General features: G+C 49.5%; 116 protein-coding genes and 1 riboswitch (1 of these 117 cut by a window edge). Of the genes, 22 read left to right on the top strand and 94 right to left on the bottom strand.

Annotation, left to right across the window (positions count from 1 at the left end; genetic code table 11):
• From cobI to B8987_RS11840, 10 genes are all read right to left on the bottom strand, one after another.
• Window positions 1-112 carry the start of a precorrin-2 C(20)-methyltransferase gene (gene cobI / locus B8987_RS11885; protein ID WP_084661625.1) on the bottom strand. The gene continues 629 nt to the left of window position 1, outside the view, so 112 of the gene's 741 nt are visible here — the first part of the coding sequence; its start codon is at window positions 110-112; the stop codon falls past the left edge of the window.
• A 162-nt stretch (window positions 113-274) separates the two neighbouring features.
• Window positions 275-1534 carry a precorrin-6y C5,15-methyltransferase (decarboxylating) subunit CbiE gene (cbiE, locus tag B8987_RS11880; protein WP_084661624.1) on the bottom strand — a complete coding sequence of 420 codons (1260 nt, stop codon included), beginning with the start codon at window positions 1532-1534 and terminating at the stop codon, window positions 275-277.
• Window positions 1531-2157, bottom strand: a complete 627-nt coding sequence (locus B8987_RS11875; RefSeq protein ID WP_242940708.1) for a precorrin-8X methylmutase — start codon at window positions 2155-2157, stop codon at window positions 1531-1533. The genes cbiE and B8987_RS11875 overlap by 4 nt, the downstream gene beginning before the upstream one ends.
• A gap of 11 nt (window positions 2158-2168) precedes the next feature.
• Window positions 2169-4106 carry an ATP-binding protein gene (locus B8987_RS11870; protein WP_084661622.1) on the bottom strand — a complete coding sequence of 646 codons (1938 nt, stop codon included), beginning with the start codon at window positions 4104-4106 and terminating at the stop codon, window positions 2169-2171.
• Window positions 4099-7833 carry a cobaltochelatase subunit CobN gene (gene cobN, locus B8987_RS11865; RefSeq protein ID WP_020373885.1) on the bottom strand — a complete coding sequence of 1245 codons (3735 nt, stop codon included), beginning with the start codon at window positions 7831-7833 and terminating at the stop codon, window positions 4099-4101. Before cobN ends, B8987_RS11870 begins: the two co-directional genes overlap by 8 nt.
• A gap of 9 nt (window positions 7834-7842) precedes the next feature.
• Complete coding sequence (gene cobA / locus B8987_RS11860) at window positions 7843-9270, bottom strand: uroporphyrinogen-III C-methyltransferase (RefSeq protein WP_176213242.1); 1428 nt, start codon at window positions 9268-9270, stop codon at window positions 7843-7845.
• Entirely contained in the window at window positions 9267-9935 is a 669-nt protein-coding gene (locus B8987_RS11855) for a precorrin-2 dehydrogenase/sirohydrochlorin ferrochelatase family protein (protein WP_084661620.1), read from the bottom strand. The genes cobA and B8987_RS11855 overlap by 4 nt, the downstream gene beginning before the upstream one ends.
• 94 nt (window positions 9936-10029) lie before the next feature.
• Window positions 10030-10175, bottom strand: a riboswitch (cobalamin riboswitch).
• A 40-nt stretch (window positions 10176-10215) separates the two neighbouring features.
• Window positions 10216-11973, bottom strand: a complete 1758-nt coding sequence (gene cobT, locus B8987_RS11850) for a nicotinate-nucleotide--dimethylbenzimidazole phosphoribosyltransferase (RefSeq protein WP_084661619.1) — start codon at window positions 11971-11973, stop codon at window positions 10216-10218.
• Window positions 11970-12383 (bottom strand): fluoride efflux transporter FluC, encoded by a 414-nt coding sequence (locus B8987_RS11845; protein ID WP_020373890.1) that lies wholly within the window; start codon window positions 12381-12383, stop codon window positions 11970-11972. Before B8987_RS11845 ends, cobT begins: the two co-directional genes overlap by 4 nt.
• 4 nt (window positions 12384-12387) lie before the next feature.
• Window positions 12388-12726 carry a fluoride efflux transporter FluC gene (locus B8987_RS11840; protein WP_278244813.1) on the bottom strand — a complete coding sequence of 113 codons (339 nt, stop codon included), beginning with the start codon at window positions 12724-12726 and terminating at the stop codon, window positions 12388-12390.
• A gap of 250 nt (window positions 12727-12976) precedes the next feature.
• Between B8987_RS11840 and B8987_RS11835 the strand changes: the two genes are divergently transcribed.
• From B8987_RS11835 to B8987_RS11825, 3 genes are all read left to right on the top strand, one after another.
• Complete coding sequence (locus B8987_RS11835; protein ID WP_020373892.1) at window positions 12977-13648, top strand: class II aldolase/adducin family protein; 672 nt, start codon at window positions 12977-12979, stop codon at window positions 13646-13648.
• A gap of 42 nt (window positions 13649-13690) precedes the next feature.
• Window positions 13691-14068, top strand: coding sequence for a carboxymuconolactone decarboxylase family protein (locus B8987_RS11830; RefSeq protein WP_020373893.1), 378 nt, complete (start codon window positions 13691-13693; stop codon window positions 14066-14068).
• 61 nt (window positions 14069-14129) lie between these two features.
• On the top strand, window positions 14130-14528 hold the full coding sequence (locus tag B8987_RS11825; RefSeq protein WP_020373894.1) for a PadR family transcriptional regulator: 399 nt from the start codon (window positions 14130-14132) through the stop codon (window positions 14526-14528).
• On the opposite strand, the gene B8987_RS11820 is transcribed toward B8987_RS11825, so the two are convergent.
• The 8 genes from B8987_RS11820 to B8987_RS11785 form a co-directional block, all read right to left on the bottom strand.
• Window positions 14467-15426 carry a hypothetical protein gene (locus B8987_RS11820; protein ID WP_020373895.1) on the bottom strand — a complete coding sequence of 320 codons (960 nt, stop codon included), beginning with the start codon at window positions 15424-15426 and terminating at the stop codon, window positions 14467-14469. The genes B8987_RS11825 and B8987_RS11820 overlap by 62 nt on opposite strands.
• Entirely contained in the window at window positions 15423-15959 is a 537-nt protein-coding gene (locus tag B8987_RS11815) for a hypothetical protein (RefSeq protein WP_028963576.1), read from the bottom strand. Before B8987_RS11815 ends, B8987_RS11820 begins: the two co-directional genes overlap by 4 nt.
• A 67-nt stretch (window positions 15960-16026) precedes the next feature.
• Complete coding sequence (locus tag B8987_RS11810; RefSeq protein WP_084661618.1) at window positions 16027-17673, bottom strand: VirB4 family type IV secretion system protein; 1647 nt, start codon at window positions 17671-17673, stop codon at window positions 16027-16029.
• A gap of 266 nt (window positions 17674-17939) precedes the next feature.
• Window positions 17940-18515 (bottom strand): hypothetical protein, encoded by a 576-nt coding sequence (locus B8987_RS11805; RefSeq protein WP_028963574.1) that lies wholly within the window; start codon window positions 18513-18515, stop codon window positions 17940-17942.
• Between the two features lie 28 nt (window positions 18516-18543).
• Window positions 18544-18831, bottom strand: a complete 288-nt coding sequence (locus B8987_RS11800) for a hypothetical protein (RefSeq protein ID WP_076007363.1) — start codon at window positions 18829-18831, stop codon at window positions 18544-18546.
• Between the two features lie 87 nt (window positions 18832-18918).
• Window positions 18919-19713, bottom strand: coding sequence for a hypothetical protein (locus B8987_RS11795; RefSeq protein ID WP_076007364.1), 795 nt, complete (start codon window positions 19711-19713; stop codon window positions 18919-18921).
• Window positions 19700-19933, bottom strand: a complete 234-nt coding sequence (locus B8987_RS11790) for a pilin (RefSeq protein ID WP_020373901.1) — start codon at window positions 19931-19933, stop codon at window positions 19700-19702. The genes B8987_RS11795 and B8987_RS11790 overlap by 14 nt, the downstream gene beginning before the upstream one ends.
• Window positions 19934-20317: 384 nt before the next feature.
• Entirely contained in the window at window positions 20318-20758 is a 441-nt protein-coding gene (locus B8987_RS11785; protein WP_081503185.1) for an acyl-CoA thioesterase, read from the bottom strand.
• Window positions 20759-20909: 151 nt separating this feature from the next.
• On the opposite strand from B8987_RS11785, the gene B8987_RS11780 reads away from it, so the two are divergent.
• A complete protein-coding gene (locus B8987_RS11780) occupies window positions 20910-22331 on the top strand; it encodes an amino acid permease (RefSeq protein ID WP_020373903.1) in 1422 nt (473 codons plus the stop codon).
• Between the two features lie 54 nt (window positions 22332-22385).
• Here B8987_RS11780 and rlmD read toward each other — a convergent pair whose 3' ends face one another.
• From rlmD to gatC, 5 genes are read right to left on the bottom strand one after another with little or no spacing between them, the layout of a single operon-like run.
• Complete coding sequence (gene rlmD, locus B8987_RS11775; protein ID WP_084661617.1) at window positions 22386-23735, bottom strand: 23S rRNA (uracil(1939)-C(5))-methyltransferase RlmD; 1350 nt, start codon at window positions 23733-23735, stop codon at window positions 22386-22388.
• 4 nt (window positions 23736-23739) lie between these two features.
• Complete coding sequence (locus B8987_RS11770) at window positions 23740-24633, bottom strand: S66 peptidase family protein (protein WP_084661616.1); 894 nt, start codon at window positions 24631-24633, stop codon at window positions 23740-23742.
• Complete coding sequence (gene gatB / locus B8987_RS11765) at window positions 24617-26089, bottom strand: Asp-tRNA(Asn)/Glu-tRNA(Gln) amidotransferase subunit GatB (protein WP_020373906.1); 1473 nt, start codon at window positions 26087-26089, stop codon at window positions 24617-24619. The genes B8987_RS11770 and gatB overlap by 17 nt, the downstream gene beginning before the upstream one ends.
• On the bottom strand, window positions 26086-27546 hold the full coding sequence (gatA, locus tag B8987_RS11760) for an Asp-tRNA(Asn)/Glu-tRNA(Gln) amidotransferase subunit GatA (protein ID WP_020373907.1): 1461 nt from the start codon (window positions 27544-27546) through the stop codon (window positions 26086-26088). The genes gatB and gatA overlap by 4 nt, the downstream gene beginning before the upstream one ends.
• Window positions 27546-27845, bottom strand: coding sequence for an Asp-tRNA(Asn)/Glu-tRNA(Gln) amidotransferase subunit GatC (gene gatC / locus B8987_RS11755; RefSeq protein WP_020373908.1), 300 nt, complete (start codon window positions 27843-27845; stop codon window positions 27546-27548). The genes gatA and gatC overlap by 1 nt, the downstream gene beginning before the upstream one ends.
• A 200-nt stretch (window positions 27846-28045) precedes the next feature.
• Here gatC and B8987_RS11750 point away from each other — a divergent pair, with 200 nt between their 5' ends.
• Window positions 28046-28402: a hypothetical protein gene (locus B8987_RS11750; RefSeq protein WP_020373909.1), complete on the top strand. Its 357-nt coding sequence runs from the start codon at window positions 28046-28048 to the stop codon at window positions 28400-28402.
• A 90-nt stretch (window positions 28403-28492) separates the two neighbouring features.
• Here the strand turns inward: B8987_RS11750 and B8987_RS11745 are convergent, their stop codons facing one another.
• From B8987_RS11745 to B8987_RS11720, 6 genes are all read right to left on the bottom strand, one after another.
• Window positions 28493-29485, bottom strand: coding sequence for an ABC transporter ATP-binding protein (locus tag B8987_RS11745; RefSeq protein ID WP_020373910.1), 993 nt, complete (start codon window positions 29483-29485; stop codon window positions 28493-28495).
• The gene (locus tag B8987_RS11740) at window positions 29482-30492 is read right to left on the bottom strand and encodes an ABC transporter ATP-binding protein (protein ID WP_020373911.1); all 1011 of its coding nucleotides are present in this window, start codon (window positions 30490-30492) and stop codon (window positions 29482-29484) included. Before B8987_RS11740 ends, B8987_RS11745 begins: the two co-directional genes overlap by 4 nt.
• A 174-nt stretch (window positions 30493-30666) precedes the next feature.
• Window positions 30667-32718: an NAD-dependent DNA ligase LigA gene (ligA, locus tag B8987_RS11735; protein WP_020373912.1), complete on the bottom strand. Its 2052-nt coding sequence runs from the start codon at window positions 32716-32718 to the stop codon at window positions 30667-30669.
• The gene (locus B8987_RS11730) at window positions 32718-34850 is read right to left on the bottom strand and encodes an ATP-dependent helicase (protein WP_084661615.1); all 2133 of its coding nucleotides are present in this window, start codon (window positions 34848-34850) and stop codon (window positions 32718-32720) included. The genes ligA and B8987_RS11730 overlap by 1 nt, the downstream gene beginning before the upstream one ends.
• Window positions 34851-34996: 146 nt before the next feature.
• On the bottom strand, window positions 34997-35296 hold the full coding sequence (locus B8987_RS11725) for a hypothetical protein (protein WP_020373914.1): 300 nt from the start codon (window positions 35294-35296) through the stop codon (window positions 34997-34999).
• A 49-nt stretch (window positions 35297-35345) separates the two neighbouring features.
• Window positions 35346-35642 (bottom strand): YerC/YecD family TrpR-related protein, encoded by a 297-nt coding sequence (locus tag B8987_RS11720; protein WP_084661614.1) that lies wholly within the window; start codon window positions 35640-35642, stop codon window positions 35346-35348.
• Window positions 35643-35923: 281 nt separating this feature from the next.
• Between B8987_RS11720 and B8987_RS11715 the strand changes: the two genes are divergently transcribed.
• A complete protein-coding gene (locus B8987_RS11715; protein WP_084661613.1) occupies window positions 35924-37648 on the top strand; it encodes a peptide ABC transporter substrate-binding protein in 1725 nt (574 codons plus the stop codon).
• Window positions 37649-37734: 86 nt separating this feature from the next.
• On the opposite strand, the gene B8987_RS11710 is transcribed toward B8987_RS11715, so the two are convergent.
• The 21 genes from B8987_RS11710 to B8987_RS11610 form a co-directional block, all read right to left on the bottom strand.
• Entirely contained in the window at window positions 37735-38472 is a 738-nt protein-coding gene (locus B8987_RS11710) for a hypothetical protein (protein ID WP_242940669.1), read from the bottom strand.
• A 65-nt stretch (window positions 38473-38537) separates the two neighbouring features.
• Complete coding sequence (gene purD, locus B8987_RS11705) at window positions 38538-39827, bottom strand: phosphoribosylamine--glycine ligase (protein WP_020373919.1); 1290 nt, start codon at window positions 39825-39827, stop codon at window positions 38538-38540.
• Between the two features lie 49 nt (window positions 39828-39876).
• Window positions 39877-41406, bottom strand: coding sequence for a bifunctional phosphoribosylaminoimidazolecarboxamide formyltransferase/IMP cyclohydrolase (gene purH, locus B8987_RS11700; RefSeq protein WP_020373920.1), 1530 nt, complete (start codon window positions 41404-41406; stop codon window positions 39877-39879).
• Window positions 41385-41996, bottom strand: coding sequence for a phosphoribosylglycinamide formyltransferase (purN, locus tag B8987_RS11695; RefSeq protein WP_020373921.1), 612 nt, complete (start codon window positions 41994-41996; stop codon window positions 41385-41387). The genes purH and purN overlap by 22 nt, the downstream gene beginning before the upstream one ends.
• Window positions 41993-43039, bottom strand: a complete 1047-nt coding sequence (gene purM, locus B8987_RS11690; protein ID WP_020373922.1) for a phosphoribosylformylglycinamidine cyclo-ligase — start codon at window positions 43037-43039, stop codon at window positions 41993-41995. The genes purN and purM overlap by 4 nt, the downstream gene beginning before the upstream one ends.
• The gene (purF, locus tag B8987_RS11685) at window positions 43026-44447 is read right to left on the bottom strand and encodes an amidophosphoribosyltransferase (RefSeq protein WP_020373923.1); all 1422 of its coding nucleotides are present in this window, start codon (window positions 44445-44447) and stop codon (window positions 43026-43028) included. The genes purM and purF overlap by 14 nt, the downstream gene beginning before the upstream one ends.
• A 2-nt stretch (window positions 44448-44449) precedes the next feature.
• Complete coding sequence (gene purL, locus B8987_RS11680) at window positions 44450-46621, bottom strand: phosphoribosylformylglycinamidine synthase subunit PurL (RefSeq protein WP_020373924.1); 2172 nt, start codon at window positions 46619-46621, stop codon at window positions 44450-44452.
• Window positions 46618-47301 carry a phosphoribosylformylglycinamidine synthase I gene (gene purQ, locus B8987_RS11675; RefSeq protein WP_020373925.1) on the bottom strand — a complete coding sequence of 228 codons (684 nt, stop codon included), beginning with the start codon at window positions 47299-47301 and terminating at the stop codon, window positions 46618-46620. The genes purL and purQ overlap by 4 nt, the downstream gene beginning before the upstream one ends.
• Window positions 47298-47546 (bottom strand): phosphoribosylformylglycinamidine synthase subunit PurS, encoded by a 249-nt coding sequence (purS, locus tag B8987_RS11670; RefSeq protein ID WP_020373926.1) that lies wholly within the window; start codon window positions 47544-47546, stop codon window positions 47298-47300. The genes purQ and purS overlap by 4 nt, the downstream gene beginning before the upstream one ends.
• The gene (gene purC, locus B8987_RS11665; protein WP_020373927.1) at window positions 47543-48247 is read right to left on the bottom strand and encodes a phosphoribosylaminoimidazolesuccinocarboxamide synthase; all 705 of its coding nucleotides are present in this window, start codon (window positions 48245-48247) and stop codon (window positions 47543-47545) included. Before purC ends, purS begins: the two co-directional genes overlap by 4 nt.
• A gap of 21 nt (window positions 48248-48268) precedes the next feature.
• Entirely contained in the window at window positions 48269-49570 is a 1302-nt protein-coding gene (purB, locus tag B8987_RS11660) for an adenylosuccinate lyase (protein WP_020373928.1), read from the bottom strand.
• 151 nt (window positions 49571-49721) lie between these two features.
• The gene (gene guaA, locus B8987_RS11655; RefSeq protein WP_084661612.1) at window positions 49722-51242 is read right to left on the bottom strand and encodes a glutamine-hydrolyzing GMP synthase; all 1521 of its coding nucleotides are present in this window, start codon (window positions 51240-51242) and stop codon (window positions 49722-49724) included.
• Entirely contained in the window at window positions 51239-51781 is a 543-nt protein-coding gene (hpt, locus tag B8987_RS11650; protein ID WP_020373930.1) for a hypoxanthine phosphoribosyltransferase, read from the bottom strand. Before hpt ends, guaA begins: the two co-directional genes overlap by 4 nt.
• A gap of 3 nt (window positions 51782-51784) precedes the next feature.
• Window positions 51785-52219, bottom strand: a complete 435-nt coding sequence (locus B8987_RS11645; RefSeq protein ID WP_020373931.1) for a MerR family transcriptional regulator — start codon at window positions 52217-52219, stop codon at window positions 51785-51787.
• A 170-nt stretch (window positions 52220-52389) separates the two neighbouring features.
• Window positions 52390-52881 (bottom strand): hypothetical protein, encoded by a 492-nt coding sequence (locus B8987_RS11640; RefSeq protein ID WP_020373932.1) that lies wholly within the window; start codon window positions 52879-52881, stop codon window positions 52390-52392.
• A 166-nt stretch (window positions 52882-53047) separates the two neighbouring features.
• On the bottom strand, window positions 53048-53644 hold the full coding sequence (gene plsY / locus B8987_RS11635; protein WP_020373933.1) for a glycerol-3-phosphate 1-O-acyltransferase PlsY: 597 nt from the start codon (window positions 53642-53644) through the stop codon (window positions 53048-53050).
• A 287-nt stretch (window positions 53645-53931) separates the two neighbouring features.
• Window positions 53932-55566: a chaperonin GroEL gene (gene groL / locus B8987_RS11630; protein WP_020373934.1), complete on the bottom strand. Its 1635-nt coding sequence runs from the start codon at window positions 55564-55566 to the stop codon at window positions 53932-53934.
• A 33-nt stretch (window positions 55567-55599) separates the two neighbouring features.
• Entirely contained in the window at window positions 55600-55902 is a 303-nt protein-coding gene (locus B8987_RS11625) for a co-chaperone GroES (protein ID WP_020373935.1), read from the bottom strand.
• A gap of 193 nt (window positions 55903-56095) precedes the next feature.
• Window positions 56096-56575, bottom strand: a complete 480-nt coding sequence (locus tag B8987_RS11620; RefSeq protein WP_020373936.1) for a MogA/MoaB family molybdenum cofactor biosynthesis protein — start codon at window positions 56573-56575, stop codon at window positions 56096-56098.
• Window positions 56547-57056: a cyclic pyranopterin monophosphate synthase MoaC gene (gene moaC / locus B8987_RS11615; protein WP_020373937.1), complete on the bottom strand. Its 510-nt coding sequence runs from the start codon at window positions 57054-57056 to the stop codon at window positions 56547-56549. The genes B8987_RS11620 and moaC overlap by 29 nt, the downstream gene beginning before the upstream one ends.
• A gap of 48 nt (window positions 57057-57104) precedes the next feature.
• On the bottom strand, window positions 57105-58256 hold the full coding sequence (locus B8987_RS11610) for a M20 metallopeptidase family protein (RefSeq protein WP_020373938.1): 1152 nt from the start codon (window positions 58254-58256) through the stop codon (window positions 57105-57107).
• 112 nt (window positions 58257-58368) lie between these two features.
• On the opposite strand from B8987_RS11610, the gene B8987_RS11605 reads away from it, so the two are divergent.
• Entirely contained in the window at window positions 58369-59079 is a 711-nt protein-coding gene (locus B8987_RS11605) for a polysaccharide deacetylase family protein (protein WP_084661611.1), read from the top strand.
• Between the two features lie 33 nt (window positions 59080-59112).
• On the opposite strand, the gene B8987_RS11600 is transcribed toward B8987_RS11605, so the two are convergent.
• From B8987_RS11600 to tsaD, 7 genes are all read right to left on the bottom strand, one after another.
• Window positions 59113-59967 carry a 3-hydroxyacyl-CoA dehydrogenase family protein gene (locus B8987_RS11600; RefSeq protein WP_020373940.1) on the bottom strand — a complete coding sequence of 285 codons (855 nt, stop codon included), beginning with the start codon at window positions 59965-59967 and terminating at the stop codon, window positions 59113-59115.
• Window positions 59968-59980: 13 nt separating this feature from the next.
• On the bottom strand, window positions 59981-61162 hold the full coding sequence (locus B8987_RS11595) for an acetyl-CoA C-acetyltransferase (RefSeq protein ID WP_020373941.1): 1182 nt from the start codon (window positions 61160-61162) through the stop codon (window positions 59981-59983).
• Window positions 61163-61396: 234 nt separating this feature from the next.
• A complete protein-coding gene (gene murA / locus B8987_RS11590) occupies window positions 61397-62686 on the bottom strand; it encodes a UDP-N-acetylglucosamine 1-carboxyvinyltransferase (RefSeq protein WP_020373942.1) in 1290 nt (429 codons plus the stop codon).
• A gap of 30 nt (window positions 62687-62716) precedes the next feature.
• Window positions 62717-64183 (bottom strand): IMP dehydrogenase, encoded by a 1467-nt coding sequence (gene guaB / locus B8987_RS11585; protein ID WP_020373943.1) that lies wholly within the window; start codon window positions 64181-64183, stop codon window positions 62717-62719.
• 57 nt (window positions 64184-64240) lie between these two features.
• Complete coding sequence (murC, locus tag B8987_RS11580; protein WP_084661610.1) at window positions 64241-65623, bottom strand: UDP-N-acetylmuramate--L-alanine ligase; 1383 nt, start codon at window positions 65621-65623, stop codon at window positions 64241-64243.
• Window positions 65624-65697: 74 nt separating this feature from the next.
• Window positions 65698-66210: a gamma carbonic anhydrase family protein gene (locus B8987_RS11575; protein ID WP_084661609.1), complete on the bottom strand. Its 513-nt coding sequence runs from the start codon at window positions 66208-66210 to the stop codon at window positions 65698-65700.
• A gap of 40 nt (window positions 66211-66250) precedes the next feature.
• Window positions 66251-67183 (bottom strand): tRNA (adenosine(37)-N6)-threonylcarbamoyltransferase complex transferase subunit TsaD, encoded by a 933-nt coding sequence (tsaD, locus tag B8987_RS11570; protein WP_020373946.1) that lies wholly within the window; start codon window positions 67181-67183, stop codon window positions 66251-66253.
• A gap of 136 nt (window positions 67184-67319) precedes the next feature.
• Here tsaD and B8987_RS11565 point away from each other — a divergent pair, with 136 nt between their 5' ends.
• Window positions 67320-67811: a hypothetical protein gene (locus B8987_RS11565; RefSeq protein WP_084661608.1), complete on the top strand. Its 492-nt coding sequence runs from the start codon at window positions 67320-67322 to the stop codon at window positions 67809-67811.
• Window positions 67812-67851: 40 nt separating this feature from the next.
• Here B8987_RS11565 and rimI read toward each other — a convergent pair whose 3' ends face one another.
• From rimI to thiL, 4 genes are read right to left on the bottom strand one after another with little or no spacing between them, the layout of a single operon-like run.
• Window positions 67852-68346, bottom strand: coding sequence for a ribosomal protein S18-alanine N-acetyltransferase (rimI, locus tag B8987_RS11560; RefSeq protein ID WP_020373948.1), 495 nt, complete (start codon window positions 68344-68346; stop codon window positions 67852-67854).
• 2 nt (window positions 68347-68348) lie between these two features.
• Window positions 68349-69038 (bottom strand): tRNA (adenosine(37)-N6)-threonylcarbamoyltransferase complex dimerization subunit type 1 TsaB, encoded by a 690-nt coding sequence (gene tsaB / locus B8987_RS11555; protein ID WP_020373949.1) that lies wholly within the window; start codon window positions 69036-69038, stop codon window positions 68349-68351.
• Between the two features lie 3 nt (window positions 69039-69041).
• Window positions 69042-69557: a tRNA (adenosine(37)-N6)-threonylcarbamoyltransferase complex ATPase subunit type 1 TsaE gene (tsaE, locus tag B8987_RS11550; RefSeq protein WP_020373950.1), complete on the bottom strand. Its 516-nt coding sequence runs from the start codon at window positions 69555-69557 to the stop codon at window positions 69042-69044.
• The gene (gene thiL / locus B8987_RS11545) at window positions 69514-70521 is read right to left on the bottom strand and encodes a thiamine-phosphate kinase (protein WP_026040551.1); all 1008 of its coding nucleotides are present in this window, start codon (window positions 70519-70521) and stop codon (window positions 69514-69516) included. The genes tsaE and thiL overlap by 44 nt, the downstream gene beginning before the upstream one ends.
• A 219-nt stretch (window positions 70522-70740) precedes the next feature.
• On the opposite strand from thiL, the gene B8987_RS11540 reads away from it, so the two are divergent.
• A complete protein-coding gene (locus tag B8987_RS11540) occupies window positions 70741-71451 on the top strand; it encodes an alpha/beta fold hydrolase (RefSeq protein ID WP_020373952.1) in 711 nt (236 codons plus the stop codon).
• A gap of 53 nt (window positions 71452-71504) precedes the next feature.
• On the opposite strand, the gene B8987_RS11535 is transcribed toward B8987_RS11540, so the two are convergent.
• The 17 genes from B8987_RS11535 to B8987_RS11455 all read right to left on the bottom strand — a co-directional run bounded on the left by B8987_RS11535 (window position 71505) and on the right by B8987_RS11455 (window position 86036).
• Window positions 71505-72053: a general stress protein gene (locus B8987_RS11535; protein WP_100217843.1), complete on the bottom strand. Its 549-nt coding sequence runs from the start codon at window positions 72051-72053 to the stop codon at window positions 71505-71507.
• 170 nt (window positions 72054-72223) lie between these two features.
• Window positions 72224-72820: a uracil-DNA glycosylase gene (locus B8987_RS11530; RefSeq protein ID WP_084661607.1), complete on the bottom strand. Its 597-nt coding sequence runs from the start codon at window positions 72818-72820 to the stop codon at window positions 72224-72226.
• Window positions 72799-73233, bottom strand: coding sequence for a Fur family transcriptional regulator (locus tag B8987_RS11525; protein WP_084661606.1), 435 nt, complete (start codon window positions 73231-73233; stop codon window positions 72799-72801). Before B8987_RS11525 ends, B8987_RS11530 begins: the two co-directional genes overlap by 22 nt.
• A gap of 5 nt (window positions 73234-73238) precedes the next feature.
• The gene (locus B8987_RS11520; RefSeq protein ID WP_084661605.1) at window positions 73239-73820 is read right to left on the bottom strand and encodes a DUF3501 family protein; all 582 of its coding nucleotides are present in this window, start codon (window positions 73818-73820) and stop codon (window positions 73239-73241) included.
• Window positions 73817-75100, bottom strand: coding sequence for a heterodisulfide reductase-related iron-sulfur binding cluster (locus B8987_RS11515; RefSeq protein ID WP_084661604.1), 1284 nt, complete (start codon window positions 75098-75100; stop codon window positions 73817-73819). Before B8987_RS11515 ends, B8987_RS11520 begins: the two co-directional genes overlap by 4 nt.
• Before the next feature lie 60 nt (window positions 75101-75160).
• Window positions 75161-75583, bottom strand: coding sequence for a rubrerythrin family protein (locus B8987_RS11510; protein WP_020373958.1), 423 nt, complete (start codon window positions 75581-75583; stop codon window positions 75161-75163).
• A 112-nt stretch (window positions 75584-75695) separates the two neighbouring features.
• The gene (locus B8987_RS11505; protein ID WP_084661603.1) at window positions 75696-76832 is read right to left on the bottom strand and encodes an amidohydrolase; all 1137 of its coding nucleotides are present in this window, start codon (window positions 76830-76832) and stop codon (window positions 75696-75698) included.
• Window positions 76820-77845: an asparaginase gene (locus B8987_RS11500; protein WP_020373960.1), complete on the bottom strand. Its 1026-nt coding sequence runs from the start codon at window positions 77843-77845 to the stop codon at window positions 76820-76822. The genes B8987_RS11505 and B8987_RS11500 overlap by 13 nt, the downstream gene beginning before the upstream one ends.
• 2 nt (window positions 77846-77847) lie before the next feature.
• Window positions 77848-78594: a gamma-glutamyl-gamma-aminobutyrate hydrolase family protein gene (locus tag B8987_RS11495; RefSeq protein ID WP_020373961.1), complete on the bottom strand. Its 747-nt coding sequence runs from the start codon at window positions 78592-78594 to the stop codon at window positions 77848-77850.
• Window positions 78595-78686: 92 nt separating this feature from the next.
• Window positions 78687-79052, bottom strand: coding sequence for a type II toxin-antitoxin system PemK/MazF family toxin (locus tag B8987_RS11490; protein ID WP_020373962.1), 366 nt, complete (start codon window positions 79050-79052; stop codon window positions 78687-78689).
• 3 nt (window positions 79053-79055) lie between these two features.
• On the bottom strand, window positions 79056-79310 hold the full coding sequence (locus B8987_RS11485) for a CopG family ribbon-helix-helix protein (RefSeq protein ID WP_020373963.1): 255 nt from the start codon (window positions 79308-79310) through the stop codon (window positions 79056-79058).
• 46 nt (window positions 79311-79356) lie between these two features.
• On the bottom strand, window positions 79357-80463 hold the full coding sequence (gene alr, locus B8987_RS11480; protein WP_139793540.1) for an alanine racemase: 1107 nt from the start codon (window positions 80461-80463) through the stop codon (window positions 79357-79359).
• A gap of 49 nt (window positions 80464-80512) precedes the next feature.
• On the bottom strand, window positions 80513-82027 hold the full coding sequence (locus B8987_RS11475) for an NAD(P)H-hydrate dehydratase (RefSeq protein ID WP_242940707.1): 1515 nt from the start codon (window positions 82025-82027) through the stop codon (window positions 80513-80515).
• Window positions 82028-82031: 4 nt separating this feature from the next.
• Entirely contained in the window at window positions 82032-82403 is a 372-nt protein-coding gene (gene acpS, locus B8987_RS11470) for a holo-ACP synthase (protein ID WP_020373966.1), read from the bottom strand.
• An 80-nt stretch (window positions 82404-82483) separates the two neighbouring features.
• Window positions 82484-83386 carry a glutamate formimidoyltransferase gene (gene ftcD, locus B8987_RS11465; RefSeq protein ID WP_020373967.1) on the bottom strand — a complete coding sequence of 301 codons (903 nt, stop codon included), beginning with the start codon at window positions 83384-83386 and terminating at the stop codon, window positions 82484-82486.
• The gene (locus B8987_RS11460; RefSeq protein WP_242940668.1) at window positions 83377-85422 is read right to left on the bottom strand and encodes a molybdopterin-containing oxidoreductase family protein; all 2046 of its coding nucleotides are present in this window, start codon (window positions 85420-85422) and stop codon (window positions 83377-83379) included. The genes ftcD and B8987_RS11460 overlap by 10 nt, the downstream gene beginning before the upstream one ends.
• A gap of 86 nt (window positions 85423-85508) precedes the next feature.
• A complete protein-coding gene (locus tag B8987_RS11455) occupies window positions 85509-86036 on the bottom strand; it encodes a sulfocyanin-like copper-binding protein (RefSeq protein ID WP_020373969.1) in 528 nt (175 codons plus the stop codon).
• Window positions 86037-86443: 407 nt separating this feature from the next.
• On the opposite strand from B8987_RS11455, the gene B8987_RS11445 reads away from it, so the two are divergent.
• From B8987_RS11445 to serA, 3 genes are all read left to right on the top strand, one after another.
• Entirely contained in the window at window positions 86444-87745 is a 1302-nt protein-coding gene (locus tag B8987_RS11445; RefSeq protein WP_084660898.1) for a transposase, read from the top strand.
• Window positions 87746-88352: 607 nt separating this feature from the next.
• Complete coding sequence (locus B8987_RS11440) at window positions 88353-89504, top strand: pyridoxal-phosphate-dependent aminotransferase family protein (RefSeq protein WP_020373970.1); 1152 nt, start codon at window positions 88353-88355, stop codon at window positions 89502-89504.
• Window positions 89504-91063, top strand: coding sequence for a phosphoglycerate dehydrogenase (gene serA, locus B8987_RS11435; protein ID WP_020373971.1), 1560 nt, complete (start codon window positions 89504-89506; stop codon window positions 91061-91063). The genes B8987_RS11440 and serA overlap by 1 nt, the downstream gene beginning before the upstream one ends.
• On the opposite strand, the gene B8987_RS11430 is transcribed toward serA, so the two are convergent.
• Window positions 91045-91734, bottom strand: a complete 690-nt coding sequence (locus B8987_RS11430; RefSeq protein ID WP_084661599.1) for a DNA-3-methyladenine glycosylase — start codon at window positions 91732-91734, stop codon at window positions 91045-91047. The genes serA and B8987_RS11430 overlap by 19 nt on opposite strands.
• A gap of 224 nt (window positions 91735-91958) precedes the next feature.
• Between B8987_RS11430 and B8987_RS11425 the strand changes: the two genes are divergently transcribed.
• The 4 genes from B8987_RS11425 (at window position 91959) to leuD (ending at window position 95623) form a co-directional block, all read left to right on the top strand.
• Window positions 91959-93053 (top strand): DUF763 domain-containing protein, encoded by a 1095-nt coding sequence (locus tag B8987_RS11425; protein WP_084661598.1) that lies wholly within the window; start codon window positions 91959-91961, stop codon window positions 93051-93053.
• Window positions 93054-93156: 103 nt separating this feature from the next.
• A complete protein-coding gene (locus tag B8987_RS19660) occupies window positions 93157-93297 on the top strand; it encodes a hypothetical protein (protein WP_020373974.1) in 141 nt (46 codons plus the stop codon).
• Between the two features lie 278 nt (window positions 93298-93575).
• On the top strand, window positions 93576-94982 hold the full coding sequence (gene leuC, locus B8987_RS11420) for a 3-isopropylmalate dehydratase large subunit (protein WP_020373975.1): 1407 nt from the start codon (window positions 93576-93578) through the stop codon (window positions 94980-94982).
• A gap of 50 nt (window positions 94983-95032) precedes the next feature.
• Window positions 95033-95623 (top strand): 3-isopropylmalate dehydratase small subunit, encoded by a 591-nt coding sequence (gene leuD, locus B8987_RS11415; RefSeq protein ID WP_020373976.1) that lies wholly within the window; start codon window positions 95033-95035, stop codon window positions 95621-95623.
• 68 nt (window positions 95624-95691) lie between these two features.
• Here the strand turns inward: leuD and B8987_RS11410 are convergent, their stop codons facing one another.
• From B8987_RS11410 to B8987_RS11400, 3 genes are all read right to left on the bottom strand, one after another.
• Window positions 95692-96243 carry a methylated-DNA--[protein]-cysteine S-methyltransferase gene (locus B8987_RS11410; protein ID WP_242940667.1) on the bottom strand — a complete coding sequence of 184 codons (552 nt, stop codon included), beginning with the start codon at window positions 96241-96243 and terminating at the stop codon, window positions 95692-95694.
• 58 nt (window positions 96244-96301) lie between these two features.
• On the bottom strand, window positions 96302-97198 hold the full coding sequence (locus B8987_RS11405; RefSeq protein WP_020373978.1) for a DMT family transporter: 897 nt from the start codon (window positions 97196-97198) through the stop codon (window positions 96302-96304).
• Between the two features lie 131 nt (window positions 97199-97329).
• Entirely contained in the window at window positions 97330-98070 is a 741-nt protein-coding gene (locus tag B8987_RS11400; protein ID WP_028963541.1) for a sulfite exporter TauE/SafE family protein, read from the bottom strand.
• A 284-nt stretch (window positions 98071-98354) separates the two neighbouring features.
• Between B8987_RS11400 and B8987_RS11395 the strand changes: the two genes are divergently transcribed.
• The 3 genes from B8987_RS11395 (at window position 98355) to B8987_RS11385 (ending at window position 103774) form a co-directional block, all read left to right on the top strand.
• Window positions 98355-101159 carry a 2-oxoglutarate dehydrogenase E1 component gene (locus tag B8987_RS11395; RefSeq protein ID WP_020373980.1) on the top strand — a complete coding sequence of 935 codons (2805 nt, stop codon included), beginning with the start codon at window positions 98355-98357 and terminating at the stop codon, window positions 101157-101159.
• 13 nt (window positions 101160-101172) lie between these two features.
• A complete protein-coding gene (gene odhB, locus B8987_RS11390) occupies window positions 101173-102456 on the top strand; it encodes a 2-oxoglutarate dehydrogenase complex dihydrolipoyllysine-residue succinyltransferase (RefSeq protein WP_020373981.1) in 1284 nt (427 codons plus the stop codon).
• Window positions 102457-102553: 97 nt separating this feature from the next.
• On the top strand, window positions 102554-103774 hold the full coding sequence (locus B8987_RS11385) for a cytochrome P450 (protein ID WP_084661597.1): 1221 nt from the start codon (window positions 102554-102556) through the stop codon (window positions 103772-103774).
• Between the two features lie 59 nt (window positions 103775-103833).
• Here the strand turns inward: B8987_RS11385 and mctP are convergent, their stop codons facing one another.
• The 5 genes from mctP to B8987_RS11360 all read right to left on the bottom strand — a co-directional run bounded on the left by mctP (window position 103834) and on the right by B8987_RS11360 (window position 108131).
• Window positions 103834-105375, bottom strand: a complete 1542-nt coding sequence (gene mctP / locus B8987_RS11380; RefSeq protein ID WP_242940666.1) for a monocarboxylate uptake permease MctP — start codon at window positions 105373-105375, stop codon at window positions 103834-103836.
• An 18-nt stretch (window positions 105376-105393) separates the two neighbouring features.
• Complete coding sequence (locus tag B8987_RS11375) at window positions 105394-105585, bottom strand: DUF3311 domain-containing protein (protein ID WP_020373984.1); 192 nt, start codon at window positions 105583-105585, stop codon at window positions 105394-105396.
• 122 nt (window positions 105586-105707) lie between these two features.
• Window positions 105708-106046, bottom strand: a complete 339-nt coding sequence (locus B8987_RS11370) for an AzlD domain-containing protein (RefSeq protein WP_084661596.1) — start codon at window positions 106044-106046, stop codon at window positions 105708-105710.
• Window positions 106046-106786 carry an AzlC family ABC transporter permease gene (locus tag B8987_RS11365; RefSeq protein ID WP_028963538.1) on the bottom strand — a complete coding sequence of 247 codons (741 nt, stop codon included), beginning with the start codon at window positions 106784-106786 and terminating at the stop codon, window positions 106046-106048. The genes B8987_RS11370 and B8987_RS11365 overlap by 1 nt, the downstream gene beginning before the upstream one ends.
• Window positions 106787-106814: 28 nt before the next feature.
• Window positions 106815-108131 carry a helix-turn-helix domain-containing protein gene (locus B8987_RS11360; protein WP_084661594.1) on the bottom strand — a complete coding sequence of 439 codons (1317 nt, stop codon included), beginning with the start codon at window positions 108129-108131 and terminating at the stop codon, window positions 106815-106817.
• A gap of 136 nt (window positions 108132-108267) precedes the next feature.
• Here B8987_RS11360 and B8987_RS11355 point away from each other — a divergent pair, with 136 nt between their 5' ends.
• Window positions 108268-108876: a MerR family transcriptional regulator gene (locus B8987_RS11355; protein WP_176213241.1), complete on the top strand. Its 609-nt coding sequence runs from the start codon at window positions 108268-108270 to the stop codon at window positions 108874-108876.
• A 32-nt stretch (window positions 108877-108908) separates the two neighbouring features.
• On the opposite strand, the gene B8987_RS11350 is transcribed toward B8987_RS11355, so the two are convergent.
• The 4 genes from B8987_RS11350 to B8987_RS20145 form a co-directional block, all read right to left on the bottom strand.
• Window positions 108909-109262: a hypothetical protein gene (locus B8987_RS11350; protein ID WP_084661592.1), complete on the bottom strand. Its 354-nt coding sequence runs from the start codon at window positions 109260-109262 to the stop codon at window positions 108909-108911.
• 109 nt (window positions 109263-109371) lie between these two features.
• Window positions 109372-109689 carry a hypothetical protein gene (locus B8987_RS11345; protein WP_084661591.1) on the bottom strand — a complete coding sequence of 106 codons (318 nt, stop codon included), beginning with the start codon at window positions 109687-109689 and terminating at the stop codon, window positions 109372-109374.
• A 289-nt stretch (window positions 109690-109978) separates the two neighbouring features.
• Entirely contained in the window at window positions 109979-110899 is a 921-nt protein-coding gene (locus B8987_RS11340) for a hypothetical protein (protein ID WP_139793539.1), read from the bottom strand.
• 281 nt (window positions 110900-111180) lie between these two features.
• Window positions 111181-111309, bottom strand: coding sequence for a hypothetical protein (locus tag B8987_RS20145; RefSeq protein ID WP_278281276.1), 129 nt, complete (start codon window positions 111307-111309; stop codon window positions 111181-111183).
• A 661-nt stretch (window positions 111310-111970) separates the two neighbouring features.
• On the opposite strand from B8987_RS20145, the gene B8987_RS11330 reads away from it, so the two are divergent.
• Window positions 111971-112603 carry a cation diffusion facilitator family transporter gene (locus B8987_RS11330; RefSeq protein ID WP_176213240.1) on the top strand — a complete coding sequence of 211 codons (633 nt, stop codon included), beginning with the start codon at window positions 111971-111973 and terminating at the stop codon, window positions 112601-112603.
• 229 nt (window positions 112604-112832) lie between these two features.
• Here the strand turns inward: B8987_RS11330 and B8987_RS11325 are convergent, their stop codons facing one another.
• The 3 genes from B8987_RS11325 to B8987_RS11315 all read right to left on the bottom strand — a co-directional run bounded on the left by B8987_RS11325 (window position 112833) and on the right by B8987_RS11315 (window position 114642).
• Window positions 112833-113429, bottom strand: coding sequence for a class I SAM-dependent methyltransferase (locus B8987_RS11325; RefSeq protein WP_084661588.1), 597 nt, complete (start codon window positions 113427-113429; stop codon window positions 112833-112835).
• Between the two features lie 66 nt (window positions 113430-113495).
• Complete coding sequence (locus B8987_RS11320) at window positions 113496-114074, bottom strand: SHOCT domain-containing protein (protein ID WP_176213239.1); 579 nt, start codon at window positions 114072-114074, stop codon at window positions 113496-113498.
• On the bottom strand, window positions 114025-114642 hold the full coding sequence (locus B8987_RS11315; RefSeq protein ID WP_084661586.1) for an FAD-dependent oxidoreductase: 618 nt from the start codon (window positions 114640-114642) through the stop codon (window positions 114025-114027). The genes B8987_RS11320 and B8987_RS11315 overlap by 50 nt, the downstream gene beginning before the upstream one ends.
• 110 nt (window positions 114643-114752) lie before the next feature.
• On the opposite strand from B8987_RS11315, the gene B8987_RS11310 reads away from it, so the two are divergent.
• The coding region (locus B8987_RS11310) for a transposase (RefSeq protein ID WP_176213237.1) at window positions 114753-115343 on the top strand (591 nt) is incomplete at its 3' end.

The raw sequence follows: 115343 nt of genomic DNA, 5'->3' as shown, positions 1-115343 counted from the left end.
AAGGCAGGGCAATAATGGGGACCTCTCGCAAAATCCTATCGGCTTCTAATGTCAACCATTCTCGATTGCCGGCACCGGCTCCTAATCCGTATAATGTGCCACATAATTTCATTACGCTTTTCAACCTTTCTACGGGTCATCGTCTGTCACATGATTTCATTCTCGGTCCAAGCTTCCTGCGCTTTGTGTTGCCATAAAAAGTTTTCCGGGTTCAGTTGTCCATTTTGCCTCGCTTGCCAAATTCCCTTTTCTCTCGCTGGATGTCCCTCTTATCCTAATCAGCTTGCGAGCTGCTCCCATGATCTCCACTATTACCAGGAACCTGCACAGGTTTTTTCACCGAGACAACAAAGACCGGATTATCAGGAAGAAACCGCGGGATGGTCATCTTATCATCCATCACGGCTGTTTGCACCATGCGCACGCTCCAAGAATACTCCTTGGGAAAAAGCTGTGGTATAACAGATAGATGATCAAAGCGAACCACATTCAAGACGATCATGCCTCCAGGCTTTAAACGCTGGCTAACCGTTTCAATAATGTCGGGGAGGCGTCCCCCTGATCCGCCTACAAATACCGCGTCTGGATCAGGCAGAAGATCAAGAATCTCAGGGGCTTCCCCATAAATGGGCGTCACAGATGCCTGATGGCTCCGGATATTTTCGCACAAAATCTGATAATCTCGAGAGTTCGCTTCAATGGCAAAAACTTGTCCCCTAACACCAACAATTCGGCTGGCATCAATCGCCACCGATCCCGTTCCCGCCCCGATATCCCACAGTATACTGTGTTGATGTAACCCAAGTTGGGCAATACTGATAGCCCTGACTGGCTTTTTGGTAATCATGCCAGGTTGCTCGGGACGATGGTGAAATGTATCATCCTCGTAGCCAAAGGGCTGAAATCCAGCTTGATTATTAATTAAAATCACGACTGCATATTCGCCCAGACACTGATTTTGAAGCTCTTGTGCCGTCCCCACCGTAATGTGTTCATTATCCCTATCTAGGTTTTCGCAAACATACATAGACACCCCAGGCAAACCGGCGGCGACAAGGATTTGAGCGATTTTCCCCGCGTGATGGTCGGGATCAGTCAGTACCACCACCTTGGGATAGCGCACAATCCAGGCGATCACCGGTTCTATGGGGCGTCCATGAACGCTTCCAAAAAACGCATCGTGCCATGACATTTTTATTTTGGCAAAAGCCCGCTGAATGGACGAGACCTGCGGAATCACGACCAGCCTTTCAGCCCCCAAAGAACGGTATAAAAAATCCGCAATGCCAAAAAAGTTTGGATCTCCGGTCGCGAGCACGATCCGTTTTTGATTAGAATTCTTCTTCAAATGTAGAGCCATTTGCTCAAGGGGCGGTATGATGGCATACTTTTTAGGACCCTCTGGAACGTGTTCCAATATGAAACGACTGCCATAGACAATATCCGCCGTTTGAATAAGACGCTGTCCATCTTCATCCAATTGGTCCAAGCCTTGAGACGGCAGACCCAAAACATAAATCGGATTGGCTATCATAAGCCTTTCTTGTCCACCAGCGTCATCAAGGCGTTAACAATCGCAGCCCCCACGGGACTTCCTCCTTTCATCGACAAATTGGTCACAAAGGGAATTTTTTGCTGCTGTGCCAGGAGCTCTTTAGATTCCTTGGCCATGACAAAGCCCACCGGAACCCCGATAACCAAATGGGGAGTCCAAAGCTTTTCGTCAATTAGCCGTAAGGTTTCTAATAATGCGGTGGGCGCATTGGCAATGACCACAATCCCCTCATTACCGTGCACATCAAATGCGTGCCGAATGCCCCAGGCTGACCGTGTTATCCCTAATTTTTTCGCCATGGTCTCTGCATTATCATGATCCACATAACAAAAACTCTTGAGTCCGAGACTCGCCATCATCGTGCGATTAAAGCCTACCTCAACCATATGGACATCGGTAATCAGCGGTATATGGCGCGTTATCGCCTCAATCCCGGCGTTGATGGCCTGGGGATGAAATTGCATCGTATCCCGGTATTCCCAGTCCGCTGTCGCATGAATAACCCGCTCAATGATACGACGTTCTTCATCCGAGCAGTTTAAGCTGGTTAATCCTTGACGAATTTGCCAAAAGGACTGCTCATAGATTTGTTCAGGAGTCATGGGCGTCACTTCTAGGCCCCCTCTTCTAACGTGCCATATTCGGCGTGAAGAACCTGGGCAATTTTCTTTGCCCAATGCATCGCAATCCGACTCGTGTCCGCATCAATAACTTGGAGATGAACGGGACTTTGATCTAACGCTTGTTTGCACTCTCTAGCCCGTACAACATGTTCATCCCAATGGGTTGTTATCCCCGGCACTTTGCCATCGGTCATCAGATAAAGTTCAAAGACCCAGGGGACCTCCCGGCGCCATTTTTTTAATTGAAGAGCTGTCTCCTGCAATCCCTCCCACAACGGAGTATTACCGCGGGCTGGCATCCTCTCAAGAACGGCCCGAAGCCTTCCCAGTTTATTGGTAGGCGCTAGAACAACTCGCGCACTCCGGTGACCAAATGTTAATAGGGAAAAATATGCCCGCTTACGATACGCTTTTTGCGCGATCTTCATAATGGTGCCTTTCACCCGTCCCAAGCGCTTAATACTTCCCATAGACGCACTAGTATCCACCACAAAGACCACGGCAACCGGACGGGGATGTTTTGATTTACGAAAAATCAAATCGTTACGACCCCACGCGTGACTGGGGGATGTCCCATGCTGCCGTTTAATTTTTGCCGTTATCGTTCCCGGCCAGTCAATTAATACGGCATTATTGTCATGAGCACGGCGTTTGCGGTTTTTCCCCCGTAAATAAGATAAAGATGGTTGTCCTAGCCGGCGTGAGATCAGAAGACGCTTTCCCGTCTCCTTCTTCGTACCCGCATTATGGCGCCAGGGACCAAAATCCCCAGAAGCCATCAAATGATTGGGCAAATGCATAGGGATCATTCGCTCAGCATCGTCTCCGTCTCCCGGACTGTCAATGTTTTCATGGTGGGCACTGACACCGGAAGACTTTGGAGATTGTGGCATTGACGATGCAGGCGACGGGGCTGCCTCGTCCCGGGAGCGGTCTTGACTACTACTATTGTTATGGCCGCGGGGCGGAGGGGGAGACAAGGGCCGGGTTCGGTGACCCAAGACCAAGGGTGCCACGACATCAACATCCCCCGTGTCGACCCACGTCTTGCCATTCAAGGCGGCGTAGGCCCGAGCCGCCTCAGCCATGACAATATCGGCTCGTAGGCCTTCAACATGGGCTTGTACCGCGCGTTCGGCAATATAGCGCAAAATCGCGGTCGGCATCGCAATTTCTGGCAACAACTGTCGGGCATTAACCAGCCGTTCCCGCCAATTTTGGATGGAGCTCTCCCATTGTTCGATAAACAACTCCGGTTGTTGATCAAATGCGAGTCGCCGTTCGGTAATTAATACCCGCTCGTCAATGCTTTGAGGGGTGGTAATCTCGACCGAGAGCCCAAAGCGGTCTAAGAGTTGGGGGCGAATTTCACCCTCTTCAGGATTCATGGTGCCCACGAGCACAAACTGCGTTGGATATGCCAATGAAAATCCATCCCGTTCAATGTGGGCCATACCGGAACTGGCAGCATCCAATAATAAATCAATCAATTGATCGTCTAACAGATTCACTTCATCAATGTATAAGATGCCTCGGTGCGCCTTAGCCAGCAGCCCCGGAACAAAACGGGTGTGGGACCTCCTCAGCACTTCCTCCAAGTCCAAATGGCCTAAGACTCGATCTTCTGTCGCGCCTAAGGGCAACTCAATAAAAGGAGCTTGTCCCATAATCGTTTCCGATGTCCCTTGTTCGCACACAGGACAAAAGGAAAATGGATGGATGGGATCGCAATGGTAAGGACAATCTTTGCGCAAGGCAATAGGAGGGAGAATTTGGGCAAAGGACCGCACCGTCGTGGATTTGGCATTGCCGCGTTCACCTTGTATCAAGACTCCGCCAATGCGTGGAGATATGGCCGTCAAGGCTAGGGCTAATTTCAGTTCATCTTGGCCAACAATCGCGTCAAGAGGCATTACATAATCAGTCATCGTCTTCTCCCCACTCTTCTAAGGTATTCTCTGTTTCCATTAACGCGTCGACAACGTTTTCATAGATGGTGGGATCAGGGTGTTCCCACATACCACGTTGATGCGCTTCAATCAGCCGCTCAGCAATGTCTTTCAAGGCCCAGGGATTGGACTTTTGGAAAAATTGACGAACGTCGTCATTGGTAACATAAGCCTTGGCCACCTCGTCATACATCCAATCCTCCAATAAATCCGCCGTGGCATCATAGCCAAATAGGAAGTCCATCGTGTTCGCCATTTCCAGCGCCCCTTTATAATCATGACGCATGGCCGCTTGAATCCATTTCGGATTGACAACACGACTACGAAACACGCGGTAGGCCTCATCTCGAAAAGACCGTACCGTCGACCGAGTAGGATCCGAGGAATCCCCAAAATATAGATCAGGCATCGATCCGGTGAGAGAACGAATAGATGCGGCCATTCCTCCATGGTCTTGGAGATAGTCATCACTATCAAAAATATCGTGCTCGCGGTTGTCCTGATTTTTCGTAGCAATCTGAACCCGCGCTAAGCGTGCCGACAATTCCGGATAAGCAAACGTCCCATAATCTGTATCACTATAGGCATAACTCGACCAGGTTAAATAGATCTTGGCTAAATCATCGGGATTTTGCCACTGTCCCGTGTTTAAAGCCGGAAGAATCCCCGATCCATAACTTCCTGGTTTACTTCCAAACACGCGCCACAAAGCTTGATGAGCCGCTTGCTCGGCAGATTGTCCTTGGGCTATTGCCTTATCCCTATCACTGAGCCAGTGCGCCCGCACGGGATTGAGATCGAGGGGTTCATCGACCTGAGCCACCATAGTGACCGCCTGGTGAATCAAATCGATGACATTGCGAAAAGCGTCGCGAAAAAACCCGCTAATACGGACTGTAACATCCACGCGAGGACGCCCCAATTCTTCTAAGGGGATAATTGCGAGTGATTGGATACGCCCGTTCGCTTGTTCCCATACAGGGCGGACTCCCAATAAAGCTAAAATCTCGGCCACATCATCTCCCCCTGTCCGCATCGCAGCGGTACCCCAAACCACAATGCCAACAGAGTGAGGCATCTGTCCGTGATCTTTTTGATATTTCTCTATCAATTCTTTGGCTAGGCGCTGTCCCACTTGCCATGCCGGAATGGAAGGGATGCTTCGCGGATCCACTGAATAGAAGTTACGCCCGGTCGGTAAAACGTCAATCATTCCCCTGGTTGGAGCGCCGCTCGGGCCAGGAGGGACATATCCCCCATCTAAGCCGTGTAACAAGGCCGTGGTTTCGGTTTGCAGATCCTTCAAAAAGGGAACAATCCGGGTTTGCACCACTTCGATTACCGAGGCGCTTTGGGGTAATTGCTCGGGTCTTTCACCCTCCACACTCTGAGCTAATAGAGTTTTTGCGAGCTGCTCCACCGCCTTTTTCACATCCCCATAAGTTCGCCTGACGCTTTTAGGCAAATAAGACTCAATCCAGGAGGGAACTGGACCCCAATAAGGACGTCCTAAATTGTCCTGAAAATCCGCCCAATTAATGCCCAAATCTTGACACAAGGCCTCGGGCATAGAGGGAACGGTATTGGAAAAGGGCAGGCGGGCCATGGCATAAAGGAGTTCTCCCCAATTCTCTGGGGTCTGTGGGCTTTGCCCTAAAATGTGTAACCCGTCACGAATTTGCCGCGCTTCCAATTCACAGAGATAGCCGTCAATCTCGAGAAGATATTGCGGAAAATCTTGAGGCCGGTCCCATTGATTAAGATCTCGATTCAAGTGAATAGATTCCGCCAGTTCCCAAATCGCATCTTGAATTATGGGCAATTTACTCGGGTCCAGCGTTTCTGCTTGATAATATTGATCAAGCAGTTGCTGCATTTTCACCAAGTCATCGTAAAGGCCCGCGGCTGTAACAGGAGGCACCATGTGATCAATCAATACGGCATGACTGCGCCGTTTGGCTTGGGTTCCTTCCCCGGGATCATCCACGATAAACGGGTAAAAGTTAGGTAAGTCCTCCAACACAATATCGGGAAAACAGTCTTGGGACAATCCGATCCCTTTTCCTGGTAACCATTCCAAGGTTCCATGTTTTCCTAGATGAATCACGGCATGGGCCTGAAATTCCTCCCGGATCCATTGATAATAGGCTATGTAATGGTGCGAAGGCGGTAATTCCGGACTGTGGTAAATTCCTACCTCATCCTCGCCGTTCCCCCGGGGTGGCTGAATGCCCACAAAAATGTTGCCAAATACACAACCAGGAATCCTCATCGACGCGTGCAAATGCTCCCCTTGTCCTGGCGCGGCTCCCCAATGTTTCTCCACCTGGTCCCGCACTAAAGGATTTAGAGCCTGGTACTTTTGTGAATACTTCGGAACCGGCAATTCAGCCATTTGCCGCCATTGTTCTTCGGTTAGGTAATCCTCATCATGGGTTCCCCGGGCAATCAGTGTTTTCATTAGCTCATCGCCGCTCTCCGGAAGGGATTCACGTGGCCCCACATCGTACCCACTTTGCGCCATTAAGTGCAATAACTTCACTAAAGACTTTGGCGTGTCTAGACCAACAGCATTGCCGATACGTGAATTTTTCGAGGGGTAATTCGTTAAAACAAAGGCAATGCGGCGGTGGGATACAGGCGTTCGGCGCAATCTGACCGCTTTGGTGACCATATCACATAACCGGCTAATGCGGTCCGGAATTGTGACATAACGTCGGCTCCGGATACCATGAGATGTCGATGGTTCCTCTTCCCGGAATGAAATCGGAATGGTAATAATCCGGCCATCAAATTCCGGAATAGCTACGTTCATGGCCGTTTCGAGAGGTCCAAGTCCCAAGGCACTGGCGCGCCATGTTTTCTCCGATCCCAAAGAAATCAGCGCTTGAAAGACAGGTACGTCCCATTGCATCAACAAGTTGGGCTCACCTTGATGCGCTAACCGGCCAGATACGCCCTGCATCTCTTCTTGGAGTCCCACCGTCGCAAAACTCATCGTAATAATTGCTGCATCAATTCCGTTTAACCACGCGGCTACTTGCTGATCGGTCTTGAGGGATTGGGTAAACACGGGGAGTGGGCGCATATCACGGTGAATCAGTTCGGTTATAATCGCATCGATAAACGAGAGATTTCGGCTTAACCAATGAGCACGGTAAAATAAAATGGCTACAATAGGACGGTTATCGTATGGTTGCGTTACCTCCTGCCACTGTTCTCGCGTCAAGGGCTCATCCATAGTTGGCCAATAAATCCCCGTCCACGCCTCTTCAAAAGGAGGTTCATATCCATAGTGCGTGCCAAGAAAATGATCGGACACAAAACCTAGGAGATGATAAAAGTTGCGTTCTCCTCCAAGGGCTGCATAACGCATAGCTTGTTCGGACAATACAAAATCCACATTCGTAACCCTTTGCAATTCCTCACTAGGTTCGAGATCGCCAGGCCATGCCATCAGAGGAATCTTGTTCTGCCAACAAAGTTGCACAATATTATCAAACAGATGAGGACACGCCTTCCGTCCCCCTAAAAGGCGCATAATCACCACTTCCCCATGATCGGCAATATGCTGCAAAATATCACTCTCATTGACGGGCTCGGTCAGATTGACAGCCATGACATCCCAGGGATGCGATGAGTCACGTTCACAGGCTTTCGATAAACTTAGCAAATCGGTCTCAGCAGTCGTTAAATAAATTATCATGCGTTATCCTCAATCCTCACAATCTATTGCCATAAGGTGATGGGTACCCAATAGATCGGTCCACTGATCTGGCCCCATGACCGAAACTTTTCCACATGGTAATGACAGGCTCTCAAAGAATGCTTGCAACGGGGGTGCAATGAGTATGCTTTTAGCACAGAGACCGCGCTCAATATACCAATTGGCGGCCTGCTTAGACAAAATCCACGCGACATCGAAATCCCGCTGCAGGTGATAGTCCCATAGTGGATCCGTAAGACGCTTTTTAGCCGCTCGGGTCCAGCAACCTATTTGGGGCTCATTGGTGATGGAAAGTTCCTGACATAGTTCCCAAGGCACGTAAACATGATCACGGTTGCCCACGGTTGGTGGCTGCCCTAGTTCTTCGATGTCTACCGCTTGCACCTCAGTAAATCCTTGCGCCTGGACTAAGGGGCGTGTCATACGGGGGCATATCAATGTGGGCAAGTGCCTGATATCCCTACCCGTTTTCTGCCATCCCGCGAGAAGGGGTTCTATCAACGAGGCTTCATCAAGATATACTTGGGCATCAGAAGACAATTCCTGCAAAATGTGATCGTCGGCTACGGATTTGAGATACACCGACCAATTAAAGACTTCCGCCCCCTGCTCGCGCAGGTTCATCAATTGTGACCATGGCCACGGATAGGTGCTGGCAAGTAAAATGCGTTGACCATACAGGGGCTTCGATTCAAACCACGACAATGTCGTGCCCACATTCACATTATCACCAAAAACCAAAAGACACGGCGATTCCAAGTTTTTTTGATGAATCGCCTTGGGAAGATCTTGTAACGAAGTTCGCACCGTACGCTGGTTCCCCCATGTTCCCCATTCAATCGCACCGGCCGGAAGCGTTGGCGGAAATCCATGGGACAGCGCGGTGTCAACAAGTTGTTGAACATGGTCTAGTCCCATTAAAACGATCCATGCATGCTTGTCTTTCCACGGGAAATCAAATTCTCCACGAAATCCACCGACAATACTCACGCCTTGAACGATTTGACGATGCGTCACAGGTATCCCCGCATAGGCTAATGAGGCCAAGGATGAACTTAACCCAGGAATAATTTCAAATGGAATATTTTGAGCGGACAGCACTTCGGCCTCTTCGCCACCCCGTCCAAATAAGAGAGGATCCCCCCCTTTGAGACGCACCACATTTCGGCCCGCTAATGCATGTTGTACGAGAAGTTGATTGATGGCATCTTGACTAGTCGAAATTTTCTGGTGTTCCTTACCCACATAAATTCTTTCAGCATCTTCTTGGCATAAGTCCAAAACATTGGGATGAATTAGCCGGTCATAAACGACCACGTCTGCTTTCTTTAATACGCTTACGGCATGAACGGTCAATAATCTGGGATCACCCGGCCCGGCACCTACCAGATACACTCTTCCCGGATTTGCTGTCACAATTTGCCCTCCTGCTCGGCTCGCCAAGATTCTAAGGCTTCTTGAAGTTTGTCATCCCAAGTTTCTTGCGTCCACGCTTCCTGGTGAGCCTCTTCTAACCACGTCCGAAATGGTAATGTTCGCATATGCCGCCACATTTGCGATCGCTCTTCCACAGAACACCGATTAAGGACGTCCTGGCGCATTCGGTGCACTCCAGCAATTAAACGGGACCACTGAGGATTAATAGACGCGCTAAGGTCTTCCAACAAAATGGGAGCTAAAAGGGGAGCCTGACCCATCGTCGATGCCGCGAGCATGAAAGACTCACCGCGCAGCACCGCCATCATTTGAAAATCTCTTGGTCCTTGGGGAGAGATATTGCCGGCAAGAATTCCTTGACGGCGGGCATCCAAGACGATCTGCTGATTCAATGCCGGATCGTTCGTGCAAGCCATCACACATTGCATTTCTTGTAAATCGTGAGAGTGATAGGTTTTTTTCCGCCATTTCACCTCTCCCGCCGCAATATAGGGGTATATCACCTCGTGTACGGTGGGACTGACAATGGTAATACTGGCTCCGTTACCCAGGAACTCCGGCAGCTTGCGATGTGCTGACTGTCCCCCTCCCACGAATAAAACTCGGAGATTTTGGACGTCCAGCAAAATAGGCATATAACCCATATCAATCTCCCACCTAATAAAAAATCCTCTCAACAGCACGAGAGGATGGATCTCTAGTAAACTAGAGCACCATCTCCCGTTTCCGCGAACAGAAGATGTCTTAACCCCAAAGGCAGGTCTCCTGACTCTTCCATCAACAGCAACAGCACTGATGGAATTACAGTGGCGGGACCGTTCAGGCCTTTCACCTGATTCCCTATTCTCTTGCCAGCGGCAAGCACCTCTCGGGCTAGATTGAGCACGTGAACCATTACTTGATTGTGCCTATCATATCATGGAATCAATGATCCGAACACGACCACCGATTAAAATAAACCAGGTCGTCAAATGGTCGTCGTTGTTCCCATCCGACGCGTTCTAATAACGGAATCTCAGGAAAATAGGGCGTATAGCCCACGGTCATTAACGCAATCGGATCGATATGGTCTGGTATCCCTAAAATCTCACGAACATCTTCCTTACGGAAAATGCTGACCCAACCCATACCTAATCCTTCGACACGTGCTGCTAACCACATATTTTCAATCGCACACGCCGTCGACATCAAATCTGTTTCGGGAATCGTATTCCGACCAAGGACATGGGGTCCACCCCGGTGGGAGTCGTTGGTCACACAGATCGTGACGGGCGCCTCTAATAGACCTTCCACTTTTAGCCGTAAATAATGCAGCTGGCGCATATCGGTATAATTTTGCGCTGCAACCACCCGTTGTTGTTCCACAACCTCATGCAGTCTTCTTTTAATGTCGGGATTGTCAATCACAATAAAATTCCAGGGTTGCATAAATCCCACGGACGGCGCATGATGAGCTGCCATAAGTACACGTTGTAGCACCACCTGAGGAATGGGATCTGGCAAATAGATACGAATATCCCGCCTTCCCATAATGACACGATAAAAACTCTCCCGCTCACTCTCAGAAAAGTCGGTACGTACAGGGTGTTCAAGCGGCATAGGCTCCACCATTAATGATTCCTTGGCATGAGGATTCGATACCCGAGCGTCCGCGAATGTTGCTGTTTCTTTTAAAATCGCGCACCCTTGTTGTAGCAACGGGAATACTAATAACGCCCCGGAGGCTTCTCCTAGCCTCATATCCCATTTTAATAACGGTTTAAGATCCATGGCCGTCAATAATGCTTGATGTGAGGGTTCATGGGATTCATGTGCTGCAATAAAATATTGTCGGCATTCGGCATTGACGCGCACAAGCCCGAGTGCCGCCACGGTCGTGATGAGACCATCTAATATAATAGGAATTCCAGATTCTACCGCCTTCGTATAAGCTCCCACTAAAGCTGCAATTTCGAGTCCGCCTAATTTGGTCAGAACATCCCAATAATCCTCCGGATCGACCTGGTTTACCGCTAACGCTTGGGCGATCATATTCACTTTGTGCATCCGGTGGTCGTCATCAATGCCACTGCCCATCCCCGTCATCTCACGGGGATCACGCTGTAACAAAGCGCAAGCCATAGCCGTAGACGAGGTAGTATTACTAATGCCAAGCTCCCCAGCAATCAACACATCGGTCCCCCGTAAGATGATTTCGGTAGCTATTTCATAACCGACATGAAGAGCTCGATCGACGTCTTCTGACGTCATAGCTGGGCCATAAACGATATTGTGCGTCCCCGCTCGAATCTTTTGCACGATGACTTTGGGATGGCGTACAACGCTCTTGACCCCCACATCCACAATGTCCAAAGGAATCTGGTTATGACGCGCTAAAACACTACTCACAGCCGTTTCCATGGCAATATTGACGGCCATTTCTTCGGTCACGTGGTCCTCATACCGTGAAACATGCTCTTCGGAGACGCCGTGATCTGCTGCAAAAATGAGCGCATGCGGCTTACGTAATTCTGGAATAATTTTGCGTTGGATAGCGGCCAATTGCACAACGATATTTTCTAATAGGCCCAGGCTCCCTAAGGGTTTGGTCAGATTGTCCATGCGTTCTTGGGCTCGTTGGCGAAATGGCGTTGAAGGCGGTGTTACCTTATTCAGTATGATTTCAATTTCTTGACGGTTCATCCCTCATCCTCAGTCTCTTCTAATTGAGTCCGGGATGCCGCCATGCGAGCCACTTCGCGAATCACGACCAGCCCCCCGAAGGCGGCGGCTAACCCGGCGATCAAGGTCCCGGTCAAATACAGCACCGCTAACCCTTTCGTGTCCTGCCATAACGTATGCACCCCCAGCATAAACGTCGAAAAGGTGGTAAAGCCTCCCAAGACGCCTACGCCCCAAAATAAGCGCCATTGATTGGCTAAGACGCCCCATTCCGCACTCAGAGCCATAATCATCCCAATGAAAAAGCTGCCCAAGACATTAATGAGAAAGAAATTCAGAGGCAGGTGATGAGATGTTCCCACCTGCTCAAGGGCCGTCCGGGCTAATGCCCCCAGGCCGCCGCCGACGCCCACCCAAATCCAATTTTTCATCGGCTTACACCCTCCCGAGAAACAGGCCCATTTCGACCCCGGCTAGCCCGAGACCGACATTGAAAAACACATTTAAGAAGGCGAGACCTAGTAATTTTTCTTCGATGAGACGCCAGGTTTCATAGCTAAAGGTCGAAAACGTGGTAAAGGCGGCGGTAAAGCCCACATCCAAGAAATTAAAGAGCCCTCCCGACGCCCACCGGGACACAATGAGACCAATAAAGAAACAGCCCAGCGTGTTAATCACTAACGTGCCATACGGAAAGCCCCCGCTCGTGCGCTGTCCAACCCATTGTCCCACCTGAAATCGGGCCACCGCTCCCAAAAATCCTCCAAAAAAAATAATGACGTCGTTCAGCGCAGTTCGCTCCTTTCCTAACCTCTTTTATACCATAATGGGCAAACTTTTTTATTCTGGCTTTATACTGAATGTTGCACTATAGTTAATATTGTTGTATGATGTATCTAGATGGTTGGTAAATATCTCATGCATAAGTTCCTGAGTTGCAAGGGAAGGTATGACTATCGCCTTGGGGAAAATCCTGATTTCATAAGACATTACGATTCTAGAAATAGCAAAGGAGGGTTTTATAATGGCCCAGTTAACGGCAGAAGCCGCCAAAGAACAATTGGTTCAAGCGGCGCATTACTTAGCGTCTCACGGTCTCTTGTTTCGGGGTAACCATGCCAATTTATCTGCTCGAATTAGCGACACCCAAATTGTCATGACAAAAGGTGGCAGTATTGCTAATCTTTCTGTGAACGATTTTGCGATTGTCGGGCTAAATGGGAAGGTGCTAGAAGGCGACATGGAACCGACGATGCAAGAAATCATTGATATGCACGTTGGGATTTATAATGTTCGCCCATCGGTGGGATCGGTTATTCACACGCATGCTCCGCACGTTACCGCATTTTCGGTGGCGCAAAAAGCTATCCCATTAGTTTATGAGCCGTTGCTCCGCTTTGGTGTCAGTGAGCCAGTTCCGGTTGTTCCGTGGGCACCTCGTGGATCCAAAGCGTCAGTTGATGCTATTGTGGATATTGCTAAGAACCACCCCGGCCTTCCGGCTGTGCTAATGGCTAACCATGGCGTATTAGTCTTCGCCGACAATCCCATGGCAACAGCGAGTCTCTTAGGGACTTTGGACGAGGCTGCCGAGCTTTATATTCTGGCCGAGTCTTTAGGCGGTGCCAAAGTCTTGCCAGAGCTCGCGATCGAGCAAGTCCGGGAGCGAATGATGGCTTTTGGTAGCAAGCACTAATCGATGATCAGCGCATGTTGAACAAATTGGAGGAATCATATCGTGAATCTCGAAAAGAAACAACGCATTTTGGAACAAATCCGTCAAGAAGAAATTAAATTGGGCCGTCCTATTAAACTGCGACGTTATTTGGCCGAAGTCAATCCGAACATCGCAGAGGCCCAGGCCACTGTGAGTAAACTGTACCGGGAAGACAATCCTCTTGACGCCAAAACCATCGCCATGGTTAATTTAGCTGCAGCTTTAGTTACTCGTGTACCGATGTGCATTCGCAATAACATGCAAGCCGCGTTAAATGCTGGAGTTACACACGAGGAGATCGGTGCCGTGATGGCCCATGCCCAATTTATTGCGGGAACCGCCGTCTTTTCAGCCTCACTAGAGGGACTCGAAACCATTTTACAAGAACAGCAAGCCTAACAAGCACCCGACAAAGGAGGCATATATTGCCTCCTTTTTGCGGATTTAGGAGGTGATATCTATGCCGAATTTAAAACGCTATCAGACCGGAAAACATCTTGAAGCGTTTGTTCTTTTGCTGTTATACCAAGAGCCTGACCATGGTGGCCATCTTCTTTCCCGTCTTAGTGCGATGTTGCCAAAAGAATGGACCGTCGATAGTGGACGCATCTATCGTTTATTGCGAGAACTGGAAGAAGATAGTTGTCTCACATCGTCGTGGGTCACAGAAGATAACGGGGCACCTACCCGTCAGTATCAAATTACCCCGGAAGGAAAGGCCCGGTTAGACGCATGGGCTCAAGAAATGGAAGTCAAACAAGCTTCTTTGGCAACATTTTTAACGAAATATCATGAGATTACCGCTTTGTCCTCCGGTCACGACGCAGCCACCGTTCAAGCACACCGGGAGCAATCCTAGGCGATTCTGAAGAGGATAAGGACGGCAATCCATATTGGCGTCCAACGCGAGAAGCTTGGTCTCCGACCAATAGGATTTCACATTGAGGATTCAGTTCTTTGATCATCAATAGTCCGTGACGAAACACGTCATCAGTACCCTCTTCAGCGGTAAAAATCAAGCCTGTTGGCAGAGATGAAATGACCAGGCTGGTCAGAGGATCGCGCAAGTTTATTCCTAGATCCCATGCCATCCATGATTTTGTTTGCGCTAAAACCCGTTTAACATCATTAATATCCGGTGTATAAAAAATAGGCATCCACGGCATCGGGGCCGGCACAATCCATCCCCATGTTGACGATTGAGGCGTAAGTCTGGCATAAGGAAAATTCTCATTGGGAAGATTTCGCGATTCCCATAAACGGGTGACAAGAGCTTGTCCCCAATCATAATCAATCGTCATACCCTCTTGATATTGAGTTTTCATCTTCTCCAGAAGATCCCGCCATAGGAGCTGGCGCCGAACAGTTCCAGAGGTCGACCATAAAAACCACCGGCGCGGAATGTGAATTCGTGGGGCGACGGTCCCGACTTTGAGCCATTTTTTTAAGTCATCAGGGCCTAAAGTGTGTTCCCACACTTCCCCATGTTCACCCAATAGGGTTCGCCAATATTCCGCCTCACTGGTCCAAATAACCCACTGTATCATTGGTTCCTGTTCAATCAGCTTGACAAGTTGCTCGGTCGACACGTGCCGAAGAATGCGTTCTCCCAGTAAAATTTTTTGGGCACGCCGGGCTAGTTTTCGAACTTCCTCCCAGGAATGAACAATACTTACCCGGTCAAAGTCCTCATGGTTCACAATTTCCTCATGAATAAACTGTTCAAGGCCTGCGTGCTCCACTGCTACGATAATCATGATGGAATCCCCACTACAGAAACACTCCCGTGAACACTGAGCTTTTCAAATGTTAATGCCTCAGACCATGGCATTTCCACGAGTAAAGAACCTCCTCCCGTCCCAATCAATCCGTTACCATGGGGAGAATGAATGACCGTCACGGGACCAGAAGACCACAAATGTCCGGATGGACTAATTACTAAAATGCGTACTTTTTGCCCAGCTTGCGCGAATGTCGAGGATGAGGGAATATCGACTAAAATACCTCGCGGTGACTGTGGTTGGCGCGAAAACATCGCCGGTGACAAAATTTCGCCGGGACTTACTGCGACTTTTAAATATCCAGGAGAAAGGTTCTCCATATCCCGGTTCATAGGTATCCATTTGATATCAGATGGCCGTAACAAAGTCCCCTGTGCATGAGATTGTTCTACCACAGGAACCCGGGGTAAAGGACGTATCCAGGGCAGCACACTGAGCCCACCATAGACAAGTCCTGCCACCAGCATTCCCCATAAAGCAGACGATTTAACAGAGAAGACAGATTTCAAGGTAATCCCTCCTGTTGGGTTAGGTCACGCTATATCCCATTGTTAAAAAGGCTTGGGATTTTTCCGTTTAATTCCGATATGACGAATGAAGAATTCGGGTCTCAAATGGCGCGCCCATAATCCGAATGGGAACATGGTCCTCGCCCACCATCAGCACCCCCTCCCCCATTCCTGCTTGGGCAATCCGGTTAACCTCTCCTTCATGTAATCGTAACGACGCGGCTAATTGCTGCAGGCTTTCGGGATGTTGTTTAAGCAGCAACACTATCGGGGCATTTCGTAGGCAGACCTCTGCAGTTTGAGAACGAACAAAGTCATTCATATCCTGCGTAATCAATGACAAGGCTGTTCCCCATTTCCGCGCCCGTCGAAATAGGGATTCGAGATATTTGGCGGATTCTTGATCAGTTAGCAGGTGCCATGCCTCATCAAATATAATGAGCCGCCGGGAACCAGAAAATGTCTGACGTGTGAGCCATTCACTGATAGCCAGGTACGCGGCATTTTTCATAGAGGTAGTGAGATGACTTAAGTCGAAGACTTGAAAATGGGGGTTAATCGAGTCCCGTGCTTTTGTGCCCACTAAAGTACGCCACCGGGTCATCGCCATATCGAGTTGTTCAGCAAGTTCTTTATCGCGGCTCACAATCCCTTCAAGAAGCTCGGAAATGTCCACCGTTAAGGGCGTGACAGACCACTTAGGAGAGGATGATGATTTCCAATGTGACCATAAAACGGGCGGCAAAATCATTTTCAACCGGTTCTCTAAATGGGGCAACAGGCGAGATAAGAAACGGATCAAAAAATCGCTGTCATGCTCGAAATCGTGGGTTTCTCGAGACATCGTGAAGGGATCGAAAGGAAAGTGGTTCTCTTGCGCTTGGCCTATGGACCATACATCGGCCCCTACATCGCGGAATATGGTATATTCTCCTTCTGGATCAATGATGTAGACGGGCAATTCCTGATAGCGGGCACGCAAAACCTCCAATTTTGCCGCGTAACTTTTGCCCGCTCCGGACCAGGCAATGGTAATCGAATGAGGCGCAGGCATGAGAAATCGGTTGACCAAAATCAGAGAATGGTTTTGGGGATTTGTCCCCCATAAGATGCCTTGTTCGTGAACAATTTCTTCCGAGACCAAGGGAAAAAATGTCGCCCAGGTGTCACTTTCCATTTCCCGAACCAATGAAGGATGTTCTCCAAGAGGCCATGTCCACTTAAAACCTTGCAGGTGCTGAAAATGTAACGGACGAATCGTGATCAGCATACTTTCGCACAAGTTTTGTAACATGGCCGTTGCTTCGTTTAATTCCTCTTGTGTCGCCGCCCATAAGGTCATGAACAACGAGGTTTCAAGGATGCGTGCATCCCCCTGAGCAAGCTTTTGTCGAATACGTTCGGCATCTTCAATGGCTGTTTCTCTGGAAGGATCACTCAAGTGCCCTTGGGTTTTTCCTGCATTGTCTAATCCCCGGCTCCACAAAAGATGACGCTTCATTGATCGCAAGACTATTTGTGGGGGCAAAGGACCTTGATAAAAGGCAATAGTCAGGGGATAGGGAAACCGTAAAAGCGAGTCAAACCACCCGGGATAGACTTGACGAGGATAACTGACCGCCATGAACGAACGCGTAAAACGATTACCGACACGAAGCTCTCGTGGGCCCACCTCAATAAAATCTGGCCAAATTATGTCAATATCTTGAATCACGCGGCGATGCTTATATAAACGTCTTATCTGCAATAGTTTTCTTGCCTGGTTGACATACCCATGAACTCTTTCAGTGATTTCATATGACTTCAACTGATTTCACGATGCTTTCAATGACTTCGTCGAGTTCGAGTTCAAAGAGTTCGCTTTCCGCGAAACCAGGTACCCTCCTTTCCCAAAACACCACTTCTTGCGACTGTAGGTTCGAAAGATCTATTACAATCGGGAAAATATTCAATGCAGAAAAGTTCTGGGACGACTAAAGTTCATGATCTTTCACTGGCAGCTGGTCCTTGACCAAAACTGGACTGCAAAAAGTGCAAGGTGCTTACTTGATCAAGTGTTTGTAGCCGGATGCCTAAGGGTCTTAATCCTTGAATAAGGATCTCCCGTCGCCGAATCAATTCGTGTTCCGCTTCGTCCCAGAGAATTTCCCCACGGGTGCGGGGAATTTTCCGCGATTCATGCCCTTGCCACGCCATCACAATATAAAATCGGCGTTTAACTAATCGGTTGACACTGACGGTCTCCCGTAAAAATTGAATATAATCCCCGAGAGATGGACGAAGATGCGCTTCAATGGCATCTTCGTGACTTTTGAGGTCTGCAAGATATTCATCCACGCGTAGAAAATCGGAACGAACAAAGAGCTGAACAGGAAAGTTGAGTCCGTTGAGAAAATTCGCATAGCCTTTTATGAGTCGTTCTTGCTCCTCGGGGGCACGCAAGGCAAAATTTATTGGAATGGCTTCCAAAATCGCCACATACCGATCTTTATGCACTAGGCAAATACCTGGCCCAATGGCCCGTATGGGAAATAGACGATTCAGATAAATATCCATCCCCGTTGTCCTCCTCCGATTGTTCTTGTTATGGCAAATATCGCCGGGGTCGGCAGAGAAAGACGCCAATCACCATTAACCATGCTGGCAAACTCCGAGATTGAATGCGCACCCTAGCGAGTAAAATCCCGCCGCTAAGAATTAATGCACGTTCGATGTCCAGTGCCGGTTCTAACCATTTCCCATGCCGTGATAAGAAAACGTCAAGGGCAATTGACGCGGCGGGCCAAATCAAATCCTGAAACCGCATGCCGGCCACAACGGGAGGATCAGCCTGTAAAGGAATAGCGACAATCCGGTAAGGTTCGTTAGACATATTGCAATCCTTTCGTTTCCCCACACCCTGCACGCGTAGGGGTTGTGTGAGCTCTTAAGCTGCTTTAACAGGCCAAACCCAAAGGGTCTATGGGCCGGCCGTACCCACTAAACGACGCAATTGCTGGGGCAATTTAATCATGTAATAGAGCAACCCGATTTCTTCGATTTGGCCCATGATGGTATCAGAACGAGAAGCCACCAAATGCACAAACAGATAAAACACCATAGCCTGGATACTTTGAATAAAGATGGCTATCAAAAGCTCTTTCATTAATTTGAGAAGCGAAGACATTCTCACTTGTGTCATCCCAAATAATCCAAACCAGGGAAGAAGCGCCAATAACACCACGATTTCCATATTGCGAACGACATAATAGGCTCCAAGGATGGCTAATAACACGACAATAGCGATGGTTAGAACAACAATAGTTATCGGGTCAGTCAGGGCTGCCAGGTGAGATGACAGATGAAACGAGAGCACAACGGGCACCCGTAATGCTTGCACCACAGCATTATTGAATGCCAGGAGTGCATTAATGAGTGGCACCGACAAGGTAGCCCAAACAATTTGCGTGAGGCTCCGGTGCAATATCACCACCGGTGACAATTCCCAGCCTTTCGCGTGCAGTTCCGGCCATTGGGATTGGATCAATGCCATCGCAATGAATGCCGTGCTTGCCATGATCGCCAAATTCCGACTCAAATCAAATAACTGATAAGCGGATGAGGATAACACGAAGGGGTAAAAGACACTATGAGCCAGCACGATTTGACTAAATTTTATCAAGCTGTGATTTAATCCATTACTCACCCACACTAGCAACGACTGCAAGGGGCTAAATGACGAAGCGGTTAGGGGATGAATATTAGCTGGCAGCATATTGAAGAACCTGGCGAATCACATCGACCAATAAAATCAGGACAAGTCCTGTAGCTGCCCGAGTCATCAGTTCTTTCGCCGCTTGAACACTACGAGGACTTTGAGCAATCATGAAACGAATCCCGCCATATACCATCACAAGGGAAAATAATCCCCCAGCGATATCAACTAAAAGCGTGGTCAATTTAGTTATTAACGACAGCACATGTGCTGTGGGCATGTGGTATCCTCCCGTCTGGTCTTACGAATTTACGCAGCCAGGCTGCCCCGGCTTTAGCTGTGGGGTGATGAAGTGATAATGCTGTGAGACTTGGGATTATCATAGCGAAGAACTCTATCAGATTTCCTGTAGAACTTCATGGGGAATGAAGGGCAAATAGCTCGTTCTTAAGTGCCAAGCCCCATTTCTAAATGAAAACCATTCGGATTAGACATAACAACCTTAAGAAAGTGGAATCAAGGGGGATCAAAACCCGGTATTTATCTTCCCTGTAAGCCGGGGGATGCTCATCACAAACTAAGATGAGGTCTGTCTTACGGGATGAGGTGATTTCATTAATCAAACACTGAGGCTGGGGGGGATAATCCAGCCTCATGGCATGTGTTATTCTTTCGCACGTTGACGGTGTTTAAGTCGTTCTTGTCGCCTTTGTTCGGCTTGATGAAAGCGTTCAATCTCTTCGGGTGTTTCGAGAATCAGGCGAGGCACCTCAATGGGTTTTCCGTTATCATCTAAGGCAACAAAGGTTAGATAGGCTGTGCTGGTCTTTTTGATGTCATCATCATGCATGTCTTCTCGGTAAACATCCACGCCAATTTCCATAGATGTTCGCCCTACCCAGTTGACTTGAGCAATCAGGCGAACCACTTGGCCGACTTTTACCGGATGTAGAAATTCCAACGAATCCATTGATGCGGTGACAGCCACATGACCCGCATGACGAGCAGCCGTAATAGCAGCGGCCAAATCAATCCAGTGCATGAGGCGTCCACCTAAAATATTTCCCAGTTGATTGGAGTCTCCGGGCAGGACCAATTCGGTCATTTCTGTACGAGAAAACGATGGCGTGCGTCCCTTATCCAATTCAATCGTTCCTTTCCGTGCGTTGTTGGGTGATATCGGTGATATCAAGATTGGTATAAGCGTGTCCTCAAATCAACATCCTAACATCAGGATTGGTGAGGAGGGAAATTGTGTGAGTATTAAGTCGGGTCGAATTCATCTTCGGCAAAATGTTTCCAAAATTCACCAGAGTTTTCAAAAAGATCTTGGGACTTTTACCCTGACCCTTTTGACGATTGGCGGTATTATGGGTTCGGGACTTTTTATGGCGAGCGGTCTTGCCATTAAACGAGCCGGTCCGAGCATCCTCGTCCTTTATGCCATTGGTTGGATTGCTATGTACCTCGAAATTTCCGCCCTTGGCGAAATGTCTATTGCCTCACCTACTCCTGGATCGTTCTTAAACTACACAAAAGTGGTCTTAGGTCCCGGATGGACATTTGTCGCCGGTTGGATCTTTTGGTTTTCTAGCGTTTTAACCATGTCTAGCGAAGTGACAGCCGCAAGTCTCTTCTCACGGCTATGGTTTCCGCAAGTCGCCTTATGGATTTGGTCGTTATCTTACTCGATATTTATCGTCTCAATCAACTTCATTAGTGTCCGTGGCTTTGGCACAATCGAAGGAGTCATGGCAGGGGTGAAATCGATCGCGGTGCTGCTTTTTGTTGGCATGGGGGCTTTAGCGGTGACTCACATTCTTCCTCTCACCCCCCATCACATTGCCCCATCGGGTTTTGCCAGCTTCACCCACTATGGAGGGTGGATTCCTCATGGATGGCTTGGCGCGGCCCCAGCGTTTTTACTCGTATTGTTTGCTTATGCTGGAACAGGAGTGATCGGACTGGCGGCGGCAGAAACTAAAAATCCCGGAAAAACTATTGCCCGCACCATTCGCTGGACCATTGGGCTTGTGTTTGTCATGTACTTGGGATCCATGGTACTAATTTTAAATTTGGTGCCATGGAATCACATGTCATCATCGGTTTCTCCTTTCGTGTTGGCCATTCGAGCCACACATATTCCCTATGGCGCGGCGATTATGAATCTCGTCTTACTGTTCGCCGTATTATCGACGATGAATGCCGCCCTTTATTCCAATGTACGCGTATTATATGGCTTAGCTCATGCCAACCAAGCGCCTAAAATCTTAGGGAAGTTAAACAAAAAAGGAGTGCCGGCCAATGCCATTTGGATGAGTGCGGGACTGCTTGCCTTAACAATTATTCTGGCTTATGTGTTACCAGCCAAAGCCTATGGCTATTTAGTGACCGCTACGGGATTTCAAGCGATGTTTATCTGGTTTATGGTACTCCTGACTCAACTCTATTACCGGCCATATCTGAAGCACCACCATCCCGACCGTCTCACCTATAAATTATGGGGGTTCCCTTATACGACATATTTGGTCATTGCCATCGTCTTCCTCGGTCTTTTAGCTTCTCCATTCGCTCAAGGCGAAGCAATGGGTGCTATCGTCGGCTTTGCTGGCATTTTGGTCGCCTGGATCGCTTGGCTGTTCTTACGTCATCGCCTCCAAGAGGCAATGTATGAGTAACTAAAACTTTGGCCAGTATGAATTCCCATGAATCTCCAATAGATCCTGCGTTATTTAGGGTTTTTTGATGAGTAGTGAACAGGACTCTACATGATCAGTTCTCGGGAACATATCGACGGGCGTGACACTTTGAAGTTCATAATCGGGACGTAATAAGGCGATGTCCCGAGCCAAAGTGTCAGGGTTACAACTGACATAAATAATCCGTTCGGGTGCCAATTGTTTTAACGTCTGCAATACACTAGCGTCTACACCTTTTCGTGGAGGATCCATCACAACAATTTCAGGATTGGGCAGCTGGTGACGTGTCGCAATCTCTTCGACCGGGGCGGCTATTATAGACACATTACTCAAATGGTTAAGAGCAAAATTTTTCTTAGCATCTGCTGCAGCTTGAGGATTGATTTCAATGGCATAAACGGCTTGGCTCTTAGGACTCATCAATGTGGCAAGCGTACCGACCCCAGCATAAAGATCCCAGACAATTTTCGCATTCTCGGGCACATGCTTTAAGGCTAGCTGATATAATGTGCTGACTTGTTCGGGATTGACCTGGAAAAACGACTCAAAAGACACATAAAACGACATGTCTAGGATTTTGTCGATAATTGTTGAGGTTCCCGCCAACAACTCCGTATGGGTTCCGAGAATTCGATTAGTCCGTTCGGCGTTAATATTGATTCCGACGCCTGCAATGTGGGGGTATTGCCGCCGTAATTCCTCGGCAATGTTTTTGAGCCGAGGTTCTTGCTTTGTCACAACAAACAAGACCAGCATATCATGGGACCATTTTGACGTGCGGATGAGCACATGCCGCAACAATCCTTTGCCCGTAGATTCATCGTAAGCGGATAGGCGGTACGGGGCAACTAGGCGCGGCAAATCCTCCAACATTTTACTAATAGCCTGATCCTGGATAAGGCAATTGTCCAAAGGAACGAGCTCGTGACTGCGGGATTGATAAAGACCTAATCGCAGTTTCCCATCAACATATCCCCAGGGGAATTGCCCTTTATTCCGGTAATGATCGGCCGAAGGTGCCGCCACGATCTGTTCCACAGGTGGGGCATCTACTTTGCCAATCCGTTTCAGGGCTTGTCTTACCCAGTTTTCCTTGTACTGCAATTCTTGTTGATAATCCCAGTGTTGAAAGGCGCATCCCCCACACTGTTCAAAGTAAGAACAACCGGACTCAATCCGGCTAGGACTCGCTTGAAGCACCTGGTTTAATGTTCCCCGGGCATATTGTGATTTGACTTGAGTCAACTGAGCACGAACCCGTTCCCCGGGTAAAGCGCCGTCTACAAAGAAAATCCGCCCATCAGGCAGGTAAGCGATACCTTGGCCATTTTGTCCCATGCGGTCAATTTGAACCTCAATCTCTTTTGGCAATGTTGTGTCCATTCGTTTAGTCACCTGCTACCAAGACGTGATCATCAGATATTGTCAACGGTTGTCCCAAAGGGACAGTCCAATTCGTTACACCGTGACCCGCGGGGAAGTTGTACCATCCCGGAATACCACATTCTAAGGCTATCCTGTGTATAATCTGTTTCACTGTTAAAGGGTCCGCATCACTACCGCAGCCCACTGCTTCTCCCCATACAATACCCCGAATTCCTTCCAGGCAACCCGCTAATAAGAGGTGCTGAAACATCCGGTCGATGCGGTAAGGAGCTTCATTCACGTCTTCTACAAAGAGAACCGTGCCATTCAGACGTGGGAAATAGGGCGTCCCGATGAGAGAGGTTAATACTGTTAAGTTACCGCCCTGCCAAGGAGCTGTAATCGGAGCATGAGGCCGGTTTAATACCTCCATCTCCCGTGTTAGCCAACATGTCTTCCTCCCGGCGAGAACATCGAGTGCCATCTGACCATTCTCCTGGGTCCAATCGGATTCCATGACGGGTCCATGATAGGTGATCCAGCCATATCTCGTAAAAAAATAGGCGTGCAAAGCGGTAATATCGCTGTACCCTATCAAGCACTTGGGCTCAAGATGGGAAAGATCCACTTGATCTAACAACGGCAAAAGGCGAACGCTTCCATAGCCTCCTCGGGCGGCAATCACCGCATCCACTTGGGGATCCGATAAGGCGTCAATTAAATCTTGGACCCGGTCGGTGTCTCTTCCTGCAAATATTTCATGCTGGTCCAACACATGAGCGCCTTGACTCACCGTGTATCCACGGTGAGTCAAGAAATCTTGGCTGCGCTGTAGTTTCTGTGGATTCACGATGCCTGCGGGAGCTACGATTCGAATGTGGGCACCGGCTTTTAATGGTTTAGGCTTTTTCCGCATAGGCCTGAATAACTTCTTTCAAAATCGCGTTGACCATATCCGGTTTGGCCTGTCCTTTGGTCTTTTTCATGACTTGACCCACTAAGAACCCTAAGGCCTTTTCTTTTCCACTGAGGTAATCTTGAACGACCTGAGGATGTTGAGCCACAGTTTCTTCGACAACCTGCGTAATCGCATTCTGGTCCGTAATTTGGCTCAAGCCCAAGTCCTTAACCACAATATGTGCTGGTTGTTTGGTTTGGTACATATGGTCAAGAACTTCTTTGGCCATACGTCCTGACAAGGTGCCATCATCAATCAATTTCAGTAATTCCACAAGATTGCTTGGCGACACGGGCGACGTTGCAAAACTATCGCCATGCGCATTGAGTAACCGTGACAAATCCGACAACATCCAATTGGTGATTTGCCGCGCATCCGCATATTGCGATGTCGCATCCTGCCAAAAAGCCCATGCTCCTTGATCGGCTAAAATGATTTCAATATCCTTGGGTTGGACTCCTGCTGCCTTTAATTCTTCACGAATGGTCATGGTGGATGGTGGTAGACTACCCGCTATCGTTTGGATAAATGCCTCATCGAGTACCAAAGGAGGCAAATCCGGTTCAGGGAAATAACGATAGTCATTGGCTTCTTCCTTGCTACGTTGAGAATAGGTTCTGCCACTTTGATCGTCAAATCCGCGCGTTTCCTTCACAATGCGTTCCCCACGAGCCAACAATTCCGCCTGGCGTTCCACCTCATATTCAATTCCCCGTTGCACATTCCGAATGGAATTGACGTTTTTGATTTCAACACGCGGCAAATCTTCTAACGATCCCGTGTAGTCTTTCGGGCGTAAGGATACGTTAGCATCACACCGCATCGAGCCCTCTTCCATGCGCAAGTCAGAGATATCTAGATAACTTAAAATGTTGCGTAGTTCAGTGAGATAAAGTCTGGCTTCCTCGGCTGAGCGGATGTCAGGCTCCGATACGATTTCAATGAGAGGAACTCCGGCCCGGTTGAGATCGACCAGGGAACCTTTAGCATCTCCCAGTCGTTGACCGATATGATTTAATTTCCCGGCGTCTTCTTCCAGATGAATACGCCGTACCCCAATCTTCTTGACGACTTCGCCATTCTCAACAATGGGCACAGAACCATGTTCGGCCAAAGGCTGATCATATTGTGAAATTTGATAGGCTTTGGGCAAATCGGGATAAAAGTACTGTTTGCGGTCGAACTTCGAGTATGGATGGACCGTGCACTGAAGAGCCATTGCGGCTTTGGTGGCATACACAACAGCTTGTTGATTCAAAACCGGTAATACGCCAGGCATCCCTAAACAAATAGGACAGGTATGGGTGTTAGGTTCTGCACCAAATTCCGTCGAACAGCTACAGAAAAGCTTTGACTGTGTCTTAAGTTCAACGTGCACCTCGAGTCCGATGATAACCTCAAAATTGCTGTTCATAAGTCGCCTCCTAAAGACGGCCAAGGCCCTGATGGCCAAAGTTCTTCAAATCCACGGGCAATTTGCAATAACCGGTTCTCTTGTAAGGCAGGTCCAAGCCACTGGATTCCGACAGGAATTCCTGAAATCAAACCTGCCGGCGTGGAAATTCCGGGAATCCCCGCTAAGTTCGCCGTCACGGTGAATACATCAGACAGGTACATCTGGAGGGGATCTTGGCTCTTTTCCCCAAATTTAAAGGCAATATCTGGGGTTGTCGGGGTCAATATCACATCCACTTGACCAAAAGCGGTTTCAAAATCTTGGCGGATGAGCGTCCGAACCTTTTGCGCTTTAAGGTAATACGCATCATAATAACCCGCCGATAAAGCATGAGTCCCCAGAAGAATACGACGAATGACTTCGGGGCCAAATCCTTCAGCCCGAGTCCGCTCGTACATTTCCAACAAGTCGTTCCCCTGAGCCCGGTATCCGTAACGAACGCCGTCAAAGCGCGATAAGTTACTGGATGCTTCAGCAGGGGCCACTAAATAGTAGGTGGCGATGGCATAATGCGTGTGAGGCAAGGAAATTTCGATCAGTTTCGCTCCTTGCGCCTCCAACGTTGACAAAACTTGATGGTAGCGCTCCTGAACACGTGGATCAAGTCCCTCGCCGTCGTATTCTTTAGGAATCCCAATCCGTAATTGATTCCATTGAACCGGTTCGGCAGTTCGTGGCTCAACGGGTTGTGTCAAAGATGTGGCATCAAAAGGATCATGTCCCGCAATGACTTGATATAACAACCAAGCATCATCCACACTCCGCGTCAACGGACCAATTTGATCCAAACTGGAAGCAAAGGCAATTAATCCATAGCGGGATACACGCCCGTATGTCGGCTTAAAGCCTGTTACCCCGCAATAACTAGCGGGCTGACGAATAGAACCTCCGGTATCGGAACCCAAGGCGGCCGGAACCATTTGTGCGGCAACCGCGGCGGCAGAGCCGCCACTCGATCCCCCTGGCACCCGTTCCAGGTCCCACGGGTTACGGGTCACATGGTAGGCCGAATGCTCCGTCGACGAACCCATGGCAAACTCATCCAAATTGGTTTTTCCGATGATGATAGCCCCAGCCGCTTCCAACCGGTTAACGACTGTCGCATTATAAGGCGCCATGAACCCTTCAAGAATTTTGGACCCCGCAGTCGTCGGCATAGCCGTCGTTGTCATGTTGTCTTTAATGGCTATGGGAACGCCGGCTAAAGGCAACCGTTCTAATTCGTGTGCAGGCAATTGATCAATTCTCTTTGCCTGAGCTTTGGCATATTCCAAATCAATGTGTAAAAATGCCTGAACCTGGGGTTCGACGTCTTCTATACGATCACTAATCGCAGCGACCACATCGCTTGCGGATAATTCTTTGTCACGGATGCGGTATGCGAGCTCATTAACACCTAATTCATGAATCACCATTACTCCTCGCCTCCATCCATGATCCGCGGCACACCGAACATATTGTCACGGGGATCGGGGGCGTTTTTCAAAGCCTCTTCCACTGGCAACGAAGGACGGACAATATCTTCCCGCAAAGGCATTGTCATCGGTATGACGTGCATTGTCGGTTGAACCTGATCGGTATTTAATTCATTGAGTTGAGACATATATTCGAGAACTGCGCCTAAATGAACGGTCATTTGTGAAACCTCTTCAGGTTTAAGCTGAATCCGAGCAAGACGCGCCACATGCTTCACTTGTTCTTCAGATAAAGACACATTTCACCCCTCCATAACCTACCAATTATAACATGGCTCAATACGCTTTTAAAAATGCCGTGCTCTTCTCCCCCTTGTCGGCTTTCACAGAAATCGCAACAATACGGAATAGGCTTGGTCATTAGCGGGAAAACGGACAGTAACGATATGAACGCTGGGATTCTACAGCATTTGAACATGATGACTAAAGGTGGGAAACGATGATCGCACTCTCCAAGAGAAAATTTTGGCTGCTGGGCATATTGGCCATATTGGCATTCTTGCTCGTGTATCCACAAAAAACCCGTGAATATCAAATCACGAAAACTGGCAGGATTCGTTATATAGGACAAGGATTTGATGGCGGATTCGTGGCTATCGAGGTCGATTCCACTATTTTTGATGATCCCGTTATTAATACCCCCTCAAATTCTATCGTCTCCTTACCGCCTCATTTGCATATTGGACAAAATGTGAAGGCCTCTGGCAAATGGGTTGCCAAAGTGCCTTGGTGGACATTTTACCAGCCCTCGGCGCCCCACGTGGTGACATTGACCGCATTAAGCGTCATGAAATAAAGAACCCTGCTCACTGGAGAAACTCATGGTGAAATGAAAAAACACAGGACAGATGCCTCCCCGTCCTGTGTTTTTCCATGCCATGCGCCGTTACCGATAGTGGCAAGCCACCCAGTGATCTGGGGCCGATTCTTTAAGAATGGGCCGATCCACCTTACATTTTTCCTGCGCAATCGGACAACGTGTATGAAACCGACAGCCCGAAGGAGGATTAACGGGACTTGGCACATCCCCTTGCAAGATAATCCGTTCCCGCTTGATATCTGGATTGGGAATCGGTATGGCCGAGAATAAGGCCTCAGTATAGGGATGTAAAGGTTTATGATAAATTTCTTCAGAGGACGCAATTTCGACCATCGCACCCAAATACATCACACCCACCCGATCGGAAATGTGACGAATAACGTTCAGACCGTGGGCAATAAACAAATACGTCAATCCAAATTCCTTTTGCAAATCCTCAAGGAGATTCAAAATCTGTGACTGAATGGATACGTCCAAAGCCGATACCGGTTCATCCGCCACGATTAATTTAGGATTTAAGGCCAAGGCTCGGGCGATTCCGATACGCTGACGCTGCCCTCCGGAAAATTCATGGGGATACCGTCTAGTGTGATAGGACGCCAATCCCACAACCTCAAGCAACTTCCGAACCCGCTCTTCCCGTTCCTTGCGGTTGCCCATATGGTGAATGACTAATGGTTCTTCGATAATTTCCCCAACAGACATCCGAGGGTTTAATGACCCAAACGGGTCCTGAAAAATGATTTGCATTTCTTTGCGTAAGGCACGCATTTCTTTTTTGCCTAACCGCGTGATGTCTCGGCCCTCAAATTTAATAGTGCCTGAGGTCGGTTCAATGAGCCGCAACACGGCACGGCCTGTGGTCGTTTTTCCACAGCCTGATTCTCCCACTAAGCCTAAGGTTTCTCCCCGGCGCAAATCAAAGCTAACCCCGTCTACAGCTTTAACCTGCCCGACGACGCGGGAAAATAATCCCCCGGTAATGGGGAAATACTTGGTGAGATCCCGCACTTCCATCAAGATGTCGTTAGCCTTTTGATCTTGTAAAACGGCGCTCATGAAGCCGCCTCCTTACCACTCGGTTGTTTTTGGGGATCCACATGTAACCAGCAACTCACTTTGCGACCTTCAGATACCTCTGTTAATACCGGAGCTTTCTCACGGCAGATATCCATCGCCTTGGGACAACGGGGAGCAAAAGTACATCCCTTAGGCAGATGCAAGGGGTTCGGAACCGTGCCTTCAATAACATGTAATTTTTCCGTCGTCGGTTGATCCAAGCGAGGAATCGAATCCAACAATCCCTGCGTGTATGGATGAAGGGGCTCGCGGAATAGCTCTGCTGTCGCACTCTCCTCCACAATTTTACCGGCATACATAACCACGACCCGGTCCGCCATTTCCGCCACCACACCAAGATCGTGCGTAATCAACATAATGGCGGTATGAAACTCCCGTTTCAGCTTGCGCATTAAGTCAAGAATCTGAGCCTGGATTGTCACGTCAAGCGCCGTAGTCGGTTCATCAGCAATCAGCAACTGCGGATTACACGACATAGCCATAGCAATCATGACCCGTTGACGCATACCCCCAGACATTTGATGGGGATACTCTCTCGCCCGTTTTTCGGGAGAAGGAATACCCACTTCACGTAGCATGTCAACAGCGCGTTTCCATGCCTCTTTCTTGTCAACTTTTTGATGCAAAATGACAGCCTCTGCAATTTGGTCGCCAACGGTATAGACCGGGTTAAGAGACGTCATAGGCTCCTGAAAGATCATGGCAATATCGTTGCCCCGGATTTTTCGCATCTCTTCAGGAGATTTCTTTAATAGGTCTTCCCCATTAAACAGGATTTCTCCTCCCACAATTTTCCCGGGCGGGCTGGGAATCAATTGCATAATTGAGAGCGATGTCACACTCTTGCCACACCCTGATTCCCCCACAACGCAGAGCGTCTCTTCCGCATTAATGTAAAAACTCACTTGATCGACGGATTTCACCGCTCCATCTTCAGTGAAAAAATGGGTGCTTAAATTCCGGACATCCAGTACTCTCTGCGGCACTCCGTTCGCTCCTTCCTCGCTCACGCGGTTATCAAACTTATGATAATAATGACGACATAATCCGACAATTAACTAATCTCAATCATTATAAGGTCTGACAGAATCTGCTGCAATGGTCCAAGCTTCCTGCGACGAAGTTTGGACAATTATCCAGTGTCTCCTCCCCCATTTGGATCATTGGGAATATCTGATGCCTAAATTCGCCATGCGTTCATAAAATTCCTGCTCACTAAGGATTGGCACCTGCAACTCTTTAGCTTTTTCTAATTTGGATCCTGGTTTATCGCCAGCGATAACCATTGCCGTACGGGATGATACCGATGAGGCTACCTTGCCACCGAGTTGCGCAATCCACGCTTCCAGATTTTTTCTAGGCATCTGCACAAAACTTCCCGTTACAACAATAGATTGCCCACTTAAAACCTTCTGGGAGCCGTCTTGATCGCCTGAGATCGTGTCATCGATCATCTTGAGCCCCAAACTCTTAAGATTCGCAATGACTTCTTTGTTCAGAGGTTGCGATAAAAATGTCACCACACTATCTGCAATACGTTCTCCCACATCAGGAATCGCCAGAAGGTCTTCATAGGTTGCGGCTTCCAATCGTTCCATGGTTCCAAAATGACTCGCTAACAATGACGCCACGCGTTGCCCCACATAACGCATTCCTAAAGCAAAAATAAGGCGACTGAGCGAGCGCGACTTACTTTGCTCAATGCTTTGAGCCAGCTTCTTCGCCGACAATTTTCCAAATCGAGGAAGCTTCAATAAGTCTTCTTCTTTGAGCCGGTAAATGTCATCCACCCGTTTGATCAATCCCGCATTTAGTAAGAGATCAACGGTCTTTTCTCCCATCCCTTCGATGTCCATCGCGTCACGGGATGCAAAATGGATTAATGCTTCCCGCAATTGAGCTGGGCATGCCATGCCCCCGGTACAGCGATAAGCAGCCTCGCCAGGCAGACGCACCACATCTGAACCACATGCAGGACATGTTTTAGGAAATTCAAAGGGTACCGTGTGGGGAGGACGCAGGGTCTTTTCTACCCGGACCACTTCGGGAATGATCTCCCCGGCTTTGCGAATAAAGACAAAATCCCCAACACGGACATCACGTTCCCGAATAATGTCTTCATTGTGGAGCGACGCGCGACTCACGGTGGTCCCTGCAACGTGAACGGGTTTTAAAATGGCTGTCGGTGTTAATACCCCCGTTCGACCTACCGAAATTTCAATCGCCAGGACTTCGGTCAAAACCTCTTCCGGAGGAAATTTGTAAGCTACCGCCCATCTCGGCGCTTTCTGGGTTTCGCCTAAAATCGCTTGTTTGGACAAATCATCTAATTTAATGACCAACCCGTCGGTGTCGTAATCCAACGTTTGCCTTTTACTATCCCATTTCTGTACATAGTCCATGATCTCATCAAAACTCTCACAATATGCAAAATGGGGCTCAACGGGCAATCCCACCGTCCTAAGAAATTCAAGGGCTTGATGTTGCGTGGTAATTTGTGATGAGAACTGACTGTCTTGGGTCCATTGTCGGATTTGATAAAAGAAGGCAGAGAGTTCACGACTAGCTGTGACTGCCGGATCGAGTTGGCGTAAGGATCCCGCCGCCGCATTACGGGGATTGGCGAACACGCTTTGTCCTTCCTCTTCGCGTTTGGCATTTAACGCCATAAAAGCACTGCGAGGCATATAGACTTCTCCGCGAATTTCAAAGCTCACGGGCTGATGAAGTATTTGCGGAATACTTCGAATCATACGCACGTTTTGGGTGACATCTTCACCACTCAATCCATCACCACGCGTGGCCGCTTGGACGAGCTGGCCTTCATGATAGCGGATGACCACACTTAAGCCGTCAATTTTCAATTCACAGGTGAACTTCGGTGTGTCTTCTGCCAACATCTGGCCAACCCGGTTATAGAATTCGTGCAGTTCATCCGCATTGTGCACGTTATTTAAACTCAAAACCGGAGGGGAAAACGATACCACCCCCATAGCCGGGTTGACCTGACCTCCAACCTGATTAATGACCGATTCCGTGCTCTTAAACTGCGGATATTGCTCTTCCAAACGCATCAATTCCTGAACGAGCGCATCATACTCGGCATCGGTAATTTCAGGCTGGTCTAAATCATAATAACGATGATTGTGATAGGCAATGCTTTCTCGCAGTTCTTTAATCCGCGCGGCAATGGCCTCTTCATTCGACGTCATCAGACCGATTCGGCTCCTTCACGAGTCAGTTGTGCAAACCGTGCCAAAAAAGACCGGACACCACCGCCAGGAAACGCAATGGTTAATTCCAAGTCGTCAGCTTCGCCACGCATGGCCACTATTGTCCCCCAACCAAAACGGGGATGCCGGACTTTTTCCCCAACCGCCACGTCCGTTAACACATGGTTGCGAGCACTCACGGCCCGATCAGCAGGCGCCGCGCGTCGAGGCCGTTCTACAAGATTTTCAGGAATTTCACCCAAAAAGCGCGACATCGGGTTTTGTTGTGTGCGCCCTAACATGGTCCGGGTTTTCGCGTAGGATAAATACAATTCTTCCTGCGCTCGGGTAATTCCCACATAGATAAGCCGCCGCTCCTCTTCTAATGTGCCCTCGTCAATCGAACGCATATGTGGGCAAATCCCTTCTTCGAGGCCGCCGATAATCACCACCGGAAATTCCAGTCCTTTGGCACTGTGCAGGGTCATCAACCATACCCCACCCTGATCCTCTTGAGTTTGATCCCAATCAGAGACTAAAGCGACCCACCCTAAAAATTCTCCTAAATCATGGATACCTTGTTCTTCTTCAAACCGTTTAGCTTCCGACAACAATTCTCCAATATTTTCTACGCGGTCTTGGGCTTCACGGCTCCGATCTTGCCGGAAGAGGGGCATGATCCCGCTTTCTTCCGCGACCAGGCGCGTCAATTCAGCGAGCGAGTCATCCAAATAAGTCCGCCACGATTCGAACAAATCATGAAGTTCGTGGCAAGCTTTTTGGGCTTGTGCCGAGAGCCCGGGAATATTTGCGGCCTGACCCAGCGCATCATATAACGATAGCTGATTGGCATCTTGGTACTGTCGAATTTTTTCCAAGGCAACATCGCCAATACCTCGCCGGGGAAAATTAATAATCCGAGATAGCGAAAAATCGTCTTGAGAATTAAACAAAACCTTCAAATATGCCAGCACGTCTTTAACTTCTTTGCGTTCATAAAACTTCTTGCCGCCTACCAGACGGTAAGCTAGTCCTGCTCGGGCCAAAGCCATTTCATAGGCCCGGGACTGAGCATTGGTCCGGTATAAAATGGCACAATCGGACAGCGAATGCCCCCGTCTTACCGCTTCATGAACCATTTCGGCGGCAAACCAGGCTTCCGATTCCTCTTCTGGCGCTTCGTAAACGCGTATTTTTTGGCCTTCTCCCTTTGTCGTCCATAAGTTCTTGCCTAATCGTTCCTGGTTGTGAGCTACAACGGCATTAGCGGCATCCAAAATATTTTGTGTCGACCGGTAGTTTTGTTCGAGCCGAATCACGCGAGCTCCCGGAAAATCGCGTTGAAATTCAAGAATATTCCGCATATCAGCGCCGCGCCATCCATAGATCGCTTGATCATCATCTCCGACAGCACACAAATTCCCATGCTTTTTGGCTAGATGCTGAATCAAACGGTACTGCGCTAAATTGGTATCTTGATACTCATCCACAAAGACATAGCGAAAACGATCCTGATAGTGTTCGAGCACCTCAGGAAATTGATCAAACAACCGCACCGTGAGATAAATCAAATCGTCAAAATCTAGAGCATTGAGGGATTTTAAGCGTTTTTGATATTGTTGGTAAACTTGTTGCACATGTTGATCTTGGTAACTTTGGCTGGGATAATGCTCGGGTGAAATAAAGGCATTCTTGGCCCGGCTAATAGCGTGCACAAACTGCGCTGCCGGCCATTGTTTATCGTCCCAACCTAACTCTTTTATAATTTCTTTTATAACCGCTTTCGCATCATCCGCGTCATAGACTAAAAATTGTGGTCCATATCCCAAGCGCTGAATATCTTGCCGCAATATTCGCACAGCAACAGCGTGAAAGGTCCCCACCCACATACTGCGAGCAATATCCCCAACGAGTCGCTCAATGCGTTCTTTCATTTCTCGGGCGGCTTTATTGGTGAACGTAAAGGCTAGAATTTGATGTGGATAGGCTAAATGTTGATCGAGTAGATAAGCAATGCGGTATGTTAACGTTCGAGTTTTGCCACTTCCTGCTCCCGCTAACAAAAGAAGTGGTCCCTCAGTTATTTCACAAGCTTCGCGCTGACGTTCATTTAATGCGTTCAATAAATCCATGATAGCCTCCCGTGATGTCCTCATTATCTATTATATCACGGGAGCATCAGAGGCTCCTTGGGAGTTCTTGTCCACTGCCTGGATTTGTTACCCCGTTAGGTTTTCCCTTCTCAATCCCAAGGGGTCATGATTATGGCATCCACCCATTAGTGCACGCTTTCTTCTCGCCCAAACAGAGGCTTCAGGTCATGGGGCCACCGGTTGAAATGCACATGCACCTGGAGAGGATGATGATCTTTCTTGACTGTGAAAAACCCGCCGTCGTCTTCCTGGGTTGATACCATGCGGAGCAAGGATTTCGCGATTTGAACCAGTTCGCTCTCTGCCACCAGTTCATTGGGCATTCGGTACCATAACGCCAGAACGCGGTCATTCATCCGGGCAAATCCCTTGATACGGTCTTGCCAGAAGAATCCCGACTCGGTCAATAACTGAAGAGAATTCACCGCATTACCCTCCTGACGCATTACCGCGCTAAAGAGCGCGCGCAAAAAATTATTGGGTGGTCGAGTTCAGTTTGTCGAGGACCCGCCGATATCCATCCGCCCCAAACGCTAAAGCCCGCTTCACTCGCGAAATGGTGGCTGACGATGCACCCGTCACTCGGGCAATATCATCATAGGTTTGACCCTGGTCGAGCATTTGCGCGACAGACAATCGTTGAGCGATGGATTGAATTTCTTGCACCGTCAAAATATCTTCAAAAAACGCAAAACACTCATCTTCCGTCTCTAAAGACAATACGGCACGGCATAGTAATTCGGTTTCCGGTGTCTTTAGCTTAAGATTCATAACGCGCCTCAACCTCAATTCTGTCTTTAAATTTAACCTTTAAATACACTATACCGAATTGGAGATCAAAGAAAAGAGGGCATTTTCATTCAAAAATTGTCGTAAACTGATGTCAGTTTATGATATTCCATGGTTTTTGCATAAATTATCGTCAATTTGCTGCTCGACGCTCGAGAAATTCTGCGTTATGGTATCTCCTGTTTCAATGAGCCCGGCCGGTATTGCTCAAAAACGATAAAAACACGAAAGGCGTGCCCAATAGGTAGGAGGACCATTTTCTTATGCGCAAACAATCTTTTGCCTTAATATCAACAGCTATCTTGATTCCCGCAGTTTTGGCGGGATGTGGGACGTCATCGGCAGGCACTCAATCCCCCGCTGCCGTCTCCAAAGCTATCACCGTAGCGTTACCAGCCCAAGTGAGTCCGAACTGGTGGTTTCCCATTGAATCGAGCCAGGCTTTTTCTACGGTTAATGGTCAAATTAATGCCCTGATGTATAAACCTTTACTGGACATTTCTCACACGGACAGCATTGATTATGCAAGATCCCTGGCATCACAAGTCACATGGAACAGTAATGGTACCGTTTACACGATTATATTAAATCCCAAATGGCATTGGTCCAATGGACAACCTGTCACGGCTCAAGATGTCGTCTTCACGATTGACTTGATGCTAGCGGCAGCTGGGGCCAACGGACAAACGCCGCCTTGGCAATATGGTGCGGCAGGAATTGGCGGAATTCCCAGTCGTTGGCAGAGTGTCACAGCCCAAGGACAGGATAGGGTTATCGTGACGTTAAACCAACCGTCCAACCCCCAGTGGTTTTTGCATAATGGTCTAGGGCAGATTGACGTGGTACCTGCATCGGTTTGGGATATTCACAAAAACATGACTCAGGAACTAAAATTCATTCAATCCGTAGCCAATGATCCGGCTTCACCGTATTACCAAGTCGTGGATGGTCCTTTTGAATTTTCTGCGGCGGAATCGAAGACCAACAACCAGTATTGGACATTTGTGCCAAACCCCCATTACGATGGACATAAGCCCAGCATTACCAAACTAGTGTACATGTACGAATCATCGCCGGCAGCCGTTTTTGCGGGGCTCAAAACGGGCACATTAACGGTGGGATATCTTCCACCCTCACTATGGAATTCTCGCAATCAACTTACAACCGATGTGATGGACATTCAATATCCGTTTGGATTTAACTACATGCTGCCCAATTTGAGTGTCAAAGCGCCCGGTGGATTTGGACAAATATTTAACCATCTCTACATTCGCCAAGCCTTCCAAATGGGCATCAATCAAGCCGGCATTATTCAAGCCTTATATCATGATGGAGTGCCCGAATATGGGCCGATTCCCTCTAAACCGGCGACCATATTTTATGATCCGCAACTGAAAAATCCCTATCCCTTTAACCCCGCAGCGGGCAAAAAACTTTTGGAAGAACACGGGTGGAAACTGGTCGACGGAGTTATGACGAAAAATGGTCAAAAACTCGAATTTACGGCAGATTATGTCAGTGGCAGCAACACCGTCGCTCATGAGATGGAACTCATCAAAAGTGATCTGGCACAAGAAGGTATTGTCATCAATTTGGTTTCTCAACCCTTTAATACCATTATTGCCACCGCAACCCAGCAAAATGCATCACATTGGCAGCTTGCCAACTGGGGAGGAGGTTGGACTTACGAACCGGATTACTACCCCACGGGTGGCGGACTGTTTAGCACCAACGCCGCGGCGAACTACGGAAGTTACAACTCTCAGGAAATGAATCAATTAATCCAAGAGACCTATCAACCGGGGACCCCGCAGCAAATTCAGGCTCGAATGAACGCCTACCAACAATTTGCCGCGAAAAATCTTCCCGTGATCTGGCTTCCATGGATTCCCACCTTTACGGAACATGCATCCTATCTTCACGGCGTCAATCGCCACTTTAATCCGGTCACCGATCTCGAATCGCCTAATTATTGGACCGTTAATTAAGCGCACAGATGGAACGCAAGAGCCCTTCAAGATATCTTTCCCCTTGAAGGGCTCTTTTACCGCCGTCACTAAACCATACCAGACAATTAGGACGAGGACTTTGACGAGGATCCTCCGCTTGATCCCGAACTGCCACCACTCGATCCTCCGCTGGATCCTCCTCCACTGGAACCTCCACTTGACGATGACCCCGATGATGAGCTGCTTGGGGAAGATGAGGACGACTGACCGCCTGAGGAACTCGACGATTTACTACTACTGGACGATGAAGCCATTTTCATCAAACTCGTTTTTACCGACGAATCAATCATGTCCATAATTTGTGGTGAACTCAAGGCCTTACTCACGTCAGTCTCTAAAGTTTTTTGGAAACTAGGACTGTTGACTACCATCATTAACGCTTTCTCTAACGTCGACTGTCCCATAGGAGTCATCAGTGCTTGTTGTAACTGGCTTGAAGAAATCGTTTCGGCAATCATTTTCTGCATTTTGGGCGTCTCCATCTCATCACGAACCGCCTTTTGAATTTCCATAGAAGGTTCCTGACCTGATGAACTTGACCCGCCTGAGGAGGAGCCTCCCGAGGATCCTCCTTGAGACGAACTCGAGCCCCCTTGAGAAGACGAACCGCTGCTACCTTGAGATCCCGATGAACCTCCACCAGACGAGGAGGAACTCGGACTATGGGATCCCGATGTGCCTTCCGTTTGATTTGTCGAGGCTGTACTTCCGTGCTCGGGAGCCGGAGCTCCCATGGTGAAACTGCAGGCCGGAACAAATGTCAAAAAAAGACCCATCATTGCCACACTCAAAATTTTACGCACCTGTTATGCCTCCTCCGAACACACATTGTCTTGTGTTCAGAGTGCCCCAAGTGGACCAAATTTACTCAGTTGGCTTCAATATTCGCCGCAATATCCCTACGATGTTGGCTGTGAGGAAATGTAATGGCAGCCACTTGCGCATAACTTTGCTGCCGGGCCTTGTCAATATTATCACCGAGCCCCACCACGGTTAGCACGCGCCCGCCCTGAGCCTTTAGTTCTCCTTGCTCACGCACTGTCGCCGCGTGGAAAACAACGGTGCCAGCAACCGGTTCGATGTTAATGGACTGCCCAGTCATGGGATGTTTGGGATACCCTTCAGATGCCAAGACCACCGCGACAGCGGCTCTACTCGGTGGTGGCAACTGTGTTTCCAATAGATGTCCTTGTCCTAAAGCCCACCACCATTCAACCCACGGAATATCCATAATGGGAATGAGAACTTCCGTTTCCGGATCGCCTAAACGCACATTGAATTCCAAGACTTTGGGACCGTCCACAGTCATCATCAACCCGACATACAAGATTCCCCGGTACAACAAATGTTCCTCTGCGATCGCCTTCACAACGGGTCGTAGAATTTCGTCATCGATGACCTGACGTTCTTTGGGGCTAAGCCAGTCTACGGGAGCATAAGCTCCCATTCCTCCGGTATTGGGACTGTGAGGTTCGGGCGTCAGCCGTTTATAATCTTGCGCGAGAGGCAGCCAGACATAATCTTGTCCATTTGTCAAAATATGTACTGAGACCTCTTTGCCGATTAAACATTGTTCAACAATAATCCCATCGGCAAATACCGCTGGATCATGAGACCAGTCTGTAATAGTCTGGAGGGCTTCCTCACGGTCAGCAGCGACAACCACGCCTTTGCCCTGAGCCAATCGGCTTTGTTTGAGGACAAGCGGAAACGTCTTCTGCTGAATCACATAATCCCACAAGCTCTGGCGATCGCGAAATACCTGCCATGTAGCTGTCGGAATCTGATAACGATCCATAAAGCGCTTTGCAAAAACTTTACTGCTTTCCAGTTGAGCCGCGTCCCGGGACGGTCCCACCACGACATGCCCCTGTTGGCGCAAGAGATCAGCAATCCCTTCGGCCAAAGGCGCTTCAGGTCCTATGACCACTAATAACCGCCCCTTATCCCGCGTCCAGTCCACCACCTCGGCGGCTGAATATAAAGGCAAGCAGGTAGCAAGGGTTTCGATACCAGCATTCCCCGGCGCCGCATAAAGAGGGACCCCCGGAGAACTTTTAGCAATTCCCCATATAATCGCATGTTCACGCGCACCACTGCCCACAACCAAAATGCCGGTCATCGCAGATAATGGTAATTGATTTGACTCCTCATGCATGCCCCAAAAGCCCTCCTCTAACCTTTAGCCTATTCACCGTTGATTCGTTTTAATGGCGGAAATGACGCTGACCGGTAAAATACAAGGGAATTTGATAGAGATTAGCTGCGTCAATGGACTCATTATCTCTTAAAGACCCCCCGGGTTGAATAACCAGACCAACATGATACTTCGCAGCTTCAGTCATGACATCGCCAAAAGGAAAAAAGGCATCGGATGCCAGAACCGCTCCTTGGGCCTTTTCTTTAGCCTGTTCTAGAGCTTGACGCGCAGCATCAATGCGGTTTGTTTGCCCACCACCAATGCCCACTGTCATCCCATCTTTGACCACGACAATAGCATTCGACTTGACAAATCCGACTGTTGTCCAGGCTAACGTCACATCTTGTTTAAACTTCTCCAGATCTGCTTGGGGTCCCGCCACATGTTGGAGGCGATCCCAGGGAACACTCACCCTATCACGTTGTTGAACTAAAAAGCCGCCCGTAATCGTACGGATTTCTTCGGCATAAGGGGGCAAATTAAACGGCATCGCGAGCACTCGAAGATTTTTCTTTTTTGCCAAAATCTTTAAGGCCTCAGGGGTATACGATTCCGCAATCACCACTTCGAGAAAGAGCGTATTGAGCCTTGTTGCGAGAGATTCATCGACGGTGCCTTTTAATGCGACAATCCCGCCAAAAATCGATACGGGATCGGCTTCGTACGCTTTGACATAAGCCTCTTCTAATGTAGTACCCAGTCCGACACCGCAAGGAGTCTGGTGTTTGACGGCAACCGCATTCGGCGCCGGAAGACTCGCCGATAGCCGCCAGGCGGTATCAGCATCGGCTAAATTGTTATAGGACAACGCTTTTCCTTGATAGAGTGTGGCACTTTGAAAGCCCTCTTGCCCGGGAACCGCATAAAATGCGGCATCTTGATGAGGGTTTTCCCCGTAGCGTAGTTCTCCCCATTTGCGTCCTGACAAAACATAAACTTCTTCATGAACCGGTTTTACTGGAGGATTGCGCCATTGGCTAAAGGTTTGTGCAATAACCGCGTCGTAATGGGCAATATGGAGAAAGGCTTCTTGTGCAAAGCGTAACCGATCCTCCCAAGACAATGCCGTGATAGGCGTTTTCAACGCTTCAGGATATTGTTTGGGATCGACTAAGACCAGTACCTGCGCAAAATTTTTCGCTGCCGCCCGAATGAGGGCCACACCGCCAATGTCAATTTCTTCGATTAAAGTCGGCTGATCGGCTCCTTGGGTGAGACGGTTTTCGAACGGATATAGATTCACCACCACCGCAACGATCTGCGGCGCACCAATGGTGTCCCGGTCACGAATGTCCTGATCCGTTTCACGGGATAAGATTCCGGCATAAATACGGGGATGCAGTGTTTTCACCCGTCCCCCTAAAATCTCACTAAAACCCGTTAAGTCCTCTAAAGGCCTGGCCTCGATACCCTGTTCCTGTAAAAACCGGTAGGTTCCTCCACTCGCCAAAAGCTTGATGCCTTGTGACAGGAACCCTTGGGCCAATTCGGCCAATCCTGTTTTGTCACTAACACTTAATACTGCCCATTGATCCATGATTTTGACTCCTTCCAAATGACCTGTGTTCCTTCCAAGACCACGATGCCTTGATCAACCGCTTCCACAATGCGAGGATAGAGGTGATGTTCATGATATTGAATACGTTCTCGGAGATCGAAAAGCGTGTCCTCCCGGTAACGGGGAACGGCGGCTTGAGCAATAATCGGGCCGGTATCATGGCCGTCATCAATAAAGTGCACGGTAACGCCTGTCCAAAACACGCCGTGTTCGAACGCCTGTTCGATCGCATTGAGGCCGGGAAATGAAGGCAACAGTGCAGGATGAAGGTTAATCGCTCGCCCTTTATATTCGCGGACAATAGCCGGATCCAACCAACGCAAATATCCTGCCAATGCCAAAGCTTCAATCCCTTCGTCTCGTAATATTTTCAGCAGCGCTTGATCGAAGGCTTCACGCATGGGGAACGCTTTAGGCAATAATGTCACTGTTGGCACATGAAAGCGTTTCGCAACCTCCAAGGCGCGCACATTGGCTTTATGGGATATGACCAGGCCAATGGGATTCCCATATTCCAACATCGCCTCCAAGTTACTGCCATAGCCGCCAACTAACGCCGCCCACTTCATGCCCATTTCACTCCTCGTTCACCGTGCCCGACTTCAATGTGGCCAATAACATAAGATGCCAAGCCGTGTTGGGCCAAAACCGATTGGGCTAGCGTGACATCGCTTTGGGCCAGGACTACGGTAAAACCAATGCCGGCATTGAACGTTCGGTACCACTCATCATCACTCACCGGACCCAGTTCTTGAAACCACTGCATCAAAGCGCTCATTGTCCAGGAGGATCTGTCAATCACCGCGATGACGTCATCTGGTAATGTGCGCGGCACATTTTCAATCAGACCGCCGCCGGTAATATGTGCCATGGCTTTGATGCTCACCTTTTGCCACAAATCCTCTACCGCTTTCACATAAATTCGGGTGGGAGTTAACAAAGCTTGTCCCAAGGTTTGATCCCCAGTCGCAGGATAGAGCTGATCCCACTTCAAATGTCGCTCGCTTACGATTCTCCTGAGCAAGGCATACCCATTTGAATGAAATCCGCTTGACGCGATACCCAAAATTTGGTCTCCCGCTTGCACCGGTTCCGTAGGCTTATGCACCATGCGCCCCACACAAAAACCTGCTAAGTCAAAATGACTCGGCTGATAGAGATCCGGAAGTTCCGCCGTTTCCCCGCCCAGCAAGGCACAGCCGGATTCAAGACACCCTTGGGCGATGCCTTTGACAAGAAGTTCGATCTGTTCGGGGACAATTTGATGCGTGGCGATATAGTCCAAAAAGAACAGCGGCTCGCCGCCTTGTGCCAAAATATCATTCACATTCATGGCCACCAAATCAATGCCAATCGTATCAAATTGTTGGAGTGCTTCGGCAATCATCAATTTTGAACCAACCCCATCAGCCCCAGCTAATAACACACTGGGCTCTTGCAATTCAAAGGCGCCAGCAAACCCTCCCACTCCAGAGAGGACTTCCTTTCGGGCCGTTTTCAATGCCCAGGGCCGTATTCGGTTTACCGCTTCGTTGCCCTTTTCGATATCTACACCGGCGTCTTGGTACCGTAAGGGTTGATTTTCGCGTGTCATATCTTTATCGGAATTCATGGGATTTGGGTCCGCCTTTCGTCGCACTGACAGAAACATTCAGGTCGTTAGTCAGGGGGACAGGATATCCCGCCCCAAAGCACGCCATACACCATCCTTCTTGCGACAATCCTCGGCGTAAGCCATCAATCGATAAATACGCCAAAGAATCGGCACCCACCATGTCCCGGATTTCCTCAATGCTCATATTCCGGGCCGCTAATTCAGTGGCTCGTGACGTATCAATCCCGTAATGACAAGGATCGGTATAAGGCGGTGAAGCAATACGCATATGCACTTCGGTGGCCCCCGCATGCCGCAAGATTTGCACCAGGTGGCGAGATGTGGTTCCCCGCACTAAGCTGTCGTCCACCAAAACCAAACGCTTTCCTTCAACCACTTCTCGGACAGCCGATAATTTGAGTTGCACCCCTGATTCGCGCAAAGCTTGATTGGGCGCAATGAAGGTACGCGCCACATAGCGATTTTTGACCAAGCCAAAATCAAAGGGCAGCCGGGCTGCCTGAGCATATCCCATTGCCGCTGGGATACTGGAATCCGGAACGCCAATCACTAAATCTGCTTGAGCGGGCGCTTCATGTGCCAAGATCTCCCCGAGGCGTCGTCGCACAACATGGGTACTTTGTCCTTCCATATGAGAATCAGGACGGGCGAAATAAATCATTTCGAAGCTGCAAAGGGCTCTTGGCGCTTGAAAATTCACAAAGCGATCGGTTTCGATCGTTTTGTCACGAATCGTGATTAATTCCCCGGGATCAATTTCACGAATATAGCGGGCTCCAATGACATCAAAGGCACACGATTCGGATGCCAATAAATAAGCCCCATCCTCCGTTTGCCCCAGGGCCAAAGGACGTATCCCGTGCGGATCACGCGCACCATACAAGGCCTCATCGGTAAGGACGGTAAACGCGAATCCGCCCTGCAACTGCTGAAGGGAATCACGCAGGGCCTCATAAAAAGAGGTTTGATGACTGCGCGCAATCAAGTGGGCGAGCACTTCACTATCGGTTGTGCCTTGAAATATGGCGCCTTCCGCTTCCAAGCGCTGACGTAACTCTTGAGCATTGACCAAATTTCCGTTTTGTCCGAGAGCCAAAAGACCAAAGCGGGTTTTCATGAGTAATGGTTGCGCATTCACGATCGAAGATTCGCCGGTCGTGGAATAACGGACATGCCCAATGGCGGCATGACCAGTGCGTTGGCTTTCTTCCTCAATTTTTAAGGCTTCGGTAACGAGTCCCATTCCTTTGTGCACAGTAATCTCTTCACCTTGTAACACGGCCAGCCCCGCACTTTCCTGGCCCCGGTGTTGCAAGCTGAACGTACCCCAATAGGATTTCAGGGCAGCTTGATTATCCCCGTAAATTCCGAAGACCCCACACTCATCATGCAATTCGTCTGCCATCGTTACCCTCCATAGCCCTGCCTAAACGTCCTGTCGAGTTCTGTGCGGTCGAACACATAGGAGCGGCCCGCCCGGATGACCATGGTGGGCGAATCCGTCACGTGGCCGATAAGGTCTACCGCAATATTGTGGTGACGGAACACGCTGACCCAGTGCTCAGTGGTGCTGGGTTCAGTAAACAATAGCATTTGTCCCATAACTTCGCTAAAAAGTTCTTGGGTTGTCTCGTCTTTCGACACGGTGATCTCCATGCCCAAGTTGGCGGGAGACGCCAACAGTGATTTGGTCAGAGCCACAAATAATCCCCCATCCCCCACTAGCCGTGCGCCATACTCTAACGACTCCTGGTTAGAAGCGATTAATAGCTCGTACATATCAGCCAATTTGCTGATATCGGGCCTTGGATAAGCACTCAATTCACTGTGCAGCATCTCAAAAACACTGCCGCCCAAATTCAGATCCGACGCGGCACTGAGCCGAATAATATTCAAGCCAGCTTTCCAAGGTGCGTCGTTAGTAGGGTGCAATGGATGAAGATGTCGGCCCACCGCTCCAATAATGGCCGTGGGCCAAATGGGTTCACCTTCCGTTTCATTGTGCAAGGATACATTTCCCCCGGTAACCGGCACACCAAATCCTTGACTAGCATCGGCGATCCCAGCAATCAGATGGGTCAAATCTAAAAATACGTGTTCTTTGTCCGGATTGCCTGCATTAATGCCGTCCGTAAGTCCCAGGGCCATTGCCCCTTGCGTCGCCAATAAGCCCATCACGCGGCTGACCGCAGCGAGCCCCCCGCTGTACGCATCACGAGCCGCATAACGTCCTGGCCCAGAAACCGCAACGGCGAGTCCTTCTTCTGATCCCCTTACGCGTAAAACGGCCAAATCATGCGTCGGTCCCCAGACAGTATTCGTCAAAATCATTGAATCATATCGCTCGTAAATGCGATGACGGCTACGGCAATTGGGCGACCCCAAGACCTCTAAGGCCCATTCCCGTTCAAATGTGAGAGGGCGAAATGCTGTCAGCTGAGGCGCTTGTTCCCGCGCTGTTTGTGCCCACTTTGATATTGCGGGTCGTCTTGGGCAGGAGCCTGCTAAAATTTGAGGGGGAACCGCCGCCACAATTTCCCCGTTCAGGGAAATCACGAGCTCCTGATCTGCACTCACTTCTCCGATGATGCTATAAGGCACTTCCCAGTGCTGGATGATTTCTTCCACCACCGGCCAATTCTCCGGGGATACCACGAGCAACATGCGTTCTTGAGTTTCGGACAACATGATTTCGTAAGGGGTCATCCCCTCTTCACGACAAGGCACCCGTTCAAGCCAAATGTGGGCGCCAACGCCGGAACGATAGGCGAGTTCAGCAACCGATGACGTCAACCCGGCGGCACCTAAATCTTGTACCGCATCCAATTTATCAGTTTGGATCGCATTCAAGGTGGCTTCCATCAACATTTTGCCCATGAAGGGATCACCGACCTGCACAGTGGGACGCATGTGTTCTGTGGCATCACCAAAATCTTGCGAGGCCAAAAGGCTGGCGCCATGAATGCCGTCGCGTCCGGTAGGCTGTCCTAACAAAACGAGATAGGATCCCACCTTCGCACCACTAGCACTGACCTGATGTTCCGGAGACAATAGTCCGATAGCCATCACATTCACTAACGGATTTTTGTCGTAAACGGCTCCGTAAGCGACTTCTCCGGTCACCGTTGGAATGCCAATAGCATTGCCATAAGCACCGACACCTTCCACGACACCATTTTGAATCCATTTCGCCTTATCATCGGTTCCAAACCGCAAAGAATCCGCCAAGGCGATGGGTCTCGCCCCCATCGCGACAATATCACGCAAAATGCCGCCAACGCCTGTCGCCGCGCCTTGCACAGGTTCCACATAAGATGGGTGATTATGGCTCTCGACCTTAAATGCCACATGAACATGATCGTTTAACGCCACAATCCCGGCATTTTCTCCTGGCCCTTGCACCACCGCTGGTCCTTCATGGGGCAGCCAAGACAACAGGTTCTTCGAGCTTTTATAACTACAATGCTCAGACCATAAAACGCCGAATAACCCCAGTTCCAATTCATTGGGCTCGCGACCGAGTTGCTGTTGAATGACGCGGTATTCCTCTTCGGTTAGCCCGACATCTTGATAAGTCATGCCCTGTCCTCCCCTAACCAAGCCTTTAAGAACCGCGCACCATCGGCGGAACCTAAATACGCTGCCATAGCTCGTTCAGGATGCGGCATTAAACCGACAACGGGTCCTTGACTGACCGCCGCAATGTTTGCCACTGCCCCATTAGGATTGGTCAGAGCATGCACAGCACCGTGTTCGTCACTATATTGCAAAAAGACTTGTTGATTTTCAAACAGAGGAGCTAATTGGCCCGGTTCTACAGCATAAGCCCCTTCATGATGGGCAATCGGCAAACGTAATACATCGCCTGGCTTAAGGCCGGGGAAACTCTCGGGGACAGCGTTGACCCGCACATACTCCCAGGTACAACGGAATTCCCCCGACGCATTAGGCCTTAACGCCCCTGGTAAAAGGCCCCGTTCACACAAAATCTGAAATCCATTGCAGATCCCTAAAACGGGTAAGTCCTGTTCCGAAATCGCCTGTTCAACCGCATCCATAATAGGAGCTTGTGCGGCTAATGCTCCGCTCCGTAGATAATCGCCATACGAAAAGCCGCCAGGCAGAATTAAACGATCAATGCCAGATAATGATGTGTCGGTATACCATAGCGGCACGGCATCAACCCCTAACTGGCTTAAGGCTTCAAACGTGTCCGTATCACAATTCGACCCGGGAAAGGTAATGACCCCGACTTTCATGATTCCCTCACCACAATGTCGTAGGTTTCCATTACCGGGTTAGCCAACAATTTTTCTGCCATCTGGCGAGCCTTCTCCTTCGCGTCGTTGAGGCTTTCGGCCGTCACTTGTAATTTGATTTGTTTGCCAATCCGCACATCTTGCACCGGGTATCCCATATTACGCAAAACTTTGGCGGTCGACTGACCGGCCGGATCTAAAATGGCATCCTTTAAGGCCACATTGACGATAATGTCGAACGTCATGATAAAACCCTCTCTAATACTTCATGATAAGCTTCTTCGACTCCGCCCAAATCCCGACGAAACCGGTCCTTGTCCAATTTTTTAAGGGTCTGTTCATCCCACAAACGGCACGTGTCGGGAGAAATTTCATCCCCTAAAACTAATTTGTCTCCTTTAAGACCGAATTCGAGTTTGAAATCGACAAGAATCAACTGCCGCTGGCCAAAAAACTGTTGCAAAATCTGATTAATCTTTGTAGCCGTGCTCCGCAGCTGCTGTAATAATTCTGGTGTGGCTAATTGTAACACTTCAATATGATCGTCATTGAGCAAGGGATCACCTAATTGGTCATTTTTGAAGTAGAGTTCAATGACTGCCTTTGGCAAAATCGTCCCCTCTTTTAATCCTGTTCGCTTTTCCAAGGATCCTGCAACACGATTTCGAACCACGACCTCTAGGGGAATCATGTGTAACAGGTCCACCGCGAGATGTCTGGCATCCAACTGCTCTCGAAAATGTGTGGCAATTCCCTGAGCTTCGAGTAACCGAAATAATTTTGTCGAAATCGCGGCATTGGCGACCCCTTTATCCGCGATTTGCCCTTTCTTTTCCCCATTGAAGGCGGTCGCATCATCTTTAAACTCGACAATCACGACACCCGGTACATCGGTTTCAAAAACTTTTTTGGCCTTTCCTTCGTAAAGCAGTTTTTGGGATGTCATTGTTCGTTTACTCCCTTTCTGTTAATCAATCAGTCCAATCCGGCGGTAAATCGTATCCACTTCCTTCAAATAGGGTTCGATGGCAAACAGCGCAACAATCTCCTCAGCGGTTAAATACTTCCCGATTTCAGGATCGTGTAGGATACGTTCTTGGAAATTTGGCGAGGATTCCTTCATAGCGGCCATGGCATGCGACTGAACCCGTTTGTAAGCTTCTTCCCGTGTCATGCCAGCTTCCACAAGGGCAAGCAGAATTTTTTGGGAAAAGACGAGTCCTCCAGTTAAATCAATATTTTCTCGCATGCGCTCGGTATTGACGGTTAACCCTTGCATAATGCGCAGCATCGTATCGAGGAGATAATCGGCCAGTGTCGTGGCGTCAGGAAATATCACCCGCTCCACGGAGGAATGCGAGATGTCCCGCTCATGCCATAAGGCCATATCGTCTAAAGCCGGAACCATATATCCACGAAGAATCCGGGAGAGACCAGAAATTTGTTCCGCCATCACGGGATTCCTTTTGTGCGGCATCGCGGACGAGCCTCTTTGACCTTCGCCAAAAGGCTCCGCCAATTCGCCCAGTTCCGTCCGTTGCATATGACGAATTTCCGTGGCGATTTTATCCAAGGTGCCCCCTAAAATGGCTAAAGCAGCAATCACTTCGGCATGGCGATCGCGTTGCAGTACCTGCGTGGACAACGGCGCCGGTTTCATGCCCATTTTCTTGGCAACAAATTCTTCGATATCGGGAGAAATATTAGCGTAATTTCCGACGGCTCCAGATATTTTTATCACGCTAATGGTATCACGAGCACGGTCAATACGTTCATAATCTCGTCCCAGTTCTAACCACCATAACGCAAGTTTTAATCCAAAACTTGTCGGTTCCGCATGAATGCCGTGAGTGCGTCCCATCACCGGCGTATCTTTGTAGCGAATCGCCAACTCCCGGACGACATCTTGCAGTTTCTTCAAATCATCCAAAATAATTGCTAAACTGTCTCGAATTAAAGACGATAACGCCGTGTCCACAACATCTGTCGACGTCAACCCAAAATGAATGTATTTGGCATCTTCAGGCGCTACCGTCTCCCCAGCAGCATTGATAAAAGCGATGACGTCATGATGAAACGTTTTTTCGTATTCATCCACGCGAGCGGGATCCACTGTGGCTTTCTTGAGTCGATCCGCCACGCCTTGAGGAATCACTCCTAAATGCTCCCACGCTTCAACCACATATCGTTCAATGTCTAACCAGCGGTTATAGCGATTTTGGTCAGACCAAAGTGTTTGCATAATGGGCCGTGCATAGCGGTTGATCAAATGAACAAACCCCTTCCTGATAATAACCGAACATTACAGTTAAATACTATAGAAATTGTTCGGAAATGTCGACCCTTATCGTCCCCCCACCAAGAAAAAAAGAGGTCATGGGCATAATGTATCCCTGACCTCTTTTCCTATACTGTGATCCTTATTCCCATTCAATTGTGCCCGGTGGTTTAGATGTAATATCATAAACAACCCGATTGACCCGCGGTACTTCTCCAATAATCCGACTGGCCATAGTTTCTAGAAGATCATCTGGCAAGCGTACCCAATCCGCTGTCATCCCGTCCAAACTTTCGACAGCCCGAATCACAATGGGAAATCCATAGGTCCGTTCATCACCCATGACCCCCACCGAACGAATATCTAAAAGCACGGCAAAAGCCTGCCAGATTTGACGTTCGAGACCGGCTTTACGGATCTCTTGGCGGACAATGGCGTCCGCTTGACGCAAAATATCCACCTTATCTGGGGTGACTTCCCCAACAATACGCACGGCTAAGCCAGGTCCCGGGAAGGGTTGTCGCCAGACAATACTATCCGGCAAACCGAGCGCCTCTCCGACTTTCCGGACCTCGTCTTTGAACAGCCACCTGAGGGGCTCGACAATTTCAAACCCGACATCGTCGGGAAGACCCCCGACATTATGATGGGACTTGATAGTCCGGGCATTTTTTCCTCCCGATTCAATCACATCGGGATAGACTGTCCCTTGGATTAAAACATCCACCGGACCTATCGCCTCTTTGGCGTGTTCAAACGCACGAATAAACTCCCGACCAATAATTTTCCGTTTAGCTTCGGGATCCGTGACGCCCTTTAACGCAGCAAAAAAGACGTCATCACGGCGCACAACTCGCAAATCTAACGAGGGAAATGCTTGGACGACTTCTTCGATTTCGCCTTGCCGCATCAACCCATGATCAATTAAAATCGCCGTCAATTTCGACCCGATCGCTTCATGCGCCAAAGCCGCCGCCAAGGCGGAATCTACTCCACCCGACAAGGCTATTAAGGCGCGGCCATTGCCCACCTTTTCTCGAATTTGGGCAATAGCTTGCGGGATAAACTGATCGGGCTGCCAGTTTGGTTCCAGATGCGCAATCTGGTACAAAAAGTTCTGGAGCATCCGAAACCCGCCTTCGGTGTGGTGGACCTCGGGATGATATTGCACGGCATAGAGATTCCGAGCGGGATTGGCCATGGCTGCAATCGGCGTGGTATTGGTCGAGGCCAGTACCGTAAAGCCTTCCGGCGCTTTCAGCACATGGTCGCCATGGCTCATCCACACAGTGCTGTGTTCAGGAATGTCTAAAAATAGCGGACTAGATTGCGTGAGAGTCATGGGCGTCCGCCCATATTCACGCCGTTCAGCTGGGGTCACCGTGCCGTTTAGCAAGTGGGCCATCAACTGCATCCCATAACAGATTCCCAGGGTAGGAATACCCATTGTTAAAATCGCCGGATCCATACTCGGAGCACCCGGTTCAAATACACTCGCCGGCCCCCCGGATAAAATAATGGCAGCAGGATTTTTCTTCCGTACTTCTTCGTAAGAAATATCTCCGGGTACGACTTCACAAAAGACCTGGGCTTCACGCACACGTCGTGCAATCAATTGATTATACTGCGCACCAAAATCTAAAACTAATACCGTATCACTCATCCATTTGCCCTCACTAACTTGCAGACATCAGGCAAGTTGCGGTAGCGTTCACCGACATCTAATCCGTAGCCTACAACAAATTCATCCGGAATTTCGAACCCTTTATAATGCAAGGGCACAGCGACTTGACGCCTTGAAGGCTTGTCCAAAAGCGAACAAATTTTTACGCTCAAGGCGCCACGCGATTTCACATGCCCATAAATGTAGTTTAACGTGAGCCCGGTGTCGACGATATCTTCGACCACGAGAACATGGTGCCCCTCCAAGCTATGATCTAAATCCTTAATGATGCGGACTACGCCAGAGGACTTCGTTGAACTGCCATAAGACGACAGAGCCATAAAATCGACGGCGACAGGTAAATCAATAGCCCGGATAAGATCCGCCAAAAAGATAAAAGACCCCTTAAGAATCCCAATCAGAATCAATGGTTTGTTTTGATAGTCTAACGTGATCCGTTTGCCGAGACTTTCCACCCGACTTGCAATGTCTTTAGCAGATAAGAGCACTTCTAGCTCTTCTCCCTGAACCCCCTGCAACCTTTACTGGTCCCCTTTCGTATCTTCGTGCCCACTTGTGTGGTCACGGACTAACCGGCGCATAATCTCATGACGATTGATTAAGGGATATAATGAATCCCGGTGAATTTCGGCTTTCCGGGCAATTAGTTTGCCTTGGAAATAACTTTCAGCATCTCGCTCCACATCATCAAAGTCACGGTCATGCGCAATTAAATCTTCTTGTTGAAGCTGGGCGCGCACTTCTTTTAGTGACACCCCATGGTCCAACAAGCTTTTAATATACTTCAACCGATCAATGTCTGCTTGAGTATACAAACGTTGATTTCCTTGTGTACGCCTGGGCGCTAATAAATGCAACGTCTCATAATAGCGTATGCGCCGTTCTGTCAAACCGGTCGCCTCTTTTACAACACGGATAGAAAACGAAGGCTGATCCGAATGATTGGCATTTTTCATAGCGCATCTCCTTTTTGTTAAGGTGAAACGACCTTTTGAGGCTCCGCCACCATCTTACCGAACTTTGACACGAAACTAAACAGGTTGGTAAGAATTTGGCAGGGGTCATAAAAACCCCTGCCACCTAACCCGCTATTATTCTCCATCAATCGTTGCCAAGATATCCGGTTTTATGCTTGTTCCAAATGATTTTCGGCATGGTCTTTCAGTAAACGTTCCAGCCGCTCGATTTGTTGATGCGACTGGCCAAGTTTATAGGACAACTCTTGCATTTCTCGCGCTTGACGATCCACACGTTCCTGACGGTGTCGCATTTCATCGGTTAGCACTTCCAAAAGCTGGCTCATCATGCTTTGTTGCGATTCCATGATCTTCATAAACGGTTGCCAGTTGGCCTCATTGCCAATAGTGGATGTGTGATGAATTCTCCCCGCATTGCTATTGCGAGAACGCACCACTTCTCGGCCGGCTTCCAAATCTTGAGCTAATTGCCGAAAAGCTTCGCGATCGGATTGCATTAACGCTTGGGTATCTACCACATAGGGGCGGCCCGCCACACCCTCTTGCCGTTTGGCTGCCAATTTTCCCTTGCGAATGTCGGTGCGTAAGGCTACCGCTAATTCCGGTGCAGATTCAATAAGCTGGGATAATGTCACTTCCAATGGGATAAGCCTCCTTAGACTCTTAGACTGTTAGACTCCTTTGAGAAAGGTATTATCTAACAGTCAGCTTTCCCCATTTTACCTATTTCATTCCATTCCCAACCCATTATTTGATCATTTCAAAGTCTCAAGGTCATAAAACCAGTCCAGTTTACCGACTTCACCCTTAGCGTCCAAAGCGAGGTTCCTGACCTTTAAGCAGTCGGCGCCAATTATTGCGGTGCGCCCAAAATGCCAAGATAACCGCAGGAACTCCAAAGAACCAAAAATCGGTTTGTTGACCAAAGGCCCAAAAGCTCACTAGGGCCGCCAACATGGCCACAAAAGATGCCACTGACACAATCCGGGATAGGACGACAACGAGTGCGAAACATAGGACGGCTATGAGCGCTGCAGGCCAAAATAATGTTGACAAGACACCGAGCCCAGTGGCAATGCCTTTGCCGCCTTTAAATTTCATAAACGGGGAAAAAACATGGCCTAGCATGGCCATTAACCCCGAGGCGGCAGGCAGAAGGGATGAATGAGGAAATAACACAAAAGCCATCATTACCGCTAATATCCCTTTGAGCGCGTCTAAGACGAGTACCACCAATCCCACGCGAATGCCAAACGTCCGCGCCACATTGGTCGCCCCAATATTTTGACTACCATGTTGGCGAATATCCGTTTGAAAACGCATACGGGCCATTAAGTATCCAAAAGGGATAGAACCCAATAAAAAAGATCCGATCAATACCACCACTGCCTCAGGTACCGGCACCCCGTTTTCCTCCTTATCTCATCACCTTACATCACATAAAGAAAATGATCCCGGTCTTCGTTTAAAATCCGTTCTCGATTCATGATTGGGATGTCCCTCACGCCTTGTTGTTGTTGTCTCTTCTCATGGCTTCACAGTTCTATATGATAGACATTGACAGAATAAAGCCTCTTCGGTATCTTATCACAGCCCTTGACCCAATCTCCCTGGTCTATTATTGATTGCCCCCTCGCAAAAAGAAAGAGGAGAGCAAAATCCTTTTGCTCTCCTCTGGCCACTGATGGATCTTACATCATCATGTCGCCCATGCCGCCCATACCGCCCATACCACCAGGCGCTGCCGCATCTTTCTTTTCAGGCTTGTCAGCCACTAAGGCCTCTGTGGTGAGAAGCATGGCCGCAATAGACGCCGCATTTTGCAAGGTTGACCGGGTTACTTTGGCCGGGTCAACAATACCGCTCTTGACCATGTCGACGAGCTTGTTGTGAGCCGCATCGTATCCGACGTTACCCGATTCCTTTTTCACCATTTCCACAATAACGGAACCTTCGAGCCCCGCGTTGAACGCAATTTGACGCACGGGTTCTTCTAAAGCGCGACGGACGATGTTGACGCCAATACGCTCGTCACCTTCCGCTTCAATGGCTTCCACTGCGGGAATCGCCCGAAGCAAGGCTGTTCCACCACCGGGAACAATTCCTTCTTCCACCGCAGCCCGGGTTGCCGACAACGCATCTTCAATGCGCAGTTTCTTTTCTTTGAGTTCAACTTCTGTAGCCGCACCGACTTGAATGACAGCTACGCCACCGGAGAGTTTGGCCAACCGTTCTTGCAATTTTTCACGGTCATAGTCAGAGGTGGTGTCTTCAATTTGTTTCTTGATGACCTGGACGCGCTTCTTAATTTCTTCTTGCGAACCGCGACCTTCGACAATGGTGGTTTCCTCTTTAGCAATCTTGACTTGGCGCGCTTGCCCTAACATATCCGGGGTGACATTCTCTAATTTGAGCCCAATGTCCTCGGAAATAACTTGCCCACCGGTCAAAATCGCAATGTCTTCTAACATCGCTTTACGACGGTCACCAAATCCCGGGGCTTTCACAGCCACAGCGGTTAAGGTTCCCCGCAATTTGTTCACAACCAAGGTCGCCAAGGCTTCGCCTTCGACATCCTCAGCAATAATGACCAGCGGTTTACCGCGCTGCACAACTTTTTCTAATACCGGCAGTAAATCTTGGATGGCAGAAATCTTCCGGTCCGTAATCAAAATGTAGGGGTCATTTAAGACCGCTTCCATCTTTTCCGTGTCGGTGACCATGTACGGAGAAATGTAACCGCGGTCAAACTGCATTCCTTCCACGGTTTCTAACGTCGTCCCAGTGGTCTTGGATTCTTCCACGGTGATGACTCCGTCGGAACCGACTTTTTCCATGGCTTCGGCAATTAACCGACCAATTTCTTCGTCATTAGCCGAAATCGATGCCACTTGGCTAATTGCGTCTTTGCCCTCAATCGGAGTCGCGATTTTCCGAATCTGTTCGACTGTTACAGCAACTGCCCGCTCAATCCCCCGTTTGATGCCCATGGGGTTAGCGCCCGCTGTGACGTTCTTGAGCCCTTCTTTAATCATCGCTTGCGCCAACACCGTGGCGGTTGTGGTTCCGTCACCAGCAACATCCTGGGTCTTGGTAGCAACCTCTTTGACTAATTGCGCACCCATTGATTCGAACGGATCTTCTAATTCAATTTCCCGTGCAATGGTGACACCATCGTTGGTAATTAACGGTGCGCCAAATTTCTTTTCTAACACGACATTGCGGCCCTTAGGTCCTAAGGTTACTTTAACCGCATTGGCCAATTTGTCTACACCACGCTCTAACGCGCGGCGAGCTTCTTCTTCGTAGACCATTTGCTTAGCCATTTGTTTTTACCTCCTAGCCAATTCTCCAGTGTGTTAAACATGAGCCAAAGACGGGTTGATCGCTGCTAACACGTCGTCTTCTTTTAATAGCCAATAATCGTGGCCGTTGACTCGCACTTTCGTTGCAGATTCTACGTTGAATAACACAACATCTTCGGATTGAATCTCTAAAGGTGCTCGGGTACCGTTGCTCAGCAGTCTCCCTGATCCCACTGCGACCACACGTCCCCGCTGCGGATTATCCTTCGCGGTGTCGGGCAGTACAATCCCCGAAGGCATAGAATCGTCACTTAAGATTTGCACCACAATATGGTCTCCCAGTGGACGAATCTCCACAGATGTTTTCCTCCTTGCAACGAGAGTAATATGTTTTTGTTAGCACTCGAAGTCGGTGAGTGCTAACGTACCCATAAAGCAGTTTACTCAAAAGGCCTAGCAGCGTCAAATAATTCCCAGACAAACAGGATCATGATAATAAGGCATTTTCCGCCATAAATCTCTTGTTATCTCGCTAAATCTAGCTCAATCTTCAATTTTTATGTTCGGTTTGGCCATGAATCACCATCAGGGCATGGTGAAGAACGGGTAGAATAACCGGTAATAACTCCTGCACGGCTTTCAAAGAGCCGGGCAAGTTAATAATCAACGTACGACCTTTTTGTCCGCAAATCCCACGAGACAGCATTCCCATGGGCGTGTGCTTAAGAGATTCATACCGCATGGCTTCACTCATTCCCGGAATTTCGCGGTCAATCACCTGGCGGGTGGCCTCTGGCATGTTATCGCGGGGCCCAAGTCCGGTTCCCCCTGTGGTCAAAATCAAATCCATACCCGCATCTACCCAGGCTCTGAGTTGTGTCACCAAGCCCTTCTCATCATCGGGAAGAATTTGATACGCGACCACCTCGCCCAAATCACGAACGGCATCTTTAATATAGGCTCCGGACGTATCGACCCGTTGGCCCAAAGCCCCTTGGTCACTACTGGTCAGGACTGCGATTTTCCACATGTGAAACGCCCTCCCGTATAAAGTGTCCCGAACGCCCTCCGTCTTTTTCGAGTAACAGGATATCCGTAATGACCATTGTCCGGTCCATAGCCTTGAGCATGTCATATAACGTCAACAAGCTAGCCGAGACGGCAGTTAATGCTTCCATTTCCACACCGGTAGGCGCGGTGGTTCTAACGGTGGATTCCACCACGAACCGATCCGTTTGAACAGTAATCACGATTTCTGTCGCCGTCAGTGGCAAGGGATGACATAATGGGATCCATTCGCCGGTCCTTTTAGCGGCCATAATTCCGGCCACCCGGCTCACAGCCAACACATCCCCTTTAGGAATCCGGCCTTCTTGCACCGCTTGGCAGATTGAAGGGGAAGCCAAAAGAACCCCTTGGGCTCGGGCCATCCGTTCGGTAATGGCTTTGCTCCCAACATCCACCATATGCACTTCACCACGTTCATTTAAATGATTCGGATAATTGTCCATCCGCTTGCGTGACCCCCTGGTTTTGGCTATGGTTGTACGTGCTTCTCATCACAAGTACAATGCCACCGCCGCATAGGCTTTAGCCCCGGTGATGAGAGCTCTCTCGTCCAAATTAAAACCTGCTGAGTGAATGCCCGTCACAAATTCTGGTCCGACTACGCCGACATGCAGATTCGTCGCAGGAACTTTTTCTGCAATATACGCAAAATCTTCGGCTCCCATTGAGGGTTTGGGCAAACGTCTTACCGAATCAAACCCTAGCTCTTGCTGCAGCACCGCTTCAACTTGGTCCGTAAAGGCCGCATCGGCGACTAAGGGCGGATACCCGCGGGTAATTTCGACCGTTGCTTGGGTACGGTACGCGGCGGCCAGTTGCTCAATAAATTGGGTAAAGCGCGTCAAGGTCCTCTCGATCTCTGCCGGAGACAAGATGCGGATAGTTCCTGTCAATTCCACTTCGTCTGCAATGACATTTTCCCGGTATCCGCCATGAATTGTCCCAAATGTTACCACGAAAGGTTCTGTCGGATCGTGTTCTCGGCTCACCAAAGTTTGACAGCCTTGAACAATGGCCGTCGCCGCAACGATGGCATCCACCGTTTTGTCGGGATGCGCGCCGTGTCCCCCTTTCCCCCGTACGGTGATCTTAAAGTCATTGGGAGAGGCCATGGCTGGACCGCTAAAAAGGCCAATAGTTCCCCATGGCAACTCGCTGTCGACGTGGGTCATTACGGCGCGAGTAACCCGGGGATGGTCCAAAATTCCCGCTTTAATCATGGGCAATGCCCCTCCGGGCCCTTCTTCTCCCGGCTGAAACATGAGGGTTACGGGGTGTGTTAAATCCCTTTCCCGCCGTTTCAAATAATAGGCGGCTCCCAGCAACATGGCAGTATGGGCATCATGACCACATGCATGCATGCGCCCCTTAATCGTTGACGCGTAAGGAAGACCCGTTTTTTCTTCAATGGGCAATCCATCCATATCAGCCCGCAACAAAATGGCCTCACCATTTTGGGGACCAAGATAGCCCACCACCCCACTCCCAATGATCCGCTGATGGCGAATTCCCAATTCATCTAGTGCCGCTTCCACTCGCGAGGCGGTTTTTGGGGTGTCAAGTCCTAATTCGGGAAATTGGTGAATCTGCCGTCTGATCTCCACCATCCACGGCATAATTTCTTGCCATAAGATTTCGTCCATGTTGTTCAGCCCCTTTCCCTGTTTGTTCTTTTTCGCATATTGGTTTGTCCCGGTGCGTACACATCATGTGAGTTGGCATGCCAAGTGCCCATTTAAGGAGATGACCTGTACCATGAACCAGGGATGGGGATGGCTTGTACTAAGTCCCGTCATGATTGTCGTATTGGCGTTCTTTCTTGTCAGTCAGCCGGCGAGTCAGGGCGCATTGACCCACGTCGTGACCGATAAGAAAGTTGTGGCCATTACCTTTGATGATGGTCCCTCCCCCAAATATACCCCATTAATTCTCAAAACCTTATCCCAATATCATGCCTATGGCACATTCTTCGTTGTCGGCAGTGAGGTCAAGCGGTTTCCAGGACTGGTTAAGGACATTGCTCGCCAAGGCTCAGCCATTGCCGACCACGGCTGGAGTCACTTAAATTTACGCCGGGTGGGTGCCCAAGCATTATGGAATGATGCGGCGAAAACGGCACAATACGTTCAATCATTGGGGGTTCCTGTGGTTCCTTTTTACCGTCCCCCATATGGCATGGTGTCGACAGCACTACTCAAAACTTTTGGAGAGCACGGCTACACCGTTGTTCTCTGGTCCATTGACACAAGAGACTGGGCACGTCCGGGGATCGGGTCAATCATCAACAAAGTGGCCACACAAGTAAAACCCGGATCAATCATTTTGTTACATGATGGAGGCGGAAATCGCAGTCAAACCGTCGCAGCCTTAAATGCCATTTTAGAACAATTAACACAAATGGGTTACAAAATGGTCACGTTACCCACCTTAGTCAAAGAACATCATAATGCGCCTAAAGCCATCTAATCGCCGCCGGCTTAAAGACGGGAATACCCGTCTTTAAGCCTTCTCATAGTCGTAAAATCCCCTGCCACTCTTCCGTCCTAGTAATCCTGCATCCACCATTTTGCGCAATAGCGGTGCTGGTCGGTATTTGGAATCGGCAAAGCCTTCGTATAAGACTTCCATAATGGCTAAGCACGTATCAAGACCAATAAAATCGGCCAGCGTTAACGGCCCCATGGGATGATTCATCCCGAGTTTCATCACCGTGTCTATGGCTTCTTTGCTCGCCACGCCTTCTTGCAATGCAAAAATGGCTTCGTTTATCATGGGCATCAAAATTCGGTTCGAAACAAATCCCGGATAATCCTGGACAACGACGGGAGTCTTTTCCATCATCTCCGCCCACTTGACAACCTTTTGTACGGTATCTTGACTGGTCAAAGTCCCTGCCACAACTTCCACCAGGCGCATAACGGGTACGGGATTCATAAAATGCATCCCAATAACCCGTTCGGGATGCGGAACAGGGCGGGCAATCCGGGAAATAGAAATCGACGACGTGTTCGACGCCAGAATGGTGGACGCATCAAACAAACGGCCCAATTGTTCAAAGAGCGAAACCTTTTCCTTCTCTTGTTCAATTATCGCTTCCACCACCAAATCGACCGTGGGCACAGAGCCCAGGTCATGGGGAACATCAATCCGATCCATGATGGCATCAGCCTGGGATCTGTCCATTTCGCCTTTTTGCACCGCCCTATCTAAACGCGCGCGAATCTGTTGCAGGGCTTTTTCTGTTTGCTGGCTAAGGCTATCCCAAAGAAACACCTCAAAATCGTGCTGAGCGGCACTTTGGGCAATTCCACTGCCCATTTGGCCGGCTCCAACAACTAATAACCGCAATGACACGTGCCATCATCTCCTAATCCACCCGAACCAGTGTCGCTTCGCCTTGTCCGCCACCACTACAAATGGTCGCAACCCCATAGCCGCCACCGATTCGTTGTAATTCGACAATCAATGTCATTAATATTCTGGCTCCCGATGCGCCAATTGGATGGCCCAACGCCACAGCGCCCCCATTGACATTCACAATATCCGGATCGAATTCCCCAATTTTAATACTCGTTAACGTCACCGCGGCAAACGCCTCATTAATTTCAATACGCTTCAATTCTGAGGCATCTAGTCCTGCCCGAGATAACGCCATTTGTGCAGCATAAGCCGGCACTGTGTGAAGATATTTAGGCGCTCGTGACACATAACCGGAACTAATGATCGTGGCCAAAATGGGTAAACCCAATTCTTTAGCCATATTCTTTTCCATTACCACAAGCGCAGCCGCTCCGTCCGTCAGCCCGGGCGCATTACCGGCAGTAACCGTTCCGTCTTCCACAAACACCGGGCGTAATGAACTGATTTTTTCTAGTGTGGTATCCCGTCTGGGGCCTAAATCATGTTCGATCACCGTTTGTTCGCCGCGCTTGCCCTTTACGGTGAAGGGTGCGATTTCCTTAGCAAACCGTCCACTATCAATGGCTTCGATGGCACGCATATGACTGCGGTACGCCCATTCGTCTTGGGCCTGACGCGATATGCCAAATTCCTTGGCCACTTCACTGCCATAAACCCCCATATGACATTGTCCAAAGCTGCACCATAGACCGTCTTTGATCACGGCATCAACAAAGGTGGTATCACCCATACGCAAACCAAAGCGAGCTCCGTCTACTAAATACGGAGCCCGACTCATCGATTCCATGCCACCAGCCACAGCCGACCGGATTTCTCCTGCCCGAATCGCCATGTCCGCTAAATTGACCGCTCGTAAACTCGAAGCACACACTTTATTTATCGTGTCCGAGGGAACGGTGTCAGGCATACCCGCACCCATAGACGCTTGACGGGAAGGGATTTGGCCAGCCCCCGCTTGCACGACTTGTCCCATAAAGACATAATCAATCGTTTCAGGATCGAGCGTAATACGGTCTAGGGCAGCACGAATCACGTGAGCTCCCAGTTCCGTAGCCGGGACGTCCTTTAATGCTCCCCCAAAAGGAACAAAGGGAGTCCTGGCTAAGCTCACCACAACACTTTCCGGCATGTAAGGTCATCTGCCTTTCTCAAACAAATTCGAAAGATTTTTGATTTTGCGGATGAATCCAAGAAAAGCAGGCTTCATGGATCCTTCTCAGTCATCTTATTACCCTAAAACATATCCTGCAAAAGGACATCTCTTTCGATGGCTGAGATACGAATCCACAAAAGCCTGTTTGAATACGGGCTTCAGCTGTTATTATACTGCTGTGGGTATGATTGCAGGGTGTGATGTGAGGACTCACAACATTTTTGGATATTTGCGGCTATTCTCATCTTCCCGATAGATTTTTGCGCCTAACAAACGTAATTTTTGTTCAAGCGCGTGGTAACCGCGGTCGATATATTCCACACCTTCAACAATCGTTGTTCCCAAGGCGCCTAATCCTGCCAGCACTAGGGCAGCTCCCCCCCGAATGTCTTGGGCCTGCACGGGGGCTCCAGTCAGTTGCTCAACCCCACGCACAATGGCCGTTTCTCGTTCGAGCTTGATATCGGCACCGAGGCGCACTAAATCATGGGCGTAGCCAAAACGGTTTTCAAACACGGTTTCTTGGACGACGGCGACACCATTAGCCAAGCTTAATAAACTCACCATTTGCGGGTGCAAATCAGTTGGGAATCCCGGATGAGGCAAGGTTTCGATATCTACGGATTGTAGGCGCTGGTTAACTACGATCCGGATCCAATCCATATCCTCTTCAATTTCAGCGCCCGCTTGTTCCAATTTCAGCAACACCGTACGCAAATGCTCGGGGATTACGTTGGTAACCGTGACGACTCCGCCAGTTACCCCCGCCGCAATCAGGTAGGTACCGGCTTCTAGCCGATCGGGAATAATTTCGTGATGCGCACCGTGTAATACGTCAACGCCTTCGATGCGGATCAAATTCGTTCCCGCTCCCCGAACTTTCGCGCCCATGGCATTCAGAAAATTGGCCAAGTCAACAATTTCGGGTTCCATCGCCGCGTTTTCCAACGTTGTGGTTCCTTCGGCCAAGCTGGCCGCAATCATCAAATTAATCGTTGTTCCAAAGGATGCCCGTTCGATATAGATCCGGGTTCCTACTAGCCGGTTTTCGACTTTGCCATGAATCGACCCGTGTTCCAGCCACATGGTCGCCCCTAACGCCTGAAACCCTTGCACATGAAAATTCACAGGTCTCGAGCCAATTTGACAGCCTCCGGGAAAGGCTACATCGGCTTGCTTTAAACGTGCGAGCAATAATCCCACGACATATGTCGACCCTCGCAGTTTTTTCGCTAATTCATAGGGCGCATGGTAATTAGATAGGCTGCGTGCCGTAATTTTTAACCGGCTTTCTCCGATCCATTCGACCTCTGCGCCCAATTCACGCAAAATCTGACATAAATCCATAATGTCCGTGTAACGGGGCACATTTTCCAGTACAGAGGTTCCTTCGGCGGCGAGGGCCGCCGCCGTAATTATCGGTAATGCACTGTTCTTAGAACCTTCTACACTGACTTCCCCCGTTAGAGGATAACGCCCTTCAATAACGAGCCTTGCCAAGTCAATCCGCCTTTCATCAACCTTTAACCCTTATAAACTGTAATTAGGAGCCTCTTTCGTAATTTGAATATCGTGCGGATGACTTTCTAAAAGTCCGGCGTTCGTAATGCGTATGAATCGTCCTTTTTCGCGAAGATCCGCCAAGGTTGGCGTGCCACAATATCCCATGCCAGCACGCAACCCTCCTAATAATTGATAGGCGGTATCGGCGAGAGAACCACGGTAAGGTACTCGTCCTTCAATGCCTTCGGGCACGAGCTTTTCGACATCTTGATCATCTTGGAAATAGCGGTCTTTCGATCCTTCCTTCATGGCCGATAAAGACCCCATCCCTCGATATACTTTAAAGGAGCGGCCTTTGAAAATCTCCATTTCTCCCGGACTTTCCTCTGTGCCAGCAAAGAGCGAACCAATCATCACCGATGATGCCCCCGCTGCTAGCGCTTTGACAATATCCCCGGACCACCTGATTCCGCCATCAGCAATGACAGGTACATCGAATTTCTTGGCGACTTGGTATACGGACCACACCGCTGTAATTTGCGGAACCCCAATCCCCGCCACAACACGGGTTGTGCAAATGGATCCCGGACCGACCCCAACTTTGACCGCATCAGCGCCTGCCTCAATTAAAGCCTCAGCAGCTTCCGGAGTAGCAATATTGCCACCGACGACATCGACATGGGGGAACAATTCTTTGATTTGACGTACCGTATTGATCACGCCTTGGGAATGCCCATGAGCCGTATCCACCACAATCACGTCGACCCGTGACGCCACTAATGCCTCAACCCGCTCGATCGTGTCCGCTCCGACCGAGACCGCAGCCGCCACCAATAATCGGCCATTACGATCTTTGGCCGAATGCGGAAACTTTTTCGCTTTCTCAATGTCTTTAATGGTAATTAACCCGCGCAAGCGCCCCATTCGGTCCACCAACGGCAATTTTTCAATGCGGTGACGGCCTAATATCGCCTTGGCCTCATCCAAAGTAGTTCCTTCAGGAGCGGTGACCAATCCATCTTTCGTCATAACATCTTGGATCGGCCGATCAAAATTGGTTTCAAAACGTAAATCGCGGTTCGTTAAAATGCCTACCAGATATCCCCCATCGCGGACAATCGGTACGCCCGAAATGCGGTAGCGGCCCATCATTTCCAGCGCTTCTCGTACCATATTGTCAGGGCCTAAAAAGATCGGATCGATAATGACACCATGTTCTGAGCGTTTAACCTTGTCCACTTCACCAGCTTGGCGCTCAATCGACATATTTTTATGAATAACACCAATACCGCCTTCCCGGGCGATAGCAATCGCCATACGGGCTTCTGTCACAGTATCCATACCTGCTGAGACTAAGGGGGTATTAATCATGACATTACGCGTGAACCGTGTCGTTAAATCGACTTCTTTGGGTAACACGGTTGAATGTCCTGGTACTAATAAGACATCATCGAAAGTTAAGGCCTCAGGCCCAAACTTCTCATGAAACTCCACTGTATATCTCTCCTTCTGTTACTTGCCCGCTGTCGTTCGGAATTTCTAATCAGTCTATCACAACCCTGCGCCGGACACACCTCTCGTATTTAATTTCTTTGCCATATCCCGGGCGACTAAATAAACATTGCCAGCGCCCATGGTGATAAAAAGGTCCCCCTCTTGTAAGGTGTCGGCCAATTCATCCACAACATCAAACATATCTTTGCGAAAATGCACAGCTTTACCATGCCGAGCAATGTCCTCAGCCAAGCGTTCACCGGTAATACATGGGATCGGCATTTCTCCAGCAGGAGCATAAATATCGGTTAAATACAAAATATCTGCATCTTGCAAAGCCGTCACAAATTCATTCCATAAGTTTTGGGTGCGCACATACCGCTGGGGCTGGAATAATGCAATGACCCGCCCTTTAGCCCGTTGTCGGCATGCTTTTAAGGTCGATCGAATCTCCGTAGGATGATGAGCATAATCGTCAACGACCATCACCGGATGCTCCACCAAGACTTGAAAGCGCCTATTCGCGTTCACAAACCGTTCCAGACTTTTCGCTGACACGTCCCAGGGAACCCCGATGTGATTTGAAGCCGCCATAGCGCCTAAACTGTTTATGACATTATGAACTCCCGGCACTGACAAAACGACCGACGTCACCCATTGACCATCAACGACAACGTCAAAGCGGGTTTGATGCGTGTCAAACACGATATGCTCCGCCCGCACCCTGGCTTCAGATGATAGACCATAGGTCATGATAGGCACCGACAAGGTTCGTGATAAAGTCAATAAATGCGGATTATCCACTCCGATGACGGCTAAGCCATCCTCGGGAACTTTCGCCAAGTATTCTTGAAAGGCTGCAATCAACGACGAAAATTGCCCGTGATAGTGGTCTAAATGCTCTGGTTCGACATTGGTTGCCACCGCAATAAAAGGATGATAGCGTAAAAATGTGCCGTCACTTTCATCGGCTTCGGCGACGGCATAAATTCCTTGACCCACACGCACATTCCCTTCAAACTGTGGCACTTCTCCTCCCACCAACACCGTGGGATCTAGCCCCGCATCTTGCAATATCGTCCCGATCATTGTCGTCGTAGTCGTTTTCCCGTGCGTCCCGCTTATGGTAATAGCTTTATGACCTGCCAAGGATTGAGCCAGGATTTCCGAACGGTGCAACAACGCAATACCTTGTGCAACCGCCGCCTGTCTTTCCGGATTGTCTTCTTGGACGTCTGTATTATAAACAACCCAATCAGCTCCACGAACATTTTCCGGCTTGTGTGTAAATTCAATCGGAATCCCATGCTTTTGAAGACGCTCTGTACGGCTTGAAGGATTCACATCAGAACCCGTGACCTGATATCCTTGTTGGTGCAGCAAAAGGGCTAAGCCACTCATGCTATATCCGCCAATGCCGATGAAGTGTACGTGCTTCACAATGAATCCCTCCAAGCTTTTTGGGGTATGATTTACCATCCTTGCGGTATTCATGCCTCGTTCGCCAAACATATCTACCGGAAATGCCAACCCTGCTTAATCCACAATTGCTGGTAATGTTGAGCCGACTTCACTATCCCGTCTATTTCTTGTTCGGTTAAGGCCCGCACCACCCGGGCCGGTCGTCCCTGAACCAGCATTCCTTCTGGAACTTCCATGCCTTGAGGTATTAACGATCCCGCCGCGATCAGAACTCTTGGGTGAATCTTAGCGCCATTCATCACAATGGCCCCCATTCCCACCAGCACGTCACTGGCAATTTGCGCTCCATGAATGACCGCATTATGGCCTACTGTAACGTTTTGACCGATGCTACAAGGAAAGCCCGGATCGGCATGTATACTTACATTATCTTGGATGTTGGTACCGGTCCCAATGGTAATGGGAGCACTGTCGGCGCGAATGACGGCATTAAACCATACCGAGACATAGTTCCCCAACATCACCTGCCCGATTATATAAGACCCCGGCGCCACAAAAATCGGCTGACCCACTTCGGGATAGAATTCCCCAAATTTCAACAACATGACCGATGACCATCCTTCCTTTCCCCTCCTGCGCTCTGCACTAGACCAATGGGAAGACAGCATGGGGACCTTCAAAAGGTCCCATGGATTTTCCGGCTTGCCACAGGTAATATCCAAGTGCCGCCACCATTGCCGCATTATCGGTACAATATGCCGTAGGAGGAATATGGATGTGTATGTTTCGCACTTGCCCAAGATGCCTTAACGCCTCGGCCAATGCTTGATTAGCACTAACACCACCAGCCACATAGAGATGCTCAACCGGATAGCGATTAAGGGCCTTCTCGACATTTTTGACAAGCGCTTTAATGACCGCTTGTTGGAGCGCGTAGGCGACTTCTTCGGGCTCATCAGAATGATCTTTCCATAACGCTTGTGTCGCCGTTTTCACCCCGCTAAAACTAAAATCGAGCGTGTCTCCTAAATTGGCGATGGGTAAATGCAGTGACTTTTTTTCAGCCTGGCGGGCCAGGCGTTCAATTTCAGGCCCACCAGGATAACCTAATCCAAGAATTCGAGCCCCTTTATCGAACGCTTCCCCGGCTGCATCGTCCCGAGTTTCCCCAAGAAGCTCCCATTGTAAATAATCTCGCCATAAAAGCAAAGAGGTATGACCACCGGAAACCAACAGGGCCAACGCAGGAAAATGTAAGGCATCGACCAAGGCATTAGCATAGAGATGGGCTTCAAGATGGTGAACCCCTATAACAGGAATGTTGAGGGCTGCGCCTAAGGTTTTGGCAAAGGTCACGCCAACCAAAAGGGCACCCAATAACCCTGGACCTTGCGTGACCGCAATCGCATCGAGATCTTGAAGGGTGAGCGAAGATTCGGTTAAGACCGCATCAACAACTGGCAAAATGGCCAGGGCATGTTCTCTCGCCGCGACTTCAGGCACGACCCCGCCGTACTTCGCATGAATTTGAGCTGATGAGGATAATGTCGTCGCAATAAGATGCCGACCGTCCTCCACAATGGCGGCAGCTGTTTCATCACAGGATGATTCGATCCCTAAAATTTTCGTTGGATTTCCTCCTACTCCTTAAATGCATAAAATCCCCATATCATTCGCCATATTAATCATATGTTACCCGACTAAGGAGTGCATAATGATTATGTTTGGATTAGTCATCATCTCTACCACCTTATTATTACTCGTCTTAGCAGGGCCCTCAGTATTGGCCTTGTCCCCTGCAACCTATCCCTATCTCACGCTCAGCCACGTGTTTTCGTTTCTGTTTAGCATACTAATTTTTGTGATTTTTGGCCGGGAGATAAAAAAGCGCGGGCACCGGCCATTTTGGCCAGGTGTACTGTTAGGAGCTTTCACCGCGTTTGCCAGCTCCCTGGTTTATCAATATACAATTCGGTTACCGCAGGCACAGAGGGCTTTAATCCGCCAACTTCACGGGGTGCCAGCGCAAGCGGTGATCACAATGCTGCACTTACATATGATTTCTGGCGCGGTGATTACCGCGCTGTTTGCAGCCGGATTTTATGGTCTTCTTGGAGGATTTGCGAGCTGGTGGGGCGGATGGCCAATAAAAGGATCCCCTCCCCATCCGGCCAACAAATCCGAACCCGAATCCCGTGTCAGTTAGTCTTATTCCCGGTACCGTGTCAATGTTCTGCGTGATACCCTTATAGAGGATCCTTCCACATGATAAAGGCATCTTCTCGCGTATCCGTATAATAACCGCGGCGCACGCCTAACTGCACAAATCCCAATTTGTTGTACAAATTTTGGGCCACTAAATTGCTGCGCCGCACTTCCAAAGTCATCCGTACCACGCCCGCACGTTTAGCCCGTTCAATAAGTCCCATCATAATGGCTTCTCCCAAATGATGTCCGCGGTAATCCGGGTGAACCGCAATATTGGTGACGTGGGCTTCATCCAAGATAATCCACATTCCCCCGTAAGCCACAACTTTCCCGTGAAATTCCACAACAAGATAGGTTGCAAAAGTATTTTCTAAAAGTTCGGTTTGAAAGGCATTGCGCGACCATGGAGTCGGAAATGAATGGCTTTCAATGCCCATTACCGCATCGAGGTCTGCCATATACATATCCCGGATCACAATATCCGGGGAGGATTGAGACGATTCGTTACCAGTCCGATCATCACTGATTGCCATGCCTACTGTCTTCCTTTCCCCTCAGGCTCTATTCGCCCTCGTGGCGTCGATATCGCGGGTGGGCGAATATATAAAGGAGCCAATGTCATGGGATCGTCCACCTGCCCTAATTGTAACCTGCTTTGTCCAAGAAATGCCACACGACTCCCTAATATCGGACATTGTAAGGATATGGGATGCGAACTGACCTGATAACTATATGACCGATCGGCCGCAACGGGACCAACGATGGCTACCGGTTCGGATAGCGGAAATAGATCCGGCAAACATTGATTCACAGCCCAGTCCGGGATAATCACCTCAGGAAAAGGGTTGTGGCCCAAAAAATATAATCCCGCATAAAATGCTGGCCCTCTTTTTTCACTGGATACAAAGACTTTTCCTTGATATCCCTTAATGGAATATGCCCAAGCTTGTAAGGACGAAATACCGACAACTGGCACATTCCAGGCATAAGCCAAGGCTTTAGCAGCACTCAGTGCAATGCGAACCCCTGTAAATGATCCCGGGCCAATTCCCACCGATATACCATCAGGTCGTCCAAATTCTTTCACAATCATCTCAATCCACGCCACTAAATGACTGCCTGCTGTTTTGGGCCGTTGCCAATATAAATCGGCCAAAACGGCATCGCCCTCAATGTAGCCCACGGACAAAGTTTGACCCGATGCATCAAAGCCTAACACGCGCATGATTTAGGAATTTATCTCCTTCTCTGAAATAGAATGGCGACTTAGCCATGTCGCATAGCGTTGTTGGACGGTTTCGCCGTGGGCCTCGAGCGTGAACCGGCGACAGGTATCCCCACACGCCTCACACGTTAGCTGAAAATAATCGGGATACAATGTTGTCAACATTTCGCCCCATTCGACCAAGATCATAGTATTCTCTTCCCCGGGCTCGGGTAAATCTAATACCGCAAGCTCGTCGGGACTACTTAACCGGTACAAATCGACGTGATAGACACGAAAGGGGTAGAATTCATAGAGGTGAAGTAAGTCAAACGTGGGGGATTTGACCGACCCCTTATAGCCTAGATGCCATAACATGGCTTGAATCATCGTGGTCTTACCGGTTCCCAAATCCCCTGCAAACAGCATCACCCCAGAAGGCCGCAGCAACTCGATAAGGCTCTTCGCCAGTTTCTGTGTTTGCTCGAGATTGTCACTAGTCCTGATCCAGGGCGAAGTGATGGAATCCTTTTCGTTCATCTACGGCGAGCTCCTCTCCGTCTCGCATGACATGAATTCCGAGTGTATCGGTCACCACTCCGATTTCCGTAATGGGAACCCCACAACGTAAACACAAGAGTTCTGCTTCACGCGCACGGGAGGGAGGAACCGCGGCCAACAATTCATAGTCTTCTCCGCCATACAAGGCAAAATCTAACGCATCTTGGCCATATTCTTTGGCGACCATTTGGGTAGCCTGATCAATCGGTACCCGCTCCGCCTCAATTCTGGCGCCGATTCCCCCAAATCGCGTCATGGCCTTGAGTTCATTGACTAATCCGTCAGAAATATCTGTCATAGCATGAGCCAATGCCCCGAGTTGCTGACCAGCCTCCACACGTGCTACGGGCGCCAAGTGAGCTTGCAAAACACTTCGATGTTGAATTGAGGTGCTTGGCCAACTCACATTGTGACACAATAACATATAGCCCGCATAGGATGCGCCCAGACGCCCCGTGACAAACAACCGGTCACCGGGTTTGGCTCCGGATAATAACACGGGTCCTTTCGCTCCGGGATGGCCCACAACCGATACATCTAACGTGAATTTATCTGGCGACGACACCGTATCGCCGCCCACTAATACGGCACCATAACGATCGAGCGCCTTAGCCATCCCACGGTATAAGGCTTCGATGACCTCGACATCAAAATTCCCAGGCACCGCAATACTCGTTAAAATGGCCTTCGGAATGCCTCCCATCGCCGCGATGTCACTGATGTTCACGGCTACCGCTTTTTCACCGAGTTGTTCGGGAGTGATCCAATCAAAGCGAAAGTGAACACCTTCGACCAGCATATCCTGGCTGATAAGCCAACCCGCAGGAGACGGGGGCAGATAGGCCGCATCATCCCCAATGCCTAAATATCCCATGGGAACGATAGCCTGCAACCGGTGGATCGTCGAAATGAGCGCTCTTTCGCCCACATCTTTCACTTTCATCTTTTCACCTTGTTCACGACGCCTAAATTTACGCATCTCTATAATATCCATATCTGCTCTTTTCTACAGTCTTCCCTTCTCTTTGGTCGGCGACAAGTTTACAATAACGACAGCTTATACTAGGAGGCGACAACAATTACCACCGATATTATACGCCACACGAGCCGTTGGCGTGGTAAAGGGTTTAGCTGGTTTGAAAGTGGTCAAGGTTATCCCCTCGTGTTTTTGCATGGTGGGGGTGGCACCGGCAAAGCCTTTTGGCACCAGATCCAATATTTTTCTCCTTCGTTCCGAGTCATTGCCCCCGATATGCCCGGGTTTGGACAATCTGAATGGATTGATGATGTCACATCCGTTGAGCATATTCCGCACGTGTTAAAAGGTTGGTTCGAAATCCTTAACATCTCCCAATGTATCTTAGGAGGTAATTCCATGGGAGGGCGCGTGGCACTATCGTTTGCCGCACATTATCCTCACATGGTATCCGCTTTAATTATCCTGGACAGTGTTGGCGTGACTCTGCCCAATGTGCCGATAATCAACCCCTTAACCCTGCCCCCTGATCAATTTATGTCGGGGTTGGTTCATGATCCTCAGCGTTATCGCCAGTTCACTCCCTACCGTACCCTAGAAGATGCCAAAGAACTGAACCGGGGGCGACAAATCTTTGCAAAATATTTAGGTTCTCAAGGCATTGTGCCCGATCCAGACCAAAATCTCAACCAGATCACAATGCCGACCTTGCTAATTTGGGGACGGGAAGATCGTATTATTCCCTTAGCCTATGGCAAAGCCTTAGAAAAGGCATTACCCGATGCAGAACTCGTCGTGTTTGATGATGTTGGACACTTACCTCATATTGAAGTTCCCCAATTAACCAATCAAAGTATTGCCCATTTTCTTGAGCGTCGTCTGCCCGGGGTCTTTTAACCGTCAAAAAAAAGAACCGTCTTAATAAGACGGTTCTTTTTAGGCCGACAACATTAGCTGTTAGCCGCAGTTTCTGTGGGGTCAAATAAATCGACATGCGTGGGTTCCATGCTCTTTAACAGTAAATACGCGCGGTTCACCATTTCCGCATCACCGCTGACCGTGACCAAATAATCGCCTTGTTCAATCGATCGTTGATAATCAATGGCTTTTTCATGTTTCATTCCCCAACCAACTAAAACTCCCGCTAATCCCCCAAAAACAGCGCCTTCGACCGCGGTGGCTAGAGCATAAGCCAAGGGGCCAAATAAAATTAACGGGCCTGCTACCGGACTGAAAAAGATGGTGAACCCCATCAGCAATCCTAAAACGCCACCCCACAGCGCACCAAACTTGCTTCCTTGTTTAGCAACGCCACTAATAGTGGTATAACCTAAGGGTTTTTCCTTAATAGCAAAATTTTTGCCCACTAAAGAAATATGTTGAACCGGTACTTCACGGTCGATCAATTTGCGTACCGCATCTTCTGCTTCTTCATAGGTTTTAAAGGTCGCCGCCACATGCGCAGCATGGTTATCATGTAATAATTCGTCAGCCATCATTTATTCCCCTTTCATCCGGATGCTCATCTCTCTCAGCAAGTCCTCATCTATTATCTCCGATAATCGTTACCAAAATATTACTGAATATAAAATTTCACACTGTGGACCAAAAATATTTTCCGACTAGCTCAGATATGGCAATGATGGTCTGATATGGCTTTCTCTATCCCTCACGATAGACACAATCCCGGTTGCCCAGGGCTATGTTCAATGCCGTGTTCATCCATGTAGCGGAGTAAGGCGGTCAGATCATGACACATCACAGAACGCATCTCCCGCCGGTAAATGAGGTAGGCGGGATGAAATAGGGGAAACACGGAGGGCAGACCCGGAACCGAGACGAGTTTTCCCCGCATTGTAGCAAAGTCGTCATGTCCAGTCACCGATGCATAGGAAATGCGACCCAAAGTGATTATGAGCCGGGGAGCGATTTGATCCACATCTTGGAGAAGCCATGGCCTACAAGCCTGAATCTCGTCCGGGCGAGGAGTCCGGTTCTTTTGACCTTGTAACGGCCGGCAACGCACAGCATTATTGAGCCAAATCTGATCTCGCCTCAAACCTAAATAGGCCAACATGGCGTCAAAAATTTTCCCGGCTTGTCCCTGGAATCCCACTCCCATGAGGTCCTCGGCTTTTCCCGGAGCTTCTCCAGTAAACATCACGGCGGCCCCAACATGCCCCGACCCGTTCACAATTTGCGTGCGGCTCCGAGAAAGACGACACCGCCGACAATCCGTGACCTTTAAGGCTGTGAGTTCATACAATCTGGACAAACTCCTTCCAAAATCACCGTGTGTTGGTTAATCTGCCATGTCTGACCCTTGACCAACAATTCCTTAGGCACTGCAATCCCCGCGGAAGGACAATCGTCCGGACAATCCTCCAAACGATGGCACACTTGGCAGAGTAGGTGGTCATGGCGATCAAGCCGCAAATCATATCGCCTTTTCCCTTCTACCATAATGACACGTACGAGCCCTTCTTGGACTAATCGTTCCACGGTATTATAGACGGTTGCTACACTCATCGCCGAATGGCTATGGCGTAAACGGTCATAAATATCGTCGGCAGCAGGATGATCCAGCGCCGCAATACTTTCAAAGACAGCCAAGCGCTGCGGCGTAATCCTTAATCCCGATGAGCGCAGAAGATCTAAAGTGCGAAAAGATGGGCTCATGGGTTTCACCGTTCTTGAATCAAATCCGCTAACAATGACGCTTTGGTCACTTCCGGGAGTGCCACCCCATAGTCATAGTGCGGATGGTGAATCGCAATGGTATTGTGCTCGGATTCGGCAAATTGTTGAACCTGTTCTTTGGTAAACGTAAACGTCAAATAATGAACGGCACTGGTCTTTTCTTCGGTTGACCGTCCTAATTCGGCTTGTGCATGGATTCGAAATTTGTCAGTTTCCAAATAGACATGTTCCTCTACACCCGATAGCTGCCGTAAGATTTCTGGCATGTTGTCTTCTTGGCTGAGTGCAATTAACAAGGTCGCCCCAATAGCATATCCCAAAGGAAGCAAATCGTTATAGACATCTAATTCCTGTTGAATCAATTCCGGTTGGGTAATCTGTTCAATACGGCACATTTCCTGGATTTGGAAACGCATCGTGTCGCGATTTTCAAAGACCACAGAAATTCTGGGGCCAATATCGACCCGCCGGACTTTCTTGATATCAATAATCCGGCGTCGAAATTGTTCCCGCATTTGTTCATATGTCTCAATGGGTACAATATCTTCCCGTGTCAATGGTCTCATGACTGATCCTCACTTTCCAAACTGTCTACGGGAGCAAGGCCATAGGCGGCTTGCAATAGTTCGACCGGGTGTCGTGGGGCACTGTCCGCTGCTGTTTCAATTTGTAAACCGGCCAGAGCACAATCGGAACATGCGGTCGTCCCTTTGGCCTCCCGAAACGCTTCGGTTAGTTTGGCCGCTACTTTCTGCGACTCATCATAAAACTCGGCCTTCAGTCCCCAGGTGCCGTCAATGCCGGCACACCGGTCCACCACATTCACAGTCGTCCCATCAATATAACTCAACAGGTCTTTAGCCGATCGTCTCAACCCTTCGGCCTTCGTATGACAGGACAAATGATAGGTCACGGTGCCGAGGTGATGTTTGAAATCTTTCTTCAATTGTTTGCGCCGGGCCTTTTGCGCCAAGTACTCCGTGACATCGATAGTGGCCTCGCTGACAGCTTTGGCATCCTCTGTTCCTAATAATAGGGGATATTCCTGTTTCAAAACATAGGCACAAGTCGGCTGTAAAGCCAAGATTTTTTTGCCGGCTTTCGCATAGGGCGCAAAAATGGCGACATTTTGCTTGGCACGCTCAATCGCTCCAGCGATATCTCCCCCATCTAAGGCGGGCATTCCACAGCAGCGCTGGTTTGATGGTACCATGGCGCGCACATCATTGTGGCTCAGCACGTTCATCGCCGCCTGGCCAATACCCGGTTCATGATATTCCACGGTGCAGGTACTAAATATCGCCACATCGGTATCTTCGAGGCGTTTTTGGCGCTTTAAAGCCCAGGTCGAAAAACGCATGATGGCAAATTTGGGAAGATGGCGACGATGATCAATGCCAATAGTTTTCTCCATCAATTGTCTCATCATCGGGTTTTGATTGCTCCAATTGGACAATGTCGGCGCAGCCGTCCCTAAGCGGCCAATGCGTTCCGGATCTCCAAGGAAACGGTCCACGGGTGCCATACCATTCTTTTTTGCCCGAATGGCTTTTGAACGCAGCATTAAGCGAGGAAAATCTAAATCAAAACGGTGCGGAGGGATATAGGGACATTTCATGTAACACAGTTTACATTGATAACATAAATCCGCAGGCCGTGCCATCTCTTCGTCTGTTAATAAGTCCACATTGTCATCGTGCGCTTCGACCGATTTGAAAAGGTCAGGAAACGATGGACAAAGGCTAAAACATAGCCGACATCCATTACAAATATCAAAAGCCGTTTTCATATCCTGGGCTAACGCACTCTCATCCCAATAGGTGTCCGTATTAGGATTATATTCCACTAAACATCCTCCCTTCTGGTTTGATTAAAAGGGGGCACCAAAGCCCCCTTGGTTCCCTGGTTAGTCTTCCAGCGCAGCCAGACCCTTGGTGAACCGTCCAGCATGGCTTTTTTCCGCTCGTGCTAACGTTTCAAACCATTCCGCGATTTCATCAAACCCTTCTTCGCGGGCAACTTTAGCAAATCCCGGATACATTTGCGTGTACTCGTATGTTTCGCCTTCAATCGCACTCTTCAAGTTATCTTCGGTGCTACCAACAGGAACACCTGTAACTGGATCTCCGACTTCCTCCAAAAATTCAAAATGTCCAAATGCGTGACCGGTTTCACCTTCGGCAACATCACGGAATAATCCGGCGACTTCAGGGCGACCTTCAATATCGGCTTTTTGAGCAAAGAATAAATAACGGCGGTTGGCCTGCGATTCTCCAGCAAAGGCTTCTTTTAAGTTGGCGTGCGTCTTGGTATTCGCTAATGATGGCATGAGTATCCCCCTTCATTCTGTTTGGTAATAAAACTTACCTAATAATAATTCTAAATTAGGGCGAAGATAAAATCAATACTTTTTCACCAGAAAGCTGCAACCACATTCCCAATTACAACACGTGCTGGCCGGCAATATAGACGGCCGTCGCTTCTGCTTGAATATCGGTCAGGGGATTGCCCTTCCAAAGGACAAAATCGGCTCGGTAACCGGCTTTCAATTGTCCAAGCTGGTCATCCATTCCCAAAATTTTGGCCGGCGCTGTGGTGATTGTGCTGAGGGCCTCCGTAAAACTTAACCCTTGGCGCATCGTAAGGCCAGCATAAAGCCGCAGATACTCAGCCGGTACCACGGGGTGATCGGAAGCCACCGCCGTCACGATCTTAGCCTTGACCAATGCTGCTGGCGTATGAAACCCTTTGTGGCGCAATTCTTGTTTGGTTCGGGCGGAAAAGGACGGCCCTGTCACCACGAAGACCCCCGCCGCTTTGATTTGGTCGATGACTAAATCTGCCTCGGTACCATGATCGATGACAAGATTGATACGAAATTCACGGCCAATACGAATGGCGGTCAAAATGTCATCTGCACGGTGCGCATGGACACGTAAGGGAATGTCGCGACGCACCACAGCCGCTAGCGCTTCAAGACGCGGATCATAATCTTTATAACCGATATGGCTTTGTTGGGCATATAAACGGGCACGTTCTAGCCATTCTCTTAAAATAGCCGCCACGCCAGGTCGGCTGCTCGGTCGGTGTTTCAAATTGCCATGCACGCGGATGGGATTCTCCCCCATGGCCGCCTTCATGCCCGCAGCAGGAGCAATCACCATGTCTTCCACTGTCTCTCCCCATAAATGCACGACCGACCCCATGCCACTGATGACATTAGCTGAACCCATTGTCACAAACGCCGTGGTCACGCCTTGTGCTAAGGCCTCTTTAATCGCCGGGTCTTGAGGATTAATCCCATCTAAGGCCCGCACGTCAGCGGTGATGGCTTCGGTAGCCTCATTGACATCTTGGTTTCCTAGCGTCTCACCGCTCGTGCTCAGTCCAATATGACTGTGCGCATCAATAAATCCCGGCAAACACAACCGCCCTTGTCCAGACACCTCTTCCGCGTGAAGGGGAACCTGAAGATGGGCGGACACGTCCACAATCCGCCCATTGTCAATCAACATTCCCCCATCTTCGATATCCAGTCCAGTCCCGTCCATGATCCTAACATGTGTTAATGCCCACATAAGATTTTCCCCCGGTGTAAGTGAAATGTCGGCGTTATCCGTCCGACCTCTAATCCTCGGTGGTTGCGCAAAATCGGAATCTTCACCTCGGAGAGTGCCATCAATTCTTGAGCCGATAAGATCCCCATATCTTCTAAGGCATGGATAACAACGGGAGGAATGGTCCGAGACATGCCGTCATCGATTTTGACGGCTAATCCGAGCCCCTTTTCCGGAATTCCTAGACAAAAGACGGCTTCTGCACCACCTTTGGCCACAAACCGGTGATGCGTGGCTTCAGCTAAAGTGACCTCAAGACGTCCTGTTCCACTCACCAAATATGGGTGAAGGCGCATAGCCTCAGAGATAACGGCGGTCGCAGCCTGAATTTCCTCAGGCAATCCACGGGGATCCACTAACCTCGCATAAGCGAGAGCCATTCGGGCTAGTGGCAAATAAAAGGTCGGCACACTACACCCGTCGATACCCGTAATCAAATCCGTTTCGGGAATATCGGTCATGAGTGAGACGGCCTGGCGGATTTTGCGTTGAACAGGATGGTCGCTCTGTTCATAACCCGCCAACGGGGCATCCAGCATGCGCGCTAAGGTCAGCATGCCGGTATGTTTACCACTACAGTTGTTATGTAAAATCGTCGGTTCTTGACCCGTTTCCAGTAATGTCCGCCAAGATCTTTGATCGCTCGGCGGGTGGACACCGCACGCTAAATCCTCACTGCTTGCGCCAATCCTCTCTAATAAAGAGGACACTTGCTGAACGTGGGCCTCTTCTCCCCCGTGGGACGCACAAATAATAGCCACATCTTCGGATGAAAAATGATACCGGTCCATCGCTCCTGACAAAATTACCGGGAGTGCTTGGAAGGGTTTCGCACTCGACCGCCAAAATGTAGGGCGTTCTGGATCTCCAAGCCAAAAACGAATATGTCCTAAACTGTCAACGACTGCGACATCTGCGAATGCGCGGCTTTCGACCATTTTACCGCGAAGAATCTCGACTGCTTTTTCTGCCATGCCTAATAGTTTGCCTCCTGATATTGTCGTGCCGCTTGCACAAACGCTATAAATAATTGACGGGCCTCTTGAAAGCTATCGACTAAATCTTCGGGATGCCACTGCACACCAATACCAAAAGGATATTGTGGCAATTCCATCCCTTCAATCACCCCATCTTCGGCATGGGCGTTAACCACCCAGTTTTTTGGTACCTGGTCAACAGCTTGGTGGTGAAAGGAATTCACCACCACCTGTTCCGTGCCTAAAATGCTGGCCAAATGACTGGATTTGTCCACTGTCACCTGATGGGTAGGGGAAGAACGCGGCGCCGATTGATGATGGTGCAAGACGGAATCCGGATAGGTTGTGGGAATATCTTGAATCAAGGAACCGTCACCAGCTACAGCCAAGGCTTGAATACCGCGGCAAATCCCAAATATCGGCATCGCTAAATCGTAGGCGGTGCGAATTAATAGCAGTTCCGTTTCATCCCGGTCCGTGGACACTCCGTCCCATTTCGTGCCCTTATCGGATTGCCCATACCGGGCCGGATCATAGTCGCCCCCACCCGTTAGCAGCAGACCATGGCAAACTTTCAAGGCTTCTTGGCTCTCGGGAATATTGGGCAATAAGATGGGGATGCCTCCCGCCAATTGGATCGCATGAAGATAGGTGGCACGCAGGAAATCACGTGGCACATTATCCGAACCGATTTCCCGTGAAACAGAAATCCCGATTAAGGGTTTCGTTAGCTGCGGCGTCGACACGAGATGGCCCACCTTTCGTTTTTGAATTCACCATGTCCTTCACTGGTGCCTTAAATAGGGAAAGTGAGTCCGTGCGTGGACTCACCTTAACTTTACAAATCGGTCAAGCCTAAACTAATGACGATGGCTTGATTGACTCGATTCATCACTTCAGGACTTAAATGCGCAATGCGCTCTTTCAGTCGCCGTTTATCAATCGTTCGAATCTGTTCTAACAAGATGACCGAATCCCGGTCGAGATTAGATTCCTCAGCTTTCAGATCCACGTGAATCGGTAACCGTGTCTTAAAAATTTGTGACGTGACCGCACAAATTATCGTTGTCGGACTATACCGGTTACCGATGTCATTTTGCAGGATAAGCACAGGACGTATACCGCCTTGCTCCGATCCTACCACAGGAGAGAGATCTGCAAAAAAAATGTCACCACGTTTCACGACAATGTCTGAGGTTGCCACCGATTACTCCCTAGAATATCCGGCGTATTCCCAGTGTTCTTCCGCGAGGGCCGCGTTGAGCGAGCCAAGTTCCTGATAACCTTGAATCAGTTCCTGCCGGAGTTGCTGCTTACGCTGTTCTGCAAGATAAAACTCGACGCTTTCGCGAATCACTTCGCTTCGATGACGTCCTTCTCCGTCCGCCATCTTATCTAATGCGTCCACCAAATGATGGGGCAAACGCACTATCACGCGACGGTTTTCTTCCAAAATGCCCACCTCTTTCCCTCTTCCAATTCATTATAGACTTCGCAAAATTTTACTGTCAATTACCATAAACCCGGGGAATTCTTGGCGATAACCCACTCACAATCTCGTAACCGATCGTATCTAAGAGACGAGCCAAATCATCCGCCGAAATACTCTCCCCGCCTTGTTCCCCAATCAGCACCACGGGATCGCCTATCGCCACCGGATCGTCGATGTCCATGCCTACGGTCAATTGGTCCATGGAAATCCGGCCAATCACGGGATATCTCCGGCCCCGGATCAAAACTTGTGCCCGGTTTGACAGTCCCCGGCGGTAGCCATCAGCGTAACCGACTGGCACCGTCACAATCTTCATAGGTTTCTCGGTGATATAAGTGCTTCCATATCCTACCGCAAAGCCTTCGTCGACCGTTTTGATAAAGACCACTTGCGATGTCAGTTCCAACACCGGTTTTAAGTCGGCGGGCATGGGCGCATAAGCTTCCAATCCATACATAGCAATCCCAATCCGGACCAAATTAAACTGAGTTCCGGGCATTTTCAGTGCCGCCGCCGAATTGGCCGCGTGCACAAAAGGAGGCTCAAGCCCATTTTCGCGACACATCTCAATGACATCTAAAAATCTTTGGACCTGTTCCTTGGTCCCTCGTTCTTCCCTCGCATCCGCATTAGCAAAATGCGTCATGAGGCCTTGGAAAATGATCGCCGGATTTCTTAATCGTTCTATCCAGACTCGGTCGAAGTGATCGGGCCATAATCCAATCCGTCCCATCCCGGTATCTACTTTCAAGTGAATCTTTACGGGTTTGTGCAAGAATTGTCCAGCCTGTACAGCCTGATCAAATGTCAGCGGATCAAACACGACCATGTCTAAGTCATCAGCGATGGCTTCGGCGATCTGATTCATAGGAACTTGCCCCAAAACTAAGATTGGTGCTTGAATACCTTGACGTCTAAGCGCCATACCTTCTTCGACGAGGGCAACGCCAAGAAACTCGGCTCCCGCCTCTAAGGCCGCCTCAGCGACTTTGTGTGCACCATGGCCATAGGCATCGGCCTTAACGACAGCCATCATTTTCACATGGGGATTTAGTTGTGCCCGTATCCACTGCACATTCTTTCGCAATCGGTCTAAATGAATCGTGGCGACTGTCGGTCTCATCAACACCTTGCCCTACCTCTCTGTTCTGTCTGTCTTGATTCTCCCTCACTCAAAAATGTTCTGGCAACATGGGAGGATGTTCCTCGCACACTATACTATTCCAAGCTTGACCCAGTGCGGCAATAATATCCGTGGCGATTACACTAGGGCCTTGATCACGCTCCGCATGAATCCCTGCCCATCCATGCAAATAGGTTGCGAACGCCGTCATTTCCGTGACATCTTTGGGATATCTTCCCGCTAACAACGCGGCAATAACACCACTTAAGACGTCCCCGGATCCGGCTGTCGCCAAAGCTGGTGTATTGGCAGTGTTGACAAAAATGCGTTCGGAAGCCACCAGTGAATAGGGCCCTTTAAGAACCACGCATACTCGGTATCGGTCTACGGCCTGTTTGACACTCTGATAACGAAAAGCATCCACAGCGTCGGAAGTTATCCCCAATAATCGGGCCATTTCTCCGCTATGAGGCGTGAGGACCGTTCCTTCTGGCAAGGGTCCCGCTGCAATCTCTTTTAATAAGGCCAAGGCATCCGCATCAATGACCAACGGCTTGCCTAATGTTATGACCGTTTCAAGTAATGCTGGGCTTACTCCTGTTCCTAACCCTGGCCCGATGATGACGACATCGGCCCGTTTCAACGCTTCAATGTCTTCTCCCCTTAAAACCAAATTGCCGCCTTCACCAACTCCACGCACCAATAAAGGCGTCGGTGCTTGCACACGGTGGACAATGCCACTGGGCACAAACAGTTCGACCAATCCGGCTCCGGTCTTTAAAGCGGCCAATCCCGCTAGCACAGGAGCCCCGGGCATGGATGCCGAACCGCCTATCACCGCTACGCGTCCGCGCCGGTACTTGTGGGCATAGAAATCCCGAGGAGGTATATGCGCTTTGGCCCATGAGGGATCAATCCATTGTCCAGATGATGGCCCTAAATCGGGTAATCCGATGTCTAATATGACCAGTTGTCCACTAAAACGTGATCCGGGATAGCCAAAATGTCCCCATTTGGCCGCCCCAAATGTCAGGGTTTTGTGGGCATAAACTGGCTCAAGCATATAACTTCCCGAATTCGCATCAATGCCGGACAGGATATCGAGCGCATAAACGACATTTTCAGTCTGACTCAGTCTCTTCCATAACTGGGTAATAAACCCGTCTTCCACGGTCCCGTGAAATCCCGTGCCAAATAAGCCATCCACAATCCAGCTGACCTGATTCCAAGCCCTCTCCATGTGATCTTGCGCCACGATTTTCGCGCCATAATTTTGAAGAACTTTGAGCAATTCCTCGGCACCGGGGAATTTGGGTACACCCAATGGCAACAGCAGTTGCACATCCCGATAACGCGCCACATGTCGCGCCATGACCAGCGCATCGCCGCCATTATGACCTTTGCCAGCGATAATGAGCCCAGGTCCCTTGAGCTCCGGCAACAAATAATATGCCGCCCGCGCTCCTGCCGTTTCCATCAACGACAACAGGTTGACACCCATTTCTTGAGCCGTTTTGTCATGCGCGCGGGATTCTTCTACAGTCCACACGGCGTGGTCTTCCATCACGTCACGCACTCCCTTTTTCTAACACGACCATGGCAATCGCATAATGTTGCTCATGGGTGAATGACAACCAAATTTTCAAGTGATTTTGCTCAATCCATTGTCCCAAGGGTCCTCTAACCCGTACCATAGGCTCTTGATGGACTTGCCGGATGATTTCGATATCGGTCCAGCGGCTTTGACGGATACCACCACATGCTTTGATTAAGGCTTCTTTAGCCGCAAACCGCGCGGCCCAGCGCCGGACACTTTCAGGACCGTTTCCTATGCTGCGGGCTTCTTCTTCGGTAAATAAACGAGGAAGAAAACGGGGATTTCTTAACGCCTTAGCAATGCGTGCGATTTCCGTGGCGTCTACCCCAATGCCATAGATCATGAGCCGGCTCTCCATTCTCTCAATCAGTGCACTCTTCGTTTTATTATAGCTGAACTCGGGAATTTCCGAGAATGGCGACATTAAGGCTGCTCGAGGGAAGAATCCGCCATTATTGCCCATTCTAATATCTGATCGAGACGAAACTCGGGTTGTTGTAAATAATACCGTACGGTATCTAATATGGCTTGTGCGGGCATAAATCCAACCAATTCAGTGTGTGATACTGTGACGCCATAGCGCATAGCTTCCTGGCGAATCATTTCTAAGGCTCTAGGCAAAGGGGTTTTGGGATAGTCCACTAAATTTAATGATACCTGCACTTGTCCATGACTGACCGTATTCATCGCGAGCGCTTTAATCCCGACCAATCCCCCACTCGAACCCCGCACAGCTCGGGCCACGTTCTTCGCCAAAGTCATGTCCGTGGTATTTAAAAACACGTTAAAGGCAATGAGAGGAAGTCTAGCTCCGATGGCACTCGCGCCAGCTGTAGGATGCGGATGTGCTGGACCAAAGTCAGGTGGGTCACTCACCATACGGTGTGATAACCCTTCAAATTGGCCCCGGCGCACGTCAGCTAAATTCTTTCGCTCGGGTTTGGTGGCGGCCTGTTCATACAAATACACCGGGATATTAAGGTCTTGGGCAAAGCGGCGGCCTAATTTTCGTGCAGCATCTACCGCATCTTCCATAGTCGCATCTTGCAAGGGAATAAAGGGCACGACGTCAATTGCGCCCATACGCGGATGGGTTCCGTGGTGATTGTGTAAATTAATGTGGGTTACGGCCACTTGAGCCGCACGAAAGATCGCCTCAACAAGTGCCTGGGGTTCTCCAACCACCGTAAGCACTGAACGGTTATGATCGGGATCTCCCTCCATGCCTAAAACCTTTACCCCATCAATCCGCGCCGCGTCGGCGATGGCTGCCATCACCTCAGAACGACGTCCTTCAGAAAAATTTGGGACCGACTCTATAAGCATGACTCCTCCTGTTGACACAATTTCATATTCACACGCGTATTGTAAAATGTTGAGCCTCCACCGTAATCTGACAACGTTTGACTCGTTAGTTGATTCACATTCTTTCCATTCCCATCGGCATTCCAGCGGACGGCATAACTCAAAAGAACACCTGGCGAAACCCGTTCACTGGCATGAACAATCATGTGACATGAACCCCGGTCATTATACAGTTCCACTTTATCTCCATGGTTTACGTTAAAGATCTTCATGTCCTGTGGATGCATATAGACTGTTGGCACAGGCTCTTTCACTAACAGACTTTTGATATTGGCAAAACTTGACTTTATCGTGTTTTTTCGTGACGGAGTAATGAGCCACAAAGGGTAGCGATCATCGACATTCGCTCCGACAAATTCCTTGAATCCCATTCCGATCAGTGGTAAAGGATCGAGTCGCAATCCGGACTGAGGCCATCCAAAGTCAATAAAAGGCCGATCCTCTATGGACAGGCGAAGTTTTTGCACCGGTTTACTTTGCAAAGAATCCCAAGTAATTCCTTGCAGCCAAGGATGGTCGGTGTCCAAGGCTTGCTTGATTAAGGTTTCGTCCGAATCTAATGCCCATGATTCCCGCCCGAGTCCCACAGCTTGAGCCAAACGCCGGAAAAATTCCGTATTTGATACCGCCTCACCAGCTGGCGTAACCGCCGGTTGATTCAATTGAACATAACGATGCCAATAAGAGGTGTGCACGTCAAGAATTTCCGGAAACATAGCAGCCGGTAGCACCCAGTCAGCGTACCGAGCAGTATCGGTTAACATCTGTTCATGCACAATAGTTAACAAATCGTCACGCATGAGGCCTTGCAAGACCGCCGATTGGTCGGGAGCCGTAGCAGCCGGATTGGAATTATACACAATCAACGCTTTTATGGGAGGATTCAATGCAGGAGATAAGGCGTTCCCTAATTGCAACATGTTTATTTCCCTGGGATTTCCCCTTAGCAAATCAGGCCGCGTCAGCTTCTCCCAATTGATGGGAAACATCTCGCTATTGGACACTAAATGCCCTCCGCCAGGATGACGGTATGATCCGGTTAAAATGGATAGCGCGGATATAGCCCATATCGCTAACGCTCCATATTGATGCCGCTGCACTCCGTATCCCGTCCGGATTAATAGGGGCTGCACATTTTTTAATCTCCATGCCAGTTGCTGAATCACTGGTTTTTTAACACCTGTGAGAGCCGCTGTCTTTTCTAAAGTCCATGGTTCCACAAATTGACGGTAAGCATCAAGCCCCACACTATAGTGAGCCACAAAATCCGCATCATAAAGTTTTTCATCCACCAAATAGCGTCCTATGCCCATGGCCAAAACCGCATCAGTTCCAGGATTTAAGCGAATATGAGAACCATAACGGTCCACCGTTTCGGTCTGCAACGGGTCAATTACGACCAGATCAGCGCCTTGTTCTACGGCTTTATCCAACAATGGGATCTGATGAATATTGGTCGCCACCGGATTAGTTCCCCATAATACGATAAACCGGGCGTGGGAAATGCTTTCCGGATCAGGACCGATGCGGGAACCATAAACCCATTTCCACGCGGCATCCGCTGATGCCGTGCAAATAGTGCGTGCAAGTCGGCTGGCCCCGATCGCATGAAAAAATCGCCGGTCCATGGAGGCTTCACTTAAAATTCCCAAATTCCCCGAAAAACTATAGGGTAAAACCGCTTCTCCCCCGTAATTTTGAAGAATATGCTGTAATTGCCTGCCAATCTCGGTCATGGCTTCATCCCATGTGCAGCGCGTAAACTTTCCTGAACCTTTGGGTCCTGTTCGCCGCAAGGGATACAAAACCCGGTCGGGATGATTGAGCCGTTCCTGATAACGGTTAATCTTCAAACAGGCAAAACCTTGGGTAATGGGATGATTTTGCTCGCCCCGAATGCGAATCACCTGGTTGTCTTGCGCAGTGATTTCTAGTCCGCATGTATCATAACAGTCATGAGGACAGACTCCATGCACCTTTCGGGCACCAGTCATCATCAGCCCGTCCTTTCCTTCGTGAGGTTCTCTTCGTGTTGTACGTACAGTAACTTTAAAGGCCATCAACGACTCGCATTACACAACCCTTAGAAGCGCAAGGAAGGCTTGCCCCCGTCAGTCACCACAAAATGTGCCCACATACCTGAATCTTCATGTCCGGGTACTAAGCTTGCTAGTCGAAAATGGCCTGTGCGCGTGGGCGTAAAGGAGAAAACTCGGCTTTGGCCCTGGGAAATGCCATTCGTTAAATCCTTTGTCGAAGCCCCCGGAAACACGACGTGATTACTGGTCGGTCCCGGAACAACGGCTAACGAGTTGGACAATCCGGAATCGTTGGTAAAATGAACAGTAACATGCCAATGCACAGGCACAGTAATCCACATCGCACCATTTTGGGTACCATTCAAATTAAATCCATGACTCTGATAACCAGCGATAACGGTTAAACTGAGCGAGTGGTCCGCCGAATTAACCGTCATCCATTGACTTTTTGCATGGGACGGTGAAGGAACTACCATCGAGGGAACCGTTTCAGGAGGCGGTCCGGCAAACAATCCACAACCTGACAAACTCAAACTTAAGACGCCTAATGACAAGACATACCCTAACTTCATCGCAACTGTCCTCTTTATCTCAATAGTGTTTTCACGTGGTCGACGACCGGGGCGCAGGCTTTCTTATCCCCTGTCCATGACGCGCCAACGTTTCTTTCCATTGTACATCACGAGGACAAGCCATCTGGTGCAAACATGCTGGGCAAAATTTTCTTGATAGAGGCATTTGCGCTGTCTTGAAACCGTAGAGGGGCGCGGGATTCGCAGAGGCTCATAAAGAATTTCCCCCATTCATGGACGGAGGAATGCGGCTTTTCGGTTCCCGGTCGGCCGCCGGCGGCCGATTTGACCCCACCCGCGGCACACCGTGCCGCGATCCCCGAAACCCGCAAAACCCTAAGAAAAACGGGCCGAGCTCTGGTAAAATTGAAGTACCAACCACAATTTTCCGAAAGGAGCTCTCCCGTATGGCTATCATACCACAACTTTCTCTCTTTTCGTGGCAAGATCTCGAAGAATTAGGCGACCTCGAACGCCTCGTGCTCGTCCTCGAGACGGTCCCGGATGAAACCCTCATGGCCCACCTGGAAGCCGCCCGTGGGCATGGGCGGAATGCGTACCCGGTCCGGGCGATGTGGAATTCGGTGTTGGCCGGGGTGGTTTTCCAACACCCCAGCATCGAGAGCCTTCGCCGAGAACTGGCCCGCAATGCGCAACTGCGCATGCTGTGCGGGTTCCGCAACGCGGCCGTCCCGCCCGCGTCGGCCTACACCCGATTTCTGCATCGTCTGATGGCCGAACAGGATACCGTGGACGGGATGTTTGAGCAGCTGGTGGATGACCTCGCCGCCGTGCTCCCGAATTTCGGTCAGCGCTTGGCCATGGACAGCAAGGGTATCTCGTCGCGGGCCGTGCGGCCCGCCAAAAACCCCACCGCCGATGGGCGCCGGGACGTCGATGCCGATTTTGGACGGAAGGAATACCGCGGTGTGCATGAGGACGGGACTACCTGGACCAAAGTGGTCAAGTGGTTCGGGTATAAGCTGCACCTGGTGGTGGATTCGACGTACGAATTGCCGGTGGCGTGGGAGGTGACGAAAGCGTCGGTGTCCGATGTGACCCGGGCGATGCCCATGTTGGATCATCTGCACCATCGCCACGGGGTGCTGCTGTCCCGTGCCGTCCTTTTAACGGCCGACCGGGGCTATGATGATACCAAATTGATCGCCGCCTGCTGGGATAGCTACCAGATTAAGCCGGTGATCGATATCCGGAATATGTGGCGGGACCCGGATGCCACGCGAGTGCTACCGGGCCATTCGACGGTGACCTACAATTATCGTGGCGACGTCTTTTGTCAGGATCCGGTCACGGGTCAGGTTCACACCATGAGTAACGGCGGATTCGAAGTCAGGCGCCAACGTCTCAAAAAGCGGTGCCCCGCCCGCTTTGCGGGCGTGTCCTGCCGGGGTCAAGACACCTGCCCCGTCGTCCAGGGCCTGCGCATTCCCTTACAGACCGATCGGCGGATTTTTACGCCCATGGACCGGGCCAGTTATCAATGGAAGCGCGAGTATGCCCATCGCACGGCGGTGGAACGGGTGAACAGTCGGTTGGATGTGTCGTTCGGGTTGGAACTCCATACCATTCGGGGGCTAAAGAAAATGCAACTCCGCTGCGGGTTGGCCCTCATCGTGATGTTGGCGATGGCGCTCGGGCGGATACGGCAACGGCAACCGGAGCGGATGCGCCGCCTCGTGGGGTCGTGAACCCCACCCCCATTCATCGAAATCCCGGAACGGCCCGTCGGGCCGCTGCTTCGGCGTCGATTCATCCTGTTCCGCCATAATTGAGGCCCATTCACCCTCTGGGATCTGCGTGACAAACGGCTGTGGAGTCGCCGCAGATTGACTGAAATCGGCTACAGCGGAAAAAACTCTGATAAAAAGTCTTTACACGCACGCCAGACTATGTTTATAATTTCACAAACAGCCAATGAATGGGAAGAGCCGGGTGGTTCTCTAGAAAGTCGGTAGGATGGAACCCGATGAGCTGCCCGAGCCCGATTCCGCCCAGGAGGATATCAGCGATGAGTTGATCGCAGTGCTGCGTTATAGCCAAAGAGAGGGCAGATCGTTGATCTGTCAAATAGGGTGGCACCGCGGTGACTACCGTCCCTAACGATTTAGGGGCGTTTTTTGTTTTGCGTCACATCGTTGGTAATGTGGTTATTGCATTGATCATGCAAGACAAGCATCGTGATTCTCGCACGAACAAGACGTCAATTTTTACGTTGTGTTATTTCTGAAGTCCTCAAATGTCAACAGCAACAAACCAAAAAAACCTAAGACCTAAAATCTCAAGGAGGAATAATTGATGTTATACCCGCCACAGATATTATTACCCGGACCCACTCCCGTTCCCCCCAGTGTGAATTTAGCCATGCAACAGGCGATGTCCGATCACCGGGGCAGTGTCTTCACAAAAGTGAAAGAGCATGTCTTAGCCCAGTTACAGCAACTGTTTGATGTCGGTCCAGATGGTGGCGTTGCGGTTATCCCCACCAGCGGAACAGGTGCTCTCGAAGCAGCTGTACAAAACTTCTTTTTGCCCGGCGATAAAGTGATTGGAGTGAGCACCGGCACTTTTGGCGAACGGTTTATGGAAATCGCCGAAAAAATGGGTGTCCACGTGCGCCATATTCGCGTTCCTTATGGCCAAGCTTTTGACCCGCAGCATATTCTCGAAACCTTAAGCGAAGAACGTGACGTCAAAGCCATCCTCGTTACCCACAATGAAACGTCCACGGGGGTATTAAATCCCGTACCAGAACTGGCCCAAGCACTTCGCACAGTCAATAATGCCCCCCTACTCATTGTCGACAGTATTTCAGGTGTTCCTTCTATTCCCTTAAAGATACAGGCCGATCACGTTGATGTCATTGTTGCCGCGTCACAAAAAGGATTCATGTGCCCGCCCGGATTGGGCATTCTCGCTTTGTCCGCCCGCGCCAAACAGGAGGTTTTAAAAGATCGCCCCGGCCGCCTGTTTTTTGACTTACAACCTTATCTCAATGGCCAATTTCCCTATACCCCAGCAGTCTCGCTATGGAATGGTTTAGAAGAAGCCTTAAATCTTCTCGAAGCCGAAGGCGAACTGCCACGGTTAGCGCGTCACCAACTCTTAAGTCGTATGGCCCGTGCTTTTGGCCAGGCTGCTGGCATGACACCGCCTGTTGAAGAAGCCATCGCGTCTCCGACCGTCACAGCATTAGCGGCTCCCAAAGGCATCACTCCCGTAGATTTCCGCAATCAAGCCGCTAAGCTGGGACTGCAAATCGCCGGTGCCATGGGACCGTGGCATCACGATTACATTCGCATTGGTCATGTTGGTGCAGTATTACCCGAACAACTGTTTGAAGGTCTAGCCACTTTGGCCCACTTGTTACCCGGCGGCTTTGACGGCATTCAAGCAGCTTGGGTGACGTGGCATAACGCCATAAATGTTGAAGAGGAGGCACACGCATAATGACTCGCCCACGCATTTTGATTACAGAAACCCTTGGTCAAGAAGGTATAGACATGTTACGCGAAGTCGCAGATGTCGATGCCTACGATCTTCTTCCCAAAGAACAATTGCCCGAAATTCTTGGGGATTATGATGCCGTCATCATCCGCAGTGCACACCGGCTGCCGCGGGAAGTGCTGATGAACCGTCCCCGCTTAAAAGTCGTTGCCCGGGCCGGTTCTGGTGTCGACAATGTCGATTTGAAAGCTTGTACGGAATTTGGTATCGCCGTCGTTAACGCTCCGGGGGCAAATGCGATTGCCGCCGCTGAACAAGCTTTTGGGCACATGCTCACCATTCTTCGCAATATCCATTTGGGGGATGCTCATGTGCGCGAGGGCGGCTGGAACCGTAAAAAGTTTTTGGGAGGAGAACTCCATGACCGCCGTCTTGGAATTATCGGCTTCGGAAAAGTAGGACGCGAAGCGGCTCGCATTGCTCACGGTTTTCGGATGACGGTCTATGCGTATGATCCTTTCGTCAGTGACGAAATTTTCCAAGCACATAATGTCACCCGCATTGATTCCCTCGAAGAACTCATGCCAGTGTCAGACATTTTAACGTTACACACGCCGAAATCGGGACCGCAAATCGGGATGGACCTGCTTTCACGCTTACCCAAAGGCGCTATCGTTGTGAATGTCGCTCGTGGGGGCATGATTGATGAAGCAGCCCTCGCGGAATTGTTGGATATGGGACATCTTTTAGGGGTTGGCCTAGATGTCTTTAGTCAAGAACCGCCACCAAAAGATTTCCCCTTATTCCGCCATCCCCGAGCGGTTCTCACTCCCCATTTGGGGGGAAGCACCCAAGAAGCCATGACTGGGGTGGCCGTCATGACCGCCAAAGGAGTTATTGCCGCCTTACAAGGGCAAACCCCTCCCAATATCGTCAATGTGCCTGTTCCTCCTCTCACACCGGACGAATTTGGCATCTTGGATGAGGGGGCTCGGGTTGTCGGTCGCATTTTTGCTCAAATGAACAAAACGCTCACTGTTCCCTTGGTTTTGACCTTAAAGGGGCCAATAGCCAAAAACGCTATTCCTTGGCTCAAACAAACCGTCATTGCCGCTGTCTTAAGCGAGCAATTAGATGGTCGTGTCAATGCTGTCAACGCTCTGATTAAAGCTGAAGAGCAGGGCTTAAAGCTTCTGGTCGAAGAAGCGGGGCCCAATCAAGCCCCGGCTTTAAGCCTCCGTTTAGAAGGTCATTCAGAAACCACTACGGAGGTGGTCCTCGACAATCACGTTCCCCGTCTACGCCGCATCAATGGGATTGCCATGGATTTGCCGTGGCCCAAAAATGCACTAATGACTGTACACAACGACGCACCGGGTGTTGTGGGTAAAGTGGGAACGTTAGTGGGACAATACAATATCAATATTGGCAATTTACATTTGGGCCGGGATGAAAAAGCTCACCAGGCCCTGATGATCTTGTCCTTAGATCAAACAGCCCCGGAAGAATTAGTACGGGATCTCAAACAAATTCCGGAAATTCGTCAAGTCTTTGTCTTTTGAGCAGGCGTTTTGACCGATAGGCACGGATGGTCGACAATCCAAAAACGCCAAGGAAAATCCGCCGCTTCTTGTGCATAACTAACATTGATCCTCGGACCCGCTGCAATCTGTGACGAAGGCAGCGGGTCTTGATCATGATAAAGAGTAAGCGGCGAGTTATACAAAGGCAAACCATAATGCTCACGGGTAATGCCAAGAGCCTGCGCCAATTTTCCAGGGCCATTGGTCAATTGACAGACTTGGCGCATAGAACCCAAGTGTCGAATCTGCCGGCGTTTGGCCATTATATCAAGTCCCTCTACTGGTTCCAACGCCCGAATTAATATGGCTTCAGGATAACCCACTGGTCCACTAACGACGTTAAGGCAATAGTGCATACCATAAATAAAGTAGACATAAGCATGTCCCGGAGGACCATACATGACACGGGTCCTTTCCGTCATTTTGCCTCCATAACTGTGAGCCGCTTTATCCCACGGACCTTTATACATTTCAACTTCGATAATACGGCCTGCCGTACGCCCTAAGGGCGTCTCATGGACACAGATCATTCCCAAAAGTCGCTTAGCTAATTCGTGTGTGGGGAGGTCGAAAAATTCCTGATCAACTTGTCCATTCCAAGGATATCTCGTTGACGTGATCGTGGTAATAATATCCTCCCTTCTCATCATTTCTTTATGACACCCTTTGGATCTCTAAAAATCCCAAAAGGTGCCCTCTCCTATTCCCATCTTGTGTATCTTCTCATGCCCTGAATTCTTCAGGCAATATCACCGGGGTTTCATGCCATAGTTCGTGGCTCATAAGAGCACGTGTTGTCTTTTAAAAGTCCTTTCATCCCAAGAACCCCCACAAAACTTGATATAATTAATTATTCTTGAGGGTGGTGATCATCATGCCCAAAGTGGGGACGGCCACCGCGCCCCTCCATGGAGGCCACTGTCCGCCATGGCTGTTTCAAAAAATGACCCAATTAAGTGCCGCGATTGTTGAGGCCATTATTGTGGAATTCGGCACTAAAGAAGTTTTGCGCCGCTTTGCTGATCCGGTATGGTTTCAAGCTTTTGGAGCGGTTATCGGGTTTGATTGGCATTCATCAGGGCTCACTACCGTAGGACTTGGTGCTTTGAAAGAAGGGTTGTCTCAGAAGCAGCGCGAATTAGGACTGTTTATTGTCGGGGGCAAAGGCAATACGGCCCGTCAGACCCCGCGGGAAATTGATGCCATCGGCGAACGGGCTGCTCTTCCCCAAGACATTGGACACTTAAAGGATACGAGCCGTTTGGTCGCTAAAGTGGATAATGCTTTAGTCCAGGACGGCTATCAACTCTATCACCATGTCATGATATTCACTGCTGATGGGCAGTGGACGGTCATTCAACAAGGTATGAACGACCAATCACAAACCGCCCGCCGTTATCACTGGTTGAGTGACACCGTGAAGAGCTTTACGGTAGAACCTCATCACGGCATTGTGGGCCGAAAGGTCCCCCATGTTTTAAATTTAACTGAAAAAGACAATGTCCCCATCCAACACGCTTCTTTGCAATTGGCACGCCAACCTGAGGAAGTGCTACTGGCCTTACGCTCTTTGCGCATGAATCACGGCGAAAAAGAATTGATTATGCCAAGCCATCATGATATTCCTCAGGCCCAATATCTCAATAAAGCCCTGGATGCGCTTTACCAGCGTGATCTCCACAGCTATCAAGATTTGGTCATGACTCCTGGGGTGGGTGCAAAGACACTGCGGGCCTTGGCCATGGTCGCCGAAATAATTTTTGGATCCCCTATCACTTACCATGATCCCGTCCGTTACAGTTTTGCGCATGGGGGAAAAGACGGGATTCCCTACCCAGTAAATCGCCGTGATTACAATCATTCCTTGCAAATTTTAGAAGAGGCTTTGAACAAAGCCCGGATTGATGACCGTACAAAATTAGCCAGCTTGCGCCGTTTAGCTCACTGGGATAATCCCACCCAAAGCTAAAGCCATACTCTTTACGCGTCCGCATAATGGTATTACACTGAGTAATGTTATCAACAAGATTTTGCCTAATTTTCATGACAACGCGAACGAGAGGGATTTAACAATGTGGCCAAAATTACCGCAAGTTTTAAGTTACCATCCCACAGTCGCGACCATTATTGGCGCCATTATTGTCACGACAGTTTTGTTTACCTTTTTGGGTAAATGGTTTGTGCGCATTACGAAAATGGACCAGGACGAGTAAGAAGCCTCTGGTCCATTCCTTCCCTGCCGCTCTCACAGTCCTAGCCTACCATCTACGTATTTGTTTAGAATTCGGTTGCCAAGCAAATTCCATCGTTTTTTGTGAGTCATTCTCTTTGGAAGAATAAGCTACGGGAAAACATACTCGCTACGACAAGGGGATTTGTCTTGTTTATCTTGGCAATCTCTTTAAATCAGTGTATATTTTTCTGAACACCTATGCAATTCTTTCTTGGTGTTCCTTTCATTGATCTCACTAATTTAAGAAGGTGACGTCCCATGCCCCCTTTAACTCTTTTTGAAAAAATTTGGAACGATCATGTGGTCATGCAAGAACCGGGACAACCCGCCTTGCTGTATATCGACTTACATTTGATTCATGAAGTGACTTCGCCACAAGCCTTTGAAGGATTGCGGCTGCATAACCGGACCGTACGACGACCCGATCGCACGTTTGCCGTCATGGATCATAATGTGCCCACAACTGACCGCAGTCTCCCTATTACCGATCCCATTGCCAAACGCCAAATGGATCTTTTAGAGGAAAATTGTCGGCAGTATCACATTCCTCTCTTTAATTTGCACCATCCTGAACAGGGAATTGTGCACATTATTGGTCCGGAACAAGGTTTAACCCAGCCTGGCATGACCATTGTTTGTGGCGATAGCCATACATCCACACACGGCGCTTTTGGTGCCTTGGCCTTCGGGATTGGCACAAGCGAAGTCGAACATGTCTTGGCCACGCAGTGCCTAGTACAGTCAAAGCCCAAAACAATGGCCGTGTATTTTACCGGTAAACGGCCACCTGGTGTGACACCCAAAGACATGATTTTGGCCTTAATTGGACAAATCGGCACCTCAGGGGCTACCGGCTATGTCATTGAATATATGGGCGATGCGGTGCACGCGTTGACGATGGATGAACGAATGACGTTATGTAACATGTCTATTGAAGCCGGTGCCCGGGCTGGTATGGTCTCGCCGGATGAAACGACCATCAATTATTTGCGGGGACGGCCTCATGTTCCTCAAGGTGACGCTTTCGAACAAATCAAAGACCGATGGCTCCAGTATGCTACAGATCCCGGAGCGAGCTTTGACCGCGAAGTCGTCATCGACCTGGAAACGTTAATTCCGATGGTAACGTGGGGCACAAGTCCTGGCATGGTTGCCCGGATTGATGAGAATGTCCCCGATCCGGACTCTTTTGCCGATGACAGTATGCGCGAATCCGCACGGTATGCCCTTGAATATATGGGGCTTAAACCCGGCACGCCCTTGACCGAGATTCCTGTTGACAGGGTATTTATTGGTTCCTGTACTAATGGTCGCTTAGAAGATCTGCAAAAGGCCGCAGACATCGTTAAAGGGAAGAAAGTCCATCCCCGTGTACGCGCCATGGTTGTTCCTGGCTCCGGACTCGTCAAGCGCCAGGCGGAGGCGATGGGCCTTCACCAGATCTTTATTGACGCAGGATTCGAATGGCGTGAACCGGGTTGTAGTATGTGTTTGGGCATGAATCCCGATATTCTCGAACCTGGCGAGCGTTGTGCCTCGACATCCAATCGGAACTTTGAAGGCCGGCAAGGAAAAGGCGGCCGAACTCATTTGGTCAGTCCACAAATGGCTGCGGCAGCCGCTTTATACGGCCATTTCGTCGATGTCAGAAATTTATTGGATTAATGCAGGCAAATGTCGGAAACGATGATAATGAGGCGAAGGAGGATAATCGGATGACCCCACTGCAACAACACCGTGGACTGGCTGTACCCTTAAATCGCGCCAATATTGATACGGACCAAATTATCCCCAAACAATTTTTGAAACGGGTAGAACGGTCCGGTTTCGGCGAGTTTCTCTTTTTTGACTGGCGTTATGATGCCCAAGGCCGTCCCCGTCCTGATTTTATCCTGAATGAACCCCGCTACGCGGGAGCCAGTATTCTGATTGCTGGGCAAAATTTTGGATGTGGGTCTTCCCGCGAACATGCCCCCTGGGCATTGGCTGACTATGGATTTCGGGTTATTATTGCGCCATCATTTGCGGATATTTTTTATAACAACTGTTTTAAGAATGGGATGCTGCCATTAATCTTACCGGAACTCACCGTGCGCCACCTCATGTCTTTGGCAGAAGGATCAACTCCCCTATATCTGACGGTGGACGTAGAAAATCTTCAAGTCAAGGCCGATGATGGTCAACTCATCGCATCATTTGAGTTAGATCCCTACTTGCAAGAAACCCTGGTACACGGCTTGGATGATATTGCTCGCACCTTGCAGTATGAGGACCGCATCACCTTATATGAATCCCAACACGGCTAGCCGTTCTAATCGACTCGCGTCTTGCGAGTCGATTTTTCCTATAAGTCTCCCCCAGCCAGACCGACAACCTAACAAAAGATTCTCCGTGTTTGTTGTTCCAATTTCAGCAATTCCTGCTTTACCTCAAGACCGCCCCCATACCCGACTAAATCACCCTGCTTGCCGATCACCCTGTGACAAGGAATGATAATAGGAATGCGGTTGGCATGGTTGGCTCCGCCTACAGCTCTTACCGCTTTGGGATCGTGAATCATTTGGGCAACATCTTGATAGGACCTGGTCTCACCGTAAGGGATGGTTAACAGCGCTTGCCATACCGCCCGTTGAAATGGTGTCCCGTATAAGTCCAAGGTTCCAAAAAAATCTTGGCGTGTGCCGGTGAAATATTCGCTCAACTGTTGCGTAAATGTCTCAAGCGCCCCCGGATCATGCCGCCACTGGGCACTTGGCATAAAACGCATGCGCCACTTCACATCGTCATCAAGGCTTTCTCCCGGAAGGGTAACCCGGCATAAACCGAAGGGGGTCGCCGCAACGTATAATGTCCAGGACCGGACTTGAAGCACATCCCAATACACCATATCAGGAGATTCATGATGAGGAGCAATTTCTAAAGGCAAAAGCGTTTCCTCCCATTACTCAATTGTCTTTGCGACTTGTTTTTAACCGGCATTGCCCTTAAGCCGAAGCGGACGGCATTGGAGCTTTATCACGGCCGATGTATAAGGCTCCCAAGATTGCTAAGGATCCTATCACAAACGATCCACTAAGATGAGTCGGTGTCAGGAGCATCGATAGAACGACGCCTAAAACCGGTTGTAGATAGAGAAATAGGGCCATTAACGCCACAGGAATACGGGAAGCGGTATGCATCCATAAGAAATACGCTAAAGCCGTTCCTAATAAGGCAAGATAAACGGTAGCCATAATACTCGCCGGATGCCACGTCGCTGGCCACTTCGCTCCCGTTATTAACCAAATAGGAATCGTCCCCAGAAAACCGCCGAGAAATGTTCCGGCAGTCGCTTGCCCAGGACTCAAATGCCGACTTAATGAAGAAGAGTAAACATTATAGACCGCAAAACATAAAATCGCTAATACTAACAAGATGTCTCCCGTAATATAGCCTTTGACCCCTGGCCGGGGAAACCCGGCCACGGCCCAAGCCCCAAACGCGGCAATAGCCAGGGCCCACTTGCGGGCATGGGACAGATGCTCCTTGAGCAGCACACTAGCCATGACGGCTGTCATTAAGGGTTCTAAGGCAATCGAGATCGCAGCCATTGCTGGGGTCGACGCTTTTAATCCTTGTGTTTGCAAGACCAGAGGCAGAGAGAACCCGATGACTCCTAAAAAGGCGGTGCGCAGAATGGTTCGCCCGGACCATATCCGGACGTTTCGCCATAAAAATGGCAACATCACTAGGCTACCGGTTCCCAAACGGATTAACGTGAGCAAGGATGCGGAAATGGAAATAAGCGCCACCGCTGTCGCCGGATAGGTACCTGCCCAAATCAAATTCATTGTCAATAATGAGAGAAGATCGAGAATACTGACCCGAATGGCTAATGACACCCTTTGCCTCATATGACGTCACAAATGTCTAAGTTTTATAGATATTCTTTTTAAATCTATTGTACATTGTGAGATGTCATTTAGATAGCGCCCTGTCCTCTTCGGATGTGGCGCTATCTAGGCTATTAGGATTAGGGAATAACTAATTTAATGCCGGCAAATGCCAGAACCAAAAGTACAAGGTATTGAAACCGTCTAGCGTCAATTCGAAAATGGAGAAAGTTCCCGCCAATCAATCCAATGGCCACCGCAGGCACCAACCAAGCCGACGTTATCACCGTTTTGGCACCTAACAATCCGAGGAGGAAGTACAGGCTGCCACGGACAATACTGTCCGTGATAGCGATAAATTGAAACGAGGCACGGAACGCCCGTTTATCCAGATGCCGCATCTGAAAATATGCCACAATAGAGGGACCACCACCTCCATATAAGCTCCCGATAACGCCCCCTAAAAACCCTAATGGGGCACCCCAAACCCGGGAGACTTGGGGCAAACGCTCGGGTTTCGTCACTATCGCATAAATGACATAGAGAAGAATGAAAACTCCCAGTAATACGGTCACACTCTGAGCCGGCAAGGTTTTTAAGATCCAGGCTCCGACAATCAATCCGAAAATCGTAAAAATCCATAACCAGGGCATTTCCTGCCAACGAATCTCTTTAAAATCATACGAACCTAACGCTAAGGACGCGACACCATCCAACAAAAAGACAATAGGCACGACCTCTTTAATCGGCAAGAAAAATATTAAAAGTGATACGGAAATTAATCCCGATCCAAATCCTAGCATTCCCCGAATGGCAAAGGCGGCCAATACGATGAGGAATGCTATCAAATATGAATCAATGGATAAATATCCAAGATGCATACAAGGCCTCCTCGCCTGGAATCGATAATTCGATGTAACCATGAAATTTTACGCGAACAGCGAAAATCTGACAATCATCTTCACGGCCTTTATATAACTGTGAGTTTACTTTCTTATAGAAAACAGTGATTAGCCAGAATAGGAAGGGATGGTTATAGTAATAAGCGGGTTAGAAAGTACTGTTCGACACAAATTGGCAACGTCGTCCTTCGGGGTTAACGATTTTGAGGATATTTTTCACTGATCCGGTTATCCTCAAAAAGTGGTAAAAGGAGATGGAAAGAATGGCCGCAGCTCGCGAGTTGCATACATTATGGCAAGAATTTTATGGACCTAATGCCGGATACATTATGGAATTATATGAACAATACTTACGGGATCCGGCTTCGATTGATGAAGCCAGTCGGCGCCTTTTCGAACAATGGGGGCCGCCACCCAATGATCTCGCCACCGAAGATGGCGCAAGTCCCGTCACGATCAGTGATGCGAGCTTAGAAACCATCCGCCGCGGGACAGAATTGGCGCGCAATATCCGGGAGTATGGACATCTCCAAGCCCACCTGAATCCGCTCGCTAACAGGGTTCCTTCATCCCCTCTATTGCGTTTAGAAACTTATGGCCTCACTCCTGAACAACTACAGCAAGTGCCAGCCAAATCGTTATGGCCCAACTGTCCGCCAACCCTCAAAACGGGATGGGACGCCATTGAAGAACTGTTTAAATTGTATACGGGAACTGTCGCTTATGAATTTAGCCATGTGCATAATGTAGAGGAACGGCAATGGCTCATTGATTATGTGGAATCTCACCGCATCCAACTGCCATTATCGCCCGTCGACAAGCGAACCATTCTGCGGCGGTTAATTGCTGTCGACCAGTTTGAAAAATTTTTGCATCATACCTTTCCGGGTCAGAAGCGTTTTTCGATTGAAGGTACCGATGCGATGGTCCCCATGTTAGACCGCTTAATTCATTTAACAGCCACCACCACCCCGATTCGTAATGTCGTGATTGGTATGGCTCACCGTGGCCGGTTAAATGTTTTAGCACATATTTTAGGTAAACCTTATGCGGACATTTTTGCCGAATTTCATAGTGCACCCAATAAGGATTTGGTTCCCTCAGCAGGATCTGCTGGCATTAATTTTGGGTGGACGGGTGATGTCAAATATCATCTCGGTGCCCGCAAAATTATGCAAGAGTCCAACATGGTCGAAATGCGGCTGGCACTAGCCAATAATCCCAGCCACCTGGAATTCGTCGATCCGGTTGTAGAAGGTATGGCCCGCGCTTTACAGGATTCTCGTCAGCGCCCCGGTGCCCCCGTACAAGATGTCGACCGGGCACTCGCCGTGCTCATTCACGGTGATGCGTCTTTCCCAGGCGAAGGAGTAGTATCTGAAACACTGAATTTATCGCGGTTAGCCGCCTATAATACGGGCGGGACCGTGCACATTATCGCCAATAACTTTTTAGGCTTTACGACCGAACCCGATCAAGGACGTAGTACCCTTTACGCGAGTGACTTGGCCAAGGGATTTGAGATTCCGATTGTCCACGTCAATGGCGACGACATTGAGGCCTGCCTCGGTGTTATTGAAATGGCTCACGCCTATCGCCAAGCATTTCACAAAGACTTTCTGATCGACTTGGTCGGTTACCGGCGATGGGGACACAATGAAGGGGACGATCCGAGCGTCACCCAGCCCGTGTTATATCATGCCGTCGCTTCTCATCCCGTACCATGGCAAGTCTATGCGAAACGTCTGGAAGATGAGCGCATGATTACCGAAGAGGCGGTTAATGAGATCATCCAGGCGATCCAAGACGATTTACGTTCGATTTATCAAAAACTCACCCGGGGAGAAATTACATTAACGCCACGCGGAAACTTACCAGAAGAACCCGCCAATCCGTCACCGGCTCCTATCTCCCGGGAGTTATTAAACGATATCAACCAAGAGTTATTAAGACGTCCGAAAGGATTTCAGTTATATCCTAAACTGGAAAAAATCTTGGCTAAACGGCAAGACGCCTTAACCACGCCTCGCGGCGTTGACTGGGCTTTAGCCGAAACCCTCGCCATGGGCACCATTTTGGCCGACGGTATTCCCATCCGAATGACCGGTCAAGATTCAGAACGTGGCACCTTTAGTCAGCGTCACTTAGTTCTTCACGATGTTCAGACCGGCGACAAATTTTCTCCATTAGAACATCTCTCACATGCTCGTGCGTCGTTCTTAGTGGCCAACAGCCCCTTATCGGAAACGGCTGTGTTAGGATTCGAATACGGCTATAGTACCCAGGCTCCCGACACGCTGGTGTTTTGGGAAGCGCAGTATGGAGATTTTGCCAACGTCGGTCAGGTACTATTTGACCAATTTATCGCCCCCGGTCGAGCCAAATGGCTTCAATCTTCGGGTCTTGTCATGCTGCTACCTCACGGCTATGAAGGACAAGGACCGGAGCACTCTAGTGCACGCTTAGAACGATTCTTACAATTATCGGCCGATGAGAATTGGCGAGTCACCATTCCCACCAGTGCGGCTCAATATTTTCATCTCCTTCGTTCCCAAGCCGCATGGCTGAAAGAACGTCCCCGGCCTTTAGTGGTTTTGACGCCCAAAAGCCTCCTACGTAATCCGTTGGCGGCATCGGATGTGACCGAATTAGTCCAAGGTCAATTTCAACCTTTGTATCCGTTACCTGTAAGCGATCCTTCTCAGGTGACGCGTTTAGTGTTAACAGCGGGCAAAATTGGGATTGAAATAGCGCAAGCCCTCAAAGAGCAGGACCCCGATGCCAAGTGGATTGCCCTGGCGCGAGTCGAACAACTTTATCCCTTCCCCTCTAAGGAACTCGATGCTCTTGTTGCTTCCTTACCACATCTGGAAGAAGTGTATTGGGTTCAAGAAGAGCCACAAAATATGGGGGCGTGGACTTATATCGCGACCACTTTGCAGTACAACGTTAAGGGCCTGCCGTTAAAATATGTAGGGAGACAACCGCATTCTGCTCCGGCAGAAGGCTTTGCTCAGCACCATGCGATAGAACAAGACCGTATTATTCATGAAGCGATAAGCCGTTAGGGGGACATAGATCATGACACAGATTACGGTTCCAGAAGTTGGAGAATCCGTAACTGAAGCGACCGTTGGAGAATGGTTAAAAAAACCGGGAGACCTGGTAAAAGCCGGGGATCCCATTGTTGAACTCGAAACAGACAAAGTCAATTTAGAAATCACCGCCAATGAAGATGGAACATTACATGAAATTCTTAAACAAAGCGGTGAAACCGTTGTCGTGGGTGATGTGCTGGCTACACTGGTTTCTGGTGATAGTGCCGCGACCACCCCAGCTGAGACCAGTCAGGCATCCACGTCTGCCGTTTCCAATGACCAGCCTGCCAACCCAGTTCAAGAAGCTCCCGTCGTCCGTGCCACACCAGACGTAAGACGTTTGGCTGACCAAGAAGGTATTAATCTCAGTGAGGTTCCCACACAGGGCAACCGGGGACGTGTTACCCATACGGATGTGGAGGCCTATATTCAACAAACGCGGGAAAAGGCTCCTGTTCAACCGCAGTTCGCACCTGAGGCACCTCAAGCACCCCAGAGCCCTGAGATGCCGCCCTTGTCTTCCTCACCGACCCAAGTAACCACATCTCCCGCGGCCACTGATGACTTGCGGCCCGTGGAACGCGTCAAAATGTCTAGACGCCGGTTAACTATTGCTAACCGGTTAGTGAACGCTCAACACACCGCGGCCATGTTGACCACCTTTAATGAGGTCGATATGACCAAGATTTTAGACATTCGGCAACGACGCCGTGATGAGTTTGAAAAACGCCATGGCATTCGTCTGGGCTTTATGTCATTCTTTACCAAAGCGTCAATTGCAGCCCTCAAAGCCTTCCCTCGTTTGAATGCGGAAATTGAGGGCGACGAGATGATTCTTAAGCACTATTATGACATAGGTATTGCCGTATCCACCGATAATGGTCTTGTTGTTCCTGTGGTGCGTAACGCTGATCGTTTAAATTTCGCTGGATTAGAAAAAGCTATTGCCGAATTAGCCATCAAAGCGCGGGATAATAAGTTGTCAATTGCCGATCTCCAGGGCGGAACCTTTACGATCACCAACGGCGGAGTCTTTGGCTCCTTATTATCCACCCCCATTCTCAATGCGCCTCAGGTTGCTATTTTAGGCATGCACAAAATTGAAGAGCGGCCTGTTGTGGTTCAAGGACAAATTGTTGTGCGGCCCATGATGTACCTTGCCTTATCTTATGATCACCGGATAGTTGATGGCAGTGAAGCAGTCCGCTTCTTGGTCTTGATTAAAGAATTGCTCGAGGATCCCGAAGCATTACTGTTGGAAGGATAATATTTCGCGTGACGCCCGGCTAAACGGCCGGGCGTTTTCTTTTCGCGTTATGATGAAGCAAACGACACCAAAGGCCGATAAAGGAGTGGCACAGCACATGGCCATGGATGAAGCAATGATGCAATTAAGCGGAAAATGGTTTCATGCCTTAGGAATATCTCAAGCACAATTTGCCGCCAATCCCTACCCCGTTTACCGTCATTGGCAACAGACCTCTCCCATCAAAGAATTAGCGCCGGGCCAGTGGATGATCTTAAATTACCATGATGTGCGCACTATTCTTATGGACGACCGTTTTATCAAACGGACTCCGGTGCCAAGGACTCCACCACCTAAGTTCCACACTTTGCCTGTCCTCTCGCCGAGCATGCTGGTCACCAATCCTCCGGACCATACGCGCCTGCGCTCTTTGGTAAATCGCGCATTTCAGCCCAAACATTTAGAACGTTTGCGCCCGTATATTGCTGAACTTGCTGGCGAGTTGTTAGACAGCTTCGTTAACAATGGCGGCGGCAATCTCGTTGAAGACTACGCTTTTCCCTTACCTGCTCTTGTGATTGCCGAGTTATTAGGTGTACCGGCTAAAGACCGTAGTCTCTTTCGATCCTTGTCACAGAAAATCGCCTTGATGATCGACCCCACACAAGAACCCGCCATCCGTCAGCAAGGACAAGAAGCGCGCTGGGAACTCCTCGATTATTTTCATCATTTAGCTCAACACAAGAAACAAAATCCTGGGGATGACCTCTTAAGCGCTCTTCTCCAAGTCCAAGGGCAAGAAGGCACCTTAAGTGCAGGAGAACTTTTAACCATGTCCTTATTATTGTTAGTGGCTGGACATGAAACCACGACCAACCTCATTAGTCTCGGCACCTATCGGCTGCTCATGACACCTTCTGCCCTGGATGAACTCCGTCTTAACCCCGCATTGTGGACGAGCGCCGTCGAAGAGTGTTTGCGCTTTGAGTCTCCAGTGCAATTGGATGGGCGTATGGCTCAACAAGACGTTCGTATGGGTGACCAAATCATTCCGGAAGGGGCATCGGTAACTTTGGTCTTGGCGCAAGCCAATCGGGATCCGGTGGTTTTTTCTAATCCGGATACCTTTGACATCCACCGCCATCCCAATATGCACCTAGCTTTTGGTCGTGGCATTCATATGTGCCTTGGGGCTTCCTTGGCACGGATGGAAGCGACCATAGCTTTTTCTCAGCTATTCCGTTATACCCTGGAGCTGCATGGCGACCCGGTTTTTAATCCCAATGTTCTTTTACGCGGTTTGAAATCGTTACCTCTCATTGTCAAAGGAGCCCAATAGACAAAAATGCCATGCAAAAAGCGAGACCTTACGGTCTCGCTTTGTATTGTCGTGGAACCTTATTGACCGACAGCTTCTCCAGGTTCAGAGACATAGTCTTGTTCCTGGGTGTCATCGGTTCCATTGCTAATGTTGAGCGCATTAAAGAGAACACTCAACACCACCACAATCACGATATTGACAATAATAGCCCAGACACCCGCATAGGCCAAATAGACGCTGTGACCGATATGCAACGGGTAAATGGAGGTTTTGAAGGATTCGGCCGCGGCCATACCCGTCCCAATAATCATGCCGACAAGCCAACCCAAGAATAAGGCCCAACGGTGGAACCATCTGGTGTATAAGCCAAAAATAATCGTGGGCACCGTCTGCAAAATCCAAATTCCGCCTAAGGTTTGGAAGTAGATGGAGTATTGCAACGGGATAGCCACAATAAAGAACAAGGCTCCTAAAATCACGATTAAGCCAACAATTTTCGCTATTTGGGCTTCCCGGTTAGGTCCGTTGTCCGAAGCAAAGTACTCCCGGTAGATATTGCGAGTAAACAAGTTCGCGGCGGCAATGGCCATAATCGCTGCGGGTACCAAGGCGCCAATCGCAATCGCTCCAAAGGCGAAGCCCGCAAACCAGGTCGGCAAGGTCTTCAAAAAGAGCAACGGTACCACAAGGCTTGTATCTTTGGTGTGAATCCCGGCAGCAATGGCCATATATCCCAAAATTGCGATAAAGGTCAATGCCAACGAATACAGGGGCAATAATGCCGCGTTGCGTTGAATGGTTTTTCCACTTTTTGCCCCTAAGGTACCTGTCACAGCATGCGGATAGAGCAGTAATGCAAAAGCCGAACCTAAAGCCAGGGTTGAAAAGGCTGTGAACAGTTTAGGTGCGAGAATAACAGATCCTTTTGTTGCTGGGAGTTTGGCTGCGGCCACTTGAAAGATGTGTCCGTATCCTCCCAAGTGGATGGGAATAGCAATACACGCGACGATAACGGTCACATAAATCAAAATATCTTTTAAGATGGCGGTAAGAGCCGGTGCTCTCAATCCACTGGTATAGGTGTAGGCCGCTAAAATCAGAAAAGCAATCACTAAAGGCAAATCTTTTAAGAATCCATGCCCCGACAACCCCATGGCAGCCAAGACGGCTTGAATACCTGTGAGTTGCAAGGCAATATACGGCATGGTCGCTAAAATTCCGGTAATAGCAACCGCTAAGGCCAGTAACGGACTGTTAAATCGTCCCCGCACGAAATCGGCTGCGGTCACATAATTGCGCTGTTTAGATACCCGCCACAAACGAGGCATCACAATGTACATAATGGGAAAAACGACAATAGTGTACGGCACGGCAAAAAATGCAAAAGCACCCGCACCATATACGAGAGCCGGCACGGCAATAAAGGTATAAGCCGTGTATAAATCTCCCCCGAGTAAGAACCAGGTGACGAATGTGCCAAAACGGCGACCAGCCAGGCCCCATTCCTCAATAAGATCCAGGTCGCCTCGGTGCCAGCGTGATGCTGAAAATCCCAGCACCGTCACCATGGCAAAAAGGATAAGAAATACGATAAATGCTGACCAATAAATAGGAATCACCCCTTTTCCTGGTATCAACTAGCGATTATCAATCAGGTAAATAATGCCGCTTAAGAGCGCGACAAGAAAGATCCATAAGATCAGGTACCAGTACATAAACGGGAAACCCGCTAAGGTTGGTCGATATGAAGCGTAAAAAGGCGGCCACAAGGTTCCAATAAACGGTATTAAGAATAACCAATACCATCCGCTCTTTGTCTGTTTTTGCATTGTCACCACCTCCCTCATGCGGCCATGAACCGCATGAAAATTGTGACACCAAAAAGAATGCGCGTCAATCCAGCTTATTGCGACAAATAAAATTTTTTTTAAGAACATACGCTTGCCTGAAACTAACGAATAAAAGAACTGAGCCAATAAACAAACATTCCACTCACCACACTAGCGGCCAACGAATTGGACCACCAAGCAACAACTATAGTCAACATGCTAGCTATGGCAATGTGAAGCCATTCAAGGTGTAATAACAGATGATGGCCATAAAAGGATTGCAGCCATAAACCCATCACAACGATGGGAACAAAGTTGGATACCCACATCTGAGAGTACTGGGAATATTTTTCGAGACGGGATCCCAATTTCATCATAAAAATCCACGGGACAATTCGTTCCAGCCATGTTCCCCATGCTGATAAGACTAATATCTCCATCCATTGCCTAACCATACTCATCACCCGACCTCATGCAATGGCGTTTTATGTGTACGCCAAAATACTTCAATGCTCGAGGCCAAAATAGCCGCAACCAAAACACTGGTCATGCCCCAATTTAGAGATTTGGCTATTAAATAAAACCCTAAACCCATACCCAAGACGCGCAAAGAGCCAAGCTGCCATTGCCGGTGATGGGAGAGAGATGTGGTGAGAATGAACAAAAATAATGCGGGTAGCGCAAATTGCAAAGCCAAAGAAGCATGGGGAATTTGTTTCAACAGCGCTTGACCGAAATAGATACCCATGAGGGTTCCACTCAACCATCCACCATATGCAATAACGGTGATCGTCAACAGGTAGAATATGTGCGCTTTTTGATCATCGTCTCGATGAAAAGGTCGACAAATTGTTGCAAACACTTCGTCCGTCAATCCCCATCCGACGAGCAAGATCTCTTTGATCGACCGTTTTGTCTTAGAAGCCAATGTGATCGCCGGCCCATAAGTCACGTGACGGAGATTAATCAACCAAACCGTCACGATACTGGACCATACCGATGCGTGCGTCGAAATTAAAGATAACAACACAAATTGGGAGGTGCCCGCATAAAGGATGGCCGACGTGGCCAAGATTTGCCATGGCAACCAGTGATATTGTTGTGCTGTCATGCCAAAGGCCATCGAAGGGGGCAAATATCCCAGAAAAATAGGCAATCCCTCTTGTATTGCCGTGAGCATACGAAATGTTTTAGAGTGCATCTCGCTCATCATCCTGCCTGAGTTTTTCTCAATTTTGTTTGCCAAACACAAAAATATGCCGCCCACTGCTCCATTCGGATGAAGACCAAATCCCCCCCACCCGGTAATGATGAAGAACTCGAAAGCCATGGATTACAACGCGTTCCATCAGCGATTTGGCATCTAACCAGTTATCTAAAATTGTTTGAGGTCCGTCATTGGCGAGACACTCCCACTGCAATGTGTTTTGAAATATTTGCAAGGTCTTAACGAGATCATGATTTTTAGGGATGACTTGCTCAGGCCACCCACTTAATTGACACATACTGTGATATAAGAGGTAGCTACGCTGATAACTCGCCAAATCAGAAAAAGGATCCAGCACCTGTGTGGACACGATAAGCCGTCCACCGGGCAATAATCTGTCTGTAATCAAGTTAAAAAACTCTGGGCTCCACATCTGGTCACGAAAATAGAGCCATGCCCAACGGGGCTTTTGGTGGTTTTTCTCAAAATCCTTTAGTGCCTCATCCGAATCGACGATGAGCCCACCATCGCCCAGTGAGTGGGTGAGATACTCACGGATGGAATCTTCCATATCAGCCATTGGACGCCCTATTGGCAAAATGGCAAAGCGGTAAAAGGCTGTTTCCTCAGTTTCTATGAGAAAGGTGCGGTGAGTTGAAGACTGGGTATTGGCCTTAAACACTTCATCCGCCATCGCAACCGGCAAGAGTCCGGTGTAAACCTGCTCCAGGTAATCTCTTTGGCTCCTAGACCATGCTAGAGGCCACGATAATTGTTGATCTTTGAATGAACCATGGGGAAAATCGGGATAAAAAATCACCACCATGATTTCACATCCCTCCTCACCCGTGTCGTAAATATGAGGACGATCGGCGAAAAAGGTGAGCACATCGCCGGCATGAATAGACCGCAATGAATCGAGCGGTCCCACCTGGCAGTCCCCGCGAATGCCCGTCACCACTTCAAAGACGCCGGGAGGATGTGCGTGGGCTTCGCGCCTGGTACGAGGGCGAAGATTCATCCGGTACGTTTCTACAACGCCAAAATCCGTATGGTCACGCGCCAGTAAGGACGTTTGCCCAAAGTGGTCATCGACCTCAAACATCTCCCCAAGTGAAGGGTCATCGGGTATCATCAGGGTCCCAAACGAGACACCTAGCGCTTGAGACAAAGCCCACAATGTATCCAAAGTGGGATTGGCTAAACCGCGTTCAAGTTGCGATAAAGTTCCTTTGGCGATGTTGGCCTTTTTGGCTAGTTCATTGACACTGAGGCCTCGCGTATGTCGCCATTTACGCAGATTCGTTGCGACAATCGATTGTAAAGAGTTCTGTTTCATGCGGTCATTATATCATACTAGTGTTCATTATATTAGATCTTTAATACATTTTGCGGTTTTTCCGCAGCAACCTATTGCGTTTCCGCACGAAATGGTATTTACTGGTATTACTGGTACTACATGTAAGGAGGATAAAATGAATACAGTGACGATTGCCGAAATTGCTTCCCGACTTGATTTGCCTGAAAGTACGGTCCGTTACTACCGCGACCGTTTCAGTGAGTTTGTCCCCGTGATTGGCAAGGGTCGCCAACGCCGATATCCCGAAGAAGCTGTGGAGATTTTTCATACCATTGCTGATGGCCTACGCAATGGACAAACCGCGACCATGGTGGAAGAAACATTGGGCAGACTATATCCAAGAAATGTCGAAACCACAGAAACGGAACTGGCTCAAGTCACAGCAGGAACACCGCAACAAGTTGCTCAAGCGATGGTACAAGTTCTTTATCAACAATCGGAAGAAATCCAAGCCATGCGGCTGTCATTAGAACAAATCAAAGATGACTTAGACCGTAAATATGAAGAAAATGTTGCCGTGGTGGCAGAGGCCTTTGAAAAACTGAAGTCCCATATGGACACACAAGATATGCAAAACGCGCGATTGGCCCGAGAACGCGACCAATTTATTGTTTCCCAAATGCGGGACATGCTTCAAAAATCCCAACAATCTCAAGCACAATCCAAATCATGGTGGCAAAAATGGTGGGGTAAAAATTCCGCTCAAGCCTCGGTTCGTAGTTAAGTTTCCCGTCCGGACGCCTCAAGGCGTCCGGACTATTGCTTGTTAATGGGTTGTAACCATCCGGATAAGGTCGCTCCCACCATTTGAGCCATCGTGTCATCCATAATCATCATCCCATGGTGAGAATGCATGGGATGAATCCATGTGACCGTAATTGCCATAACCACAAATGAGCCAACCATGCCGCCAGCGGTCGCTCCAATCATAGCCGTCATGAGATCAAGTGGACCTTGAGCTAAAGACATAACGGCTAACAATATGGCGGTTCCTAGTGCCAAAAGAACAAATGTAATCATCCAATTTGCTGTCCACCACGAGAACAAGACCGTACTGATGACTGCTGACAGCATGGAAAGTTCCAGGGAATGGCTTCGAAAAATAGACACCCTCCGCCTTTCTTCTGTGGGATTTTCTATGTCATATGACACCAATCCCACGGCAAGAACTTATGGTGTCCTTCCGAATGTTTTCCACCCTCTTTCTTCCAATGAGCTTTTAAATGAATGATTCGGGTTCATTCTTCCTAGATGGGGTCACAACGCGCAAGTTACGCCGCCGCCACCAACGTTTCACCGGAGAAAGAGCATCTTGGACCATAAGCATGGCCCCTAAAGGGATAATACCGAAAAACAACAACGCCGCCCAACCTATCCAATCATGCCCGCTAGCCAGATCGGAACACCGGCGCATAATAATAAAAGCCAGAACACCATTAGCCAATAAAGGAATAAACAGAATGACCCACCATAAGGGGGACGTCATATTCCTCGAAGAGGATTTAACATGTCCTAAACCTGATTTACGCATTTTCATCGCATGTCCTCCTAGCCACAACTCCGTCTACAATGTTCTACCTAGCACACACGGCGCAAAACATATGACCCCCACCCGTTCATGGATCATCCACAGCAAAGGATATAATCCATATGGGTAGGAGTCATTAGTCCTGGGGACAGTTTTTCTTTTGGTCACAACCAAAAGAGAGCAGCACTCCATTGCAATGATTTTAGTATACCGTGCAAAAATTTTACGCCACAAGAGTCAAAGACACTTTTTGCTAAATATCTCCGGACTTCCAGAATGTCTGGCATAAACCTTATTTTCACGGTTTAATCTTTCCACTGGGATAGACACGCATTGAAACAGCCATTTCCGCAGCCTGAACCCCACTATGATAGTTAAATACGGAAAACTCTGTCGTGCCATAGACCCATTCGGCCGTGGTATGGTTGCCATCCCCAGCAAGATTTTCTCCTAACACACCATATGTTTCCGGCAACAAATGGGTATGCAAGTACGCAACAAGCTTCATGGCTTGTTGACGGTCCTGAGTTGGGGTCCCGTCCCATACTTGGAACGTCCATTCGCCCTCATGCCACATCGCCATGGATAGAGCCGCATTATTGTAAAGTGTCCCGGTAATGCCATATCCTAAATTAACCAATGAAGCGGGAACATTTGGTGGTGGTTGATACGGTGGGGCCAGAGACGTAGACGGATTCGATTGATAAAGATGCGCTTTGGCACTATCCGGACTGGGAAACTGTGATGCACTAAATGAACCAATAATGTCCATCATGGGCAAAGTGGATAGCACCGGACTATTCAACGTCAGCGGTTTACTAGTGGCATAAAGATTCACAACATAGGTCGTCCCGCCACCGGTGACACGAGCTGCCGCACTTAAACTCGAAACCGGAGGATTAAAACCCAACACGGAAGGAGCCATCAAGGGTATATGAATCTTGTGATGTTGCAAATAGGTCATGGCCTGTATGACCGCCACATTAAATCGTACAGCAGATGCTTGGGACCTCACGGTCGAAGGAAAGGATGAAGCCTGAGAGGGCTTAGATGAATTTTTAACTGGGTTTGTCGACGATGTTGATTCAGACTGATGCGTCGTCTTGGAAGGGCTTGGTGAATGGTGAGACGGTAGTGCCGTGGAAATTCCACAACCCGTCAAACTGATCAGGGATAATATAATCAGAAGACTTACACTGCGGTACCTGTATTTCAGCATATTCCTTCTCCAGTTTTTTGCAATGGACAAACAGCCGATAAAATAAATGTTGCGCAAATAGGCATTAATCTTTCCAAAATGGATTCTGTTGGTCTTATTGACTTATCATTGGATCAAAATTCATTGTACTATGCCTGCACTTCATTAACCCAAACCCTCGTTGGCGACATAAAATTAATACTGATTTTCTCTGGCTACCGCACTGACCAACAATAGTCTTACCTGCAAGCGATATAGTCAGCGAATACTGTTCCATCTTTAATCTGATACAAAATCGGATATCATTTTTCGACGAACAGTTGATGGTACTTGGTGTCCGGAATAAATTCTACCTCAAGAAACGGAAAACGTTCCGCCAATTGATGAAGAGCACCAATGGCGTTCACTAAATCGCTTTTTAGTTTTCTCACGGCAATAGGACTCTCCCAACATCGATGCGAACGTTCAGAACCAATCACCTTATAATGAGGTGTCTTTTCTCTGTTTTACGCCATCAGTAAGACAGTCTAAATACCCTTTCAATTCATCCCGTGTATAGCCACGGTCTCCGGCTTCCTCCACGGCCAGTAAGTCTTGCTGTCATAGCAACATTTCTTGCGGCGAGTAAAAGCGTCTATATCTATTACAACGAAATCGCCCTCACCATTTTTTTGTAAACGGCTTCTCCAGGGAACTTATACAAATCCACTCTCACGTTGGCATTTAGCTATAGAGGTCTTTTTCCTCAATAAGCCCCACACATAGCAAAAGCACAGTTGAAACTCTCGAATATTCGTTTCAACTGTGCCATGCTGATTGTATACTAAACAACCAGTGTTGAACGCAAAAAATTATCTAACCTAGCGATCCCAAAAATCCGCATGGATCGACCTCAGTCCGTCATGTTGGCGACAATAATTGTCTAACCTCACACTAAATTCTCCAAGGACAACCTTCCCCGCAAGACAAATAATTATCTAAACTGGGGACGTTTAAGGCCTCTCATGTGTCACCCGTCCTTCGCCATTCAGGTATTATAAGAGCATCCGGTTCGCCTCAAGGATGTCATCACATGGGGAGGCCCAACATCATATGCATGCGCGGACTCAACACGTCACCCAAGCGATATACTGGGAAGTCGCCGCGATCCTTTGGATGATTGTCGAAGCCATCTTGTCTCTCGAAGCGGGCTTTCAAGCCCATTCGCTGGCTCTGACGGGCTTCGGGATGGATAGTCTGATTGAACTCGTGTCTGCCGGCATCCTGGTCTGGCGATTGCGCATCGAAGCCCGCGGCGCTGACGACCATGCCGTGGACCGCGCGGAAGCCAAGGCAGCGCGGTGGGCCGTCGGGCTCTTAGGACTGCTCTTGCTCTATTTAATCGGTGGGGCCTTCTGGGCACTGATCAGGCGAAGTACCGTGCGCCCGAGTCCGCTCGGAATCGCCGTGATGATCATTTCTGGCCTCCTCATGGTCCTGTTTGCCCGCCAAAAACAGCGACTGGGGGTGGCGTTACAGAGTACGGCGTTGCAGGTGGATGCCGCAGAAAGTTGGACCTGTGCGTACATGGCTTGGGCGGGATTAGGTGGCACACTGGGTGTATGGGCCTTAGGGTGGACTTGGATGGACCCTGTGGCCGCTCTCGCCATTGCCTATTGGGTGGCCCGAGAAGCCTGGGAAGCATTCGAAGAAGTGCGGGAAACAGAGGGCCCGGAACCTCAATAGGGCGGATCTGGTCCCCATCCATCGACCATGCGGAGATCGTGCGGTGATGGCGATCCTTTCCTTATCCTCATCACACAATCCGGTGAAATGGTCATCATCCAGGAGGTGTCTGTATGCTCACCGTCTATGGCGCAACGGTCGTCACCCTCATGATGGTTTTTTACGGGTTGGAGAACCGTTCTCCGTGGTTTACGTTAGCGTTCGCCGTCTCGTGTCGGGGATCGGCCAGTTACGGGTTCATGGCCGGGGCTATGACCGCAAAACGATCACGGATCTGAGAGGGTTCCATGGCCATCACCGAGGTCAATTCCGCAAGGGTCCAAAAATGGGCTCCGTGATACACCGATGTCGGATCGGCTTGGGCCCGCGTGCGATAGTGGCGGGCCCACGGTCCCGTGCCGTGAATCAAGCCCAATATCAAGCGCCCGCCGGGTTTGATGATGCGCATCGCTTCTATCAATATAGCCTCCGGATGGTCCACAAATTCCAGGGTCACTTGCATCAGCCCGGCATCGAAGGAAGCTGACGCCCAAGGTAAGTGGGTTAGATCGCCGCGGACCCCCTCTACGCGCCCCGATGACATCCTTTTGCTGCGGGCTTTGGCCAACATCGCTTCGGACTCGTCCACACCGACCACTGCACATCCCGCATCGGCCATCCAGAGGGCATAGGTTCCGGTTCCACAGCCCAAATCCACCACACGCTCTCCCGGGTGAGGATCCAATAACTCAGCCACCATTTGGCGCTCGACGGCCTCCACAAACGAGCCCAAGGGCGTGGCACAAAAAGCGTCATAGCGGTCCGCGACGGGATCAAAGCGCGCCATGGGCTTTTACCTCCTCTTTCATGAGGCGCAGTCGGAGAGATGGCGTGTCCAGCGGATGCCATGATTTCACCAAGTACCCCGCGTGCCCCCACCGCCACATCCAGCGCCACCAGAGGGTCCGCACCCAGGACCTGAACCCCGGTTTCGACGGAACGTCTCCGCAAGCTCTGTGTCATGATGTTCGGTGTGAAGGAGATCCTCGACGAGCCTCTCGAACTCGGGTTTCGAGATGAGCCCCTGCGCATAGCGTTCTCGCGCCAGGTCCAACGGATTAGGGGGTGGGCCATTCGAGGAACCCCACTGATGTCCGTTCACCACGCGAGTGACCAGGGCCCAGCCCACCAAGACCATCATCACCATCCCAAATAGCGGGAAAACCCATCCCCATCCGATCATCATCGGCACAATGCCCACGTCCCTTCTGGCATGACTGATGTCGACGCCTTGCGCTGGCCACGCTCCTCCCGTCCGCGAAACTTCCAACGGCCATCGACGCACCACCTGTTTGACCCGCAGGATCAAGCCTGACAGGGTCGCGTTCGGACGTCGTTCACCACCGAAGTCGCGGGATTGGGCCGGTGGCCTTCGAAGTAGACTACCACCATTGCGCCCACCAATGACGCTCAAACGCCACCTTACCCGCATGCCAATGTCGCCCCGGTTTGTACGCGTGGATGGCGGGTGCGGGCTCGGCATAAAAATTGCCGCGCGCAAAACCGGCGATGCCCCGACCCATTTCAATGAAACACTCGCCGGCGCCATCAAATGTCGCCCCTGTTCCCCGCTCCGCGAGCCGGTTTGCAATGATGTCCGCGACCACCTCCCCCTGACGGTGGGCAAAGACGCCGGCCTTGGGCAGGGGTTTACCGAGCGCCAACGGAATGCCGGTGACGTCCCCAATGGCGAACACATTGGAAAATCGGGTTTCCAAGGTGTGGCGGTCGACCGCCACCCAACCATCGGCCGGAGCCAGACCCGAAGCCGCTACCTCGGCGGGCACCCGGTGGGGCGGCACGTAGGCTAAGAGGTCATAGGAGACGTCCGCGTCGTCGGAGAACTCGAGACGATGGGCGTCCGGGTCGACACGAGTGACAAGGTGATTCGGATGATAGGCAATGCCCCGGTCCCGTAACGCCTCGATCACGGCTTGGCTCACCTTGGGCCCTGCCACCCCCATCGGGGCGGGTTCGGCCGCCCAGACCTCGAGGGTCACTTGATCGCGACCGGAGAATGCCCCATTTTTCGTAGAAATTGAAACTAGCGATCCTGATGGCTCTCTGGTTTACTAGAGAGGTCTGAACCCATCTTGAGGAGGAATCGCTAGTGACTACCAGTATAAAGAAAAAATCGCTTCCCGAACAGTCGGTGACGGTGCCGTGGGTGGACATCCTCCAGGATGCCGAAGACGGATTATTGGCGCTGTCGATCCGGGTCGGATTGCAGGTTTTGCAACAGATGATGGCGGCCGAGGTGGAGCAGTTGGCAGGACCTAAAGGCCGTCATGATCCGCAACGCCAAGCGGTCCGACACGGGACCGAAGTCGGCAGTGTCTTTTTGGGGGATCGCAAAATCTCCGTTCCACACCCTCGGGTGCGGGCCGCTGATGGCTCGGAGGAAATTCCGTTAGACACCTACCATCAGTTTCAGGACCCGACGCTGGCGACACAAGCCGTACTGGAACGCATGCTGTATGGCTTAGTGAGCCGCCGCTTTATCCAAGCCACCCAACAGGCTCTCGACCGCTTCCTCCAGCGCCGATTGGATGACCGGACGTGGGTGGTGGTGATGATCGATGGTTTGCGTGTAGCGGACCATCTGGTGGTAGGCGCCTTAGGGATTGATGCGGACGGTCACAAACGCGTCTTGGGATTGGTCGAAGGGGCGACAGAAAATCATACCGTGGTCATGGCCTTA

This window comes from Sulfobacillus thermosulfidooxidans DSM 9293, from assembly GCF_900176145.1.
Taxonomy (GTDB): Bacteria; Bacillota; Sulfobacillia; order Sulfobacillales; family Sulfobacillaceae; genus Sulfobacillus; species Sulfobacillus thermosulfidooxidans.
The sequence above is the reverse complement of the archived record's forward strand: the minus strand, read 5'-3'. Positions and strand labels throughout refer to the sequence as shown.

Bases quoted from the DNA above. Each gene is read 5' to 3' on its own strand.
- cbiE (WP_084661624.1), bottom strand. From the start codon at position 1,534: ATGATAGCCAATCCGATTTATGTTTTGGGTCTGCCGTCTCAAGGCTTG.
- B8987_RS11875 (WP_242940708.1), bottom strand. From the start codon at position 2,157: ATGACTCCTGAACAAATCTATGAGCAGTCCTTTTGGCAAATTCGTCAA.
- B8987_RS11870 (WP_084661622.1), bottom strand. From the start codon at position 4,106: ATGACTGATTATGTAATGCCTCTTGACGCGATTGTTGGCCAAGATGAA.
- cobN (WP_020373885.1), bottom strand. From the start codon at position 7,833: ATGATAATTTATTTAACGACTGCTGAGACCGATTTGCTAAGTTTATCG.
- B8987_RS11855 (WP_084661620.1), bottom strand. From the start codon at position 9,935: ATGGGTTATATGCCTATTTTGCTGGACGTCCAAAATCTCCGAGTTTTA.
- cobT (WP_084661619.1), bottom strand. From the start codon at position 11,973: ATGAACCGTCAAGAAATTGAAATCATACTGAATAAGGTAACACCGCCT.
- B8987_RS11845 (WP_020373890.1), bottom strand. From the start codon at position 12,383: ATGAAAAATTGGATTTGGGTGGGCGTCGGCGGCGGCCTGGGGGCATTA.
- B8987_RS11835 (WP_020373892.1), top strand. From the start codon at position 12,977: ATGGCCCAGTTAACGGCAGAAGCCGCCAAAGAACAATTGGTTCAAGCG.
- B8987_RS11825 (WP_020373894.1), top strand. From the start codon at position 14,130: ATGCCGAATTTAAAACGCTATCAGACCGGAAAACATCTTGAAGCGTTT.
- B8987_RS11820 (WP_020373895.1), bottom strand. From the start codon at position 15,426: ATGATTATCGTAGCAGTGGAGCACGCAGGCCTTGAACAGTTTATTCAT.
- B8987_RS11805 (WP_028963574.1), bottom strand. From the start codon at position 18,515: ATGGATATTTATCTGAATCGTCTATTTCCCATACGGGCCATTGGGCCA.
- B8987_RS11800 (WP_076007363.1), bottom strand. From the start codon at position 18,831: ATGTCTAACGAACCTTACCGGATTGTCGCTATTCCTTTACAGGCTGAT.
- B8987_RS11795 (WP_076007364.1), bottom strand. From the start codon at position 19,713: ATGCTGCCAGCTAATATTCATCCCCTAACCGCTTCGTCATTTAGCCCC.
- B8987_RS11790 (WP_020373901.1), bottom strand. From the start codon at position 19,933: ATGCCCACAGCACATGTGCTGTCGTTAATAACTAAATTGACCACGCTT.
- B8987_RS11785 (WP_081503185.1), bottom strand. From the start codon at position 20,758: ATGACCGAATTGGTCCTGCCCGGAGACTCCAATCAACTGGGAAATATT.
- rlmD (WP_084661617.1), bottom strand. From the start codon at position 23,735: ATGGACACAACATTGCCAAAAGAGATTGAGGTTCAAATTGACCGCATG.
- B8987_RS11770 (WP_084661616.1), bottom strand. From the start codon at position 24,633: ATGCGGAAAAAGCCTAAACCATTAAAAGCCGGTGCCCACATTCGAATC.
- gatB (WP_020373906.1), bottom strand. From the start codon at position 26,089: ATGAACAGCAATTTTGAGGTTATCATCGGACTCGAGGTGCACGTTGAA.
- gatA (WP_020373907.1), bottom strand. From the start codon at position 27,546: ATGGTGATTCATGAATTAGGTGTTAATGAGCTCGCATACCGCATCCGT.
- B8987_RS11750 (WP_020373909.1), top strand. From the start codon at position 28,046: ATGATCGCACTCTCCAAGAGAAAATTTTGGCTGCTGGGCATATTGGCC.
- B8987_RS11745 (WP_020373910.1), bottom strand. From the start codon at position 29,485: ATGAGCGCCGTTTTACAAGATCAAAAGGCTAACGACATCTTGATGGAA.
- ligA (WP_020373912.1), bottom strand. From the start codon at position 32,718: ATGACGTCGAATGAAGAGGCCATTGCCGCGCGGATTAAAGAACTGCGA.
- B8987_RS11730 (WP_084661615.1), bottom strand. From the start codon at position 34,850: ATGGATTTATTGAACGCATTAAATGAACGTCAGCGCGAAGCTTGTGAA.
- B8987_RS11720 (WP_084661614.1), bottom strand. From the start codon at position 35,642: ATGAATCTTAAGCTAAAGACACCGGAAACCGAATTACTATGCCGTGCC.
- B8987_RS11715 (WP_084661613.1), top strand. From the start codon at position 35,924: ATGCGCAAACAATCTTTTGCCTTAATATCAACAGCTATCTTGATTCCC.
- purD (WP_020373919.1), bottom strand. From the start codon at position 39,827: ATGCATGAGGAGTCAAATCAATTACCATTATCTGCGATGACCGGCATT.
- purH (WP_020373920.1), bottom strand. From the start codon at position 41,406: ATGGATCAATGGGCAGTATTAAGTGTTAGTGACAAAACAGGATTGGCC.
- purN (WP_020373921.1), bottom strand. From the start codon at position 41,996: ATGAAGTGGGCGGCGTTAGTTGGCGGCTATGGCAGTAACTTGGAGGCG.
- purM (WP_020373922.1), bottom strand. From the start codon at position 43,039: ATGAATTCCGATAAAGATATGACACGCGAAAATCAACCCTTACGGTAC.
- purF (WP_020373923.1), bottom strand. From the start codon at position 44,447: ATGGCAGACGAATTGCATGATGAGTGTGGGGTCTTCGGAATTTACGGG.
- purL (WP_020373924.1), bottom strand. From the start codon at position 46,621: ATGACTTATCAAGATGTCGGGCTAACCGAAGAGGAATACCGCGTCATT.
- purQ (WP_020373925.1), bottom strand. From the start codon at position 47,301: ATGAAAGTCGGGGTCATTACCTTTCCCGGGTCGAATTGTGATACGGAC.
- purS (WP_020373926.1), bottom strand. From the start codon at position 47,546: ATGACGTTCGACATTATCGTCAATGTGGCCTTAAAGGATGCCATTTTA.
- purC (WP_020373927.1), bottom strand. From the start codon at position 48,247: ATGACATCCCAAAAACTGCTTTACGAAGGAAAGGCCAAAAAAGTTTTT.
- guaA (WP_084661612.1), bottom strand. From the start codon at position 51,242: ATGAGTGATACGGTATTAGTTTTAGATTTTGGTGCGCAGTATAATCAA.
- B8987_RS11645 (WP_020373931.1), bottom strand. From the start codon at position 52,219: ATGAAAAATGCCAATCATTCGGATCAGCCTTCGTTTTCTATCCGTGTT.
- groL (WP_020373934.1), bottom strand. From the start codon at position 55,566: ATGGCTAAGCAAATGGTCTACGAAGAAGAAGCTCGCCGCGCGTTAGAG.
- B8987_RS11620 (WP_020373936.1), bottom strand. From the start codon at position 56,575: ATGTGGAAAATCGCAGTCCTGACCAGTAGTGACCAAGGGGCTTTGGGC.
- moaC (WP_020373937.1), bottom strand. From the start codon at position 57,056: ATGGACAATTATCCGAATCATTTAAATGAACGTGGTGAAGTGCATATG.
- B8987_RS11610 (WP_020373938.1), bottom strand. From the start codon at position 58,256: ATGGACGAAATCTTATGGCAAGAAATTATGCCGTGGATGGTGGAGATC.
- B8987_RS11605 (WP_084661611.1), top strand. From the start codon at position 58,369: ATGAACCAGGGATGGGGATGGCTTGTACTAAGTCCCGTCATGATTGTC.
- B8987_RS11595 (WP_020373941.1), bottom strand. From the start codon at position 61,162: ATGCCGGAAAGTGTTGTGGTGAGCTTAGCCAGGACTCCCTTTGTTCCT.
- B8987_RS11575 (WP_084661609.1), bottom strand. From the start codon at position 66,210: ATGTTGTTGAAATTTGGGGAATTCTATCCCGAAGTGGGTCAGCCGATT.
- B8987_RS11565 (WP_084661608.1), top strand. From the start codon at position 67,320: ATGATTATGTTTGGATTAGTCATCATCTCTACCACCTTATTATTACTC.
- rimI (WP_020373948.1), bottom strand. From the start codon at position 68,346: ATGGCAATCAGTGATGATCGGACTGGTAACGAATCGTCTCAATCCTCC.
- tsaB (WP_020373949.1), bottom strand. From the start codon at position 69,038: ATGCGCGTGTTAGGCTTTGATGCATCGGGTCAAACTTTGTCCGTGGGC.
- tsaE (WP_020373950.1), bottom strand. From the start codon at position 69,557: ATGAACGAAAAGGATTCCATCACTTCGCCCTGGATCAGGACTAGTGAC.
- thiL (WP_026040551.1), bottom strand. From the start codon at position 70,521: ATGAAAGTGAAAGATGTGGGCGAAAGAGCGCTCATTTCGACGATCCAC.
- B8987_RS11535 (WP_100217843.1), bottom strand. From the start codon at position 72,053: ATGATGGCTGACGAATTATTACATGATAACCATGCTGCGCATGTGGCG.
- B8987_RS11525 (WP_084661606.1), bottom strand. From the start codon at position 73,233: ATGAGCCCATCTTTTCGCACTTTAGATCTTCTGCGCTCATCGGGATTA.
- B8987_RS11520 (WP_084661605.1), bottom strand. From the start codon at position 73,820: ATGAGACCATTGACACGGGAAGATATTGTACCCATTGAGACATATGAA.
- B8987_RS11510 (WP_020373958.1), bottom strand. From the start codon at position 75,583: ATGCCATCATTAGCGAATACCAAGACGCACGCCAACTTAAAAGAAGCC.
- B8987_RS11505 (WP_084661603.1), bottom strand. From the start codon at position 76,832: ATGTGGGCATTAACACATGTTAGGATCATGGACGGGACTGGACTGGAT.
- B8987_RS11500 (WP_020373960.1), bottom strand. From the start codon at position 77,845: ATGGCAGAAAAAGCAGTCGAGATTCTTCGCGGTAAAATGGTCGAAAGC.
- alr (WP_139793540.1), bottom strand. From the start codon at position 80,463: ATGAGACCGACAGTCGCCACGATTCATTTAGACCGATTGCGAAAGAAT.
- B8987_RS11475 (WP_242940707.1), bottom strand. From the start codon at position 82,027: ATGGAAGACCACGCCGTGTGGACTGTAGAAGAATCCCGCGCGCATGAC.
- acpS (WP_020373966.1), bottom strand. From the start codon at position 82,403: ATGATCTATGGCATTGGGGTAGACGCCACGGAAATCGCACGCATTGCT.
- ftcD (WP_020373967.1), bottom strand. From the start codon at position 83,386: ATGCTTATAGAGTCGGTCCCAAATTTTTCTGAAGGACGTCGTTCTGAG.
- B8987_RS11460 (WP_242940668.1), bottom strand. From the start codon at position 85,422: ATGATGACTGGTGCCCGAAAGGTGCATGGAGTCTGTCCTCATGACTGT.
- B8987_RS11455 (WP_020373969.1), bottom strand. From the start codon at position 86,036: ATGAAGTTAGGGTATGTCTTGTCATTAGGCGTCTTAAGTTTGAGTTTG.
- B8987_RS11445 (WP_084660898.1), top strand. From the start codon at position 86,444: ATGGCTATCATACCACAACTTTCTCTCTTTTCGTGGCAAGATCTCGAA.
- B8987_RS11440 (WP_020373970.1), top strand. From the start codon at position 88,353: ATGTTATACCCGCCACAGATATTATTACCCGGACCCACTCCCGTTCCC.
- serA (WP_020373971.1), top strand. From the start codon at position 89,504: ATGACTCGCCCACGCATTTTGATTACAGAAACCCTTGGTCAAGAAGGT.
- B8987_RS11430 (WP_084661599.1), bottom strand. From the start codon at position 91,734: ATGATGAGAAGGGAGGATATTATTACCACGATCACGTCAACGAGATAT.
- B8987_RS11425 (WP_084661598.1), top strand. From the start codon at position 91,959: ATGCCCAAAGTGGGGACGGCCACCGCGCCCCTCCATGGAGGCCACTGT.
- B8987_RS19660 (WP_020373974.1), top strand. From the start codon at position 93,157: ATGTGGCCAAAATTACCGCAAGTTTTAAGTTACCATCCCACAGTCGCG.
- leuC (WP_020373975.1), top strand. From the start codon at position 93,576: ATGCCCCCTTTAACTCTTTTTGAAAAAATTTGGAACGATCATGTGGTC.
- leuD (WP_020373976.1), top strand. From the start codon at position 95,033: ATGACCCCACTGCAACAACACCGTGGACTGGCTGTACCCTTAAATCGC.
- B8987_RS11400 (WP_028963541.1), bottom strand. From the start codon at position 98,070: ATGCATCTTGGATATTTATCCATTGATTCATATTTGATAGCATTCCTC.
- B8987_RS11395 (WP_020373980.1), top strand. From the start codon at position 98,355: ATGGCCGCAGCTCGCGAGTTGCATACATTATGGCAAGAATTTTATGGA.
- odhB (WP_020373981.1), top strand. From the start codon at position 101,173: ATGACACAGATTACGGTTCCAGAAGTTGGAGAATCCGTAACTGAAGCG.
- B8987_RS11385 (WP_084661597.1), top strand. From the start codon at position 102,554: ATGGCCATGGATGAAGCAATGATGCAATTAAGCGGAAAATGGTTTCAT.
- B8987_RS11375 (WP_020373984.1), bottom strand. From the start codon at position 105,585: ATGCAAAAACAGACAAAGAGCGGATGGTATTGGTTATTCTTAATACCG.
- B8987_RS11370 (WP_084661596.1), bottom strand. From the start codon at position 106,046: ATGAGTATGGTTAGGCAATGGATGGAGATATTAGTCTTATCAGCATGG.
- B8987_RS11365 (WP_028963538.1), bottom strand. From the start codon at position 106,786: ATGCACTCTAAAACATTTCGTATGCTCACGGCAATACAAGAGGGATTG.
- B8987_RS11360 (WP_084661594.1), bottom strand. From the start codon at position 108,131: ATGAAACAGAACTCTTTACAATCGATTGTCGCAACGAATCTGCGTAAA.
- B8987_RS11355 (WP_176213241.1), top strand. From the start codon at position 108,268: ATGAATACAGTGACGATTGCCGAAATTGCTTCCCGACTTGATTTGCCT.
- B8987_RS11345 (WP_084661591.1), bottom strand. From the start codon at position 109,689: ATGAAAATGCGTAAATCAGGTTTAGGACATGTTAAATCCTCTTCGAGG.
- B8987_RS11340 (WP_139793539.1), bottom strand. From the start codon at position 110,899: ATGCTGAAATACAGGTACCGCAGTGTAAGTCTTCTGATTATATTATCC.
- B8987_RS11330 (WP_176213240.1), top strand. From the start codon at position 111,971: ATGCATGCGCGGACTCAACACGTCACCCAAGCGATATACTGGGAAGTC.
- B8987_RS11325 (WP_084661588.1), bottom strand. From the start codon at position 113,429: ATGGCGCGCTTTGATCCCGTCGCGGACCGCTATGACGCTTTTTGTGCC.
- B8987_RS11320 (WP_176213239.1), bottom strand. From the start codon at position 114,074: ATGCGGGTAAGGTGGCGTTTGAGCGTCATTGGTGGGCGCAATGGTGGT.